This is a genomic window from Arthrobacter koreensis (assembly GCF_009193255.1).
Classification (GTDB): domain Bacteria; phylum Actinomycetota; class Actinomycetes; order Actinomycetales; family Micrococcaceae; genus Arthrobacter_B; species Arthrobacter_B koreensis.
In genome coordinates this window covers 115,343-230,685 of record NZ_WACG01000001.1, presented here as the reverse complement: position 1 = coordinate 230,685, position 115,343 = coordinate 115,343, and the positions used below count along the sequence as shown (strand labels likewise).

General features: G+C 64.9%; 98 protein-coding genes, 1 tRNA gene and 1 other RNA gene (2 of these 100 running past the window's edge). 66 read left to right on the top strand and 34 right to left on the bottom strand.

The window, feature by feature from the left end; genetic code table 11:
* The 7 genes from mtrA to secA form a co-directional block, all read left to right on the top strand.
* Nucleotides 1-543: the 3' portion of an MtrAB system response regulator MtrA gene (gene mtrA / locus GD628_RS01015; protein ID WP_091603171.1), read on the top strand. It extends 135 nt beyond the left edge of the window; only the last 543 of its 678 coding nucleotides appear in the window; the start codon falls outside the window, past its left edge; its stop codon occupies nucleotides 541-543.
* A gap of 4 nt (nucleotides 544-547) precedes the next feature.
* Nucleotides 548-2,278, top strand: coding sequence for an MtrAB system histidine kinase MtrB (mtrB, locus tag GD628_RS01010; RefSeq protein ID WP_226802290.1), 1,731 nt, complete (start codon nucleotides 548-550; stop codon nucleotides 2,276-2,278).
* Nucleotides 2,271-3,983 carry an LpqB family beta-propeller domain-containing protein gene (locus GD628_RS01005; RefSeq protein WP_152273575.1) on the top strand — a complete coding sequence of 571 codons (1,713 nt, stop codon included), beginning with the start codon at nucleotides 2,271-2,273 and terminating at the stop codon, nucleotides 3,981-3,983. The genes mtrB and GD628_RS01005 overlap by 8 nt, the downstream gene beginning before the upstream one ends.
* A gap of 105 nt (nucleotides 3,984-4,088) precedes the next feature.
* Nucleotides 4,089-4,922, top strand: coding sequence for a ComF family protein (locus GD628_RS01000; RefSeq protein ID WP_193313164.1), 834 nt, complete (start codon nucleotides 4,089-4,091; stop codon nucleotides 4,920-4,922).
* A 214-nt stretch (nucleotides 4,923-5,136) separates the two neighbouring features.
* Nucleotides 5,137-5,862 (top strand): ribosome hibernation-promoting factor, HPF/YfiA family, encoded by a 726-nt coding sequence (gene hpf, locus GD628_RS00995; RefSeq protein WP_152273573.1) that lies wholly within the window; start codon nucleotides 5,137-5,139, stop codon nucleotides 5,860-5,862.
* 31 nt (nucleotides 5,863-5,893) lie between these two features.
* On the top strand, nucleotides 5,894-7,102 hold the full coding sequence (locus GD628_RS00990) for a winged helix-turn-helix domain-containing protein (RefSeq protein WP_152273572.1): 1,209 nt from the start codon (nucleotides 5,894-5,896) through the stop codon (nucleotides 7,100-7,102).
* Between the two features lie 91 nt (nucleotides 7,103-7,193).
* Entirely contained in the window at nucleotides 7,194-9,935 is a 2,742-nt protein-coding gene (gene secA, locus GD628_RS00985) for a preprotein translocase subunit SecA (protein WP_152273571.1), read from the top strand.
* 2 nt (nucleotides 9,936-9,937) lie between these two features.
* On the opposite strand, the gene GD628_RS00980 is transcribed toward secA, so the two are convergent.
* The gene (locus GD628_RS00980) at nucleotides 9,938-10,465 is read right to left on the bottom strand and encodes an Rv3235 family protein (protein WP_152273570.1); all 528 of its coding nucleotides are present in this window, start codon (nucleotides 10,463-10,465) and stop codon (nucleotides 9,938-9,940) included.
* A gap of 29 nt (nucleotides 10,466-10,494) precedes the next feature.
* Nucleotides 10,495-11,358 carry a LysM peptidoglycan-binding domain-containing protein gene (locus GD628_RS00975; protein WP_152273569.1) on the bottom strand — a complete coding sequence of 288 codons (864 nt, stop codon included), beginning with the start codon at nucleotides 11,356-11,358 and terminating at the stop codon, nucleotides 10,495-10,497.
* 106 nt (nucleotides 11,359-11,464) lie between these two features.
* Here GD628_RS00975 and GD628_RS00970 point away from each other — a divergent pair, with 106 nt between their 5' ends.
* Nucleotides 11,465-12,016 (top strand): hypothetical protein, encoded by a 552-nt coding sequence (locus tag GD628_RS00970; protein ID WP_152273568.1) that lies wholly within the window; start codon nucleotides 11,465-11,467, stop codon nucleotides 12,014-12,016.
* Between the two features lie 24 nt (nucleotides 12,017-12,040).
* Here the strand turns inward: GD628_RS00970 and GD628_RS00965 are convergent, their stop codons facing one another.
* Nucleotides 12,041-12,271: a helix-turn-helix domain-containing protein gene (locus GD628_RS00965; RefSeq protein ID WP_218054927.1), complete on the bottom strand. Its 231-nt coding sequence runs from the start codon at nucleotides 12,269-12,271 to the stop codon at nucleotides 12,041-12,043.
* A 176-nt stretch (nucleotides 12,272-12,447) separates the two neighbouring features.
* Between GD628_RS00965 and GD628_RS00960 the strand changes: the two genes are divergently transcribed.
* From GD628_RS00960 to GD628_RS00945, 4 genes are all read left to right on the top strand, one after another.
* Nucleotides 12,448-13,095: an SAF domain-containing protein gene (locus GD628_RS00960; protein ID WP_152273567.1), complete on the top strand. Its 648-nt coding sequence runs from the start codon at nucleotides 12,448-12,450 to the stop codon at nucleotides 13,093-13,095.
* The gene (locus GD628_RS00955) at nucleotides 13,092-14,402 is read left to right on the top strand and encodes a CpaE/TadZ family protein (protein ID WP_152273566.1); all 1,311 of its coding nucleotides are present in this window, start codon (nucleotides 13,092-13,094) and stop codon (nucleotides 14,400-14,402) included. Before GD628_RS00960 ends, GD628_RS00955 begins: the two co-directional genes overlap by 4 nt.
* 88 nt (nucleotides 14,403-14,490) lie before the next feature.
* Nucleotides 14,491-19,329 carry an NAD-glutamate dehydrogenase gene (locus GD628_RS00950; protein WP_152273565.1) on the top strand — a complete coding sequence of 1,613 codons (4,839 nt, stop codon included), beginning with the start codon at nucleotides 14,491-14,493 and terminating at the stop codon, nucleotides 19,327-19,329.
* A gap of 12 nt (nucleotides 19,330-19,341) precedes the next feature.
* Nucleotides 19,342-20,823, top strand: coding sequence for a sensor histidine kinase (locus GD628_RS00945; RefSeq protein WP_091603207.1), 1,482 nt, complete (start codon nucleotides 19,342-19,344; stop codon nucleotides 20,821-20,823).
* A 128-nt stretch (nucleotides 20,824-20,951) separates the two neighbouring features.
* Here the strand turns inward: GD628_RS00945 and GD628_RS00940 are convergent, their stop codons facing one another.
* Nucleotides 20,952-21,200, bottom strand: a complete 249-nt coding sequence (locus tag GD628_RS00940) for a WhiB family transcriptional regulator (protein WP_055239553.1) — start codon at nucleotides 21,198-21,200, stop codon at nucleotides 20,952-20,954.
* 256 nt (nucleotides 21,201-21,456) lie between these two features.
* Between GD628_RS00940 and GD628_RS00935 the strand changes: the two genes are divergently transcribed.
* Nucleotides 21,457-21,882, top strand: coding sequence for a hypothetical protein (locus tag GD628_RS00935; protein ID WP_226802289.1), 426 nt, complete (start codon nucleotides 21,457-21,459; stop codon nucleotides 21,880-21,882).
* Here GD628_RS00935 and GD628_RS00930 read toward each other — a convergent pair.
* Nucleotides 21,879-25,634, bottom strand: coding sequence for an FtsK/SpoIIIE domain-containing protein (locus tag GD628_RS00930; protein ID WP_152273564.1), 3,756 nt, complete (start codon nucleotides 25,632-25,634; stop codon nucleotides 21,879-21,881). The two genes, GD628_RS00935 and GD628_RS00930, sit on opposite strands and share 4 nt — an antisense overlap.
* Nucleotides 25,635-26,069: 435 nt before the next feature.
* Between GD628_RS00930 and GD628_RS00925 the strand changes: the two genes are divergently transcribed.
* The 5 genes from GD628_RS00925 to GD628_RS00905 all read left to right on the top strand — a co-directional run bounded on the left by GD628_RS00925 (nucleotide 26,070) and on the right by GD628_RS00905 (nucleotide 33,017).
* Complete coding sequence (locus GD628_RS00925; RefSeq protein ID WP_226802288.1) at nucleotides 26,070-28,118, top strand: acyltransferase family protein; 2,049 nt, start codon at nucleotides 26,070-26,072, stop codon at nucleotides 28,116-28,118.
* A 104-nt stretch (nucleotides 28,119-28,222) separates the two neighbouring features.
* Nucleotides 28,223-29,410, top strand: a complete 1,188-nt coding sequence (gene glf, locus GD628_RS00920) for a UDP-galactopyranose mutase (RefSeq protein WP_091603216.1) — start codon at nucleotides 28,223-28,225, stop codon at nucleotides 29,408-29,410.
* On the top strand, nucleotides 29,407-31,407 hold the full coding sequence (locus GD628_RS00915; protein WP_226802287.1) for a glycosyltransferase: 2,001 nt from the start codon (nucleotides 29,407-29,409) through the stop codon (nucleotides 31,405-31,407). The genes glf and GD628_RS00915 overlap by 4 nt, the downstream gene beginning before the upstream one ends.
* A gap of 2 nt (nucleotides 31,408-31,409) precedes the next feature.
* Nucleotides 31,410-32,282 (top strand): ABC transporter permease, encoded by an 873-nt coding sequence (locus GD628_RS00910; RefSeq protein WP_091603219.1) that lies wholly within the window; start codon nucleotides 31,410-31,412, stop codon nucleotides 32,280-32,282.
* Nucleotides 32,283-32,285: 3 nt separating this feature from the next.
* A complete protein-coding gene (locus GD628_RS00905) occupies nucleotides 32,286-33,017 on the top strand; it encodes an ABC transporter ATP-binding protein (protein ID WP_091603222.1) in 732 nt (243 codons plus the stop codon).
* Nucleotides 33,018-33,119: 102 nt separating this feature from the next.
* Here the strand turns inward: GD628_RS00905 and rfbA are convergent, their stop codons facing one another.
* Nucleotides 33,120-33,995 carry a glucose-1-phosphate thymidylyltransferase RfbA gene (gene rfbA / locus GD628_RS00900; RefSeq protein ID WP_091603225.1) on the bottom strand — a complete coding sequence of 292 codons (876 nt, stop codon included), beginning with the start codon at nucleotides 33,993-33,995 and terminating at the stop codon, nucleotides 33,120-33,122.
* Between the two features lie 181 nt (nucleotides 33,996-34,176).
* Between rfbA and GD628_RS00895 the strand changes: the two genes are divergently transcribed.
* From GD628_RS00895 to GD628_RS00880, 4 genes are read left to right on the top strand one after another with little or no spacing between them, the layout of a single operon-like run.
* The gene (locus GD628_RS00895; protein ID WP_091603228.1) at nucleotides 34,177-35,385 is read left to right on the top strand and encodes a hypothetical protein; all 1,209 of its coding nucleotides are present in this window, start codon (nucleotides 34,177-34,179) and stop codon (nucleotides 35,383-35,385) included.
* A gap of 52 nt (nucleotides 35,386-35,437) precedes the next feature.
* The gene (gene rfbB / locus GD628_RS00890; RefSeq protein WP_091603231.1) at nucleotides 35,438-36,436 is read left to right on the top strand and encodes a dTDP-glucose 4,6-dehydratase; all 999 of its coding nucleotides are present in this window, start codon (nucleotides 35,438-35,440) and stop codon (nucleotides 36,434-36,436) included.
* A gap of 5 nt (nucleotides 36,437-36,441) precedes the next feature.
* Nucleotides 36,442-37,857: a sugar nucleotide-binding protein gene (locus tag GD628_RS00885; RefSeq protein WP_091603234.1), complete on the top strand. Its 1,416-nt coding sequence runs from the start codon at nucleotides 36,442-36,444 to the stop codon at nucleotides 37,855-37,857.
* The gene (locus GD628_RS00880; protein ID WP_091603237.1) at nucleotides 37,850-38,752 is read left to right on the top strand and encodes a glycosyltransferase family 2 protein; all 903 of its coding nucleotides are present in this window, start codon (nucleotides 37,850-37,852) and stop codon (nucleotides 38,750-38,752) included. Before GD628_RS00885 ends, GD628_RS00880 begins: the two co-directional genes overlap by 8 nt.
* A gap of 68 nt (nucleotides 38,753-38,820) precedes the next feature.
* On the opposite strand, the gene GD628_RS00875 is transcribed toward GD628_RS00880, so the two are convergent.
* Nucleotides 38,821-40,788, bottom strand: a complete 1,968-nt coding sequence (locus tag GD628_RS00875) for a DUF6541 family protein (protein WP_091603239.1) — start codon at nucleotides 40,786-40,788, stop codon at nucleotides 38,821-38,823.
* Nucleotides 40,789-40,920: 132 nt separating this feature from the next.
* Between GD628_RS00875 and GD628_RS00870 the strand changes: the two genes are divergently transcribed.
* The 4 genes from GD628_RS00870 to GD628_RS00855 all read left to right on the top strand — a co-directional run bounded on the left by GD628_RS00870 (nucleotide 40,921) and on the right by GD628_RS00855 (nucleotide 43,842).
* Nucleotides 40,921-41,871: a glycosyltransferase family 2 protein gene (locus tag GD628_RS00870; RefSeq protein WP_091603242.1), complete on the top strand. Its 951-nt coding sequence runs from the start codon at nucleotides 40,921-40,923 to the stop codon at nucleotides 41,869-41,871.
* Nucleotides 41,872-41,978: 107 nt separating this feature from the next.
* Complete coding sequence (locus GD628_RS00865) at nucleotides 41,979-42,686, top strand: glycosyltransferase family 2 protein (RefSeq protein ID WP_091603802.1); 708 nt, start codon at nucleotides 41,979-41,981, stop codon at nucleotides 42,684-42,686.
* Nucleotides 42,683-43,099, top strand: coding sequence for a DUF2304 domain-containing protein (locus GD628_RS00860; RefSeq protein WP_091603245.1), 417 nt, complete (start codon nucleotides 42,683-42,685; stop codon nucleotides 43,097-43,099). Before GD628_RS00865 ends, GD628_RS00860 begins: the two co-directional genes overlap by 4 nt.
* On the top strand, nucleotides 43,096-43,842 hold the full coding sequence (locus GD628_RS00855) for a glycosyltransferase (protein ID WP_226802286.1): 747 nt from the start codon (nucleotides 43,096-43,098) through the stop codon (nucleotides 43,840-43,842). The genes GD628_RS00860 and GD628_RS00855 overlap by 4 nt, the downstream gene beginning before the upstream one ends.
* Nucleotides 43,843-43,921: 79 nt before the next feature.
* Here the strand turns inward: GD628_RS00855 and GD628_RS16590 are convergent, their stop codons facing one another.
* A complete protein-coding gene (locus GD628_RS16590; RefSeq protein ID WP_226802285.1) occupies nucleotides 43,922-45,892 on the bottom strand; it encodes a lysozyme in 1,971 nt (656 codons plus the stop codon).
* Nucleotides 45,893-46,247: 355 nt separating this feature from the next.
* Between GD628_RS16590 and GD628_RS00845 the strand changes: the two genes are divergently transcribed.
* The 6 genes from GD628_RS00845 (at nucleotide 46,248) to GD628_RS00815 (ending at nucleotide 51,087) form a co-directional block, all read left to right on the top strand.
* Nucleotides 46,248-47,474, top strand: a complete 1,227-nt coding sequence (locus GD628_RS00845) for a TadA family conjugal transfer-associated ATPase (RefSeq protein ID WP_091603251.1) — start codon at nucleotides 46,248-46,250, stop codon at nucleotides 47,472-47,474.
* The gene (locus tag GD628_RS00840; RefSeq protein WP_152273563.1) at nucleotides 47,471-48,325 is read left to right on the top strand and encodes a type II secretion system F family protein; all 855 of its coding nucleotides are present in this window, start codon (nucleotides 47,471-47,473) and stop codon (nucleotides 48,323-48,325) included. Before GD628_RS00845 ends, GD628_RS00840 begins: the two co-directional genes overlap by 4 nt.
* A 290-nt stretch (nucleotides 48,326-48,615) precedes the next feature.
* Nucleotides 48,616-49,257, top strand: a complete 642-nt coding sequence (locus tag GD628_RS00835; RefSeq protein ID WP_338083401.1) for a type II secretion system F family protein — start codon at nucleotides 48,616-48,618, stop codon at nucleotides 49,255-49,257.
* A gap of 582 nt (nucleotides 49,258-49,839) precedes the next feature.
* Nucleotides 49,840-50,169, top strand: a complete 330-nt coding sequence (locus GD628_RS00825) for a TadE family protein (protein WP_420837561.1) — start codon at nucleotides 49,840-49,842, stop codon at nucleotides 50,167-50,169.
* Nucleotides 50,150-50,614 (top strand): hypothetical protein, encoded by a 465-nt coding sequence (locus GD628_RS00820; protein WP_141653647.1) that lies wholly within the window; start codon nucleotides 50,150-50,152, stop codon nucleotides 50,612-50,614. The genes GD628_RS00825 and GD628_RS00820 overlap by 20 nt, the downstream gene beginning before the upstream one ends.
* Nucleotides 50,611-51,087, top strand: a complete 477-nt coding sequence (locus GD628_RS00815) for a pilus assembly protein TadG-related protein (RefSeq protein ID WP_152273562.1) — start codon at nucleotides 50,611-50,613, stop codon at nucleotides 51,085-51,087. Before GD628_RS00820 ends, GD628_RS00815 begins: the two co-directional genes overlap by 4 nt.
* A 166-nt stretch (nucleotides 51,088-51,253) precedes the next feature.
* Here the strand turns inward: GD628_RS00815 and GD628_RS00810 are convergent, their stop codons facing one another.
* The gene (locus GD628_RS00810; protein ID WP_091603265.1) at nucleotides 51,254-51,550 is read right to left on the bottom strand and encodes a hypothetical protein; all 297 of its coding nucleotides are present in this window, start codon (nucleotides 51,548-51,550) and stop codon (nucleotides 51,254-51,256) included.
* Nucleotides 51,551-51,706: 156 nt separating this feature from the next.
* On the opposite strand from GD628_RS00810, the gene prfB reads away from it, so the two are divergent.
* Nucleotides 51,707-52,825 (top strand): peptide chain release factor 2, encoded by a 1,119-nt coding sequence (prfB, locus tag GD628_RS00805; RefSeq protein WP_091603268.1) that lies wholly within the window; start codon nucleotides 51,707-51,709, stop codon nucleotides 52,823-52,825.
* A gap of 24 nt (nucleotides 52,826-52,849) precedes the next feature.
* On the opposite strand, the gene GD628_RS00800 is transcribed toward prfB, so the two are convergent.
* A complete protein-coding gene (locus GD628_RS00800; protein ID WP_193313163.1) occupies nucleotides 52,850-54,979 on the bottom strand; it encodes an acyltransferase family protein in 2,130 nt (709 codons plus the stop codon).
* A 210-nt stretch (nucleotides 54,980-55,189) separates the two neighbouring features.
* On the opposite strand from GD628_RS00800, the gene GD628_RS00795 reads away from it, so the two are divergent.
* The 15 genes from GD628_RS00795 to ssrA all read left to right on the top strand — a co-directional run bounded on the left by GD628_RS00795 (nucleotide 55,190) and on the right by ssrA (nucleotide 68,600).
* Nucleotides 55,190-56,392 (top strand): substrate-binding domain-containing protein, encoded by a 1,203-nt coding sequence (locus tag GD628_RS00795; RefSeq protein WP_152273560.1) that lies wholly within the window; start codon nucleotides 55,190-55,192, stop codon nucleotides 56,390-56,392.
* Between the two features lie 13 nt (nucleotides 56,393-56,405).
* Nucleotides 56,406-57,164: an ABC transporter ATP-binding protein gene (locus GD628_RS00790; RefSeq protein WP_152273559.1), complete on the top strand. Its 759-nt coding sequence runs from the start codon at nucleotides 56,406-56,408 to the stop codon at nucleotides 57,162-57,164.
* On the top strand, nucleotides 57,164-57,928 hold the full coding sequence (locus GD628_RS00785; RefSeq protein ID WP_091603280.1) for an ABC transporter ATP-binding protein: 765 nt from the start codon (nucleotides 57,164-57,166) through the stop codon (nucleotides 57,926-57,928). The genes GD628_RS00790 and GD628_RS00785 overlap by 1 nt, the downstream gene beginning before the upstream one ends.
* Nucleotides 57,929-57,931: 3 nt before the next feature.
* Nucleotides 57,932-58,810: a branched-chain amino acid ABC transporter permease gene (locus GD628_RS00780; protein WP_152273558.1), complete on the top strand. Its 879-nt coding sequence runs from the start codon at nucleotides 57,932-57,934 to the stop codon at nucleotides 58,808-58,810.
* On the top strand, nucleotides 58,807-59,934 hold the full coding sequence (locus GD628_RS00775) for a branched-chain amino acid ABC transporter permease (RefSeq protein ID WP_091603286.1): 1,128 nt from the start codon (nucleotides 58,807-58,809) through the stop codon (nucleotides 59,932-59,934). The genes GD628_RS00780 and GD628_RS00775 overlap by 4 nt, the downstream gene beginning before the upstream one ends.
* On the top strand, nucleotides 59,931-61,490 hold the full coding sequence (locus GD628_RS00770) for a class I adenylate-forming enzyme family protein (RefSeq protein ID WP_152273557.1): 1,560 nt from the start codon (nucleotides 59,931-59,933) through the stop codon (nucleotides 61,488-61,490). Before GD628_RS00775 ends, GD628_RS00770 begins: the two co-directional genes overlap by 4 nt.
* Nucleotides 61,487-62,122, top strand: coding sequence for a TetR/AcrR family transcriptional regulator (locus tag GD628_RS00765; RefSeq protein WP_152273556.1), 636 nt, complete (start codon nucleotides 61,487-61,489; stop codon nucleotides 62,120-62,122). Before GD628_RS00770 ends, GD628_RS00765 begins: the two co-directional genes overlap by 4 nt.
* Nucleotides 62,119-62,889: a 3-hydroxybutyrate dehydrogenase gene (locus tag GD628_RS00760; protein WP_152273555.1), complete on the top strand. Its 771-nt coding sequence runs from the start codon at nucleotides 62,119-62,121 to the stop codon at nucleotides 62,887-62,889. Before GD628_RS00765 ends, GD628_RS00760 begins: the two co-directional genes overlap by 4 nt.
* Nucleotides 62,886-63,803, top strand: a complete 918-nt coding sequence (locus GD628_RS00755) for an alpha/beta hydrolase (RefSeq protein ID WP_152273554.1) — start codon at nucleotides 62,886-62,888, stop codon at nucleotides 63,801-63,803. The genes GD628_RS00760 and GD628_RS00755 overlap by 4 nt, the downstream gene beginning before the upstream one ends.
* A gap of 166 nt (nucleotides 63,804-63,969) precedes the next feature.
* A complete protein-coding gene (gene ftsE, locus GD628_RS00750) occupies nucleotides 63,970-64,869 on the top strand; it encodes a cell division ATP-binding protein FtsE (protein WP_152273553.1) in 900 nt (299 codons plus the stop codon).
* On the top strand, nucleotides 64,866-65,777 hold the full coding sequence (gene ftsX / locus GD628_RS00745; protein WP_152273552.1) for a permease-like cell division protein FtsX: 912 nt from the start codon (nucleotides 64,866-64,868) through the stop codon (nucleotides 65,775-65,777). Before ftsE ends, ftsX begins: the two co-directional genes overlap by 4 nt.
* Nucleotides 65,778-65,830: 53 nt before the next feature.
* Nucleotides 65,831-67,261, top strand: coding sequence for a M23 family metallopeptidase (locus GD628_RS00740; RefSeq protein ID WP_091603307.1), 1,431 nt, complete (start codon nucleotides 65,831-65,833; stop codon nucleotides 67,259-67,261).
* A 68-nt stretch (nucleotides 67,262-67,329) separates the two neighbouring features.
* The gene (gene smpB / locus GD628_RS00735; protein WP_091603310.1) at nucleotides 67,330-67,803 is read left to right on the top strand and encodes an SsrA-binding protein SmpB; all 474 of its coding nucleotides are present in this window, start codon (nucleotides 67,330-67,332) and stop codon (nucleotides 67,801-67,803) included.
* Complete coding sequence (locus GD628_RS00730; protein WP_152273551.1) at nucleotides 67,803-68,162, top strand: hypothetical protein; 360 nt, start codon at nucleotides 67,803-67,805, stop codon at nucleotides 68,160-68,162. Before smpB ends, GD628_RS00730 begins: the two co-directional genes overlap by 1 nt.
* A gap of 68 nt (nucleotides 68,163-68,230) precedes the next feature.
* Nucleotides 68,231-68,600, top strand: a transfer-messenger RNA (tmRNA) gene (gene ssrA, locus GD628_RS00725).
* A gap of 129 nt (nucleotides 68,601-68,729) precedes the next feature.
* On the opposite strand, the gene GD628_RS00720 is transcribed toward ssrA, so the two are convergent.
* The 3 genes from GD628_RS00720 to GD628_RS00710 form a co-directional block, all read right to left on the bottom strand.
* Entirely contained in the window at nucleotides 68,730-69,236 is a 507-nt protein-coding gene (locus GD628_RS00720; RefSeq protein ID WP_141653648.1) for a hypothetical protein, read from the bottom strand.
* Between the two features lie 65 nt (nucleotides 69,237-69,301).
* Nucleotides 69,302-71,200 carry a hypothetical protein gene (locus tag GD628_RS00715; protein ID WP_193313162.1) on the bottom strand — a complete coding sequence of 633 codons (1,899 nt, stop codon included), beginning with the start codon at nucleotides 71,198-71,200 and terminating at the stop codon, nucleotides 69,302-69,304.
* Nucleotides 71,200-71,568, bottom strand: coding sequence for a DUF6507 family protein (locus GD628_RS00710; protein ID WP_152273549.1), 369 nt, complete (start codon nucleotides 71,566-71,568; stop codon nucleotides 71,200-71,202). Before GD628_RS00710 ends, GD628_RS00715 begins: the two co-directional genes overlap by 1 nt.
* Before the next feature lie 530 nt (nucleotides 71,569-72,098).
* On the opposite strand from GD628_RS00710, the gene GD628_RS00705 reads away from it, so the two are divergent.
* Entirely contained in the window at nucleotides 72,099-72,782 is a 684-nt protein-coding gene (locus tag GD628_RS00705; protein WP_226802283.1) for a uracil-DNA glycosylase family protein, read from the top strand.
* A 33-nt stretch (nucleotides 72,783-72,815) separates the two neighbouring features.
* Here GD628_RS00705 and GD628_RS00700 read toward each other — a convergent pair whose 3' ends face one another.
* Nucleotides 72,816-73,190 carry a hypothetical protein gene (locus GD628_RS00700; RefSeq protein ID WP_091603325.1) on the bottom strand — a complete coding sequence of 125 codons (375 nt, stop codon included), beginning with the start codon at nucleotides 73,188-73,190 and terminating at the stop codon, nucleotides 72,816-72,818.
* Nucleotides 73,191-73,273: 83 nt separating this feature from the next.
* Nucleotides 73,274-73,771 (bottom strand): DUF1269 domain-containing protein, encoded by a 498-nt coding sequence (locus GD628_RS00695; protein WP_152273548.1) that lies wholly within the window; start codon nucleotides 73,769-73,771, stop codon nucleotides 73,274-73,276.
* A 227-nt stretch (nucleotides 73,772-73,998) separates the two neighbouring features.
* Here GD628_RS00695 and GD628_RS00690 point away from each other — a divergent pair, with 227 nt between their 5' ends.
* A complete protein-coding gene (locus GD628_RS00690) occupies nucleotides 73,999-75,702 on the top strand; it encodes a glycoside hydrolase family 13 protein (protein ID WP_152273547.1) in 1,704 nt (567 codons plus the stop codon).
* 5 nt (nucleotides 75,703-75,707) lie between these two features.
* Here the strand turns inward: GD628_RS00690 and GD628_RS00685 are convergent, their stop codons facing one another.
* The 7 genes from GD628_RS00685 to GD628_RS00655 form a co-directional block, all read right to left on the bottom strand.
* Nucleotides 75,708-76,805: a carboxylate-amine ligase gene (locus GD628_RS00685; protein ID WP_152273546.1), complete on the bottom strand. Its 1,098-nt coding sequence runs from the start codon at nucleotides 76,803-76,805 to the stop codon at nucleotides 75,708-75,710.
* A gap of 117 nt (nucleotides 76,806-76,922) precedes the next feature.
* A complete protein-coding gene (locus tag GD628_RS00680; RefSeq protein ID WP_152273545.1) occupies nucleotides 76,923-78,011 on the bottom strand; it encodes a carboxylate-amine ligase in 1,089 nt (362 codons plus the stop codon).
* Between the two features lie 111 nt (nucleotides 78,012-78,122).
* A complete protein-coding gene (locus GD628_RS00675) occupies nucleotides 78,123-78,905 on the bottom strand; it encodes a class I SAM-dependent methyltransferase (protein ID WP_152273544.1) in 783 nt (260 codons plus the stop codon).
* Nucleotides 78,906-78,913: 8 nt separating this feature from the next.
* Nucleotides 78,914-79,723, bottom strand: a complete 810-nt coding sequence (hisN, locus tag GD628_RS00670; protein ID WP_091603344.1) for a histidinol-phosphatase — start codon at nucleotides 79,721-79,723, stop codon at nucleotides 78,914-78,916.
* A 111-nt stretch (nucleotides 79,724-79,834) separates the two neighbouring features.
* Nucleotides 79,835-80,953, bottom strand: a complete 1,119-nt coding sequence (gene rsgA, locus GD628_RS00665) for a ribosome small subunit-dependent GTPase A (RefSeq protein ID WP_091603347.1) — start codon at nucleotides 80,951-80,953, stop codon at nucleotides 79,835-79,837.
* Between the two features lie 2 nt (nucleotides 80,954-80,955).
* Nucleotides 80,956-82,290: a 3-phosphoshikimate 1-carboxyvinyltransferase gene (aroA, locus tag GD628_RS00660; RefSeq protein ID WP_152273543.1), complete on the bottom strand. Its 1,335-nt coding sequence runs from the start codon at nucleotides 82,288-82,290 to the stop codon at nucleotides 80,956-80,958.
* A 5-nt stretch (nucleotides 82,291-82,295) separates the two neighbouring features.
* On the bottom strand, nucleotides 82,296-82,871 hold the full coding sequence (locus tag GD628_RS00655) for a DoxX family membrane protein (RefSeq protein WP_091603353.1): 576 nt from the start codon (nucleotides 82,869-82,871) through the stop codon (nucleotides 82,296-82,298).
* Nucleotides 82,872-83,126: 255 nt separating this feature from the next.
* On the opposite strand from GD628_RS00655, the gene GD628_RS00650 reads away from it, so the two are divergent.
* Nucleotides 83,127-83,894 (top strand): sigma-70 family RNA polymerase sigma factor, encoded by a 768-nt coding sequence (locus tag GD628_RS00650; protein ID WP_377955743.1) that lies wholly within the window; start codon nucleotides 83,127-83,129, stop codon nucleotides 83,892-83,894.
* Nucleotides 83,891-84,151 carry a mycothiol system anti-sigma-R factor gene (gene rsrA / locus GD628_RS00645; RefSeq protein WP_091603356.1) on the top strand — a complete coding sequence of 87 codons (261 nt, stop codon included), beginning with the start codon at nucleotides 83,891-83,893 and terminating at the stop codon, nucleotides 84,149-84,151. The genes GD628_RS00650 and rsrA overlap by 4 nt, the downstream gene beginning before the upstream one ends.
* An 88-nt stretch (nucleotides 84,152-84,239) precedes the next feature.
* Here the strand turns inward: rsrA and GD628_RS16950 are convergent, their stop codons facing one another.
* On the bottom strand, nucleotides 84,240-84,314 hold the full coding sequence (locus GD628_RS16950; RefSeq protein ID WP_369299106.1) for a 50S ribosomal protein bL37: 75 nt from the start codon (nucleotides 84,312-84,314) through the stop codon (nucleotides 84,240-84,242).
* Between the two features lie 143 nt (nucleotides 84,315-84,457).
* On the opposite strand from GD628_RS16950, the gene GD628_RS00640 reads away from it, so the two are divergent.
* Complete coding sequence (locus GD628_RS00640) at nucleotides 84,458-85,423, top strand: zinc-binding dehydrogenase (RefSeq protein WP_152273542.1); 966 nt, start codon at nucleotides 84,458-84,460, stop codon at nucleotides 85,421-85,423.
* 65 nt (nucleotides 85,424-85,488) lie between these two features.
* Here GD628_RS00640 and GD628_RS00635 read toward each other — a convergent pair whose 3' ends face one another.
* Both GD628_RS00635 and GD628_RS00630 read right to left on the bottom strand, forming a co-directional pair.
* Nucleotides 85,489-86,088 carry a GDSL-type esterase/lipase family protein gene (locus GD628_RS00635; protein ID WP_091603818.1) on the bottom strand — a complete coding sequence of 200 codons (600 nt, stop codon included), beginning with the start codon at nucleotides 86,086-86,088 and terminating at the stop codon, nucleotides 85,489-85,491.
* Nucleotides 86,089-86,180: 92 nt separating this feature from the next.
* On the bottom strand, nucleotides 86,181-89,999 hold the full coding sequence (locus GD628_RS00630) for a multifunctional oxoglutarate decarboxylase/oxoglutarate dehydrogenase thiamine pyrophosphate-binding subunit/dihydrolipoyllysine-residue succinyltransferase subunit (RefSeq protein ID WP_152273541.1): 3,819 nt from the start codon (nucleotides 89,997-89,999) through the stop codon (nucleotides 86,181-86,183).
* Nucleotides 90,000-90,492: 493 nt separating this feature from the next.
* Here GD628_RS00630 and GD628_RS00625 point away from each other — a divergent pair, with 493 nt between their 5' ends.
* From GD628_RS00625 to GD628_RS00605, 5 genes are all read left to right on the top strand, one after another.
* The gene (locus GD628_RS00625; RefSeq protein WP_152273540.1) at nucleotides 90,493-91,941 is read left to right on the top strand and encodes a hemolysin family protein; all 1,449 of its coding nucleotides are present in this window, start codon (nucleotides 90,493-90,495) and stop codon (nucleotides 91,939-91,941) included.
* Complete coding sequence (locus tag GD628_RS00620; RefSeq protein ID WP_091603368.1) at nucleotides 91,938-93,008, top strand: hemolysin family protein; 1,071 nt, start codon at nucleotides 91,938-91,940, stop codon at nucleotides 93,006-93,008. The genes GD628_RS00625 and GD628_RS00620 overlap by 4 nt, the downstream gene beginning before the upstream one ends.
* A gap of 97 nt (nucleotides 93,009-93,105) precedes the next feature.
* Nucleotides 93,106-94,086 carry a metal ABC transporter solute-binding protein, Zn/Mn family gene (locus GD628_RS00615; RefSeq protein WP_152273539.1) on the top strand — a complete coding sequence of 327 codons (981 nt, stop codon included), beginning with the start codon at nucleotides 93,106-93,108 and terminating at the stop codon, nucleotides 94,084-94,086.
* Nucleotides 94,087-94,118: 32 nt separating this feature from the next.
* The gene (locus GD628_RS00610; protein ID WP_176697560.1) at nucleotides 94,119-94,898 is read left to right on the top strand and encodes a metal ABC transporter ATP-binding protein; all 780 of its coding nucleotides are present in this window, start codon (nucleotides 94,119-94,121) and stop codon (nucleotides 94,896-94,898) included.
* Nucleotides 94,885-95,751: a metal ABC transporter permease gene (locus GD628_RS00605; protein ID WP_226802281.1), complete on the top strand. Its 867-nt coding sequence runs from the start codon at nucleotides 94,885-94,887 to the stop codon at nucleotides 95,749-95,751. Before GD628_RS00610 ends, GD628_RS00605 begins: the two co-directional genes overlap by 14 nt.
* A 654-nt stretch (nucleotides 95,752-96,405) precedes the next feature.
* On the opposite strand, the gene GD628_RS00600 is transcribed toward GD628_RS00605, so the two are convergent.
* A complete protein-coding gene (locus GD628_RS00600) occupies nucleotides 96,406-98,391 on the bottom strand; it encodes a DUF222 domain-containing protein (protein WP_193313161.1) in 1,986 nt (661 codons plus the stop codon).
* A gap of 785 nt (nucleotides 98,392-99,176) precedes the next feature.
* Nucleotides 99,177-99,596, bottom strand: a complete 420-nt coding sequence (locus GD628_RS00595; RefSeq protein ID WP_091603380.1) for a Fur family transcriptional regulator — start codon at nucleotides 99,594-99,596, stop codon at nucleotides 99,177-99,179.
* Between the two features lie 219 nt (nucleotides 99,597-99,815).
* Between GD628_RS00595 and GD628_RS00590 the strand changes: the two genes are divergently transcribed.
* From GD628_RS00590 to GD628_RS00580, 3 genes are all read left to right on the top strand, one after another.
* Nucleotides 99,816-100,475 carry an MBL fold metallo-hydrolase gene (locus tag GD628_RS00590; protein WP_091603383.1) on the top strand — a complete coding sequence of 220 codons (660 nt, stop codon included), beginning with the start codon at nucleotides 99,816-99,818 and terminating at the stop codon, nucleotides 100,473-100,475.
* Nucleotides 100,472-101,311 carry a rhodanese-like domain-containing protein gene (locus GD628_RS00585; protein ID WP_152273536.1) on the top strand — a complete coding sequence of 280 codons (840 nt, stop codon included), beginning with the start codon at nucleotides 100,472-100,474 and terminating at the stop codon, nucleotides 101,309-101,311. Before GD628_RS00590 ends, GD628_RS00585 begins: the two co-directional genes overlap by 4 nt.
* 94 nt (nucleotides 101,312-101,405) lie before the next feature.
* Nucleotides 101,406-101,834, top strand: coding sequence for an HIT family protein (locus GD628_RS00580; protein WP_091603824.1), 429 nt, complete (start codon nucleotides 101,406-101,408; stop codon nucleotides 101,832-101,834).
* Between the two features lie 29 nt (nucleotides 101,835-101,863).
* Here the strand turns inward: GD628_RS00580 and hrpA are convergent, their stop codons facing one another.
* The 3 genes from hrpA to GD628_RS00565 all read right to left on the bottom strand — a co-directional run bounded on the left by hrpA (nucleotide 101,864) and on the right by GD628_RS00565 (nucleotide 107,126).
* On the bottom strand, nucleotides 101,864-105,742 hold the full coding sequence (gene hrpA, locus GD628_RS00575) for an ATP-dependent RNA helicase HrpA (protein WP_152273535.1): 3,879 nt from the start codon (nucleotides 105,740-105,742) through the stop codon (nucleotides 101,864-101,866).
* Nucleotides 105,743-105,755: 13 nt separating this feature from the next.
* Complete coding sequence (locus GD628_RS00570) at nucleotides 105,756-106,826, bottom strand: helix-turn-helix transcriptional regulator (RefSeq protein WP_152273534.1); 1,071 nt, start codon at nucleotides 106,824-106,826, stop codon at nucleotides 105,756-105,758.
* A 102-nt stretch (nucleotides 106,827-106,928) separates the two neighbouring features.
* Nucleotides 106,929-107,126 carry a hypothetical protein gene (locus GD628_RS00565; protein ID WP_152273533.1) on the bottom strand — a complete coding sequence of 66 codons (198 nt, stop codon included), beginning with the start codon at nucleotides 107,124-107,126 and terminating at the stop codon, nucleotides 106,929-106,931.
* Nucleotides 107,127-107,207: 81 nt separating this feature from the next.
* Here GD628_RS00565 and GD628_RS00560 point away from each other — a divergent pair, with 81 nt between their 5' ends.
* The 4 genes from GD628_RS00560 (at nucleotide 107,208) to GD628_RS00545 (ending at nucleotide 111,470) form a co-directional block, all read left to right on the top strand.
* Nucleotides 107,208-108,239 (top strand): GlxA family transcriptional regulator, encoded by a 1,032-nt coding sequence (locus GD628_RS00560; RefSeq protein WP_152273532.1) that lies wholly within the window; start codon nucleotides 107,208-107,210, stop codon nucleotides 108,237-108,239.
* Nucleotides 108,240-108,499: 260 nt separating this feature from the next.
* Complete coding sequence (locus tag GD628_RS00555) at nucleotides 108,500-109,510, top strand: permuted SH3 domain-containing protein (RefSeq protein WP_152273531.1); 1,011 nt, start codon at nucleotides 108,500-108,502, stop codon at nucleotides 109,508-109,510.
* Nucleotides 109,507-110,265, top strand: a complete 759-nt coding sequence (locus tag GD628_RS00550) for an ABC transporter ATP-binding protein (RefSeq protein ID WP_152273530.1) — start codon at nucleotides 109,507-109,509, stop codon at nucleotides 110,263-110,265. The genes GD628_RS00555 and GD628_RS00550 overlap by 4 nt, the downstream gene beginning before the upstream one ends.
* Entirely contained in the window at nucleotides 110,262-111,470 is a 1,209-nt protein-coding gene (locus GD628_RS00545; protein ID WP_226802280.1) for an ABC transporter permease, read from the top strand. The genes GD628_RS00550 and GD628_RS00545 overlap by 4 nt, the downstream gene beginning before the upstream one ends.
* Nucleotides 111,471-111,540: 70 nt before the next feature.
* Here the strand turns inward: GD628_RS00545 and GD628_RS00540 are convergent.
* The 4 genes from GD628_RS00540 to GD628_RS00525 all read right to left on the bottom strand — a co-directional run bounded on the left by GD628_RS00540 (nucleotide 111,541) and on the right by GD628_RS00525 (nucleotide 114,669).
* Nucleotides 111,541-111,616 (bottom strand) — tRNA-Arg (locus GD628_RS00540).
* 186 nt (nucleotides 111,617-111,802) lie between these two features.
* A complete protein-coding gene (locus tag GD628_RS00535; RefSeq protein WP_152273529.1) occupies nucleotides 111,803-113,320 on the bottom strand; it encodes an FAD-dependent oxidoreductase in 1,518 nt (505 codons plus the stop codon).
* The gene (locus GD628_RS00530) at nucleotides 113,317-114,201 is read right to left on the bottom strand and encodes an FAD:protein FMN transferase (RefSeq protein ID WP_152273528.1); all 885 of its coding nucleotides are present in this window, start codon (nucleotides 114,199-114,201) and stop codon (nucleotides 113,317-113,319) included. Before GD628_RS00530 ends, GD628_RS00535 begins: the two co-directional genes overlap by 4 nt.
* Nucleotides 114,202-114,210: 9 nt before the next feature.
* A complete protein-coding gene (locus GD628_RS00525; protein ID WP_152273527.1) occupies nucleotides 114,211-114,669 on the bottom strand; it encodes an FMN-binding protein in 459 nt (152 codons plus the stop codon).
* 176 nt (nucleotides 114,670-114,845) lie between these two features.
* Here GD628_RS00525 and argS point away from each other — a divergent pair, with 176 nt between their 5' ends.
* On the top strand, nucleotides 114,846-115,343 hold the beginning of the coding sequence (gene argS / locus GD628_RS00520) for an arginine--tRNA ligase (RefSeq protein WP_152273526.1). The gene runs 1,152 nt beyond the window's last position; only the first 498 of its 1,650 coding nucleotides appear in the window; the start codon lies at nucleotides 114,846-114,848; its stop codon lies beyond the right edge, outside the window.

The window sequence follows — 115,343 nt, the reverse complement described above, 5'->3', positions numbered from 1 at the left end:
AAGCCGGATCTTGTGCTTCTGGACCTCATGCTGCCGGGGATGGACGGCATCGAAGTATGCCGCCAGGTTCGGGCAGAGTCAGATGTGCCGATCGTGATGCTGACTGCCAAATCCGACACTGCCGACGTCGTTAGGGGTCTTGAATCCGGCGCAGACGACTACGTTCCCAAGCCGTTCAAACCCGCCGAGCTGGTGGCACGCGTCCGTGCCCGGCTGCGCCCGGTGGACTCAAAGGCGCCCGAGACGCTGTCCATTGGCGAAATCACCATCGACGTTGCCGGCCACTCGGTATCCCGCGGCAGTGAGCGGATTGCGCTTACGCCCCTTGAATTCGATCTCCTAGTAGCGCTGGCCCGGAAGCCCTGGCAGGTCTTCACCCGGGAAATGCTGCTCGAACAGGTCTGGGGCTACCGCCATGCGGCGGACACGCGCCTGGTGAACGTGCACGTTCAGCGCCTGAGGTCCAAAATCGAGCGGGACCCGGAAGCACCTGAAATTGTCCTGACGGTCCGCGGTGTCGGTTATAAAGCCGGCCAAAACTAGGTCCATGCTCTCCACGGAGGAGGGCATCGGCGCACCGGTTACTCCAAGGGGGCGGGCCAGGGCCCGGATGCTCCGTACCGGAGTACTGCTGCGGCGTGCAGCCAGGCGGGTCCACCGGGCGACCATAGCCAAAATCGCCCTCCGCTGGCGCCGGTCGCTTCAATTCAAGACGGTCCTCGCAACCCTGCTCCTGGTGATCGTGGCCGCCGGCGGCATTGGGGCGTTCCTGTCCCACCAGATCGCCGGCGCCCTCTATGAAGAGCGGCTCACCCAGTTCAAGGCAGAAGCCACATCCGGCCTGAGCAGCGTCAAGGAGAACTTCCGGACGACGGCGGCGACGGACCGGGAAGGAACCGAGCGGCTGGTCTCCAACACCCTGTCGCTGCTGGAGGGACGGGGTGCGGAGACACCTCGCCGGTACTTGCTCGCGCCGCTGCCGGACCAGGAAAACCTCTTCGTGGCAACGCTCGGAGACCGCATCACGGCAGGCAGTATTCCCGGGCCGCTGAGCGATGCCGTGGAAGGACTCGACCCTGACGGGGAAGACGTTGTCCACTGGTCCGCCATGGCCCTGGAGCACGGTGAACCCGGGCTCGCCTTCGGTACCAAGGTCACCCTGCCCCCGGACCGGTCCGAATATGCGCTTTACCTGGTCTATGACCTGGACACCATGCAGCAGACCCTCGATGACATCCACCGCATCCTGTGGATAGCCGGCGGGCTGCTCCTGGCGATCATCGGAACCATTGCCTGGGTCGTGACCAAGGCCGGCGTGGGCGCCGTCAGCGCCGCGGCGTCGGTATCGGAGAAGCTCGCGGCCGGTGAACTGCAGGAACGCATGGAGGTCAAGGGCGAAGACGAAGTCGCCCGGCTGGCTGCTTCCTTCAACCACATGGCGGCGACGCTCCAGGACCAGATCACCCAGCTGGCACAGCTCTCCAGGATGCAGCAGGGATTCGTCTCTGACGTGTCGCACGAGCTCCGGACTCCGCTGACCACGGTGCGGATGGCGGCGGAGGTGCTTTACGACGCCAGAGATGGCTTCGACCCCATGTCGAAGCGCTCCACCGAGCTGCTCTACCACCAGGTTGAGCGCTTCCAGGCGCTGCTGGCTGATCTCCTGGAGATCAGCCGCTTCGATGCGGGTGCGGCGGAGCCCGACCTTGAAGCGGCAGACATCCTCGGGATTGTCCGGGACGTCGTGGAAGCCACCGAACCGCTGGCGATCAACAACGGCTCAGAGGTGCGCATCGTCTGCCGGGAGGCTCGGGTAGTGGTCGACGCCGATCCGCGCCGAATCGAACGGATCGTGCGCAACCTCGTGGTGAACGCGCTGGAACACGGCGAAGGCAAACCGGTGGAAATCGCCGTCGCGACGAACGCGGATGCCGTAGGCGTCGCCGTGCGCGACTACGGCATCGGCATGAGCGAGGACGACGCAGCCCGGGTGTTCGACAGGTTCTGGCGGGCTGACCCAGCCCGTGCGAGGACAACCGGCGGCAGCGGGCTTGGGCTGGCGATCGCTGCCGAAGACGCAAGGCTTCACGCCGGGTGGCTCGAAGCGTGGGGCAGCCCCGGCAACGGCGCGTGCTTCCGCCTCACCCTCCCGCGCCGGCACGGTGAGAGCTTTGCCGCGTCGCCGGTTCCTCTCTCGCCGCAGGATACCCCGCTCCCGTCGCCGCCGAAGGCGCTCACCGCCGCCGAATCCGCACAGAGGGAGGACCACAATGCTTAGGGCCCGCAGGTGGCTGGCAGCGGCCGCGGCTTTCCTCTCCGCACTGGTATTCCTGGCCGGCTGCTCGTCCATCCCCACCGTCGGGCCGGTAGGCACGGCGACAGCCAGCGCCGGCGGCAGCTCACTGACGCAGCAACTCAGCTACAGCCCGCCCGGCCCGGTGGAGGACGATTCTCCACAGGGAATCATAGGGGGCTTCATTGACGCGGGCGTGGGCGCGGGGGAGGACTACACAGCGGCCCGGGAATTCCTGACCCCTGAACTGGCCTCCTCCTGGGTTCCCAACGAACGCGTCGTGATCTACGGCGCCGACCCCAACATCGTACCGATGCCGGAGCCCAACGTCTTCCAGATCCAGCTCGAAGTGGTTGCGTCCGTCAACGCCCAGGGCATCCGAACCGAGTCGGCCCCCGGGACAACCGAGACCATCCAGGTCCGCCTTGTGCAGCAGGAAGGCCAATGGCGTATCAGCGGCATCCCCAACGGCATCATGATCTCGGATATCACCTTCCCGATCATCTTCCGTGCCCATAATCTCTACTTCTACTCCAGCACCTACCGTTACTGGGTCCCGGACACACGCTGGTTCGTCCAGCGCTCCGGCATGGCGGCGTCCGTCGTCAACGCGATGCTTGCCGGACCGGCGCCCTACCTGGAAGGGGCCGTCACGAGTGCCTTCCCGGTGGAAACCCAGCTTGCCCGGGAAGCTGTTCCGGTGGTTTCCGGTGTGGCTTCCGTCGACTTCGCGGCGGACGTCCTGGAGGACTCCACGGACCTCAACCGCCAGCAGATGAAACTGCAGCTGGAACAAAACCTCCGCCAGCTCAACAACGTCAACTCCGTAGAGATGACCGTGAACCAGCGGGAAGTCGACCTTGGTCCGCCCAGCAGCGAGCTGGTCCCGGCGGAGGATGATCCCAGGGTGGGGAAGACCCAGATTGGGATCCAGGGTGAGGACATCGTCTTCTTCCGCGACCGGCAGGCCCAGGAGATCAGCAACCTGCCGGACGTTTCCTCGTACGACCCCAGGGAACCGGCAGTGTCCGTCGGAGAGATGGACACCATTGCATTCCTCTCCGGGGACCGCGGAACGCTGCTGGTCACCGGGCCGGATAAGGACGTTGCAACCGTGGCGACCGGCAAGTCCCTCTCCGGGCCAAGCATCGACCCGGAGGGATGGATCTGGTCTGCGTCTGCGCAGGGCGAAGGCAGCCGGCTCATTGCCGTGGGACCGGACCTCGCCGCGTCCACCCAGGCAGGCCTGACCCCCTCCTGGCTGGGAGACATGAAGGTCCGGGACCTCAGGATTTCGCGTGACGGTGCCCGGGCCCTGCTGGTCGTGGAACAGGACGGTGCTTCCCGTGTCCTGATCGCGGGCGTCGTTCGCTCTTCCAGCGGTGCGCCGCAGACCCTGACCACTCCGCTCGAACTGTGGACGTCTGAGCCCGTCGCTACTGCGGTGTGGGTGGGCGAGACGACGGTTGCTGCCCTCCAGCGGGGACAGGACGAGTCGCTGACCCCCGTGATTCTTGACCCCGCGAAGGACAACCAGGAACTGGCCGGCTGGGATGGAAGCTTCAGCATCAGCGGCGGAGACGGTCCGGATGACCTGTTCCTGCAGACGGCTGAGGCTGTGTACAAGAAGCTGGGCAACGGCTGGATCCGCGAAATTGACGGCATTCGGGACCCCGCCTTCCCCGGCTAGCGCTCCAACCCTCCACAGTCGGCGGAGCGTCGTCCAAGGCGCCCCGGTATCCCCATCCGGAGCGCGGCTTTCCGGCCGTATCCCATGCACCGGGAACATGGGCGTATGGCATATCTCCCGGCCCTGGAGGATTGGCTGGCCGCTCCCGGCCCGGCGGCAGTCCTGGCCGCGTGCCGGGAACTGCGCGCGGTAATTCTGCCGGCAGAATGCGTCGTGTGCGGAGCAGCGGATGAATCGCTGTGCACGGTGTGCCGCATCGCCGTTCGCCATGCCACGCTGCGTCCCTACAACGCGTCAGCCGGGGCCGGAATGCTTCCGGAAGCGGAAAAGGAACCGGGTGCAGTGGCGCGCCTCGGCGCCCCTGAGTACCTGGAACCGGTTCCCCTGCCGGTGACAGCCGCAGGGCGGTACGCGGCGGGACTCTCACGCGTAGTGCTTGCGTGCAAGAACCACGGGCATACCGACCTGCTGGGCATCCTGGCCGAAGCCATGGCACGGGCGCTGCACTCGGCATCGGATTCCCTGCCCACGGGACGTGTGGCACTGGTTCCTGTCCCGGGCAGCTTCCGCGGCCGGACGCGCCGGGGCTACGACCCCCTGGAACTGATCCTGGCCAGGGTACGCCTGCGGGGACTGCTCCCGGCAGGCATGGAGATCCGCAGCATACTGGACTATCGACTCGTCGCCGAACTGCTTGCGCTGCGTTCCGGCGCACAGAAGACCCTGGGCGCGGGTGCCAGGCGCAGGAACGTTCACGGAACAATGACGGCGGGGCATCCGGGGGACCTTCGTGGACTGACTGTCCTGCTTGCAGATGACGTCCTAACCACCGGAGCCACGCTGGCCGAAGCCACCCGTGCCCTGCGTGCGGCCGGGGCGCAGGTGGCCGGAGCTGCCGTCATAGCAGCCGTCCGAGCCCCGGCGCCCCAGGCCCCTTAGCTGGCCCGGGAAGAGCCCGGATCAGCACCGGAAATCCGCCGCCCACGGCACGGCCACGGAACAGCGGCCAAAGTCAGAAGGTGAATAAAGCTTCCGGGTGATCTAACGTGTTGGGTATGGATTGCTTCAAGAAATGGAGCAGTCCTGCGGCAACGGTCGCGAAGGAAACTGGCAGCGGCCGTTGTTGTGTCACCGAAGAATATTGGAGGGCACCATGGAATTCATGATCAGCGGACGCAACGTTGCAGTATCCGATCGGTTCCGTCAGTACGCCGCCGAAAAGATCGGCAAAGTCGAGAACCTCGGAGACAAGGTGCAGCGGGTAGATGCCCGGGTCACCAAGCATGAAAACGTCCGTGAAGCCGACAGCTCCCTCACCGTGGAATTGACAGTCCTGGGCCGGGGACCGGTGGTCCGCGCCGAGGCATCTTCTGCAGATAAGTTTGCGGCATTCGACCTCGCTTACGGAAAGCTCATGGAACGCCTGCGCCGCGCAAGCGACCGGCGCAAGGTACACCGCGGGCGCCACACCCCCGTTCCGGTACGGGTTGCGACTGCCGGGCTGGAACCTGTCAGCACGTCCGAGCCACTGTCTTCCCAGTTCGCAGCAGCTGAAACTGTCCCGGCGGAAAGCAACGATGCCACCGACCAGGACATGCAGACCGGCGATTGCCCGGTCCTGATTCGCCGCAAGGTTTTCCCGGGTGCCCCCATGAGCCTTGACGACGCAGTCGACAACATGGAACTGGTTGGCCATGACTTCTACCTATTCGTAGACGCCGCCACCGGTGCGCCGTCCGTGGTCTACCGCCGCAGGGGCTGGACCTACGGCGTCATTACCCTGGATTCCAAGTGCGCCGAGGGCACCGAGGAAATCCGCGAGGAGATGCGGGGCTACCGCGACGCCGCGCCGGCACAGAACGTGGAAGCCGCATCGTAGAGGTGCCGGGGCCCGGTCCTAGGATGGGTGCATGCCAGCAGCCTTCCCCCTTGACCGGGCACGCCGCACCATCCTCGGCGCCCAGCAGTTAGCCAAACCGCGGCCCGTCCGCCCGACTCCCGGGCAGGCGGGCCGCGTTTTTGATGCCCTGGGACTTCTGCAGATCGACTCCGTGAACGTCCTGGCCCGAAGCCACTACCTGCCGCTGTTCACCCGGCTGGGCGCCTACGACCGGGACGTCCTGGACCGGATGGCCAGCCGCCATCCCCGGCGAATGGTCGAGTACTGGGCACATGAAGCAAGCTTTATCCGGCCGGACCTCTTTGCTGACCTGCGCCAGTGGCAGCGCCGGACCTGGATGCGTGCCACTTCCATGCCGGAGGAACCCCGCAGCGAACTGAGTCAGGCCATCCTGGAACTGCTCGACCACAAGCATCCCCTGACAGCCCGCGACGTGGAGGCGGCCCTCGGCCAGGCAGCCGTCCCCGGTACGAAGGCATGGGGGTGGAACTGGAGCGCATCCAAACGGGTGCTGGAAGACCTCTTTGCACAGGGACTCATCTCTTCCGCCGGACGGGGAAGCGCCTTCGAGCGGCTCTACGCTCCCGTCGCCACGGTGCATCCGGACGGCGAGGCGGCACTCGAGCCGGCGGACCGCCGGGAAGCGCTGCTGCGGCTGACAGAGAATTCGGCCCGCTCGCTCGGGCTCGGCACGGCACCGATGCTGGCCGACTACTTCCGCCTGCCGCTGCGCGACACACTCGCCGCCGCACAGCACCTCGCGCGGCAGGGCGAGCTGGAGGAAATCTCGGTAGCAGGCTGGAAGGGTCCCGTCTTTCTGCACCCGGCGGCGACGACCCCCAGGCGCTGCCATGGACGCGGCCTGCTGAGCCCGTTCGATTCGCTGGTATTTGACCGGCGACGGCTCCAGGCAGTTTTTGGTATCCACTACCGGATCGAAATCTACACGCCGGCCCATAAACGGCAGTTCGGCTATTACGTGCTGCCGTTCCTGCTGCGCGAGGCGATCGTGGCCCGGGTAGACCTGAAAGCGGACCGGGCCGGACGGGTTCTTCTGGTCCAGGCAGCGCACGCGGAACCGGGTTCGCCCGCAGATACCGCGGTTGAGCTGGCCGCAGAATTACGGATAATGGCGCAGTGGCTGGGCCTCGCAGAGGTTATGGTAAGTGCTGTGGGCAACCTTGCGCCCGCCCTGAAACTGGCAATCGACCGAGGATGACTCCCGAGCGGGAACCTTGGCGGCCTGCCGGACGTCTCTCACGTAGACTGGGGACGCCAGATTTCGGCAACACTAGATTGGGAGCAAATCAGTGGCATCACTTCTCGAACGAGTTCTTCGCACAGGCGACAAGAAGACGCTGAAAACACTGCGTAACTACGCCGACGCGATCAACGTGCTCGAGGACGAGTTCAAGGGCATGAGCGATGCCGAACTGCGCGCCGAGACAGACAACCTCAAGGAACGCCACGCCGACGGCGAGAGCCTGGATGACCTCCTTCCGGAGGCCTTCGCGCTCGTCCGGGAAGCAGCCAGCCGCACCCTCGGCATGCGCCACTTCGACGTGCAGCTCATGGGCGGTGCCGCCCTCCACCTGGGCAACATCGCAGAAATGAAGACCGGTGAAGGAAAGACCCTGGTGGCCACGGCCCCGGCCTTCCTTAATGCCCTGACCGGCCGCGGCGTGCACGTGGTCACTGTCAACGACTACCTGGCCGAGTACCAGTCCGACCTGATGGGCCGTGTCTTCCGCTTCCTGGGCATGTCCACCGGCTGCATCCTCGCCAACCAGGACCCCGCCACCCGCCGCGAGCAGTACGCCGCCGACATCACCTACGGCACCAACAACGAGTTCGGTTTTGACTACCTTCGGGACAACATGGCCTGGAGCGCCAATGAGCTTGTCCAGCGCGGACACCACTTCGCCATCGTCGACGAAGTCGACTCGATCCTCATTGACGAGGCCCGTACCCCGCTGATCATTTCAGGTGCTGCCAGCGGCGACGTCAACCGCTGGTACACCGAGTTCGCCAAGGTGGTCCAGCGGCTGAGCCTCGACGTCGACTACGAGGTCGACGAAAAGAAGCGCACCGTGGGTGTGCTCGAGTCCGGCATCGAAAAGGTAGAGGACTACCTGGGCATCTCCAACCTCTACGAGGCAGCCAACACGCCGCTCATTGGTTTCCTGAACAACGCCATCAAGGCCAAGGAACTTTTCAAACGGGATAAGGACTACGTCATCCTCAAGGGTGAAGTCCTCATTGTCGACGAGCACACCGGCCGTATCCTGGCCGGCCGCCGCTACAACGAGGGCATGCACCAGGCCATCGAGGCGAAGGAAGGGGTGCAGATCAAGGCCGAGAACCAGACCCTGGCTACCGTCACCCTGCAGAACTACTTCCGCCTCTACGAGAAACTCTCCGGCATGACGGGCACGGCCGAAACCGAGGCCGCGGAATTCATGAGCACCTACAAGCTTGGCGTGGTGCCCATCCCCACCAACAAGCCAATGGCCCGCCTGGACCAGTCAGACCTCATCTACAAGAACGAAGTAGCCAAGTTCGATGCCGTCGTAAAGGACATCGCCGAGCGGCACGCGTCCGGGCAGCCCGTGCTGGTCGGTACCACGAGCGTCGAGAAGAGCGAGTACCTTTCCAAGCAGCTGGCGAAGGCCGGGATCCGGCACGAAGTCCTGAACGCCAAGAACCACGCCCGTGAAGCCGCGATCGTGGCGCAGGCCGGCCGCAAGGGTGCGGTGACGGTTGCGACCAATATGGCCGGCCGAGGCACGGACATCATGCTTGGCGGCAACGCTGAGTTCAACGCAGTAGCAGAACTGAGCAGCCGCGGACTTGATCCCGCCGAGAACCCGGAAGCCTATGAAGCCGCCTGGCCCGCGGCCCTGGAAAAGGCACAGGCTGCCGTAGCCGCGGAGCACGACGAAGTCCGTGCCCTCGGTGGCCTCTACGTCCTGGGCACGGAACGGCACGAATCGCGGCGCATCGACAACCAGCTCCGGGGCCGTTCCGGCCGCCAGGGCGACCCCGGTGAGTCTCGGTTCTACCTCTCCCTGACTGACGACCTGATGCGTCTGTTCAACTCCGGTGCAGCTGAGCGCATCATGAACAGCTCCTCCATGCCGGACGACGTTGCCCTTGAATCGAAGCTCGTGTCCAAGGCCATCCAGAACGCGCAGGGCCAGGTTGAGGCACGCAACGCCGAACAGCGGAAGAACGTCCTGAAGTACGACGACGTCCTTAACCGCCAGCGCGAAGCCATCTACGGGGACCGCCGTCGTATCCTGGAGGGCGATGACCTGCAGGAGAAGGTGGGCTTCTTCCTGGAAGACGTCATCACCGCCGTCGTCAATGACGCCACCGCTGAAGGCCACGGCGACGACTGGGATCTTGACACCCTCTGGAAGAACCTGAAGATCGTCTACCCGATCAGCCTGACCATCGACGAAGTCGTTGACGAGGCCGACGGACGGTCCAACCTGACCCGCGATTTCCTGCTCAACGAGATCCTTTCCGATGCCCGCCTGGCCTATCAGGCACGAGAAGACTCCATCGGCGCCGCAGCGATGCGTGAGCTGGAGCGGCGCGTGGTGCTTTCGGTGATCGGCCGCAAGTGGCAGGAACACCTCTACGAGATGGACTACCTCAAGGAGGGCATTGGCCTGCGCGCCATGGCCCAGCGTGACCCCCTGGTGGAGTACCAGCGCGAGGGCTTCGTCATGTTCCAGACCATGATGGAGGCCATCCGTGAGGAGAGTATCCGCTACCTCTTCAACGTCGAGGTAGAGGTCAAGCAGCCTGAAGTTCCCGAGGCCCTCAAGGGCTTGAAGGACGCCCGCGGAATTGTCGGCGGCGGCCCGGTTATCGAGGCGCCCGGGCTCGAAGCCCCCGAGCGGCCGGCCAGCCTGCAGTTCTCCGCTCCCAACAGCCAGGGACAGGTGGAAACCCGGGTGGAGCGCACAGCCGCGGCCAAACCATCGCAGCCCGCGTCCCGGAAGGACGCCCGGCCGGCTGGAAAGAAGAAGCGCCGGAAGTAGTCCTATCCGATTTCAAGGGCGGTAACTTTCCAGAGTCCGCGCCGCTGCTCCAAACGGAGGGCAACGGCGCGGACTCTGTTCGTTTCAGCGGCGGCCACGGCCACCTCGTAAATCCCCTCGGACACCGGGCACACCAGGACCCGCAAGATGCGCACATTGCGGTGCAGCCGGTCCTGTCCCCGCCCGCGGACCAGGTTGGTTCGCAGCTGCAGGCGCTCAAATTCTTCGAAGTCCAGCCAGCGGGCCAGCTGCTGCAGCGGGCGCACTCCGGCCAGGACCTCCAGGGCTCCCATGGTCACGGATCGGCTGATGGCTTCTATCCGTGCGTCTGACTCGGCGGAACTGGACCAGTTCTTGGGTGCCGGGCCAACCGGTTCGGATTCCGCCCTGATCACTACCGGGTGCTGCTGGGGGACCACCGGAGGAGCGCCGCCGGGTACGGCACTGAAAAACGGTCGCGGGTCCCCGCTGGCCATCGCCAGCTCCCCGGATGCTTCTCCGGGAGCGGGAAGAATAATCAGGATGCTCATGGGTTGTCCTTTCCGTCATGGGCGGCTGGCTAGTAGGTGGCCGGAGACGGAACGGCAAGGATTTGCCCCGGCAGCAGGCGATGAGGATCAGGACCAATGACACTGCGGTTCTTCTCGTGCCACGCCGGCCAGTACCGGGCAATCTCGAGGTCGGTTGCCAGCGGGCCAAGCCGGGCTGCAGCGAGATCCCAGAGGGTGTCTCCAGCGGTGACCGTTACAGTGCCTTCGATCTGCGCCGGCATCCGCGTTTCACCAGGAATCAGCAGTGATCCCGGCACCGGGCCCGGGGAGGGTTTCCAGGCCGGGTTCACGGCGGCATCCGTGCGATTGGAATCAGCCGGTCCGGACGGCACGCTGCGGTCCAGCGCTGCCGGCGGCAGCGCGGCCTCTCCCTCCAGTTGCCATGCGGGATCAGCTGCCGGGGTGGAAGCGCCGGTGCTCGGAGCCGCGGTGGAGGTGACCTGGAGCGGTGGTGCCGCCAGGGCCGGTAGGGGAGCCACGGCCAGCTGTACGCCGAGGGCCGCTGCCGCGAGTCGTTTGAGGAATCCGGGGCTTAGCCGCCCGATGAAGCGCGCTGAACGGAAGTTCCCGGCTCGCAGGAGGGCAGCAGACAGGAAAGCTGCTCCCACCCCGACAGTCCACCACGCCAGCACCAGCAGGCCTGCCCACCCGGCGATCAGACCGGCAGCGGACTGAAGATCCGTGGTCGAGCGGAAACCTCCCCCTGGGCCGGGTGCAGGGCCGCGCAGGGTCAGGCCAGCCCACAGCATCAGGGCGCCGGAAACAGCGGCTGCTGATGCCAGGAACGCGTCCTCCAGGGTCCTGCGCCGTCGTGCTTTGTGTGCTGCCATAGCCGCCTCCGCGTTGTTCCTGATGGTGGTGTTTGACGCCATTTGATGTGAATAAACGTTTTTGAATCCGTTTGGTGCTCTTTACTAGCGACTGACGACGTGCCTGTCCAGAGTGGTGCGGGAAGATTGTGGACGCTAGCCTTGCCCGATGAGGTGGGAGGCGCTGTTCGCGGACCTGGAGGCGCAGCTGGCCGCTGCCGGTCAGGCGGGCCTGGACGCCGAGATTGCTGACCGTCAGCGGGGCGAACTGGCGGGGTTGGACTTGGCAGCCAGGCTGCGGGCGCAGTACGGCAAGACACTGCGGGTCCACCTCGGACTGTCCGGAGGCCCGCTTACGGGCACCCTTGGCCGGCTGGGAGCGGACTGGTGCCTGCTCGACTCGGCGTCCGGTTCGCATGTGGCGGCGCTGGGCGCGGTGCAGATGATCGAAGGCATCGACCGTTATGCGGACTTATCCGTTCCGGCGGTCCAGCTGCCGCTGGCCTCCGCACTGCGCGGCCTGGCCCGGGACCGTTACCCGGTGGACCTGCACCTGCGCGGCAGGCCTACTGCCCTGCACGGCAGCATCGACCGGGTGGGCAGGAACTTCCTTGAATTTGCGGTGCTGGAACCCGGGGAGCCCAGGAGACGCGAGAACGTTGCCTCTGTGACTGTGGTGCCCTTCGCCGGGATCGCGGCCGTGAGCTCGTCTACCCGGTAGGAACCATCGTCCCGGGGAGGGTTGTTATGCCTCTGCGGCCTCGTCCTGGGGGAGGGCGGCCCTCGCTGCCTCGGCACGCCGGTACGCACCGGCTATGTACTCTTCAAGCTTGGCGTTCTCGACCCGCCACTGGCCGCGTCCGCCTACCTGGATTGCGGGAAGCTCTCCGGAGCGGACCAGCGCATACGTCTGAGAGGAAGATATGTTCAGGACCTCGCCCACGTCAGCGAGCGTGAGGAACCTTTTCTCCACCATGGCGCACCATCAAACCCTTTCCGGCACTGTGCCGCTGCTGACCTAGTCTGCCATCTGTTCGGGCTGGACGTCCTTTATCCACAAAATACGTACCCCACCCGTTTCATTACCGCAGATTGAGGGACACAATGACCTCCAGCACTCCGCGGGGAGGCGGAGCAAACCTAGGGGGATCAATGAGTCTCAAGACCGCTGCGCCGGACGCACCCGCACCGCGCCTGAAAAAACCATCCTGGAAGGACCCGCGGCTGCTGCTCGGACTGCTGCTGGTCCTGGCCTCAGTCGCCGGAGTGAGCGCGCTGGTTGCCAGCCAGGACCAGACCACCCAGGTCCTGGCCGCCTCACATGAGATACCGGTTGGATCAGTGCTGGAAGAAGACGACTTCGACGTAGTGCAGGTGTCCCTTGGCGGACTGGCCGGCACCTATGTGTCCGCGGCGGACTCGTTCCCGGAAAACGCCGTGGCCGGAACCATCATCCGCCCGGGCGAGCTGCTGTCACGGGCCGACCTCGTGCAGGCGGAAGACCTCGACCGAAAGCCCCTGGGACTCGACGTACAGGCACCGCTGCCCAGCGGCATCCGCGCCGGAGACCGGGTGGATGTCTGGGCTTCCCTTCCGGATGGGCAGAATGGGTACGATGAACCGCGCCGGCTCCTGACTGCGGCAGAGATTTCCGAGCTCTCCGTCAACGAATCGGTCATCGCGGGCGCTGATGCCACCCGCCTGCTGGTCCTGGTCGAGGACGAAGACCTTCCGGCCCTCCTTGGCGCCCTGTCCAATCAGGCGAAGATCGCCGTCGTCCCCAACCCTGCAGCCCGATGAGCGCCATTCCGGTGATCACTTCCGGCCGGGGCACGGCCGAGCTGGTACAGGGACTTGAACGCCTGCAGGGTCCGGTCACGGTGATCCGCCGCTGCAGCGAACTTTCGGAGCTGATCGCGGCCTGCCAAAGCGGTCTGGCCAGGGCCGCCCTTGTTGAGGACGACGCCGGGGAGCTCACTGCCAGCCTTGCGGACCGTGTTGCCGCGGCGGGTGTCGCCCTGGTGGTCCTGGCTGATGACCCGGATGCCCGGAACAGGCTGGACCGGCTGGGCGTGCGGCATGCCTCCCGGAACCTCGATTCCCCGGCGCTCGCGGAGCTGGTGGCAGCAGCCGTTCTGGCCATGGAGTCCCGGGGTCAGGGGACTGGAGAACGTTCCTCCCTGGCAGATCCGGCTGAGGGCCTGCGGCACTGGGAACTGAGCGGGGAATCCGGTGGAGCCGGGCCTGACGGAAAGCCGCTGCGGCAAGGAAGCCTGGTTGCTGTCTGGGGCCCCGCAGGCGGCCCCGGCCGCACCACGCTGGCGCTGAACCTCGCCGCCGAGGCAGCGGCCGCGGGCAGCGAAGTACTGCTGGTGGACGCAGACACCTACGCACCCAGCATCGCTGCGGTCCTTGGGATTACCGACGAATCGGCCGGCCTTGCGCAGGCGTGCCGCTTGGCGGAACAGGGGATGCTGGAGCCGGCGGCGCTGAAAGGAACTGCCGTGCAGGTGCAGCTCAAGAGCGGCCGGCTGCGGGTACTGACCGGGATCACGCGCTCCGACCGCTGGCTGGAGATCCGCGGAACAGCATTGGCGCGGGTACTGGCGCAGTCCCGAAGCATCGCGGACATCACGGTGGTGGACTGCGGCTTCAGCCTCGAGGCGGATGAGGAACTGAGCTTCGACACCATGGCACCCCGCCGGAATGCTGCAACACTCGTGGCACTGGAAGCCGCTGACACCGTCTACGCTGTCGGAGCCGCCGATCCGGTAGGCGTTCCCCGGCTGGTGCGCGCGCTCGCAGAACTTGAAAGCGCCGTTCCCTCGGCGTCGCCGCTGGTGGTTTTGAACAAGGTGCGGCGCTCTGCCGCCGGGCGGGCCCCTGAGCGCCAGCTCAGCGAAGCGTGGGAGCGTTTCGGCCCCGGCCGGATCAGCGCGTTCCTGCCCGCGGACTGGGATGCCGCCGATGCGTCGCTGCTGGCGGGGTCAGCGCTGCTGGAAGCGGCTCCCGGATCCGCCCTTCGCGCGGCAATCGCGGCACTGGCGAACGTTCCCGCAGACGGCAGCCCCAAACGGAGGCGGAGGCGCGCGGCAGCCACGAAGTGACCTTTTCTTTGCCGAGGGGATAGGCTCGTACCAAACGGACCGCAAAGGGGCGGCCGGTACTAAGCGGCGAATTTCGGAGGCGTATTAAATGTCGTCTGGATCCAACACCACGGATCTTTCCAGCTCGGATATCTCCCTTGAGGATTTCATCGGGAATTACTACGAGCATCTGGCGGCTGAAGACGCCGCACTCTACCCTCCACAGGCACTGCGGGAACGCGCCGAGGCGCACCGGGCGCTGGCGTGGACCCGTGCCGAGGGCACCGCTGCGGTAGATGTCTTCGACCAGGGTGACGCCAGTGTGATCCTCATCGTCACCGATGACATGCCGTTCCTCGTTGATTCGGTCACCGCCGAGATTGTCCGGCAGAACAGCGGCATCCGGCTGATGGTTCATCCCACCTTCCTGGCTACCCGCCACCGCGACAGTGACACGCTGCAGCAGGTGAAGCGGGTTCCGAACGCAGCCGGCATCTCCAGCGGGGACACCGCTGCGCTGCCTGACATCTCAGGTCTGCTGGGCAACGGCGACCACACCACGCGCATTGAGTCCTGGATCGCCGTCGAAGTTCCGCGCCTGAGCGATGAGAACCGCCGCAGGGAGATGGTCGACGGACTGATTCGGGTCCTGGACGACGTCCGCGTGGCCGTGAAGGACTGGTCCGGCATGCGGGCCAAGGTCCATGAAATCGCGGCTGAACTCGCCGCTGCCGGGCATGGCATCCCTGACCTGCAGCAGGCACGCGAGCTGCTCACCTGGCTTGACGACGGCAACTTTACGTTCCTCGGGTACCGCGAATATGACCTGCTCAACGAGGACGGCGAAGACGTACTCCGTGCTTCCTCGAAGACCGGCCTGGGACTGCTGCGCCGGGGTTCAGAGGCCGGCAAGGTCCAGCACCTGACCAAGGCAGGGAGGGCAAAGGCGCGCGAGAAGCGGGCCCTCGTGATCACCAAGGCAAACTCACGCTCCACCGTGCACCGCGCGGCGTACTTCGACTACATCGGCGTCAAGCGGTTCGACGCCGAAGGCAACGTCACCGGTGAACGGCGTTTCATCGGACTGTTCGCCACCGGGGCCTACACCGGATCCGTCCGGGACGTTCCGATCCTGCGCGACAAGGTCAAGGAAGTCATCCGCAGGGCAGGCTTCCCCGCAGACTCGCATTCGGGTAAGGACCTGCTCTCCATCCTTGAGACCTTCCCGCGCGACGAACTCTTCCAGATCGACGTCGACGGCCTGCTGGAAACGGCCCAGGGCATCCTCCGCCTCCAGGAACGGCGCCGCACGCGGCTCTTCCTGCGCCCGGATGTCTACGGACGCTTTATGTCCGCGCTGGTTTTCCTCCCGCGCGACCGTTACACCACCTCGGTCCGCCTGCGGATCCAGGACGAACTGCGGTCAACATTCAACGCTGACTCCATTGACTACGAGGCACGCCTGACCGAATCGGCGCTCGCCCGGCTGTTCTTCCGGATTCGGCTGCCCAAGGGTGTCGAGATCACGGACGTGGATGCAGCTGCGCTGGAACAGCGGCTGGTCAACGCCACCCGCTCCTGGTCAGAGGGCATTGACGAGGTGTTGCGCGGCACGTTCGACCGGGTCCAGGCGGAAGAGCTCTCTGACCTGTGGGGCGACGCGTTCCCCATGGACTACCGCGTGGGCTACGAGGTCGAGGACGCACTTGCGGACATTGCCCGGTTCGAAGACCGGATCCAGAACCCCGAAACAGCGCCGGAACTCTTCGTCTACCTGCCGGCCCGCAGCGGCGAGAATGCCGACAGCGCCGACGCACGGCTGAAGCTGTACCTGCTGGAACCGAAGTCCCTGACCCAGATCCTTCCGTTCCTGCACAACCTGGGACTTGAAGTGCTGGACGAACGTCCGTTCGAGATCCGCCGGCGGGACGGCGTCGAGCTGTTCCTCTACGACCTCGGCCTGCGCTACGGAGCCGGCGTGGATCCGCTTGAAACCGGAAACCTCCTCGCAGACGCTTTCCGTGCCGGGATCTCCGGCGCCAGCGAATCGGACGCCCTGGACCGCCTCATCCTGGGCCAGGGCCTGGGCTGGCGCGAAGTGGTGATGTTCCGCAGCTACGCCAAGTACATGCGCCAGATGGGCAACACCAACTCCTACGGTTTCATCGCGGATACACTGCTGGCCAACCCCCGGGTTACCGGTGCGCTTGGCCGGATGTTCCGGGCCCGGTTCGATCCGGCTCTCGAAGAGTCCGCACGCGAGACGGAAATGGAAGCAGCGCGCACCGAACTGGACGCCGGCCTGGAGCAGGTTCCCACCCTGGACGCGGACCGTGTGCTGCGGACGTTCGCCAACCTCATCGAGGCGACGCTGCGCACCAACTTCTACCAGGACAAGGCGTACGTCAGCCACAAGCTCAACACGGCTGTGATCGACGGCGCTCCGTTCCCGCGGCCCAAGTATGAGATCTGGGTCTACTCGCCGCGCGTCGAGGGCGTGCATCTGCGCTTCGGCGAGGTGGCCCGCGGCGGCTTGCGCTGGTCTGACCGGCGCGAGGACTTCCGGACCGAGATCCTGGGCCTGGTCAAGGCCCAAACGGTCAAGAACGCCGTCATCGTTCCCACCGGAGCCAAGGGCGGTTTCTACGCCAAGCAGCTTCCCGACCCGGCGAAGGACCGCGGCGCCTGGATGGAAGAGGGCAAGGAAAGCTACCGCACGTTCATCCGCGGCCTGCTGGACATCACTGACAATTTGGTGGTCACCGAAGACGGCGAGCAGGTCCGCCCGCCGGAGAACGTGGTGCGGCACGACGGCGATGACAGCTACCTGGTGGTCGCTGCGGACAAGGGCACGGCTTCCTTCTCCGACATCGCCAACGCCCTTTCCGCAGAATACGGTTTCTGGCTCGGCGATGCCTTCGCGTCCGGCGGATCCGTGGGCTATGACCACAAGGCCATGGGCATCACTGCCCGCGGAGCCTGGGAATCGGTGAAGCGGCACTTCAGCGAACTCGGCGTCGACACCCAGAATGAGGACTTCACAGCCGTGGGCGTGGGCGACATGAGCGGCGACGTGTTCGGCAACGGCATGCTGCTTTCCGAGCACATACGGCTTGTTGCCGCGTTCGACCACCGGCACGTCTTCCTTGACCCGAACCCCGACGCAGCGCGGTCCCACGCTGAACGGCGGCGGCTCTTTGAGCTGCCCCGCTCCTCCTGGGCCGACTACGACGAGAACCTCATCAGCGAAGGCGGCGGAGTGTTCCCGCGGCAGTCCAAGAGCATCCCCATCAGCGCGCAGGTACGGGAGATCCTGGGGCTAGAGTCCGGCGTTACCCGGCTGAGCCCGCCGGAGCTGCTTCGCGCCATCCTCAAGGCGCCGGTCGACCTGCTCTACAACGGCGGAATCGGCACCTACATCAAGGCATCCACCGAGACCAACGCCGAAGTGGGGGACAAAGCCAACGACGCGATCCGCATCGACGGCCGGGATGTCCGGGCCAAGGTCATCGGTGAAGGCGGCAACCTCGGCATGACGCAGCGCGGCCGCATCGAGGCTGCCCTGTCCGGCGTCATCCTCAACACCGACGCGATCGACAACTCGGCCGGTGTGGACTGCTCCGACCATGAAGTAAATATCAAGATCTTCGTTGACCGCATGGTCGCCGCCGGCAGGCTGGACGCCTCCGAGCGTTCAGAGTTCCTGCACTCCATGACGGACGAGGTTGGCCGCCTGGTGCTGCAGGACAACATTGACCAGAACATGCTGCTGCTCAACGACCGCCAGCGCGTCATTGAGTGGAGCCCAAGCTTCGAGCGGCTCATGGACTGGTTGGAGGAACACGCCGGCCTGGACCGTGCCCTGGAAGCGCTGCCCACCAAGGACGAACTGAGGGCACGGGTCGCCGAGGGACAGGGCCTGACCGCCCCGGAACTCTCTGTCCTGGCTGCCTACGCCAAGATTGAGCTGACCCGCGCGCTCACCGCGTCGGACCTGGCGGACGACCCGTATTTCCGCGGCACGCTGCGCCGGTACTTCCCGAAGCAGCTGGTGGAGCGCTTTGATGACCAGCTGGATACCCATCCTCTGCGGCGCGAGATCATCTCCACCATGGTCGCCAACGACATGATCAACATTGGCGGAATCACCTTCGCCTTCCGGGTGATGGAAGAGACCTCCGCCAGCGAGGCGACGGTTGCCCGTGCCTTCAGCGCTCTGCGGGAGATCTACGCGATTGACGACGTCGTTGCGGCACTGGGTGAACTGCCCGCCAGCTTCCCAACGGAAACCTGGACCACCATCCACCTGGACATGCGCCGCCTGCTGGACCGCGCCGTTCGCTGGTTCGTGAACCACGTTGGACGCGGCAGCTCCATCGACGAGGACATCCAGGCCTTCAAGCCGATCGTCGAGCCGCTGCGGAAGGACCTCATGCGCTTTATGCGCGGTACCGACCGCGAGCGGGTGGAAGCAGCGCTCGAGAAGGCGTCCGGCTGGGACGTACCCAAGGACCTTGGCACGTACTGGGCCGAACAGTTCGAGAGCTACGGCCTGCTCGACGTCGCCCTCGCAACCCGGCAGGTCGAAGAACCGGCCGAGAACATCGCCGCCGTCTACTACGCGGTCTATGACCGCTACGGGATCGACGATCTGCTGGAGCGGATCACCAAGCTCCCGCGCGGGGACCGCTGGCAGGCACTGGCCCGCGCCGCGCTGCGTGATGACCTGTACTCCACGGTTGCGGACATGACCGTCGCGGCGCTGCAGGCCACGCCGGCCATGCAGGGCGAGGATCCGGTATCCCGGGTGGAGGCCTGGGAGCAGGAAAACGCAGACAACCTCGAGCGCGCAACCAAGATGTTCGCCGAGGTCAACCAGCTCGAGCAGGATGACATGGCATCACTCTCCGTTGCCCTGCGGCTGCTTCGCTCGATCGTAAGGCGCTAACGGACTTCCGCCATGGCAATATTCACCGATCCGATCAAGGACCATGCGGACTTCGGTCCGGGCGACGCCGAGTGGCTGCACCTGCTGGTGGGGGACTGGCAGCTGGTGGCAGACCTCGCGTTCGCTGACCTGGCGTTGTGGTTCCCGCTGCCGGAGGGCACCTACGTGGCGCTGGCGCATGCCCGCCCCTCGACGTCGCACACCGTGTTCCACAGCGACTTCGTAGGAGAGCGCATCCGCGCCGACCTGCAGCCGCTGGTGGATAAGGCCTGGAAGTCGCAGACCATCGAGCGTTCCAGCGAGACGAACTGGACCACCGAGACTGCCATGCGGGTGGAAGCGATTCCGTTCGTGCGCAACGGGCGCACGCTCGCCGTCGTCACGTCCCACATGGACCTCTCCAGTTCCAGGATGCCGTCCCGCCTTGAACTCACCTACCGGCAGTGTGCCTACGACCTGCTCCGGATGGGAACGCTGGGCCTGTGGCCTGACTTCGCCACCCCCACGGGTTCGCGCCGCGGCGCACCCCGTGTTGGTGACGGACTGATCCGGCTCGATGCCCAGGGCGTAGTGCAGTACGCCAGTCCCAACGGTGTTTCCGCCTTCCGCCGCCTCGGCGACATGGAGACGCTCGAGGGAAGGCCGCTTGCCGAGATTACGACGGCGCTGCTCAAGGACCGCAGGATGGTGGACGAAACGCTGCCGCTGGTAGTCACCGGGCGCATGCCGTGGCGCACCGAGATCGAATCCCGGGGCGTGAGCCTCTCCTTGCGGGCCATCCCGCTGCGCGATGAGAAGGAGCGGTTCGGTGCGCTGGTGCTGTGCCGCGATGTGTCCGAGCTGCGCCGCCGGGAGATGGAACTGGTGTCGAAGGACGCCACGATCCGCGAAATCCACCACCGGGTGAAGAACAACCTGCAGACGGTAGCCGCCCTGCTGCGCATGCAGTCGCGGCGGATGGAGAGCGAAGAGGGAAAGCTTGGCCTGGCCCAGGCAATGCGGCGCGTGTCCACGATCGCGCTGGTTCACGAAACCCTCTCACAGGGGCTGACGCAGAACGTCGACTTCGACGAGCTCATCGATCGGCAGTTCCGGCTCTCGGCCGAGGTAGCATCCCCTTCGCAGGCGGTGCGCACGGAACGCCAGGGAACGTTCGGCGAGCTTCCCAGCGACCTGGCGACTCCTCTCGCACTGGTGATCAACGAGCTGGTGACCAACGCCGTCGAACATGGACTGGCAGGCAAGGAAAACGGCACCGTGTGGCTGAACGCCGAACGGCATCTCGGAGCGGACGGCGGGGAAAACCTCACGGTGACCGTTTCGGATGACGGTATTGGCCTGCCGCCGGAACCCCGCAGGGAAGGACTAGGCCTGCAGATTGTGCGGACCCTCGTCCAGAGCGAACTCGACGGAACTATCCTCTGGACTCCGCGTCCGGGCGGTGGCACCGAAGTGGGGATTGAAATGGCCCTTGATGGTTCCCGGCGGCGCTAGCGCGCCCTGCTGACCCACGGCAAACAGGAAGGGGCGCGGCCGGGGGCCGCGGCCCCTACGTGCTGCCAGGCGGGGGTGCCTGGGCCAAATATTGGTGTGTAGGAAAACTCCGGGGGGGTCCTGCTTCCTTAGGAAGCCCGGCGAGCCCTTGCGGCACGGCGCTTAAGCGCACGGCGCTCATCTTCGCTCATGCCGCCCCAGACACCGGCGTCCTGACCGGTTTCGATGGCCCACTGGAGGCAGGTATCGATGACCGGGCACCGGCGGCAAACGCTCTTGGCCTCTTCAATCTGAAGAAGAGCCGGGCCGGTGTTCCCAACGGGGAAGAACAGCTCCGGATCCTTGTCCAGACATGCTGCGCGGCTCCGCCAATCCATGCTAATCACTATCTCCTCTTAAAAGTTGACTCCGCTTGTTTGTGAAAACATTCACGAGCAACCACAAACTAAAGGGGCCGGTTTCGGCCCCTGATCCCCTCTACTAGGGTGTCACGCGATGGAAACGCAAACAAGGGTTAACAAGCTGTTAATCTGCCGGAAATGATGAGTGATGCGTCACAAAGGCCCGTGGCCTCGGTCCTCTAGGATCCCTAACCGGTCGCTGCTCCTCGACTATGTCCGGTATGGTGCCAGTGTGTCAAGACCCCAAAATTCCGCGGCCCATGCGCCTCGTCCGGGAGCCGTCGTCCTCATTTCAGCCGTTCTGGTCTTTGAGGCACTCGCCCTTTTGGGCGTCGCGGGCTGGTATGTCTACAACCTCTTCAACTCCACCCCAACCTCTATGGGAGGGGCCGTTTTCAGTCTCTTCCTGATTGTGCTGGTGGCTGTCTGGTTGCTGGTCGTGGGGCACTTCTTCTTCCGCGGCATGCGGTGGACGAGGGCCGCCGCGCTGGTCTGGCAGCTGTTCATGATTGTGATCGCAGTGCCAACCCTGCAGGGCGGGGTCATAGTGGTGGGACTGGTCCTACTGCTCCCTGCCGCTGCCGTGCTGCTCCTGCTGTTCACGAAACCCGTCATCGCCTGGACCTCGCAGACCAGCGGAGACGCGAAGACTTTCTAGCCGGGAACGGCGAACCGCACTTCCACGGGTGAACCGCCGGCAAGGAGGTACCCGCGCCCCGGTGCCGGCCTGCCTTCCACCGCCAACCGGACCCCAAAGAACTCGCCGTCAGAGTCGCGGACAGGTGCCAGCAGCGCACCAGTGCCCGGCAACCGGACCCTGTTGAGTGCAGGGAGCCGGGGGAGGAGATTGAAGGCGGGAACGGCGCTGAGGACTATTCCGGCACCCCGCGCAAGCAGCTGCGCTATGACTTGATGGACTTCCGCAGGGAGCTGGTCAGCGTCATCTGCCAGGACCAGCCATCCCTCCAGGCTCCCGGTAGGCGGAGGAATGCTGCCGTTGGCTCCGGTGATTCCCTTCGCAGGGGTGACCCAGCACATTCTGGGGAGAAGTGCTGGCGCGCCCTCGCATGCGGGGGACAGCCGCGCTGCTGCGGCGAAGGTTTTTAGGAGAGTGGTCTTCCCGGAACCTGGCGGGCCCAGGACCGTAAAAACCGATCCGGGCGGCACCTGCGCCTCGATGGTTTTGAGCTCATCTCCTCCCATGCCGACCGGGAAGCTGTACGGCCCGGAGGCAGAGTCGAGGTCACTGAACAGGACAGTGCGCGGCAGCCCGTCTATACGGCGCGGATACGGAATTCCTTCCGGGAGCGGTGCAGGTTCGGCTGGCCAGCCGCGCTGGTAGCACTGCGCCAGGGTCTCCGACCCGTCCGCCGTCCCGTCCATCAGACCCGCCCCGGTCCCTGGCGTTAGCGGACCCTGGACGAAGGCTCGGCCAGGCAACGGGTTGAGCTCGGGCATGCGCGGCCAGGTAAGCAGCGCGTCATGCGAAAGCCCGGCAGGGAACCATAGCCTGTTAGGCAACAGCTGGAAGAACCGTGCAGAGGTCAGTTCACGGTTCCCGGAGACGAGCAGGCAGATGTCCGCGGCAGTACCGTCCCGCGCCAGGGAGAGCAGGGCATCCTCCGCGGGGGACGGTTTAGTTGACCGGAACGATTCCTGCCAACGTCCCCATCCGGAGACCAGGACGGTAATGCCGGCGGCGTTTGGCTGGTCCGCCAGCCGTTCGAGCAGGACATCCGCCAGCATCGACAGGACCCTGGAGGCCCTGGCCGTGTCATGGGGCGGTACGCAGGCGCCCACCTGCGGATGGCGAGCTGCCCAGGCGAGGGACCCGTCGCCGTCGAGCACATACAGATGTCTGCCGGGCAGGTTGGCCAGGTGCTGCCGGGCGAGCGTGGACGCTGCGGCTGGTGGGCCGGCGCGCGGCAGGCCTATCAGGGCCAGGTGGGAATGCTGATCAGGGTCCCAGTCGAGCCACTGCTGGGCCTGGCGAGCGGGCTGGTCTGCCAGCCCTATCCGAAGACTGCCCGCGGACGGGACAGGACGGGAACACAGTTCAACGGGGAGCGGAGGTTTGACGGGCGCCTGCCCGTGCTCCGGGAATCCGGCTTGTACGGCGGCGGCCTTGAGACCTTCCACAATCCGTTTCAGGCCGGGGCCGGACGGGGCTGCCGTCCTTGCGGGCGCGGACAGGAAATCCGCGAGGGTCTGCACAAGCGGCAGGTTGGGGTCGTTCGCCGCGGTGGATGCGGCCCGGAAGGTCAGGGGAGGCCCGCCGGCGAGGCGCAGGATCGCTTTTCCCGGAGAAGATGCAGAAATGGCTGCGGCGTCGTCACAGCCAATAACGTCGCGGGAATCCAGGGCGGATTGAACGCGCAGGCATATGGCAGCAGAAACGTTGGCACGAATATCGGCTGTGACGGCGCCCTGCGGCCGCTGCGTGGCAAGAATCAGATGAAGGCCCAGGGACCGGCCGAGGGCTGCGATCTTCATCAGTTCCTGTACGGCGTTTGGTACCGCGTCTGCCAGCATACGGAACTCGTCAACCACGACGACGAGGCGCGGAAGCTCCGCCCCCGGAATTGCTCGCGCGTTGAATTCATCCAGGTCACTGGCTCGGACTTCGGCGAGCAGGGACTCCCGGCGCCGTAGCTCAGCCCGCAGCGAGGTCATCGCGCGTGCAACATTCTCTTGGGACAGGTCGGTGAGGAAACCCGCGGTGTGGGGAAGTTCAGCCAGGGGCGCCAATCCGGACCCGCCCTTAAAATCGATCAGGAGAAAGTTCAGCCGAGTCGGTGGAATTCGGCAGGAAAGTGAGCAAACAAAGGTACGCAGCAGTTCGGACTTTCCGGAACCCGTGGTGCCGGCAACGAGGATGTGAGGTCCATCCTGGACCAGGTCCAGACTCACGGGGTGCCCGCCGGCATAACCGATTACCGCGCGAAACGGCCGGTCTTCCCTCCATGCCTTCCCCGCGGGTTCCGGAAACAACGGGGAATCAGTTTCCGGCGGAGTTCCGGCGGACGCCCCTGCCAGCTGAAGCGCGGCCCGGTGGAAGCTGCGGGCCCCGAGCAGGTCCGGAACAAAATGCTGCCGCTGGTTGTCCTGGGCGAGGGTTCCCCCGTCCCGGTCCAGAGCGATTGCGGGATCAGCATCTCGGGGGAGTGGCGGGGCGTCGGGATCCCTGCAGGCGATGAGGCAGGTGAGCTGGCGGGTCTGTTCCGGAAGAATGTCCCAGATGCCCCGGGCCGTGTCCCACAAGCCCGGCGGTGCGACCGCGATCAGGGGGTAGCCGGGACGCGAAGCAGCGAGATCTGCAAGTGCCGCCGCCGCCGCGCTCGCGTGCTTGGCCGGCACTAGATGGATGCCGGGGATGAACCGGGCATCACAGGTGAGCTCATCTGCTGTGGCACCGAGCAGTGCGGCCGCGGGTCTGTCCGGTGCGGCGCTGGTTCCCAGCTGGAGCAGCAGGGAACGGACGAGTCCTTGAACGTTTCTGGAGGCACCCGAGACGCAAACCGTGCAGCCGGCCCGTGCCTCCAAGACCACCGGGACCGCGTCGAGCACTGGAGGGCGCCACGTGTCACTCGGACTTCGGAGTACCAGGTCTGCCGGAACGGAACCGGTGCCAAGCCTAAGGGCGACGAGCGGATTCCGGGTGTGGTTTGTAGAATTCGGTGCTGGTTCTAATTGGATGGATTCTCCGAATGCTGAACCTGCCAGAGCAGCCAGGCAGCGGTCGCCCAGGGTGGGCTGCAGGAAATGGCGCCGGCGGCGGTCTGCTTCTCTAGCCCTCCCTTCGGCACATCGGAAGGCGGTAAGGCGGCGTCGGTAGCTGAGGAGCCCGGCACCGGCGGTGAGCGCGCCAATGCCCGAGAAGGCCAGGAAGAACCACATTCCAGTCGCCGCTGCCAGTGCGAGTCCGAGCCCGAGCGGAAGAAATGCTGCTGCCAGGGTCCCTGCGCCCGGCCGTTGCGGGGGTGTGCCCCCTATCTCGACGGGACAGTCCACTGATTGCGGGGCGCTGCCTGTTCCTGTGTTTTCCAGCCACCCGTCCGCCTGTCCTGTATCCGATGCCGGTACATGCAGCCGGAATAACGTATCTCCGGCCCGTACCCGGGACATGGTGGACAACCACGCGTGGTTTACGCGCTTGCCGTCAACCCACAGCCCGTTGCTGGAGCCCCGGTCGAAAATCTGCACGCCCCTGGCATCCACCTCGAGCCGGGCATGAACGCGGGACAGCGAGGGGTCGCTGATCAGGATGCCAGTGCCCTCCAGCGCGGTGTCCGGGTCCGGGCGTCCCAGCCAGTAGCGTCCAGGCCTTAGCTCCTCGATATGTCCGGCATCAGGTCCTGTGTGTGTGACGAGGAGGAGCGCGGGGAGGGGACACTTGACCCGTGGTTTCATGCGATCGTTGACACACGGAATGAGGATGCGGCCATCCTGACTGTCGGCCAGCGCGAACACACGGGCGGTGGGAGGCCCGAACGGGGCGGAGGAAAGAGCCAGCAGGTTCTTCACCTGGGCGGTTAGCTCCGCATTGCGTATGGAAGACGTGGGATTTATCACGATCGGTAGAACCTGTGTCGCGGGCGCTGAGGAGAGGCCGCGGAACACGAAACGCCCCGCTGCTGCTGCGTGGATCGCCACAAGTTCACCTCCCTGACCGGGAACATCCAGGTGAAACCAAACTATTGCCAGAGTGCTTAGGAAACCTCGGCACTCAGAGCAGTTGTGGATACTTTCCGTGCCACGGGGCGAGTGGTGTTGCAGGGGCGAGTCGTGGAGGAACGGTAGACTCACGCCGGGGGAGACCGCAAGAAGTTACTTTGAAAGGTCCGCGTGCACCAGGAAGTACTAGTCACTCGGAAGCATGAGCAGCCGCGTGCCCACCCGAAACCGGGGTTCAGGCCCGAAGTCCAGGGACTTCGGGCGCTTGCTGTGCTCATGGTGGTGACCTACCACATTTGGTTTGGTCGGGTGTCCGGCGGCGTGGACATCTTCCTGCTGATCTCTGCCTTCCTGCTCACCCTGTCGTTTGTCCGCAAACTCGAAGCGGGACGGGCCCTCGACCTTGGCCGCTACTGGCTGCATATGTTCAAACGCCTGCTGCCGGCCGTCGTCGTCGTCCTCCTGGGCATCCTTGCCGCAACGGCCCTTTTCGTCCCCCGCTCGCGCTGGTCCGAAATCCTGTCCCAGACCTGGTCTTCGCTCTTCTACTTCCAAAACTGGGCACTCGCAGCCAACTCGGTGGATTACTACGCCACTGACCAAAGCATCGCAAGCCCGCTCCAGCACTTCTGGTCCCTGTCCGTTCAGGGCCAGGTCTTTATCCTCTGGCCACTGCTTTTCGCGCTGGCCGCGGTCATTGCCAAAGCTGCGAAGATCCGCATCCGCAGGGCAGTGCTGCTCGTATTCGGCTCAGTCTTTGTGGCGTCCCTGACGTTCTCCATTTACGAAACGTATACAAACCAGGTCCACGCCTACTTCGATACCAGGACCCGACTCTGGGAATTCGCCTTCGGTACCTTGCTGGTACTGGCGCTGCCGTATCTAAAGCTTCCGCAGCCCGTACGCGTGGCGGCAGGCTGGATCGGTCTGGCCGCCATGCTCTCCGGGGGGTTCATCCTTGATGTCCAGGGCCAGTTCCCCGGTTATGTTGCACTCTGGCCGCTCGTAGCCGCCGCTCTCATCATCCTTGCGGGACAGACGGAAAGCCCGTTCGGAGCGGACAGGCTTTTGACCTGGAAACCCCTGATCCGGCTCGGAGACATGTCCTATGCCCTTTACCTCTGGCACTGGCCCGTCCTTATCATCTACCTGATCTGGCGCGGACGCGAGGACGTGGGGCCGGTCGGTGGCACTGCCATCATTGCTCTGTCTCTCGTGCTGGCGTACCTGACGACGCGGTTTGTGGAGCGTCCCCTGCGATCGCTCGCCTGGGCGGAGAAGAAGAAGCGCAGGGCGGCTGTTGTTATTGCGATCTGCGTTGCCCTGGTTGCAACGCCGGTTGCGGCTTGGCAGCAGTGGCTCGGCTATGAGGCCAGGCAGGCTGAGGCGGAAGCGGTCCGCAACAACCCCGGGGCCCGCATCCTTCAGCCAGGATATTCGGATCAAAGGTCACCTGATGCTCCGGTTTTGCCGTTGCTCAGTGCATTGGAGAAAGAGTGGGGCGTTCTGGACAGCGACTGCAGCGGTATCGCAGACGGACCGAACTCATCCGTCCTCACAGATGGTTGCATGGCCACTGGCGAAGAAGATTACACCAAGACCGTTCTGGTCATTGGAGATTCCCATGCCCAGCAATGGCTTGGGTCCATAAGGCCGATGGCGGAGGGCAGGAGCTACCGTGTCATTGCCGTGCTCAAGGGCGGCTGCCGCTTCGGAGCACCCACGGACGAGCAGTGGCCGGAATGCCAGGAGTTCAACGAAGCAGCGCTGGATTACGCCCTTGAACTGAAGCCGGACGCTGTGCTGACGGTTGGGACCGCCGCTCAGCCTGCTGTTGCCGCGGATCCGGTAGTTCCTGGCTTGCCCGAGGCAGCACTGCAGCTCGCCGGGGAAGGTATCCCGGTGGTCGGTATTCGGGACAATCCGCGGTTTGAATACAACATGATCCATTGCACGGAAACCCACGGACCCGAGTCAAACGACTGTGCTGCACCGGTGGAGACTAAGCTCTCAAACGGAGCCGGAGTCGCAGCGGCCTTTGAATCACTGCAGGGATTGGCTCTGCTAGATATGACGGATCTGATCTGTCCTGAAGGGGTTTGTGTTCCGACTGTGGGCAGCGTCCGGGTGTTCCTGGATGACAACCACCTGACACTCTCCTATGCCGAGTCCATGAGTGAAGAATTCGACCGTCGTTTTCATTCGCTGATGAACTGGTAGCTGCGGCCCGAACCGCCCGGATGTGTGCCGGTTAAGAATGTCGGATAACCTTTATCGTCGGGCGTGTGCCGCAGGGCCGCGCCGAAACCTACAGGGAGTGACAAGTGAACGTTGACCTCGTCGTCGTCGGGTCAGGCTTCTTCGGCCTAACGGTAGCCGAACGCGCCGCCAAGGAGCTGGGGCTGAAGGTCGCGGTTCTGGACCGCCGTCACCACATTGGCGGAAACGCTTACAGTGAGAACGAAGCCCAGACCGGGATTGAGGTGCACCGCTACGGTGCCCACCTCTTCCACACCTCCAACGAGCGTGTCTGGAACTACGTGAATGAGTTCACCCAGTTCACTAACTACGTGCATAAGGTGTACACCAGCCATAAGGGCGAGGTGTACCCCATGCCGATCAACCTGGGCACAATCAATCAGTTCTTCCGGTCCTCCATGGGCCCCGCCGAGGCAAAGGCGCTCATTCAGGAGCAGGCCGGCGAGCTCGCCGGAACCGACCCGCAGAACCTTAATGACAAGGGCATCCAACTGATTGGCCGCCCGTTGTACGAAGCGTTCATCAAGTACTACACCGGCAAGCAGTGGCAGACAGACCCGAAGAATCTGCCCGCCGAGATCATCTCCCGCCTCCCGGTCCGCTACACCTATGACAACCGGTACTTCAATGACAAGTACGAAGGCCTGCCGGTGGATGGCTACACGGCGTGGATCGAGCGCATGGCCGATCACCCTAACATTCAGGTACACCTGAAAACCGACTTCTTCGACGACGGACACGAGTTCTCACGCGCCACTACGCTCGGCCAGGTTCCGGTTGTCTACACCGGCCCGGTTGACCGCTACTTCGATTATGCGGAGGGCGATCTCTCCTGGCGCACTATTGACCTGGAGGAGGAAGTCCTGCCGATCGAGGACTTCCAGGGAACTTCGGTCATGAACTACCCGGATGAGGACGTGCCCTACACTCGGATCCACGAGTTCCGCCACTTCCACCCGGAGCGTGACTACACCAAGGACGCAACCGTCATCATGCGGGAGTTCTCACGTTTTGCCGAAAAGGGCGATGAACCGTATTACCCGATTAATACCGCGGAAGACCGCGCCAAGCTGCTTGCCTACCGTGATCTTGCGAAGGGGGAGAAGGACGTCCTGTTCGGCGGACGCCTTGGCACCTACAAGTACCTGGACATGCACATGGCCATCGGTTCGGCTTTGTCGATGTACGACAATAAGATCAAGCCCCATTTCACCGGGGGAGCCAAGTTTGAAAGCGGAGGAGTGGACGCGTGAGCAACGCCATCGCAGAGGACGGAAAAGCCGCCGAGGAGCAGTGGTCCACGCTCCAGCGTGTGATCCTTCCTTCGTTGGACCAGCTGGACACTGTTCCGCTCTACCTTGATACCGGCAACGCGACCGGCGTCCAGCTCTCCACCATGAACGGGGATGCCAAGAGCAACAATGCCGGGCCCATGATGTCAGCGCCTGGTAAAGAAGCCCATGCGGAGGACTTTCTCTCCCGGCATTCGACATCGGTCCGAGCAGGCGAAAGGGTGTCCTTCGGCACCTACTTCAACGCCTTCCCTGCTAGCTACTGGCGCCGTTGGACCAACCTGGACACCGTGCGCCTCAGTGTCCGGACAACGGGAACCGGCGCCGTCAGCGTCTACAAGTCGAATGCTCGCGGTGCACTGCAGCACGTCGAGACCCAGCGGGTGAGCGCCCCGGCAACCAGCACGTTTGAGCTGAGTCTGAAGCCCTTCGGCGACGGCGGCTGGTACTGGTTCGACCTGGTGGCCGGTTCTGAGCCTCTCGTCCTTGAGGAAGCTGAATGGCAGGCCCCGGGCGCTCCGGTCAGCCAGGGCAGTGTGACCCTTGAGATCACCACGCTGAACAAGACCGATTTCTGCCTGAACAACCTGCGTATCCTGGGTGAACATCCTGAGGCACTGAAGTGCCTCAAGGAAGTCCTGATCGTTGATCAGGGTACAAAAAAGGTTGCCGACGCCGATGGGTTCGCCGAAGTAGAAGCCATGATGGACGGCAAGCTGCGGATCATCAACCAGGCGAACCTTGGCGGTTCCGGCGGATTCGCCCGCGGTATGTACGAAGCTGTTGAAAGTGGCAGCGACTATGTGCTCTTGCTGGACGACGACGTCGTTATGGAACCGGAGAGTATCTCGCGCCTGGTGACGTTCGCCGACCGGTGCAAGACCCCCACCATCGTTGGCGGTCATATGTTCGACCTGTATAACCGCACGGTTCTGCACACCTTCGGCGAGACAGTCAACCCGTACCGTTTCCAGCCGGACCAGCCGCACGAGGATCAAACGCTGGGCCATGACTTCGTGCGCTCCAACCTGCGCCAGACCTCGTGGCTGCACCGCCGGGTCGACGTCGATTACAACGGCTGGTGGATGTGCCTGATCCCTACCAAGGTCATTCGCGACATTGGACTGTCCCTTCCGGTCTTCATTAAGTGGGACGACGCCGAGTACGGCCTGCGCGCCAAGACCGCCGGTTACCCAACCGTATCGATGCCCGGCTCGGCCGTATGGCACGTGTCCTGGATCGACAAGGATGACCTCGTTGGCTGGCAGGCGTACTTCCATACCCGCAACCGGATGATCGCGGCCCTGCTGCACAGCCCGTACGAGCACGGCGGCCGGGTTGTCCGGGAAACCAGCTACATGGATCTCAAGCACTTGATCTCCATGCAGTACTACACCGCGGTGGGCCGGACGATGGCACTGCGGGATCTCCTTATGGGGCCGGACCAACTGCATGACCTGTTGCCGTCCAAGTTGCCGGAGATCCGAGGGATGGTTTCCGAGTTCTCCGATGCCCAAATCCAGTCTGAGCCGGAGGCATTCCCCGCACCGGTCATGCACAAGCCTCCGCGGCGCGGGCAGGGGTTCAGTGCGCCGTCCTACGCCACTTTGATTCCCTGGGCAGCCAAAACGGTGGTCAAGCAACTGACAAAGAAGGTGCCGGCAACAAGCGTTGAGCACCCGCAGGCGTACATCGCCCATCAGGACAACAAGTGGTGGCGCATGTCCCAGTACGACAGTGCCGTGGTGTCGAATGCCGAAGGTACCGGGGCGTCGTGGTACCGCCGCGATCCGAAGCAGGTCCGTGCACTCCTGGGCGAGAGCCTGCGACTGAACGCTGAGATCCTGAAGAACTGGCAGTCACTCAGCGACCGCTACCGCAGTGCTCTGCCGCAGATCACCTCCTTCGAAGCCTGGAAGGCCACGTTCGAGAAGCACTCGGAAGACGAGGGTCGGTAGGGTTGTCCGCCGAAGCTCTCCAGACGCCGGGGCGGGGCAGCGGATTTGCTGATTTGTTCCGCTCCCGCTTCCTGCTCAAGCTACTGGTCGCCAAGGAACTGAAGGTCCGCTACCGGGGATCAGTACTGGGACTGCTGTGGTCCTATGTGAAGCCTGCCGTGCAGTTCGTTGTCTTCTACGTTGCCCTCGGTATTTTCCTGAACATGGAACGCAGCCCGACCAACGCCAGCGGCCTGCCGAACTATGCGATCTACCTGTTCTCCGGCATTGTGCTGATCAACTTCTTTACCGAAGCCTTGGGCAATGCGTCCCGCTCGATTGTGGGCAACGGTGGACTGATCAAGAAGATCTACCTTCCACGGCAGCTCTTTCCGGTTGCATCCGTCTGGGTTTCCGGAGTCCACTTCGTCCCGCAGATCATTATTCTGCTGGTCGCCTGCCTATTCAACGGCTGGCGGCCGGGGCTGCTGCAGCTGGCGGCTGCGGCAGCGGGCTTCCTGATAGTGGCCCTCCTGGCCACTGGACTGGGCCTGCTATTTGGAGCCGTAAACGTGTATTTCCGGGACGCTGAGAACCTCGTGGATATGCTGCTGATGATTGCCACATGGGCCTCGCCGGTCCTGTATTCGTGGATCATGGTGCGTGACAAGCTCGGCGAAACGTTCTTCACCGTTTACCAGTTGAATCCGATTACCGTGGGTGTCGAAGCCTTCCACTTCGCGTTTTGGCTGCCGACCACCGACGGGGCAGAGTCTATTCCTCCGCACCTGCTCTCAGTGTGGATTCCAGTTGGTTTGGCTATCTCGGGGCTGGTCCTGCTGACCGGGCAGCTCGTTTTCCGCCGCCTTGAAGGCCGTTTCGCTCAGGAGCTCTGACCCGTGGCTACTGCCATTGAAGTAAGCAATATCAGCAAGAGATTCGTCCTGCGCCATACGCGCTCGATGAAAGAGGCATTTGTCTGGCTAATCAAGGGGCGCAAGGGCGATCTCAGCGAGAAATTTGATGCCCTGAAGGATGTGTCTCTGACCGTCGAGCAGGGTGAAACAGTAGCGCTGCTGGGCCTGAACGGGTCGGGTAAGTCGACGCTGCTGAAGCACATCTCCGGCGTGATGCGTCCCGACGCCGGCCGCGTTGGTACCAGGGGGCGTGTTGCGGGATTGATTGAAGTCGGTGCCGGATTCCACCATGACCTCAGCGGACGGGACAACGTCTACCTCAATGGCGCAATCCTCGGCATGAGTGAGCAGGAAATCGCTGAGAAGTTCGACTCGATTGTCGAATTCTCCGAAATCGGCCAGTTCATCGACACGGAGGTTAAGTTCTACTCGTCGGGTATGTACCTACGGCTTGCGTTTTCTGTCGCAGTACACACGGACCCAGAGGTTTTCCTGGTGGACGAGATCCTGGCAGTGGGAGATGAACCGTTCCAGAAGAAGTGCATTGACAAGATCAAGGAACTGGCCGGAGAAGGCAAGACGCTGGTAGTTGTCAGTCATGACCTGGACCTGGTTTCGCGCATCTGCGAACGCGGCGTCTTGCTGGAACACGGCAAGATCATCATGGACGCCCCCGTGCAGGACGTCGTCGACCGGCTTCGTGGCGTTGCCTAAGCGGACCGACCTAGCTCAGCGAACATGAAAGAGCGGAAGCCCCCGGCCGGGGGCTTCCGCTCTTTCAGTCGGTCAGAAGGACTGCGCCGCTGGGCCGACGGACTACTTTTTCTCGTCTGAGTCCAGCAGGGACATGAGGTACGCGCCGTAGCCGCTCTTGACGAGGGGCGCGGCACGCTCGCGGAGCTCGTCGTCGGAGAGGAAACCGAGGCGCCAAGCCACTTCCTCTGGAGCCCCGATTTTCATTCCCTGACGGTGCTCGATCGTGCGGATAAAGTTCGAAGCATCGTTGAGCGAATCGAATGTGCCGGTGTCCAGCCATGCAGTGCCGCGGGGAAGGATGTCCACGCGCAGCTTGCCGCGTTCAAGGTACGTCCGATTCACGTCGGTGATCTCCAGTTCACCGCGCGGGGAAGGCTTGAGCGACTTAGCGATCTCAACCACGTCGTTGTCGTAGAAATACAAGCCCGGCACGGCATACTTACTCTTCGGCTTGGCAGGCTTTTCTTCCAGCGAAAGAGCATTTCCGTCATCGTCGAATTCGACAACGCCGTAAGCGGTCGGGTCGCTGACGCGGTAGCCGAAGACGGCTCCTCCGTCGATGTTGCTGAACCGACGCAGCTGGGTGCCCATTCCGGGCCCGTAGAAGATATTGTCTCCCAGCACCAAGGCAACAGGGCCATTGCCGATGTGCTCGGCACCCAGGATGAACGCCTGGGCTAGACCATCAGGCGAGGGCTGTTGGACGTAGCTCAGAGAGATACCGAACTGGCTGCCGTCTCCGAGCAGACGCTGGAACTGGTCGGCGTCGTGGGGAGTCGTTACGATCAGGATGTCTCGAATCCCTGCAAGAATCAGTGTTGACAGCGGGTAGTAGATCATCGGCTTGTCATACACAGGGACGAGCTGCTTGCTGATTCCTAGGGTGATGGGATGCAGCCGTGATCCCGTACCGCCAGCCAATATGATTCCTCGCATGGAATAATGATGTCCCAGAGAGCTGGGCCCGCAAAATCTGTCGGGCCCTGGCGCGTTCCGGTTTCAGGGAAGTGTCCGCTCTTTCCCAAGGATAGGTTCACTTTTGCGCGATTCCGGTACGCCAGACACTGAGCGGGGACAAGGGGCAGGAGGAACTATCGGCAGGTCTTCCGCGGCCGGTGTGGGGGCCGCTTCTCTGGTCTCAGCCGCAGTGGGCTACGCGGTCCTGCTGATCTCCGCCCGGACTCTCTCGCCTGAGGAGAACGCCGGCTTCCTCACCTTCTGGTCCTTTGTCTTCTTTGTGTTCGGCGTGCTTGGCGGCATAGTCATAGAGTCGACCCGGGCCGCCAGGTCCTCCCTTGAATCCGGACCGCATCCATCAGGCGCCCGTATCGGCCCGGTCGCCGTCGGTCTGGGAGCCGCTGCTGCACTAATCCTGCTGGCTACGTCCGTCCTCTGGGGTGAGCCCCTGTTCGGATCTTCAGCGCTCTATCTGGTGCCGATCGTCTGCATTGCGGCGCTGCTGTACTCCGGGCATGCCAGCACTGTCGGTTCCCTCGGCGGCAGCGGGCGTTGGAGCGAGTACTCCGCTGTTACCGTCGCCGAGTCGTTCCTGCGGCTGGCGGGGGTGGGAGCGGCCGTCCTGGTTGGGGCAAGCATCGGCGGCCTCGCCGCTGCCACCGCACTGGGCGCGGCGGCCTGGCTGCTTTTCCTCCTGCTCTCGAAGCGCACACGAAGCTCGTTTACGGTCCGGGCAGATGTTCCCAACCGCGATTTCGTCCGCAACATCCTGCACGCCTGCCTCGCTGCTACGGCCAGCTCCGCCCTGCTCGTGGGGTTCCCGGTCATGCTGAAATTCACGACGACGGACAGCGTCTACCTTGCGTCAGCACCGCTGCTGATGGCACTGTCCCTAACCCGGGCCCCACTGATGATTCCGCTGATGGCCTACCAAAGCGTGGCGATCACCCACTTCATGGCCCGGAAGTCGGAGGGCGCCAAAGCCTACCTGCCGCTGTTCCTGGTGGTGCTGGGGGTTGCTGCTGCCGGTGCGGTGGCGGCAGGGCTGATCGGTCCCTGGCTCATGGTGTTCCTGCTGGGGCCGGACTATCACATTGACGGATTGGTCCTGGCCGCTTTGACCCTGGACTCAGGGTTCCTTGCCCTGCTGACCCTTACGGGTTCACTGGCCGTTGCCTCCAACCAGCACCGTGCCTATTCCCTGGGCTGGGTCGCGGCAGCGGCTGTGTCGCTGGCGATGCTGTTCCTGCCCGTCGGCATGGAACTCAAAACGATCCTCAGCCTGGCCGCCGGGCCGTTGTGCGGTGTGGTGGTCCATACATGGTTTGTGCAGAGCAGCCTTCGGAACCGGTCCGGGCTGACGAGCTAAGCGGCACCGGGCGCTCAACCCCGGGCGTTACGGGAACCGGTAGGCTGGTGCCATGCAGAAACTCCTTGTTACCGGCGGTGCCGGCTTTATTGGTTCAAACTTCGTGCACTACGCGCTGGCCAACACGGATTCTTCGATCACGGTTCTGGACAAGCTCACCTACGCCGGCAACTTGGCCTCGCTGCAGGGCCTCCCTGAGGACCGCTTCACCTTTGTTCAGGGTGACATCTGCGACAACGGCCTCGTTGACACCCTCGTGCAGGAGACTGACGTCGTTGTCCACTACGCAGCCGAGTCCCACAACGATAATTCCCTCCACGATCCGCGGCCGTTCCTGGATACCAACATCATCGGCACCTACACGCTGATCGAGGCTGCCCGGAAGCACGGCAAGCGCTTCCACCACATCTCCACGGACGAGGTCTACGGCGACCTGGAACTCGATGACCCGGAGCGGTTCACCGAATCCACTCCGTACAACCCCTCCAGCCCGTACTCCTCCACCAAGGCCGGTTCGGACCTGCTGGTGCGTGCCTGGGTCCGGTCCTTCGGCCTGCAGGCGACCATCAGCAACTGCTCCAACAATTACGGGCCGTACCAGCACGTGGAGAAGTTCATTCCGCGGCAGATCACCAACGTGATTGATGGCATCCGTCCCAAGCTCTACGGTGCCGGCGAGAACGTCCGCGACTGGATCCACGCCAACGACCACTCTTCCGCCGTCCTCACGATTATCGAGAAGGGCGAGATCGGGCAGACCTACCTGATCGGCGCTGACGGTGAAAAGAACAACAAGGAAGTTGTCGAGCTGATCCTGAAGCACATGGGCCAGCCCGCTGACGCCTATGACCAGGTCATCGACCGGCCCGGACACGACCTGCGCTACGCCATCGATTCGTCGCGCCTGCGCACTGAACTGGGCTGGGAACCGAAGTTCTCCAACTTCGATCAGGGCATCGAAGCCACCATCGCCTGGTACCGGGAGAACGAAGCCTGGTGGCGTCCGCAGAAGGCCGAGACCGAGGCCAAGTACAAGGTCCAGGGACAGTAACCGCGATGGTTGAATTCTCCAAGGCCCTCACTGCCCGCGAAACTGCAATTCCCGGCGTCGTTCTCTACGACCTGCCTGTCCACGGCGACAACCGCGGCTGGTTCAAGGAAAACTGGCAGCGGGAGAAGATGCTGGCGCTGGGACTGCCTGACTTTGGGCCGGTCCAGAACAACATTTCCTTCAACGAAAAGGCCGGCACCACCCGGGGCATCCATGCCGAACCGTGGGACAAGTACATTTCGGTGGCTACTGGCCGGATCTTCGGCGCGTGGGTGGACCTGCGCGAAGGCCCCAGCTTCGGAACCGTATTCACGGCAGAGCTGGACCCCAGCCAGGCCATTTTCATTCCCCGAGGGGTAGGAAACGCCTTCCAGACGCTGGAAGACAACACCGCCTACACCTACCTGGTGAATGACCACTGGAGCGCGGACGCGCAGGGTCAGTACACCTTCTTGAACCTCGCAGACGAGACAGCCGCCATTGAATGGCCCATCCCGCTGGAACAGGCTGAGCTGTCGGACAAGGACAAAGCGCACCCCCGCCTGGCAGATGTGGTGCCAATGAAGCCGCGCCGCATTCTTGTTCTCGGTGCCGACGGACAGCTGGGTAAGGCACTGCGCAAAACGTACGACGACGATTCCTCCGTTGAGTTCGCCGGCCGGGCCGAGTTTAACCTGGCTGATCCTGCCTCCTACGAGCGGAACTGGAAGAACTACTCCGCCATCATCAACGCAGCTGCCTACACTGCCGTGGACGCAGCGGAGACCCCGGAAGGCCGCCGGCTCGCCTGGGAGATCAACGTCAGCGCGGTTGCCCGGCTGGCCAGGGTCGCCGCCCAGAACAGGCTGACGCTGGTGCATGTTTCCAGCGACTACGTCTTCGACGGCACGGTTCAGACCCACACGGAGGACGAGCCCTTCTCACCCCTGGGTGTGTACGGGCAGACCAAAGCCGCTGGCGACGCCGTCGTCTCCGTGGTTCCGCAGCACTACATTGTCCGGACCAGCTGGGTCATCGGCGAAGGCAGCAATTTCGTGCGCACCATGGCCTCGCTCGCCGAGCGGGGCATCCGCCCGTCCGTGGTCAACGACCAGATCGGGCGTCTCTCCTTCACCGAGGACATCGCGGCCGGTATAGCACACCTGCTTGCCAGCGGGGCCCCGTACGGGACCTACAACCTCAGTAACACCGGTGAGCCGGCCAGCTGGGCGGAGATCGCTGCGTCGGTGTATGAGCTGACCGGAAAACCCCGCGGGGCCGTCTCCGGCGTCAGCACCGAGGAGTATTTCCGGGACAAGGACGCCGCACCGCGGCCGTTGAACTCCGCACTGGACTTGGGCAGGATCGAAGCTGCGGGCTTCCGGCCAGGGGATGCGGGGGAGCGCCTGGCCGACTACGTTGCCGGGGCGCCCAATGCCTGAGCCGGGCGCCACTGTCGGGATCTACATACCGTTCTGGGGCGAATTGGAGTACCTGCGGACCGCCGTTGAAAGTGTGCAGGCGCAGACTGACCCGGACTGGAGCCTGACCGTAGTCAATGACGCGCATCCGGACCGATCGGTGGATGCGTACTTCGGAACGCTCACGGATCCCCGCATCCGGTATGTGAGGAACGAAGCCAACTGCGGCATCACGGAGAACTTCCGGCGGTGCGTGCAGATGGCTACTGAGCCGCGGATCGTCGTGATGGGCTGTGACGATTTCCTGCTGCCCGGCTACGTGGAAACGGTCCGGCGTGCCCACGCACTGCACCCGCAGGCAGGGCTGATTCAGCCCGGCGTCGTGGTTAAGGACGAACACGGAGAGACAGTCAGCACCCTGGCTGATTCGGTGAAGCAGAAACTCATGCGCCCGCGCAGCAGCGAGCCCGTCCTGCTAGGCGGGGACAAACTGGCCGCCAACCTGATGCAAGGGAACTGGCTTTACTGGCCGTCCCTGGCCTTCCGCCGTGACGCGATTCAGAAGCACGATTTCCGTGACGGTTTCCCGGTCATCCAGGACTTGGCACTGATCCTGGACCTGCTCCTGGACGGGGAGGACCTGCTCCTGGTTCCACAGACGGTTTTCGCCTACCGCCGTCACAGCTCCAGTGCCTCGTCACTGGAGCTGCTGGACGGTTCCCGCTTCGAGGGGGAGCGGCGCTTCTTCCGGCACGCTGTTCAGCTGGCCGGGCCCCGCGGATGGAAGCGGACCGTCCGGGGCGCGCGCATGCACCTGACATCCCGCCTGCATGCCCTGGTGCTGCTGCCCGCAACGCTGCGACGCGGTGATTTGCGCACAGCAGTGCTGGTCCTGCGGCACGCCTTCGGTAGCTAGGCACATCTGCATATAGGAAAGGCCCCGGCTTGAAATTCAAGCCGGGGCCTTTCCTATGGTTTTAGTGGCTAGGAGCAGCCCACGAACTCGTACAGCGAAGCCTCGCCCACGCTGGCAACCTTTTGGAAGTCAGGGTCCGAGTCGATGTCTTCGATGCCCGGATACTCTGCGGTTCCGTTGTTGATCTGCCGCGTGCCGAAGTCCAGGACGTAGTCGACGCCGGTTGCCTCCACTGCATCGCACACCTCGGGCATCGAATCGGCGTCCTTGAGGCTGTTGTCGATCACCGCCGCTTCGGGACTCGTATTGGAGAGTGTGTGCTTGTAAGTGGTGTCCCTGTCCGCAATCGCGTAGGCCAGGGCGGCGCCGGTCCATGGGTTCACCGCGATTACGGCATCGGGTTCGGTGAGTTCGGGGAGCTGGCGTAGCAGTTCAAGCTCGTCGGTGGAGACCAGCGCAGAATCATCGTTCACAGCGTACGAGTTCCGGGCGCTGGAGACGGCGGCGTCCATGCTGGCTCCTTGAGTCAGCGGAACCAGAGCCAGGATTGCAACCAGGCCCAGGACGAACGGAGCGGCCCCTGAAACGGCACCCGCCGTTCCGGCAACCCGCGCGCGGACCCAACGGTCCACAGGCTCAAGGACAAGCTGGAGGCCCAGAATGGCGAGCGGTGCGCCCATGATGGGAAGGATCGCAGCCAGACGGTACGGGTCGTTGTACCAGACGCCGGTGATGAACATCCGGTTTTCCGTGATGGGGTAACCGGCTGCTACCACAAAGAGCCAGACGCTCAGCAGGTATCCGCCTGCCACCCAGAGCAGCCGGGGACGGCGGAAGCAGTAAACGAGGCCCAGCAGGACCAGGACACTGATGAAGACGGCAGCGGGGCGCCCGAACGGTGCGTTCAGCAGCGCCTCGCCGAAGGCCTGCGGTGCTGTTTCCACTCGGTCCCAGAAAGCAGCCTCTTCCGGAGGGCGGATAACGTTCCACAGTACGAAGAAAATGGTGAAAGCGGCGGCTGTAGCCAGAGTCGCGAACAGATAGCGGGTCCTGGCGGCCCCCGACCGGTACAGCCCTGCAAGGCCCCGGATGTATGCAGAAAGTACCGCCGGGACAGCGAGGGCAAAGAGCGTCATGACGCCGTTGGGGTGACTGACGGCCACTCCCGGTACGGTCAGCATTGCCAGCAGGATCAGGGTGACAACGGGGATGTCCGGGTGGGGGAGCTGGCGCAGGATGCCGGCCAGGATCATCAGCGCGGCCGGGACCATCGCCAGGGACAGCAGGTTCGGGTAAAGCACTCCGAAGTCCATGAGCAGGATGGGGAAGGCCGAGAAGCTGCCCACCAGCACACCCGCACCCAGGATGGCCGCAGGTGCAAGCTTGGCGAGTCGGCGCACAGCGAACAGCACGCTCAGCGGCCAGACGGCTGCCGAAACCGCAATGATTCCCGCGCTGGTGGCAGCGGTTATCGGAGCTCCGGAGAGCTGGACAATCAGTGAGACGAATCCGTGCCACGCAGCCGGGTAGAAATAGGCCGGCTGGTCAGCGGTCGTCATGGAGGTCAGGTTCAGCGAGGACGCGTTTCCGGTATCCAGAATGTACCGGACGGCGTTGAGATGGAAGTTGTTGTCAAAGGTCTGCGAGAAGTTCTCCGGTGCCCCGATGATATGCACAACCTGCCACCCGATCAGCAGGAACGCCGCTGCGGCAGCAACGAACCAAGGCCCCTGGTGCCGCAGGAAGGAGTGCTCGGCGGAACCGGCAGTCCGTGCGGGGTACCAGGAGAAACGAGTAATGCCGAAGCACGCCGCCAGGACCAGCACCGTGAGGACCAGGACCGGTAATATGCTCCAGCCAATTCCGGCGAACGGGGCTGCGACGGCGCTGACGCTGATCAACGTGACCGTCACCAGCGGGGCCAGCGCAACGGCGTCGAATAGGCGAAGCCTCAGGACCAGGCCGATAGCAAGGCCCGGCACAGTAAGCAGTGCCAGGGCGGTGAGTATTGCGGGAAGGGCCCCGAGCCAATCCATGCGTAAAAATCCTCCGGTGTGTAGGCGGGCTGCAAGGCCCCGCCAATTCTAGCCGTTTTAGGCGCAGATGCCTGCTTCGGTGCCGGGGCGAAAGTGGCGGCGGATCAGGGACTTCTATAGCCTGTACCTACTATGCGTACACGTGGCGGGGCGTCAGAACCGCAAAACCCGCAGGCACCAGCCATCACCAGCACAGGTACCGCCGCCGTCATTACTGCTTTCAACCCTCCTGTAGAACTCGCCCGCCGGGTCGCCTCCATGATCGAGCAGTTCCAAGCCGTGGCCGTGGTCGATGATGGCTCCGCAGCCGGCGCCGACGTGCTGGCGGAGTGCGAGCGCCTTGGCGCAACGGTCCTTAGGCAGGACCGGAACAAGGGGATTGGGGCTGCCCTTAATGCGGGCATAACAGCCCTGCTGGAGAAGTACCGCGGACTTTCATACATCGTGACCTTCGACCAGGACTCTGAACCGCCCACCGGACTGCTGCACAAGTATGAGCAGGCACGGCAGGCTGCAGCCGCGGACGGACTCGCGATCGGTACCGTCAGCCCCGAAAGCGTCTCGGGGAGCCGGGTGCTGAGCCGGGGCGGAAGCGGCGGTTACTTGGAAGTCGCCGAGCCCATCCAGTCGGCGCTGCTCGTCTCACGGGCCGCATTGGACGCCGTCGGCGGTTTTGATGAGGGCCTCTTCATTGACGGAGTGGATACAGACTTCTACTGGCGCCTGCGCGAGGCCGGCTTCTCCGCCGTCGCTGCCCCCGGCGTCGCGCTGGAACACTCGCTGGGAACGCGCACGCAGGCACGTCTGCTGGGCCGCCCGCTGTGCGTCCGAAACCAGCCTGTTGAGCTGATGCAGAGCGCCCCATTCCGCTACTACTACATCGGCCGAAACCGTATTCACCTGCTGCGCCGGTACTTCAGCACCCGGCCGAGCTGGATGCTGCGCGGACTCGCCCTGGACCTAAGGCATGTGATTGTTGTCGTTCTCCTGGGGTCCGGGCGTCGGGAGCGGCTGGGGTATTTTGTAAGGGGGACCGCCGACGGGATGCGGGGCCGGACAGGCAAAGCCCAGGACACGAGGTGAGGAAGTCTATGGACGCCTCGGCAGCGAACACTCAACCACAGCAGAATAGGTATGCAGAGCGCGTGGAACAAGCTGAAAATCCATCGGCCGGCCGGCTACTGGTCATCATGCCTGCCTGGAACGAATCCGCCTCGGTAGGCAACACCGTTACGGAAGTCATCCGGACAGTGCCCAACTGCGACGTCCTGGTCGTGGACGACGGGTCGACGGACAACACGGCGGACCTGGCTGAAGCCGCAGGCGCTGCAGTGCTCCGGCTGCCCTTCAACCTGGGCGTCGGCGGTGCCATGCGCGCCGGCTACAAGTACGCCCAGCGGTGGAATTACAGCCAGGCGATCCAAGTGGACGCGGATGGACAGCACGACCCCAAGGACCTGATCAACGTGGTCAAGGGTTTGGAAGTTGCAGACATCTCCATCGGAGCCCGATTCGCGGAGAAGGGCAACTATGAAGTCCGCGGGCCGCGCAAATGGGCCATGGTCTTCCTCGGCTGGGCAATTTCCCGGATCGCCAAGACCAGGCTCACTGACGTCACATCCGGCTTCCGGGCAGCAAACACTCGAGCCATCGCACAGTACTGCGAGCACTATCCCGCTGAGTACCTCGGGGATACGATCGATTCGCTGGTAGTTGCAGTACGATCCGGTCTCACCGTGACCCAGGTGCCCGTGGAAATGCGTCCCCGGCAGGGCGGTCAGCCCAGCCACAACCCGGTCAAGGCCGCCCTCTACCTCGGCCGCAGCGGATTCGCGCTGCTGATCGCCATGACCCGCAAAAAGACCCGGCTCGCCGGCACGGAAGGAGCAGCTGAATGAACACCGTGCTGCCGTTCATCCTGGCGCTCGCCGTCGTCGGTTCTGTAATCTGGCTGCTCCGCCAACGCAAGCTGCGCGAGAAGTATGCTGCACTCTGGATCTTGGTAGGCCTGGTCACGCTGATCCTGGCGGGTTTCCCCCAGCTGCTCGACTGGGCTACCGAAATCTCCGGCTTCGCGCTGCCCTCCAACCTTCTTTTCATGCTGGCGATCTTCCTGCTGATGGGCGTGTGCCTGCACCTTTCGCTGGAAATCTCCGTGGTGGAGGACGAAACGCGGGCACTGGCAGAGGAAACCGCCATCCTGCGCAGCCAGCTTGACGGTCTGCAGAACCAGGTAGAGCGCCTTAAGCATCAGGTCTCGGCTGCCAACGGCGGCTGCCCGGAGCATCTGCCGCCGGGAGAACACCAGTGAGCGGACAGGTACGGGCCAGCGTCTGCATGGCCGCCTACAACGGATCCCGCTGGATTGGCGAGCAGATCGAATCGATCCTCGCGGACCTGGGCCCGGAAGACGAATTGGTCGTTGTGGATGACAAGTCCACGGACAACACAGCGGACGTCGTCGCCGCAATCGGCGACCCCCGGATCCGCCTGGTGCGGTCCGAGATCAACGAACGCTACGTCCGGACTTTCGGCAAGGCAGCGGCCCTGGCCCGCGGGCAGTACATATTCCTGGCAGACCAGGACGACATCTGGGTTCCCGGCCGGACAGCAAAAATGATCGACGCCCTGGGAAAGACCGCCATGGTTGCCGGGAATGTTGCTCTTTTCGGCGGGCCGGCGGAGAACGCACCGTGGTCCCTGCGCGCCAGGGACTCAAACCGGCGCCTGGCCAACATCGTCGGAGTGATGGTGGGGTACCGCCCCTACTACGGCTGCGCCATGGGCTTCCGCCGCGACTTCGCGGACGTTGTACTGCCCATGCCGCGGTTCCTTTACGAATCGCATGATCTCTGGATGGCACTGGCCGGCAACCTGGCGGGTGAAATGACGCACCTGGGTGAACCGGTGCTGTACCGCCGGTTACACGAGGACAATGAGACTCCACGCCACTGGCGCCGCCTGGATCGAATTCTCAAAGCACGCTGGATGCTGTTGCGCGCACTTGTCACCGCAGGCTTCCGTCTTCGGCAGCGGTCCCGGCGCGCTGCCTGAGCATTTCAGTTAGTATCCCTGAAACAGCGGCGGGCCCCCAAGGGAGGCCCGCCGCTGTTTAACGTTTCTGCGACTCTGCCTAGCGCGCTGCGCCAACGCTCGTACCGGTGCCCCGGTCCCAGCGGCCGGTCAGCGGGCGGTCCCCGGCGTTGCCGAACTGGAAGCTGCTGCTGGCAGTGGGTCGGATGTTGCTGTTGGTCAAATACCAGTAGTTGCCGCGTTTAACACCCACGGTAGTGAAGCGGTCATTGTTCCAGTCCCCGGACACCGGAGTATCACCGGCATTGCCGAACAGGAAGGAGCCCGCGACGCCGGGCCGAATGTTGCTGTTTGTCAGGTAGAAGCGTTGGGCAACGCCCTCAGGACGGCCGACTCCGAGGGTGTCGTAGCCGTCCCCATCCCAATCTCCGACAATAGCGGTGTCCCCGGCCGCACCAAACGCGAAGACGCCGTCCGCTGCTCCGCTGGTAACCGAGTTCTTTAGGTAGACCATGCCGTTACGGAACACACCGATAGTGTCCCGGCCATTTCCGTCCCAGTCGCCGCAAATGGGCTGGTCTCCGGGATCCCCGTAGCGAACCTCACGGACTGTTGCTGTGCCGGTCAGGGAATCGCGGATGTACCAGGTGCCGTTTCGGAAGGCTGCTGGAGTTGCAATACCGTCCCCGTTCCAGTCACAGGTCAGGTACTGGTCGCTGGCGTTTCCGTACTCGAGCCCCTTCGCAGGATTACTACGGTAGTAGAGCTGTCCCGGGCGTCCCACCGATGACTGGCGTGCGAAGCTGCGCAGCTGGTCCACCGAACCCTGGTAAACGTTTGAATCACCTTCGAACGGACCGGTGCTGCTGTATTGCCAAAGCGTGTACCGTGACCAGCCGTTGGGCAGCGCGCCGGGGCCGGTGGTGTTGTAGGCGGCGATGTGCAGGGGCTGCGCCGCGAAGGCGCTTGAGTTGCCCGTGCAGGTGCGCCACCAGTCGGTGGTGGTGTAAATCATCGGCAGTCGTCCCGTGCGGGCTGAGACTGTCTGCGAGAAGTCCCTGATCCAAGACACCATCTGGCCCGCGGACATGTTGTAGCAGGTGTTGCCCAGGGAGGGGTAGGGGTTGTATTCGATGTCCAGCAGCGGCGGCAGGGTATTGCCGTCGGCAGACCAGCCGCCGCCGTTGTTCACGAAATAGTTCGCCTGGGCGGCACCGCTGGAAACGTTGGGAATGGCGAAGTGGTAGGCGCCCCGCAGCATTCCTACGGACGAAGAGCCGTTGTACTGGCTGGAGAACAGCGGGTTCTTGTAGGACGTGGCTTCGGTGGCCTTGACGTAGGCGAAGCGCGCGCCCTGGTTCCATGCGCGGTTCCAGTTGACGGCTGTCTGGTGGCTGCTGACATCCATGCCCTGGAGTCCGGATGGCTGCCACGTTGCTGCGAGGGAGACGGACGGGGCGTCAGCGGTGTGAAGTGCGGGCGCGGCAAGCGGAACGCTTGCCGGTGCGGCTGCGCCGGCGGACGACGGCGCCGCTGCCCCGGGAAAGCCGCCCCCGGTGACGGTGGCGGCGGACGGATCGGTGGCCAGCTCCGGATCTGCCAGGCCGCTGATGATCAGTTTATCCTCGGCATCGAGGCGCTCCGCGATTTCCCCGCCGCCGGGGGACTGCGGGTCCCGGGTCTCCTCCAGGCGCTCAAGGCCCTGGCCCATCTTGGCGCCGAGGATACCGATGATTTCAGCGAGCTCCTCCTCGGTCAGCGCGGAGGGGTCCGCGACCTCGCTTTCAGCGGGTTCCGGGACGGCAGGGGACGACGACGGCGCGTTTACCTCCGGTGCTGCCGGTGTGGGCGCTGCTGATTCCGGCGCGGTTTCCGGAGCCAGGTCCGGGAGCTGTCCCGGAGTTTGCGCGGGTTCGGACTGCTGGGGTTCCTGGCTCTCCGGGGACACCGGCGCGGATTCGGCGGGTTCCTGAATCGTGGGGGCAGGGCCAGCGGGCGACGTTTCGGTGACGGAGTGCTCCGGCGGGAGCTGGGAGGCAGAGGCAGGGGCCGCGGTCGCGGCGAGAGCCACGCAGAGCAGACCTGCCAACACGGAAGCTGATTGACGATGTTTCACGGGATCTCCAGGGTGCGGTGAACTTCACTCTGAACCTTACCGGGACGGTTGGGGATACTGTGACCAGTGGCGTTCAGAGGGAGGTCGCAAACTAGCGATCAGGAGACTGCAACGATTGGGGTTTCGCGGACATTCGGACCCAGCGGCACTACGTGCGCCTACAGGCGTTTATCCACATTAGGTACCCTTCACTCTCGTCAGGTGCTAATAATTCCCCTATCCTCGCCCGCATGGCCTCACTGGCCTGCAGAAACAGTCTCATTCTCGTTGCCGCGGACGGAACGCCGCGGCAGGATCCGGGGGAGCACGAATGGACGCGGTGCGAATTGTCGAAGACGAGGTACGCGAGCTCATCCGCGTCCGCGGGCTGGACCCGGCACGCCAGGCCGGTGAAGTCCGGCGGCTGGTCGACGCCGCGGTCCAGGACTACGACGACCGCTCGCTGCTCGGCTCGCTTCCCGCACTGGGCCATCTCGAGCGGGCTGCCAAACAGGTTTTTGACTCAGTCGCTGGCTACGGAGCCCTTCAGCCCCTGCTGGATGACCCGAGCGTGGAAGAAGTCTGGATCAACTCGCCCGGGGAAGTGTACGTAGCCCGCGACGGGCGTTCGGAACTGACCGCACTCAACCTGACTACCGAGCAGATCCGGGACCTGGTGGAGCGGATGTTGAAGTCTTCGGGCCGGCGCCTGGACCTGTCCTCGCCTTTCGTTGACGCAGCACTTCCGGACGGATCACGGCTGCATGTGGTCATACCGGATGTGACGCGTCGGCACTGGGCGGTGAACATCAGGAAGTTCATAGTCAGGGCCAGCCGGCTGGAACACCTCGTGGAACTTGGAACCCTGACGCCCCAGGCCGCGAAGTTCCTCTCAGCGGCGGTGGCCGGAGGCCTCAACATCCTGGTCTCGGGAGCCACACAGGCCGGCAAGACGACATTGCTGAATTGCCTCGCAGCGTCCATAGGCGCACGGGAAAGGGTAGTGACGGTCGAGGAAATTTTCGAGCTCCAGCTGCCGCTGCGGGATGTTGTCGGCCTGCAGTGCAGGCAGCCCAACCTTGAAGGCACTGGGGAGATACCGCTGCGGCGCCTGGTCAAGGAAGCCTTGCGTATGCGGCCAGACCGACTGATTGTTGGGGAAGTCCGGGAAGCGGAGAGTCTGGACATGTTAATTGCTTTGAATTCAGGCCTTCCTGGAATGTGCACCGTCCACGCAAACAGCGCCCACGACGCCGTCACCAAGATCTCAACACTGCCGCTACTGGCGGGCGCCAATATTTCAAGCTCCTTCGTGGTGCCGACTGTTGCCTCGTGCATCGATCTGGTGGTCCACTGCGTCCGGACTCCCGCCGGCAAACGGGAGGTGGCGGAAATCCTGGCCCTGGGGCGAAGGGTAGAGAACGGTGTCATAGAGTCGACGCTGGTGTTCCACCGTGAGAACGGAAGGCTGGAGGCCTCACCGTCATCGCTGCCCTCACCGGACAAGTTCGCCCGTGCCGGAATGAACCTGGCCGACCTCCTGGAACCGGCAGCATGAGCGCGATCGCCGGACTGACACTGGGCCTGGGCCTGTTCCTGGTGTGGTGGTCCTGCTGGGTCGTTCCGGAGAGGGCACCGAAGCCTCGTCGACCTGGGCGGCTCGAGGAGTTGCTGCGGACATCAGGCGTCAGCCGCGTGACGCCGGGAGGACTCATTCTCAGCAGCGCACTGCTTGGCATGCTGGTCCTCCTCACGGCGTGGGTCCTCACCGGTTCTCTCCCGATAGCGGGCTGCTTTGGGGTCTTCGCCTCGGCCCTTCCCGTGACGGCGGTACGCTGGCAGGCCGCCAGGCGGAGTGCCTCGCTCTTGGAACTGTGGCCTGACGCGGTCGACCACCTGCGCTCTGCCATACGCGCCGGAATGTCCCTGCCTGAAGCTCTTATCCAACTGGGGGACAATGGACCCGAGGAGCTTCGGGCGCCCTTCCGGGAGTTCGGTGCCGACTACCGTTCCGGGGGCTCGTTCGATGAGGCACTGGACGCGCTCAAAGACCGCCTCGCGGATCCGGTGGGGGACCGGATCGTAGAATCCCTGCGCATAACCCGGCAAGTTGGCGGATCGGATCTCGGACGGCTGCTGGGGACGCTGGCCGAGTTCCTCCGGGAGAACGCACGGACACGCAGCGAATTGCTGGCCAGGCAGTCCTGGACCATCAACGCGGCCAGGCTCGCCGTAGCAGCGCCGTGGATAGTCCTAGTACTTATGGCCACTGCCCCTGAAGCCGTAGAAGCCTACAACACGCCTGCGGGAGCTGCTGTCCTGGCCGCTGGCATGGTCATTTCCGTGGGTTGCTACCGCCTGATGCTCCGCATAGGAGCGCTGCCTGCCGAGAGAAGGGTCCTGCGGTGAGCGGCGTCTGGCCCTTGGCCATGCTGATGGGCGCATGCCTTGGGACCGGATTGTGGTTGGCCGTCGTCCGCCTTCCGTTCCTGCGTCCCACCTCGTTTGCGGATCGGATTGCACCCCAGCTGCGTTCCGCGTCCCCGGGCTCCAGGCTCCTCGCACCCGCGGACGTCACACCATTTGGTCCCCTTGAACGTGTTTTCCGGCCTCTGCTAGCCGAACTGGCGGGAAGGCTCGAACGCATAAACCCAGCGGCGTCCTCGCTGCAGAAACGCTTGGACCGCGCCGGAAACCATATGAGCGTCCTGGAATTCCGCTCAGCCCAGCTCCTATTTGCGGGCGCGGGGCTGCTGTCTGGCGGAGCCTGCGGCATCTGGCTTGCAGCCAACGGGCACATCTCGGTTCCGGCCGTCGCAACGCTGGCCCTGGCCACGGGGGTGCTGGGGTACTTGCTCCGCGACTACTTGCTGACCAGGCAGGTCAAGAAGCGCGAGGCGCTCATGCTCGCGGAGTTTCCCAGCCTCGCCGAGATGATGGCGCTGGCCGTCGGCGCCGGGGAGAGCGCCGGCGGTGCCTTGGAACGTGTTGCCCGCACCTCGGGCGGAGAACTGTCCAAGGAATTCGGGCGTGCCCTCGCGGAGACGCGCTCGGGGACGCCGTTATTGGCGTCCCTGGGCAACATCTCGAAACGCACCCAGTTGGCTCCGCTCTCAAGGTTCGTGGACGGAATGTCCGTGGCTATCGAACGTGGAACCCCTCTGGCAGATGTCCTGCGCTCGCAGGCACAGGACGTCCGTGACATGGCCAAGCGCGAACTGATGGAGGAAGCCGGCAAGAAGGAAATCGCGATGATGGTTCCCCTGGTCTTCGGTGTCCTTCCGCTGACCGTCCTCTTCGCGGTCTTCCCCGGCCTCTCCCTTCTCAGCATTGGACTTTGATGTCACCAGTGAAATCGCAAACCACTACCCACCGGAAAACCAACGAAAGGACTTCCATGAGAACCCGAATCGCTCTGCGGATGTTGCCGGCCCTCCTAGCTGCCAGCATCATGACCCGGCTTCAGGCAGCATTGCATCCCCCAATCTCCGAGAGGGAGCGGGGCGACGTCCCCGGTTGGGTCATGATCACACTTATGTCCGCCGTATTGGTTGCCGCGATCCTCACCGTGGCGCGGCCCGCCCTGGTATCCCTCTTTGAATCAGCAATCGCCCAAGTCCAGAAGTAGGGGCGGGGACAAAAGCAGGGACGCTGCCAGCCGGGGAGGTGTTCGAAGTTGGCACGCCGCCAGCGGGAACGCCCTCAGCACTGGGGGCGGCGTCAGAAGTCACCACGCAGACAGCGGGAACGCCCTGAGCACTGGCGGCGGTGCCAGAAGTTACCACGCCGCCACCAAGGACGCCCTCAGGACTAGGACCGCCACCGGCACCAGGAACGCCACGATAACGAGGGCTGACGCCGGAAAGGGGGATGAACCGATCCAAGAACGTGATTCCGGTTCCGCCGTTGTTGACTTCGTCCTGGTGGGTGCCCTGCTGACTGTCATCGTGGTGGCAGTGATACAGCTGGCTCTGGTGCTGCACGTGCGCAACACCCTCACGGATGCAGCAGCGTCCGGTGCACGCTACGGGACTCTGGCAGACCGGAACGCACAGGACGGCGTGGAACGGGCCCGGCAATTGATCTCCGGTTCCCTAAGCCCCGAATTTGCGCAGGACATTTCCTATGCGCGGACTGAGGATTCGGGGCACACAATGCTCAAGGTCACGGTGCGCGCTCCGCTGCCGGTCATTGGCCTGATTGGCCCGCAGGGAGGAATCGAGGTGGCAGGACATGCCTACTGGCCGGACTGATGGATTGCCGCCCGCGCCGGGCACGGACCACCGGGAAGAGAACGAGGAAGGAAGCGCCGCGGTCGAATTTGTCTTCCTGGGAGTCCTGCTGCTGGTTCCGTTGGTCTACCTGATCCTCACTGCCGGTCAGGTCCAGGGGGCCGCCTACGCAATGGTCGGTGCTGCGGAGCATGCAGCGAAGGTCTACGCGGCGGCTTCTCCTGAAGACGGACCGGACGGGCAGGCACGGGCTGCGGCGGAACTGGCACTCACTGATTTTGGATTCGACCCCGGTGCCCTTGAGCTCCAGATAACGTGCAGCCCGGAATGCGGAGTCCCAGGATCGACAGTGACGGTCACGGCCGCCATGAACGTGCCACTCCCGTTCGCCGGCGCTTTAGGGGCGGATTTGGCGCCAGTACGGGTCGATTCGACATCCATGCAGACGGTTGAGAGGTACGGATGACCGATCTATGCCGCGCATGTCCGGAAGCAGCATCGGACGCCCGTGACTCAGGCCAGGTCGGAGTGCTGATCCTTGGATACGTGGTCCTGGCGCTGCTGGTTATCACCGTGATTGCAGCGGCCTCGTCGGTTTACCTGGGCCACAAGAAGCTCCTGTCCGCTGCTGACGGGGCGGCGTTGGCGGCTGCCGATACCTTCTCACTGGCGCAGGTGCAGGGCTCGGGCGGGTCTGCCCCGGTGGCTCTCCTGGATTCGGGCCGGGTAACCGCACAGGTCCAGAGCTACCTGGAGCAAAGCCGCGCAGGAGAGGCGACTCCATCCCTCCGGATCGAGCCGGAAACCGGCACCCCGGACGGGCGCACCGCACGCGTGGTCCTGTCCGGCGTCGTTCATCCGCCGATCGTGAACTTCCTCGTTCCGAACGGTATCCGGATCACCGCTGAAAGCGACGCGCGGGCTCGCCTGACCCGCTAAGTCCCGGTCGGGGCCAGACGCCGATGCCCTGCGCTCAGGCAGGCCCTCGGTGAGACGCCAATTCCCGGCCCGGCGCGGCGCTGGCGCGCCCGTGCTCACACCGGCCGCTGCCAGGCGCGCACCCGGTCGTCCAGCCCCCGCCGCGCGCTCCCGCGAGGCAGCAAAGCTAGGAAGCCTTCGCCTGCTCCTGCGGCGGGTAATGCCCCCAGCCGCCGTGATCCACTTCGAGCAGCGTGCCGTCGTCGGCATAGCAAAGGGTGACGCGCTCGCCGTACAGGTCGCAGGCCGGGTCCGGGCAGCGGTCACGCAGCGATCCAACGTAATCGGCCGCATCATACTGGTCCCAATCGTCCAGCTTGCCGATAGCCCAGGGATCGCCCTGTTCGGCAAGCTCTTCAAGTTCGTCGCGGCCGTAGCTGTGTCCGCGCTCTGGGTGGCGGATGGGGGAGGGGGAAGCGTTCATCGAGTTCGAAGCTCCTTTCCGGATCGGACAGCACCAATCTACTCCCGGGCCCTGACATCCATGCGGACAAAGCTTCGGTGCGTCCCGGATCCGGCCCGTCATCCGCCGGGCACCTCCAGACCGGAAAACCGGGGCATGGCGTAGTCTGTAATCACCATGGCTGAAATTGATTTTCCCGCAGAAATCCGCGCCCTCCGCTCCACGTTTGCCTCCATCGAGGACGTCTCTAACGTCGCCGCGATGAAGGAGGACATCGCTGAACTCAGCGAGATGGCGGGGGAACCCAACCTGTGGGATGACCCGGACGCGGCCCAGAAGATCACGTCCAAGCTCTCGCACAAGCAGAGCGCCCTGGAACGCCTGCAGAAGCTTGAGGCACGCATTGACGACCTCGAAGTGCTCGTAGAGCTCGCCCAGGATGAATCCGACGCCGACAGCAAGGCGGAGGCGGTGTCCGAGCTGGAGTCCCTGCGCAAGGCGCTCTCCGAGCTCGAAGTTGTGACCCTGCTCTCCGGCGAGTACGACGAACGCGAAGCGGTGGTGACCATCCGAGCCGGCGCCGGCGGGGTGGACGCCGCAGACTTCGCGGACATGCTCCTGCGCATGTACCTGCGCTGGGCGGAACGCCACGGCTATCCGACCCAGGTCCTGGACACCTCCTACGCCGAAGAAGCTGGCTTGAAGTCCGCGACGTTCGAGGTCAAAGCGCCCTACGCCTTCGGCACGCTGGTGGTGGAAGCCGGCACCCACCGGCTGGTCCGCATCAGCCCGTTCGATAACCAGGGCCGCCGCCAAACCTCCTTCGCCGCCGTCGAGGTTATTCCGCTCATCGAGGCGACGGACCACATCGACATTCCGGACAATGAAATCCGCGTGGACGTCTTCCGCTCCTCCGGCCCCGGCGGACAGTCCGTGAACACCACGGACTCCGCCGTACGCCTGACGCATATCCCGACTGGCACCGTGGTTTCAATGCAGAACGAGAAGTCCCAGCTGCAGAACCGCGCGGCTGCCATGCGTGTGCTTCAGTCCCGCCTCCTGCTGTTGAAGAAGGAGCAGGAAGACGCCGAAAAGAAGGCCTTCGCCGGCGACGTCAAGGCATCCTGGGGGGACCAGATGCGCTCTTACGTGCTCAACCCGTACCAGATGGTCAAGGACCTGCGCACCGAACACGAAGTGGGCAACACCTCTGCAGTGTTCGACGGCGAGATTGACGACTTCATCGACGCCGGCATCCGCTGGCGTGCCAATGGCAGCGTGTCAGCCCGCAATTAGACAGGCGGCACATATCGCCAGGCTCTAAAGCCCGAGGCTATCTCGCAGGGGCAGAGCGAGGGTCTTGGCGAAGGAGTTCGTAATGTGGGTGTCCCGATAAACCAGCACGTTGCCCACCACTGCTGGGCAACTGCCGGCAGCGCAGAAGTAGCTGCTGAGATCAACCAGCCTAACCCCGTCCACGCTCCGTGCTGCCTGCATCAGCGGGCTGGGCTCTCCGGTCGCGGGGAATGCACAGTCCTTCGGGTCTGGGGAACTGTCGACACACTCGGGAATATTGTGCGGCGGGTAGGGCACATCGCTCAGGACTGCGACGCCCAGACCTCCATCCCGTAGCAGGGTAAGGGCACCGTAGAATCCGCTCTCCGCTTGGTGCGCAGAATCCCACTCCCAGTCCAGGGCGTTTGCGTAGCCCTCCGGGGTCAGCGACGCAGTCACCACCCAGTCGGGCTTCAGCTCAATGATCATTTTGGCGGTCCGTGCATTGGACTCGGCGCAGCCGTGGAATGTAACGATGTCCGAGTGCAGCGGCTCCATACTGAAAGGGCACCCGTTGCGTGCCAAAACATAGAGTCGGTATCCGCTTTCGCGGGCCAGCAGGTTGAGCGATTCGGCGTACTGGGCCGCATGGGAGTCGCCCACCAGGACAATGCTCCGGGCGCTCGCGGTATCGCCGGAGACACAGTCCTTAAGCTCCATGGCTGCGGGATCCCAGCCTGTCAGGCACTCCAGTACGCCAGACGGGATATCGGCCGCCGCAACCGCTGGTTCTGGCCGCACCGGCATCTGCGGCACCGTGCCCGGACTGTGGACGGCCCCGGCGCCCGGATAGGCGGCCAGATCAAGCTCCTGGCCTAGGGCTCGGGTTTTTTCCTCCACCACCAGATAGGGCACGGCGGCTGCGGCTATAGGCAACACCACCAGCAAGGCGCCTACGGCATAAACGGTGCCGTAGGCGGGAAGAGCGGCCCGCCGCCGACCTCTGCGGCGGCGTCGTCGGGGTTCGAACCGGCGGAAGGGTTCCTCGATGAACCGGGTGGACAATGCCGCCAGCGTCACGCTGAGTGCCATGATGGCTCCGCCGTGTAACCAGCCCGGATTCGGCCCGAGAATGTAAACCGAAAAGACAACCACCGGCCAGTGCCAGAGGTACAGCGAGTAAGAGATGTCACCCAGGTAGGTGACCGGCCGCAGCGCCTGCCAGCGGGCCACAGACCTAAACCCTTGTTCCTTTACGGAACTGCCGGCCAGCAGCAGCGCCACAGCTCCCAGAACTGGGAGCAGCGCTGCATAGCCCGGGAAGTTCATCTCAGTGGTGAATAGTGCAGCAGAGACCAGCACCATGACCAGGCCGAGCCAACCGAGCGGTGCAGTTAAGCGAGGCCCGGACCGCAGCTGCGGTACTGCGACCGCGAGGACGCCGCCGATGGCGAGTTCCCAGATGCGCGTCGTGGTGAAGAAGTAGGCCAGGTCCGGATTCGCGGCAGAGAAGAGAACGGAGTGGACAAAAGAGGCCACTGCGACGGCGCAGAGAACGGCGAGCACCAACACGTGGCTGGGCCTGCGGCCGCGGGAAACGACTGCACAGGTCAGCATCAGCAGGGGGATGAAGAGGTAGAACTGCTCTTCCACTGCCAGGGACCAAAAATGTTGCAGCGGTGAGACGGATTCAGTCGCTCCTTCATAACTGGTGGTGGAAAAAGCCTGATTCCAATTCTGGATGTTCAGTCCGGAGGCGGCGACGTCCCGAGCGACGCCCTGCCACCGTCCCTGTGGAAACAGCAGCACGGCTGACACAACGGTCGCGAGGAGCACGGCCGCCGCAGCAGGCAACAAGCGCCGTATACGCCGGCTGTAGAACTTCGCTAGCTGGAGGCTGCCGACGGACATGACTTCACGGGCCAAGGAGCCAACAATGAGGTAGCCGGAAATAACAAAGAAAACGTCCACGCCCACAAAACCGCCTGGGAGCGATTGCGGCCAGATGTGGTACCAGACCACCAGGGTGACGGCCAGGGCAGGCAGGCCCTGAATGTCCGGGCGGTGTCTACGTCCGAGCCCTACTGCGGGGGAGGGAGCCGGATCAGCGGCACGACCGGCATGTCGGGCGGTACCGGGGGCGCGCAACGCTGCGGCCGGGGAGAGATTAGGCACAATCGGTAATTCTATGTTCCCCGGAACCGAAACGATGTCACGCCGGGCGACGAACCGAAACTGTTCCGCAAAAGACCCATTGACTCACATGTGATCTGTGCCATACATTTTCCGTAACCTGAATCGCCTTTCAGGTTAGTGCTCCAAAACCCCGGCCCGGCCGGCATCAAATGCATCCACTGCAGCCACCGCACTGAAAGGCACACCACCGTGAAGGCAACAACGAAGTTCCTCCTCGCCACGGCCCTGACCACCGGGCTGGCGCTTTCCGCCTGCGCCCCCTCCACCGATGCGGGCACGGCGCCCGCAGATGGCGGCGACGCGCCGTCGAGCGTGGACGTCGGAATCGTGTACTCCAAGACAGGGCCGCTGGCGGCCTACGGCGAGGCTTACTACGAAGGCCTGCAGGCAGGTATCGACTACGCCACCGACGGCACCGGCAAGGTGGGGGACACCGAGCTGAACATCACCTACCACGACGACGGCGGAGACCCGGACAAGGCAGTCACCGTGGCGAAGGACCTCATAGGGCAGGATTACAAGATCCTCGCAGGAACCGTGGTCTCCGGCATCGCCCTCAAGCTCGCCGAACAGGCCCAGCAGAACCAGGTCCTCTACATCTCCGGTCCAGCGGCAACGGACGCTATCCAGGGCATCAACAAGTACACCTTCCGCTCCGGCCGGCAGTCCCTGCAGGACGTAGCCACTGCGGGTTCCTTCGTGGATGACCTGGCGGGAAAGAAGGTTGTGGTTTTCGCCCAGGACAACGCTTTTGGCCAGGGCAACCTCGCCGCCGTCGAGGCAGTCCTCGGTGCGGAAGGCGCGGAAGTCTCCAGCGTCCTGGTGCCGGAGGATGCCACTGAGTTCACTCCTTTCGCCCGCCAGCTCATCGACGCAGCCCCGGATATGGCCTTCGTGGCCTGGGCCGGCGCGACGTCGGGTTCAATGTGGCAGGCGCTGGACCAGCAGGGCGCCTTCGACGCCGCCCCGATCGTCACCGGTCTCGGCGACGCTGCCACCTTCGGCGCGTACGGAGCCGCCGGTACCAAGATCTCCTTCCTCAACCACTATTTCCCGGGCGCCGCGACCAATGACGTGGAGAAGGCGATGATCGAGTCCGTGGAAGCCGCCGGCAAGAAGCCGGACCTGTTCACGCCGGACGGCTTCGTCGCCGGGCAGATGATTGTCCAGGCCGTCCGCGAAGGCGGCAGCGACGTCGACGCGATGGTCTCCGCCCTGGAGGGCTGGAGCTTCGAGGGGCCCAAGGGCACCACCACGGTCCGCGCCTCGGACCACGCCCTGCTGCAGGACATGTACCAGGTCACGCTCAATGACCAGGGCGGGACCTGGGTTCCCACACTCGTCGAAACGGTTGCCGCGGACTCCGTGGCCCCGCCCGAAGCCGCGAAGTAGGGCCGTGGACCCCATGGACGCACCCATCGCACTGGAACTCGCCGGCGTCGGACTCAGCATTGGCGGGGCCCGGATCCTCGACGACGTGAACCTCTCCGTCCGCCACGGCGAAATGCTCGCCGTGATTGGACCGAACGGCGCGGGCAAGACCACCCTGTTCAACGTCATTTCCGGACTCCTCCGCCCCACCGAGGGCACCGTGGCGGTTTCGGGCAACGACGTCGGACGGCTGGCGGTGCACCGGCGGGCGGCGGCGGGACTGGGACGGACGTTCCAGACGTCCAGCCTCTTCCCGCAGCTGAGCGTCCTCGAAAACGTGCGGCTGGCAGCCCAGGCCAAATTAGGCGGCAGCCTCTCGCTCCTGCGTTTCCCGCACAGCGGTGACGAAGCCACCGGCATCGCTGCCGGATGCCTTGCGGAAGTGGGACTGGAGGCCAAAGCCGCGTCAGCTGCCGGCGGCCTGTCCCACGGAGACAAGCGCAAGGTTGAGATCGCGATGCTCCTGGCAGCGGATCCGGCAGTGATCCTGCTCGACGAACCCATGGCCGGAGTCGGCTCCGGGGACGTCGCCGGGCTCTCCGAAGTCATCCGCCGCATGCACCGGGACTCCGGACGCACCGTGCTGATGGTCGAGCACCACATGGAAGTGGTCCTGGGACTGGTGGAACGGGTTGCGGTGATGCACCACGGTTCCTTGCTCGCCGTCGACACCCCCGAAGCAGTCATGGCCAACCCTCTGGTCCAGAGCGCCTACCTGGGAGAACCCGTCTGATGAACACCGAAAACGCGCCCATCCTGCGGGTGCAGAATCTCTCCGCCTCCATTGGCGGCCAGCAGGTCGTCGAGGACGTCAGCTTCGAGGTGCCGGCATTCGGCGTTACCGGGCTGCTCGGCCGGAACGGCGTGGGCAAGACCAGCACCATCAAGGCCGTCATTGGGCTCATCCCCCGCAGCGGGCAGGTGGAGCTCGACGGCGAGCGCATCGACGGCGCCGAGACCCACCGGATCATCGCCCGCGGGGTGGGCTACGTGCCCGAAGACCGCGAGGTTTTCTCCCGGCTCACCGTCGCCGAGAATCTCCGCCTGGCTGAGCGGGACGAGCATCCCCGGCGGCAGCTCGTGGAAGACCTTTTCCCGGACCTGGTGAAACGTTCCGCCCAGATGGCGGGAACGCTCAGCGGCGGACAGCAGCAAATGGTCTCGCTGGCCCGTGCCCTGCTGAACACCAACAAGGTGCTGCTCGTGGACGAACCGACCAAGGGCCTGGCGCCGAAGATCGTGCAGGAAGTCGCGGAGGCTCTGGCCGAAGCGGCCCGGACGGTGCCGATCCTGCTGGTGGAACAAAACCTGACGGTCGTGCGTCAGCTCGCTGCCACCGTCACGGTCCTCTCCGGCGGGAAGGTGGCGTTGACAGGCATGAACGCCGGCGAGTTCCTCGATGACACGGATCTCAACCACCGGCTGCTCGGCGTCCACACGGGCACCGCCGCAGCAAACCCCAACCCGGCAGCCACCGCCGCACCGAAGGGAGCCTGAGGCATGAGCACCATCATCCTGCTCACCGTCACCGGCCTCGGCCTGGGGGCACTCTATTTCCTGGTCGCCTCGGGCCTGTCCCTGATCTATGGACTCATGGGTGTGCTGAATTTCGCCCATGGATCCTTCCTGACCCTCGGCGCGTTCATCGGCTGGCAGGCGGCCCAGGCACTCGGCGCCGGCGGCTGGGGCGTGTTCCTGATATCGCTGGCAGTCGGAGCCGCCACCGGCGCGGTGTTTGCCGCATTGACCGAACGGATCCTCATCCGGCCGCTCTACCAGCGTCACATTGAGCAGGTGCTGGTGACCGTGGGGTTGTCCCTTGCTTCAGTGGCCCTGTTCGAAGGTATCTGGGGAACAGACCCGTCCTTCATCACCGGACCTGCCTGGCTGAAGGAAACCACGGACATTCTCGGCGCCCGGATCCCCAATGACCGGTTCGTCGCCATCCTTGCCGCAGCCCTTGTCCTGGGCGGGCTGCTGCTGTTCCTGAAGAAGAGCCGGTACGGCATGATCATCCGGGCCGGCGTGGAAAACCGGTCCATGGTCACGGCCCTCGGCATCGATGTCCGCAAAGCCTTCACCCTGGTCTTCACCATCGGCGGCGCAGCTGCGGGCATGGGTGGCGTGCTCGCCAGCCACTACTTCGGTTACGTGTCACCGCTGCTGGGTGGTTCACTGCTGATCTTCGCGTTCATCGTGACGGTCATCGGTGGCCTCGGATCGCTGACCGGTGCCGCTCTGGCCTCCGTAGCCGTGGGGATCCTTCAGCAGTTCGCAAACTTCTACTGGGGCGTAGGCGACTTCGTGGTGGTCCTGCTCCTCGCCGCAGTTCTGCTGGCCAGGCCCGCGGGACTCATGGGAAAGGCGGTAACGGCATGAGCGCAGCCCAGGTTCGGGAGGACACCAAGGCTCCGCCTCCGGCTCAGCAGCAAGGCAAAGCACGACGTCGTCCTGCCGCCTGGATAGCGGGCGCGGCAGGAGTGCTGGTCCTCGCCGTGCTGCCGCTGTTCAATCTGTCGATTCCGGGCCTGCTTCCCGGCCCCACCTACACACCGGGCTCACTGCAGCTGATGGCCCTCTGCATGCTGATGGCGGCCGCAGCGCTGACCTACCACCTGCTGCTCGGCGTCGCGGGCATGCTGTCCTTCGGGCACGCACTGTACTTCGGAGCCGGCGTGTACGGCCTGGCGATCATCCTGGACCGGACCGGCCTGCCGCTGCTGCCGGCCATGGCACTGACCCTCGTGGTGGTGATCGTGCTGGCCAACCTGACCGGCGCCGTCGCGCTCCGGGTCACCGGCATACCGTTCGCTATGGTGACGCTCGCGTTCGCCCAGGCCGGGTCCGTGATGGTGCGGCGGAACCCGGAAGGTGCCACCGGGGGAGAGGAAGGACTGAGTCTCGCCACGGAGCACGTGCCGTCCTTCCTGGTCGGTGTGGCGAACACCCGTAATCTGTACTGGCTGGCGCTCGCCGCCCTCGTCGCAGTCTTCCTGGTGACGGCCTGGATCCAGCGCAGCCGTGCCGGCCACGTCGCAGCGGCCGTGCGGGAGAACGAAATGCGCGTCCGGGTGCTGGGGCTGCAGCCCTATCTGGCCAAGCTCCTGATCTTCGTCGTCGCGGGGACGCTGGCCGGCGTGGTCGGCATGACCTACCTGCTGCTGCAATCCGGTGCGGTGCCGCGGGCGGTGTCCTCCGACTTCACTATCACCCTGCTGGTCATGGTGGTCCTGGGCGGTGTCGGCTCACGCTGGGGAGCGGTCCTGGGCGGTGTGGTCTACACTCTGCTGGACCAGCGCCTGACCGCACTCGCCAACTCCGACGCGATCGACGGGCTGCCGCGGATCCTGCAGATTCCGCTCTCCGAGCCCATGTTCATTCTCGGTACGCTGTTCATCCTGGTGGTGCTGTTTCTGCCCGGCGGACTTGCCGGGGCAGCAGCACGGCTGCGCAGCCGCGAAGCCGCCCGCCGGCCACAGCAGATCCTGGAGGAAGCCGGATGAGTTCCCTGCACACCCTGGGCCGCTGGACGGCGGACCGTGCGCTGTCCACTCCGGACCGCACCGCGATCGATGACCGCGGTGTACCGCTGAGCTACCGGGATCTGGAGGCCAGGTCCACAGCCCTGGCCGGCGCGCTCAAGGACTCGGGCTACCGTCGCGGTGACCGCATTGCCACGGTCACCGGCAACAGCGCGGACCACGTGGTGGCCTTCTTTGCCTGTGCCAAGGCCGGGCTGGTCCTGGTTCCGCTGTCCTGGCGGCTCTCGGCACGTGAGCTCGCTGCCCAGCTCGCGCTCGCAGACCCGGCTCTGCTGCTGGTGGAGGAGGAATTTTCCGCCGTCGCCATGGAGGCGGCAGCGCGCCTGGCTGTTCCGCCGCCGTCGGCCGCCCTGGGCCGCACCGGGGTTGAGTCCGGGCCGCCTGCCCCGCTGCGGCTGCTGGAGGAGAACGGCCCCAGCGGGGACACCGTCCTGGACGGTGATCCGCTGCTGATGGTCTTCACCTCCGGCACCGAGGCGGAGCCCAAGGCCGTGGTGCTCAGCCACGCGAACTGTTTTTGGACCAACCTGTCGCTTTCCCGTACCGCGGAGATCGGCAGCAGGGACGTCGTGCTGGCGGTGCTGCCGCAGTTCCACGCCGGAGGCTGGAACATCCAGCCGCTGCTGGCCTGGTGGACCGGTGCCACCGTGGTGCTTGAACGCACTTTCGACGCCGGCCGGGTACTGGCGCTGATCGAGGACCGGAAGGTCACCACCATGATGGGAGTTCCGGCGCATTACCTGATGCTCGCCTCCCATCCGCGCTTCGACCGGACGGACCTCTCCAGCCTGGGCCGCGCCGTCGTTGGCGGAGCGCCCATGCCGGCGCCGCTGCTGCGGACCTGGCATTCGCGCGGTGTCGCCCTGGCCCAGGGGTACGGCCTCAGCGAAGCCGGTCCGAATGTGCTGTGTCTTCCGGAGGAGGAAGCCGGCGCCCGTGTAGGCATGGCAGGCAAGCCGTATCCGCACGTGGACGTCGCCGTCGCGGACCCGGTAACCGGGGAACACCTGGACGGACCGTGTAAGGGGGAGCTGCTGGTCTCCGGGCCCGGAGTCTTTTCCGGCTACTTCCGCAATCCCCAGGCCACGGCGGCCGCCCTGGCCGGAGGCTGGCTGCACACCGGTGACCTAGTGGAGCGCGACGCCGGCGGTTACCTGCGGGTGATCGATCGGCTCAAGGACATCTACATCTCCGGCGGGGAAAACGTCTCCCCGGCAGAGGTGGAAGCAGTCCTGCTGGAGCATCCGGCCGTGGCTGAGGCAGCCGTCGCAGGCGAGCCGGACCCGCGCTGGGGCGAAACCGGCGTCGCCTACGTGGTGCGGCGTTCCGGCACCGCTCCGGATGCCCAGGACATCTTGGAGCACTGCGGAGTGCGGCTCGCCCGGTACAAGGTGCCGACGCGCGTCGAATTCGTGGACACCCTGCCACGCACCTCGCTGCACAAGGTAGCCCGCTCCCGGCTGCGCAGCGCCGGAAACCTTCACCCCGCAACCCCCGACCGGCAGGACACCGCATGAGCACCACACCCAGGACAGCACGCGGCACCAGGACCCGGGCACGGCTGGTCGAAGCCGCTGAACAGGTCTTCGCATCGGTGGGGTACCACGATGCCTCGATCGTGAAGATCACCGAGCAGGCAGGGGTCGGGCTGGGCACCTTCTACCTCTACTTCGACGGCAAGCAGGCCATCTTCGACGAGGTGGTGGAAGACCTGAACCGGCGCGTCCGCCAGGCCATGACCGAGGCAGCGAAAGCCGCCGCTAACCGGATCGAGGCCGAACGCGAAGGATTCCGGGCCTTCTTCCGGTTCACCGCCGAACATCCGGCGCTCTACCGGATCATCCGGCAGGCAGAGTTTGTTTCACCCGGTGCCCTGCGCATGCACTACACACGGATAGTTCACGGCTACGTGGAGGGCCTCAAAGCAGCGCGCGACGCCGGTGAGATCCGCCCGATGGACGTGGACACCGTGGCCTGGGCACTGATGGGCATCGGCGAGATGCTCGGCATGCGCTGGGTCCTGTGGCATGCCGACCGGGAGGGCGGGGGGCCCGCTCCCGAGATTCCGGAAGCGGAATTCGAGGAAATGATGCGGTTTATCGAACGAGGCATGGCGCCCGAGGCGCCGGCAGACGGAGGTGGAGCATGAGCAGCACTGAAGCAGTTCTTCCCACGGGCCTGGAAGGCAGGACGGCACTGGTCACCGGAGGCGGCTCCGGAATCGGGGAAGCCTGCGCCCGCACCTTCGCGGCCCTGGGCGCCAAGGTCACGGTGGCGGACGTCAACCGGGAAGCCGCCGAGCGGGTCGCTGCGGCCACCGGAGGAACAGCGTGGGCATTGGATCTCAGCGACACCAGGGAACTGGAAAACCTGTCCCTGGACACAGACATCCTGGTCAATAACGCGGGCATCCAGCGGATCAATCCCATCCAGGACTTCGACCCGGACACGTTCCGCCTCATCCACCGGCTGATGGTTGAATCGCCTTTCCTGCTGATCCGCGCAGCGCTGCCGGGAATGTACGAGCGCGGGTTCGGCCGGATCATCAACATCTCTTCCGTCCACGGACTCCGGGCCTCCGCCTTCAAGAGCGCCTACGTCAGCGCCAAGCATGCCCTGGAAGGACTCAGCAAGGTCACTGCGCTGGAGGGCGGGCCGCACGGCGTCACGTCCAACTGCATCAACCCCGCCTACGTACGCACTGCACTGGTTGAGGCGCAGATCGCTGACCAGGCGCGGATCAACTCGATTCCCGAAGAGGAAGTAATTGCCTCGGTCATGCTTACCGAGTCCGCGGTGAAGCGGCTGGTGGAGCCGGAGGAAGTCGCGTCCCTGGCCGCGTGGCTCGCCGGGCCCGGCGCCGGGATGGTCACCGGGGCGTCCTACACCATGGACGGCGGGTGGAGCGCGCGATGAGCAGCTACACCACCGCCGCGGTTCCGGTCCGGGGCGGCACCCTGCATACCGGCATCTGGGGTCCGAACGACCCCCAGGCCCCGGCAATCCTGGCCATTCACGGTGTGACGGCGTCGCACCGTACCTGGGGCATGGTGGCCGCCGCGCTGCCGGACGTGCGCGTGATCGCACCGGACCTGCGCGGCAGGGGACGCAGCAATACGCTGCCCGGACCGTACGGGATGCCGGTGCATGCCGATGACCTCGCCGCGGTGCTGGAGGCACTAACAGTGCCCAGCGCCGTCGTCGTTGGCCATTCAATGGGGGCGTTCGCGGCACTGGTGCTGGCAAACCGCCACCCGCACCTGGTGGAGTCGCTGGTGCTGGTCGACGGCGGCCTGCCGCTGGACGTGCCGTCCGGACTAAGCGACGAGCAGGTCATCCAGGCCGTGCTGGGCCCCGCTGCCGAACGGCTGGAGCAGGTGTTCGAGTCCCCGGCGGACTACGAGCAGTTCTGGGCCCCGCACCCCGCCTTCGCCGGTCACTGGAATGACCTGCTGCGTGATTACCTGGCCTACGACCTGCAGCCGCACGGCAGCGGGTTCCGTGCTGCCACCTCCACCCAGGCGCTCCTTGAGGACACGGCCGAGCTGCACCGCGGCACCGCGCTCCTGCAGGCACTGGACCAGCTCGCCCACCCGGTGCAGCTGCTGCGGGCTCCGCGCGGGCTCCTGGACGAGGAACCGGGGCTGTACTCGCCGGACTACATCGCTTCCTGGCAGGCCAAACTGCCGGACCTGCGGATCAGCGACGTACCCGGTACGAACCACTACACCATCGTCATGGATGATCCCGGTGCCGCCGCTGTTGCGGGTGTGCTCGCCGGGGAGGCTGTGTCCCGGCGGCTGCCGGCAGGGGAGGCACCAGCCAGCTGAGTCGTCTGCGAAGTCCCCGGGAGGGGGCAGCTGCCTTCCGGCGACACACCACGCGCCGATCAGACCGGTGGCTGGATCCGCTGGCTATAGTCGAAAGGCCGGTTCCCTGCTCCCAAGGCCAAAGGCCCTTGCCGTTCCGGCTGCTACGTAAGGGCATGAAACAGTAATGATCACTTTCGACAACGTCACAAAGGTCTACGACCGGAAGTCCAGGCCCGCCCTGAACTCCGTCAGCCTCGACGTAGACCGCGGCGAGTTCGTCTTCCTGGTGGGTGCCTCCGGGTCGGGCAAATCGACGCTCATCCGACTGGTGCTGAAGGAGGAACACGCGACGCGGGGAACCGTGTACGTGGCCGGCTCCAACGTGGCCAAGATTCCCAGCTGGCGCGTGCCGCGCCTGCGCCGCGGCATCGGCGTCGTCTTCCAGGACTTCCGCCTGCTGCCCAACAAGACCGTCTTCGCCAACGTTGCCTTCGCGATGCAGGTCATTGGCCGTTCGCGTGCCGTCATCCGCGATTCGGTTCCGGAGGTCCTGAAAACAGTTGGCCTGGAAGGCAAGGACAACCGGCTCCCGCACGAACTCTCCGGCGGCGAGCAGCAGCGCGTTGCCATCGCCCGTGCCATTGTGAACCGGCCGGGCATCCTGCTTGCGGACGAGCCCACCGGCAACCTCGATCCCACCACCTCACTGGGAATCATGAAGGTACTGGACCGGATCAACCAGAACGGCACAACCGTTGTCATGGCAACGCATGACCATGACATCGTCAACGCGATGCGCAAACGGGTCATCGAGCTCCGCAACGGCCAGGTTGTCCGCGACGAACGCGAAGGTATCTACCTGGCGACGGCGATGCAGCCGGTAGTGCCGGCGGCCGGCACGGATGCCGTCAGCGAGAAGGATCCAGCCGCAGCCGCTCCGGCGGCCGGCACAGTGTCCGCTTCCAGCCGACCCGAGGCGGCGGGCACTCGCGGCAGCGCTGACCAGGGCGGTGCCAGGCAGGGCAGTGCCAACGAGGGCAGTGCGAAACAGAACAGCACGGCCGGGTCGGAGGTCTCCGAATGAGGATGGCTTTTGTCCTGGGCGAAATCGGCTCAGGGATTCGGCGCAACCTGTCCATGGTGGTCTCCGTCATCCTGGTGACGTTTGTATCCCTTACCTTCGTGGGTGCAGCCGGCCTGCTGCAGATGCAGATCAACCAGATGAAGGGTTACTGGTATGACCGCGTGCAGGTGGCGGTCTTCCTCTGCGTGGACAACGATGTTTCCCCCTCCTGTGCCTCGGGCGCCGTCACCGACGAGCAGCGCAGCGCGATTGAGGCGAAGCTGAATTCAGCGGAGTTCGAGCAGTACATCGATACCGTACATTTCGAGGACCAGGAAACCGCCCTGGGCCATTTCCGTGAACAGTTCGCGAATTCCCCCATCGTTGACAGCGTTACCGCGGACCAGCTGCCGGAAACTTTCCGGGTATCCCTGGTGGACCCGGAAAAGTACGAGGTCATCAATGAGGCGTTCTCTTCGATGCCGGGCGTTGAATCCGTGAGTGACCAGCGCGAACTCCTGGAGAAGGTTTTCTCCTTCATGAATATCGCGTCCCTGGTGGCGCTGATCGTCGCTGTGCTGATGCTGGTGTGCGCCATCCTGCTGATTGCCACCACCATCCGGCTGTCCGCATTCAGCCGGCGCCGCGAAACCGGAATTATGCGCCTGGTGGGCGCTTCCAAGGCAGTGATCCAGCTGCCGTTTGTCCTGGAGGGCGTGATCGCGGCGCTGATCGGTGCGGTCCTGGCCTCCGGAACCCTTTGGGCCGTGGCGCACTTCTTCATTGGCATGCTGGCCCGTCAGTACCCGGCTACTGCCTTTATATCTGCACGTGAAGTGCTACTTTTGAGCCCGGTACTCCTGATTCTGGGTACATTACTGGCTGGAGTCTCCTCACTGCTGACGCTGAGACGCTATATCAAGGTCTAAAGTGTGGGCACCGGTCACAAGGAAAGCAGAACGCTACATGTATGGTCTCGCCGATGAATGACAACCAAGGTTTCCCGCCGGGGGGCGCAGCGGTACCTGCTGCGCGGCTGGATGCTGCGCGGAAAACGGCCGCGGCAGGGGCAGCCATGCTCCTGGCAGTGGTCCTTTCCCTAGCCGCCGTCCTCACTCCGGCCCAGGCCGATGAGCTGGACGACCGCAAGAATGCACTGCAGGCGGAGCAGCAGCGCGTCCAGGAAGAATATGAATACCTGGACGCTGATATTGCCAAGACTGTGGCCCAGCTGAACATCTACCAGAACGAAGAGCTGCCCGCAGCGCAGTCCGTGCTGGCAGACGCCGAGGGGCGGGTCACCACTGCGTCAGCCAAGGTGGGGGCGCTCACCGATCGGGTTGCCCTGGCCCAGGAGAGCCGCAACAAGATCGCTGCCCAGATCGAAGAGGACCGCAAGGCCCTGGACGAAACCCAGAAAGTGATTGGGCAGATCGCCAGCCAGGCCTATAAGAGCGGGGGAGTGCCCTCCAGCCTGAGCCTCATGTTCGGGGCCAACGGTGCTGACAGCCTCACCGATTCCATGGGCATGGCCGGCCAGGCGCTGCGCGGACAGAACGCCGCCGTCGAACGCCTTTCCCAGCAGGCCGCGACCAACGTGAACTCTGAAGCGCGGCTCACCGCGGTTGAAGAGGAGATTTCCTCGCTTAAGGCACAGGCTGAAGAGGCGCTGCGTGCGGAGCAGGCAGCCCGCGACGAAGCCGCCGCCGAGAAGGAAAAGGTGGACAGCCTCATCGCCAGCGCCGAGGAACTGAACGGCCAGCTCGAAGCCAAGAAGCCTGTCATCCAGGCGAAGCTCGCGTCGATCCAGTCGGAGCAGGCGGCCGTCCAGGCGGAGATTGCCGAACGCCAGCGCATCCTGCTCGAAGAGGCACGCCGTGCCGAGGAAGCCAGGATCGCTGAAGCAAACCGGCGCGCGGCGGAGGAAGCCGCACGCAACAACCAGCCTGCTCCGCCTCCCCAGACCGTTCAGCCGACCAACCCGTCGGCCTTCGGCCTGCGCTATCCCGTCAGCGCACCGCTGACTTCCGGTTTTGGCTGGCGTGCGACGCCGGCAGGAACCATCGATTTCTCCGGCACCGGCGGTTACCTCCACTCCGGGATCGACTTCGGAGCCCAGTGCGGAACGCCGGTCTACGCGGCTGCTGCCGGTGAAGTCTGGCGCTCGGACACCGGCGGCGGGGAAATGATTGGTACCGGTAACCGGATCGTGCTGAACCACGGTGTGATTGGAACGAGTGCCCTGGCAACGAACTACTACCACCTGAGCAGCCGGATGGTTTCTGCGGGGCAGTGGGTCAACGCCGGACAACTGATTGGCTACGTGGGTACCACTGGTAACTCCACGGGCTGCCACCTGCACTTCGAGACCATGCTCAACGGACAGCTCGTGAATCCCATGGGACTGCTCTAGGGCCTAGAATGGGTGTTTCGCGTCCGGGAATACCCGAACTTCATCGAGCAATAAAGGAGAGTTGAACCGTGCCGAAAGAAAGTGGCCGAAAAGTTGTGGCCACCAACCGCAAGGCCCGGCACAACTACGAAATCCTCGATACCTACGAGGCCGGGATGGTGCTGATGGGCACTGAGGTGAAGTCCCTGCGTGAGGGCCGCGCGTCCCTGGTGGACGGGTTCGCGACGTTCTACAACGATGAACTCTGGCTCGAGGCCGTCTACATTCCGGAGTACCTGAACGGCAGCTGGACCAACCACTCTGCCCGCCGCAGGCGCAAGCTGCTGCTGCACCGCGAGCAGCTGGACAAAATCTCGCAGAAAATCCGTGAATCAGGTTTCACCATCGTGCCGCTCCAGCTGTATTTCCTGGACGGCCGCGCCAAGGTTGAAATCGCCGTCGCGCGCGGTAAGCGCGACTATGACAAGCGGCAGACCCTGCGGGAAAAGCAGGATAACCGCGAGGCACTGCGGGAGATGCGGGCCAAGAACCGGGGAGCGTAGTGAGCGGAACGTTCTGGGAAGCGCAGCCTGAGGAGGATGCCCCGGAACAGGGTCGTAAACCGCTGTGGGCATGGGCTGTTGCAGCAATCGACCTGCTGGTCGTGGCTGCGGTCGTTCCGGTGGCCATCCTGGTTGCGGTGCCGTTTTTCGTGGTTTTCTACGTGTACCTGGCACAGCTGCTGGTGTGGATTTCGCCGGTGCTGCTTGCCGCGAACGCTGTGCTGTTCGGCTGGGCTTTCCGCAGGAAGTATGCCGGCATGACGGCCCTGGCGATCCTTTCGGTGCTGTTCGTGCTGCTCTCAGTGCTGGTGCTCCTGCTCTGGGGCGCGCCGGTTGCCATTTTCGGCCTGACGTTCTAGCCCAAATGCGTTATAGTTAACGGTCCGGCCGGTTGCGGTGCGGACACATCAGTTTGGTAACTGAATACGGGGATGACAGGTTTCGACGATGTTAGTCGCGACAGGTGAAGCGGGCCGAGGATGCAGGGTTATCTCGTAAACGCTCTCTGCAAACCAATAAGTGCCGATTCTAAGCGCACTGACTTCGCTCTCGCTGCCTAAGCAGCGGGCATAGTCCGTCAGACCGGGAATGCTCTCGTCCCGGATCCTGGCGTCATCTAGAGGGCCACTGCTGAGTACTCTTGCCGTTGGAGTGCTCGGGACTTTTAGACGGCTGGGCCCGGATCAGCCACTTGTTCACATGATGGCTGGGGCCAAGAAAATCCGACGTGAACTGCGCCCGGAGAAGCCCTGACAACACGACATCGGACGGGGGTTCAATTCCCCCCATCTCCACGAACCACAAAAGCACCTCGGCCTTCGGGCCGGGGTGCTTTTTGTGTTTCGGGTGCTTTGCTTACCACTGGCGGGTCCTGGCGGGGCCGGCTAGCCGGGCGTGGCGCCCTTGGCGGGTCGTGGAGTGGCCGGTTAGGACTCTCCGTCCTGGTAGTACTGGCTGGAAAGTCCGTACTCCGGGTCCAGCGTGGAGCGCTGCATCTGGTGTTCCGGCGGGTTCTCCCGGCAGGGAGAGACTGCCAGGACTTCCACCCACGGACGTCCGCTGTTCCGGTAGGTCGCCGTGAGGTTCACATCATCCAGGGAGTACATCAGGACCCGGATGTCTCCGAGCTCGTCCGGGGGATACGTGACCTCGTCCTGGAGTTCCCAGCCTTCCGCGTCCAGCCATTGGCCGATGCGGTCCAAGGCGGCGTTGGCTGTGCCGCCGTCGGGCACTTCACCCGAGGCGATACCGAGCCAGCGCGTTTCAAGCTGCTGCTCCTCGATCTCCGGGCGCAGGCAGGATTCCTCCCGCAGGTCCTCGATCCTGAGTCCGGAACCTGCCTGCTCTGCCAAAGCGGGCAGGAGCTGCTCAAACCGCTGCATAAGTTCCGGCGAGGTCGCACCCACGGGATCCGGTGCTTTTTCGGTATTCACGGCACAGCCTCCCAGGAGTGCGATTAGGACGGTTGCGGCGGTAAACACGCCGCCTTGGCGCAGCTTCAATTTTCGAGACTTTCGGTGCTCACGGTCGGCATCTTCCTTCTCACGTAGTCTTCCGGGTGATCCTCCAACGGACTTTCCCAGTAGGAGTAACCGAACCCGTGATGGAACACCTCTTCAACGTACAGGCTCACCCGGCCTCCCTCGATCACCGCTTGGATGTTCGCTGCAGAGGTTGACCCCTCGACGAAGTAGTCCGAGTGACCCTTCATCACTGTGTCCGGGTCGAAAGGATCCAGGAATCCGGATTCGAGGCGTATGGCGCCCATCTGCGTTTTGGGATTCCCGCCGCTCCAGAAAGACCCGCTGTGGAACCCGCCGCCGGCCACCTGTGCCACCGTGATCGGGTCATCTCGGGTTTGGATCCAGTAGCGGTTTGCACTTGGACTGGCTGTGTCCTGTGGACCCGAGACCTCGTGGCCCGTCCCGGCAGGTGCTACGTAAACGATATTCGTGGCATCCAGTCCCTCCCGCTCACCGGTGCCGAGCATCGATCCTCCGGCACTGTAACCGATGTAGGTGCTGCGGGCATCTTCCGCCAGCTCAAGGTCCAAGGCATGGTCGAAAGCGGCCAGGAGCGGCCCGCCGTCCTCGTTATACGAGCTGGTCACATTGTGGTGGAGCTCATCCGGCAGATCGGCTCCCTGCCAGTAAAAGGACAGCTTCTCCGGAAATGGGTCACCGTCGACGGAATCCAACCGGTCCGTGTAGCCTCCCACGGAGCTCAGGTCCGCCCCGGTGCCGGGCACCAGGACTGCCGACGTCGTGACGGCGTCAGAGGGTGTCCCCTTCATGGTGACGATCCGGCCGTCTCCCTCAACGCTGATCAGGACTATCTGGATACCGTGGTCAAGGACGTAGTCCAACCCCTTCAGTTTGTCCTTCAGCCGGTCCGTTTCCGCCTGCCACGCCGTGTGGTCGTTGTTCCATCGAATTGCTGAGGCGCGGTCGTGCCCGTAATCGGAGAGCCTCGGTTCCCCAAGAGCGGCCAGATCCTGCTCAAGTGTGTGCCGGTAGCCGGCGGCCGTGACCGTGTTGGCGTGGACCCGGGAGGCAAACGGCACCCCGTTGAGTGCGCCAAACACCGCGGGATACAGCAACAGGAGCTTTTCCTGGTCTGCCGCGGGCAGTTGCAGCCAAGCAGCGCGGATGGCTGCAATTCCTTCCTCTGACAAGCTGTCCTGGAGGACGGCAGACATGGCAGCCTCCGGGCTTCCCGCCGGGAACGGTCCCATCAGCCGATTGGCGGCCAGCAGTGCAGCAGCGTCCGGGTTTGCCTCGGTCCAGGCCCGCAGCTCTGCCGTGTCCAGGCCGCGCAGGGACTCCAGGAGCAAGGCGGGGGACACCGCACCCAGCCGGTCATCCAAGGTCACCGTGAGGGCACTCCACTGAACGTCCGGGAGCACAGGCCCTCCGGTCCTCGCCGTCATGGGCAGTCCGTCTCCGGTACCGCCGGATACCGCGGCCAGCCGGGCGGCAGTCTCCTCCTGGAGGGTGTTCCATTTCCCGGTGAGCTCACCGGCACGGGTATTGAATTCGTCCAGGGCCCTCCGGGCTGCGGAGTCATCTTCGGCAGGGGCTGAGGATGGCCGTTCTGCCTCAAGCGTCCGGCACTCGTCACTCAGGATAGCGGCGGCTGCAGCGAAGTCCTGGATGATGCCGGCAGCTGCAGCAAGGGCGGAGCGCCAGCCGGCCATGGGGCCGGGCAGAGAGTCCATGGCCGTGTGCACCAGGTCCTGGGTTCCAGGCTCCCGGTACGCCGGAACCACGCGTTGCCAGGCTGCCGCGGCATCGGTGAGGTAGCTCTCGGCTACTCCTGCCCGCACCCGAAGGTCCTCAGCGGCAGCATCAAGGTTGGTCCAGTTCCCGGAAATGTCGGGAAGCGCAGCGCCGGTCATCATTGCTCCAGGAACTTCAGCCTGCCCGTTTGCGGCGGGGGAGTCGGGGAGTACTCGGTGGGCAGCTTAGCGAGCGCAGACTCGGCGGCGGCACCCATGTGGCCGTCAGCTTCCACATAAGCCGCCGTGGCGTCAGCCAAGGCTGAGGTTTTCCGGAAAACCAGGCTGGCGATGATGTCCGCAACGTCCCGTCGCGGATCCCAGAACTGGGAAAACGCCCCGGCGACAACTTCAGCAGAACCAAAACTGCCGGCCAGCTGGTCGGCATTGGATCCTGCGTCTTTTCCGGCGTCAAGCAGGGCCTGGCCGTCGGCAGCGACATCCACAATGGCGGCGTGGATGACATCCGGCTGGATCTGGTACTGCAATGTTCCCCCTGGAGATGATGGACATCATCGTTAGTGCAGACTCTGCTGCATCTGGCGCCCGAAGTCGATGGGCAGAACTACCCATGCCGTGCCGGCGGGCTCCGGCCCCAAACAACGGACGCCTGCCGGACACCGCCCCGAACCTCTAGGAAGCGTACGGACGGTCGCCGGCCATCCCTTCGGTGCGGCGCCCGGGCTCCGGCCCCAAACAACGGGCGGTCACCGGCCATCCCTTCGGTGCGGCTCCCTGGCACCGGCCCCTGACAACGGACACCCGCCGGTCCACTATCCGGTGCGGCTCCCTGGCGCCGGCCCCCGCCAGCCCTTGGTAAGCTTGGAAGAAGCCCTTCGCCCGCCGCGCTGCCCACGCAGTGTCCGGCTTCCGGCGCGGAGACGCCCCTTTCCACCGCACCCATCACTGACCTGCTGCTCCGTATTTCGCGCGCCCTGTGCGAGTCCGGAGCGCTGCGACGTGCCCCCACGCCCCGCGGCGGGAAGACACGCAATACCGTAGGAGAAGCGCCACCCCCATGCAGTCCGCCCCCGCCGAAACGTCCGCAGAAACCCCCGCAGAAAGCTCCACAGAAACCCCCGTAGATTCCAGTTCCCTGTCCCTGTTCGACCGCCGCTATGAGCCCAACGTGGCTGAGGTCAACCAGCTGTGCGACACCCTGGCCGAGCTCAAGCCCGGCAGCGAGGTTCCGTACGTGGACCCGCAGCATGACGTGGACGAAGCCCGGATTGTGAGCCTGTTTTCGAACAACGGTCCCGCCCATCCGTCAGGCTTCATTACCGCAGGGAGCGATGAAGCCATCACCCGCCTCCTCGGCGTTCACTGGCAGGTAGGGCTGAAGCCGAAATACGTGATGCCGTGGAACGTCCACCCCTGGTACACCCCGGGCGAGCCGCACACGAAGCTCACCAAGGAAGAAGTGGCAGAGGGCCTGAAGCCGCTGCTGCGTTTCCTGGCACTGGTCCCGCGCGCATCGGTGATCGTGGCGCACGGCACCGAAGCGCAGCGCCTGGCGGCCGCGTTCCTTAAGACCGAAAACCGGATGATCTACCGTCGCAGCCTCAAGGTCTACAAGGCCCGTTCGGCAGAGGGCCGTTCCTTCGGCGCTACCGAGGAACGCCAGCAGGAGTCACTGGCTGAAATGCGGATTGTCTACAAGGACGCGATGGCGCGCACCGGCCTGGCCGCAACCGGCCGCTGAGAGGCAGAGCGTCAAACGCTGAGGGCCGAAAACCTAGTTCGCTTCGTTCACCGGAACATCGACGATTCCGGTGAAACGGGAACCAACACCCTCATATTCGCTGCGGACGCTGCCCGCGGGAACCTCGGGCAGCTCCCGGTCACTGTGGTCATAGCAGGCGACAAAGGTGAAGCCAGGCCACCACTTCTTAGGGCGGGCCGTCTCGCGGAAGCCGCAGACCGCGCACTCCAGCTGGACCCAGACCGGCCGCTTACCGGTACGGTTCGCCCGGGACTGCGCCAGCCAGGCCGGAGGGTTGGCATCGAGTTCATTCAGCTCGGCCTGCTCCAGCCGCGCCGGGATCCCGTGCTTGGCAGCCATTTCGAGCGGAATATCAAGGTACTGGGCTGCTTGGCGTCGAGTAATCATCAGTTAAACGATACGGCAGGGCACGACGGCGATTTCCCGCCGTCGTGCCCTGCCGTTTATTCTCAGCCCCTGGCTGCTGCAGCCTAGTCCGCTTCGGCGAAGGCCTTCCGCAGATTCTCTTCCTGCTCCCTGGACAGGTTCGTGGCAATCAGCGAGGCTCCCGGGAAGCCATCCTTGAAGGCGTCGAGGACCCTGTCCTCCACGGCGTCAGAGGACAGGACAAACAGGGCAGACGTGCCCGGAGTGACTTCCTGGCGGATCTGCTTGATGAAGTTGTCATCGATGCCGACGTCCACCATCGAGCCGGAGAGTGCACCGATGGCCGCTCCGACGGCTGCGCCAATCAGCGGGATGAAGAAGATCAGGCCGAACAGCAGGCCCCAGAAGCCGCCGCCCAGGGCACCGGCTCCGGCCATGTTGTGTTCCTGGATGGTCCGGGGCTTTTTCTTGTCCCGGGGCCAGGTGACGATTGCCTCATCCCGCACGTTGATGAGGTTCTGGGACTCGAGGCTGGCCAGGGTCTGTGTCGCCCTTTCAGCCGCGTCCGCGTCGGGGAACTTCCAAACGGTGAGTGTTGCCATGGCAGATGCTCCAAACAGTTGGGATCCAGGCACTATCCGGCGTGTGCCAGGCACACGGACGGTTAGAGTAGGTGCCACGCTAGCCAGCGCCTGCTGCCCCGGGCAAGGGAAGAGGGCCGTCGACGCCCCGCGGAGGCCAACTCTTCGTCCGGTCCCTGTCCCGCAGGGTTGCGCGGCCGTAGACTCATGTCTGCGGCCGCGCCCGGACCGCTGACCCAGGAGCCTGAATGAGGGACCTTTCCCGCCCGGCATGGTGGACCAACGCTGTGGTCTACCAGATCTACCCGCGCAGTTTCCAGGACACCACGGGAGACGGCATTGGGGACCTGACCGGGATCATCCGGCGGCTGGATTACCTGCAGGAACTCGGGGTCGATGTGTTGTGGCTTTCGCCCATCCACCAGTCGCCGCAGCGGGACAACGGGTATGACATCAGCAACTACTGGAAAGTGGATGCGGTGTTCGGGACCGAAGAGGAATTTGACCGGCTGCTTTCCGAGGTCCATGCCCGTGGAATGAAGATGATCATGGACCTGGTGATCAACCACACCTCCACCGACCACGAGGCGTTTAAACGCTCCATGTCCTCCCGAGACAATATCTCCCGCGACTCGTACTACTGGCGGGATCCGCGCCTGGGGTTCCGCGGCGGTGATCCCGGTGCCGAACCCAACAACTGGGGATCCCTGTTCGGCGGTTCCGCCTGGACCTGGCACGAACCGACCCAGCAGTACTACCTGCACATCTTTTCGCGTCACCAGCCGGACCTGAACTGGGCGAGCACCAGGGTCCGCAACCGGATCTACGCGATGATGAACTGGTGGATGGACCGCGGCATAGACGGTTTCCGGATGGACGCCGTGAACTTCATCTCGAAGGACCAGCGCTTCCCCGACAGCATGATCCAGTTCGGCGGTGTCTGGGGAGACGGTTCCCCGTTCTTTACGTCCGGACCCCGCGTGCACGAGTTTGTGCAGGAGATGATGCGCGCAGTCTTCGCGCACCGCAGTGAGGACTACCTGGTTGTCGGAGAAACTACGGGGGCGACCGTCGACGAAGCACGGCTCTTCACTGATCCCTACCGGAACGAACTGGACATGCTTTTCCAGTTTGAGCACGTCAACCTGGACCACGGACCCGGCGGCAAGTGGGACCGCCGTCCGGTAAACCTCAGGGACCTGAAGACGTCCTGGAACCGGTGGCAGCGCGGACTGGCCGAGCGGGGCTGGAACAGCCTTTACCTCAGCAACCATGACCAGCCGCGCCATCTTTCCAGGTACGGCAACGACGGCGTCTTCCGGTATGAGTCCGCCACGCTGTGGGCGACCCTGCTGCACATGCAGCGCGGGACTCCCTTTATCTACCAGGGGGAGGAAATCGGTATGACGAACGCCGGGTTCACGCGGGTTGACCAGTACCGGGACGTCGAATCATTGAACTACTACGCGGACTCGACGGCCCGCGGGATGGACCCGGAGACCGTCCTGGAGATCCTGGCACACGCCAGCCGGGACAACGCCAGGACACCCATGCAGTGGACCCCGGAACCTGCGGCAGGGTTTACGGACGGTGTGCCGTGGATCGGGCTGGGGCCCAGATACCGGGAAATCAACGTTGAACAGGACCTCGCCGCACCACAATCCATCTACCGCTACTACCAGCAGCTGATCCGGCTCCGCCATGAGCTGCCGGTAATTGCGACGGGTGACTTTCAGCTCCTGCACGCACACCATCCGGCACTTTTTGCCTTCAGCCGGAGCCTGGGGGAGATGAGCCTGGGCGTGATGGGAAACCTCTCCGGGCTCGAGCAGGCCGTTCCCGCAGACCTGCAGGAGGGCGAACTGATCCTGGGGAACTACGGCGCAGAACGACGGAAGGAAGTGCTTGGTCCCTGGGAAGCCCGCGTTCTTGATATCAGCGGGCTTCCCTAGGCGCACTATTCTCCGGTGAGGGCGGTGCCGTAGAGCTTCAGCAGCGCGGCCGTTCCACCCTGGTCCATGGCCCGGCGCTGGCGCTCGGACCCGGTACCGGTGTCCCGGATGTCCTGCAGTCCGGCGCGAACCCACTCCGCGTCATTCTCGGCGTCGAGCGCTTCGGAGACGAAGTCCAGCAGGGCCTGGACGCGGTCCGCTGCAGGGACCAGCTTGGCGCTGACCGGATCCACTAGCTGGCCGGTCAGGCCCTCGCGGGCGGCCTGCCACATGGCGGCGTCAAGCAGCTCGGCTTCCGGGACCGGCCTGTCGATTCCCCGGCCCGCTTCCTCGACCGCCGTGCTCACCAGCCCGCGGACCAGGGCCGCGATCAGCACGGAGTCCCGCGCGCGCAGCTGTGCGTCGCCGGCCCGCACCTCCAGGGTGGGATAGGAATCTGACAGCCGTGCCATCCAGGTCAGGACACCCCGGTCGATAATCGCCCCGGTGGACACCAGCTGTGCCACGCGGCGTTCGTAGTCTGCCGCATCCTTGAAGGTGGGAGGGCAGCCCTGGACCGGCCAGCGGCGGTAGTGGACCACGCGCCAGCTGCCGAAACCGCTGTCCCGTCCCAGCCAGTAGGGAGAGTTGCAGCTCAGCGCCACAATGGCGGGCAGCCACTCGCGGATGCGGTTCAGTGCCTGGACCCCGGCTTCCCGGTCCGGAATCGATACATGGACGTGCAGTCCGTTCACGAACTGGTCGCCGACGATTCCCGGTGCGCTTTCACGCAGCTGCCGGTAGCGTTCCTTGTCCGTCAGCTCCGGGTAGTGGTCCTCAATGAACGGTGCAGATGCCGTTCCGGACGCCACGACCGAAGCTTTGCGCGCAGCGGCTTCAAGCTGCCCGCGGAAGTTCAGCAGGTACTCTTCCGCTTCGGTCAGCGTGGCGGAGACCGGTGTGGCGGTTTCGATCTGGCAGCTGAGCAGCTCGCGCTGGATCTCACCTTCGGTCACACGCGGAGAGCGGTGCAGATAGCCAGCAACTTCCTCCGCCTTGTGCACCGGGAGCCCGGAAACCGGGTCCAGCAGCAGGTACTCTTCCTCGATGCCCAGTGTTGCCATGCATCCCTCCAGATATTCATGGCTGCAGGCAACTACCCGCAGCACTTCCTGAAAAAGACTAGGGCCGAAGGGTGCCTGGAAGCCAAACGGGAAGCGTACTGAGGTTTTGTTGCGGCGTCAGGCACCGGATGTGAGGGAGGCTCCGTACAGGGCGGCGAGTCCGTCCCAGCCGCCGGCAGCATAGGCGGCACGCTGGCGGACCGCACCTGTACCAAGGGTGAGCATCCGCTGCACGCCTGCCGTGACGTAGTCCGCGTCTCCGTTGTCTTCCAGCACGGGACGGATGTGTTCTACCAGCGCAAAAACCTGGTCCGCGGCCGCAGACGGGTCCCCCTGAACATCCATCAGCCGCCCGCCCAGACCATACCGGGCTGCCTGCCACAGTCCGGCGTCGAGGAGTTCGGGGTCCGGATGGATTCCGGGTGCCGCTTCTTCGGTCAGGACGAGTCCGCGCACCAGCGCAGCCAGGAGGACGGAGTCCGCCGCCTCAAGCTGCGCGTCACCTACGCGCACTTCCACGGTCGGATAACGCTCGGACAGTCTTGCTGCCCAGCCAATGTGTCCGGCATCCAGGACGGCGTCGGATCCGATGAGCCTGGAAAGCCTCCGATCATAATCGGCTGCATCGGCGAACTCGGGCGGGCAGCCCTGCACGGACCAGCGGCGGTAGTGGATCAGCCGCCAGCTGGAAAAACTGCTGTCCCTGCCGCGCCAGAAAGGGGAGTTGGCGCCCAGGGCAGCCAGGGTCGCAAGCCATGGGCGAAGCTTGTTCAGGGCGGTGATCCCGGCGTCCCTGTCCGGTACCGCAACATGGATGTGCGTACCGTTGACGTAGTGTTCGCCGGCAACGGCGCCGGTCAGCTCTCCCATGGACTGGTAGCGTTCGGTACCCGAGATCTCCGCCGGACTGTTGGCAATCCGCGGAGCGGCACCGGAAACAACGACGCCGATGCCCGCCTCATCGGCCGCGCCGGCTATGGCGGTGCGGGCCTCCAGCAGGGAGGCACCTGCTTCGTCCAGCGTGTCGCAAATGGCCGTGGACGTTTCCAGCTGGCAGGCGAGGAACTCTGCCTGGCCGACCGGCGCTGCCGGCGGGATGGCGGGAGACGACTCGAGTGCCCGTGACAGCCCGGCAGCGCGGGGCACGGGAATCCCCGTGGCCGGATCCACGAGCAGGAACTCCTCTTCAATGCCGAACGTCGCCATGCATTCCCCTGGTCGCCGAAGAATCCGCGAGCTGGGTGCCCGTTGGCTCAGTTTAGGGCAGGGCCGGGCCCCACCGGGAGAGGGCCGTGCCAAGTAGCACGCTTGTCCCGCCTAGGCCCGAACTGCCCGCCAGGTGAACGTGAGGTAGGGCAGCTGCAGCTCTTCTCCCGGCACGTGGCCGAGGTGCTCGTACAGGTACCAGGAAAGGTTCGCCAGGACCTTGGCTCGGGTGGTTTCAGGAGCGGAGAGATAGTAGGCCCGGGATTGTGCCAGCTCCGCAAGGTCCTCGGGAGTCATCGCCACGGACCAGGAAGTGGTGTGGAATTCCTGCAGCTTGAGTTCCGGTCCCAGTTCCGGACGGAACCCCGGGCGCAGCACGTCCCCAGCGTGGATGATCCGGGAAAAGCGGTGTACCCAGGGAACGCTGACGTCCAGCTGGTTCCAGACCAGTCCCGCGAATCCGTGAGGCGCCAAAATCCGGCTGAACTCCCGCGCGGAGGCCACCGGGTCGCACCAGTGCCACGCCTGTGCCACCGTCACGGCATCAAGCGAGGAATCCGGGAGTCCCGTGTGTTCGGCCGTGCCCTGGACGGCAGGGACGTTCGGCAGCGACCGGGAGAGCTGGGCGAGCATGTCCGCGGACGGATCCACGGCGCGCACCGCGAAACCCGCAGATGCCAGGGCGGCGGTGTATTTGCCCGTACCGGCGCCGATGTCCGCCACGGACACGGATGCTGCCGGCCGTCCGGCAAGGGACGGGATGTCAAAGAGCCAGTCCACGGCGTCATTCGGGTAGCCGGGACGGATCCTGTCGTAGTGTTCGGCGCCGGTGCGGTAGCTGCCGCCCAGCTGACGGCGCCGCAGACCGTCGAGCTTGGGTCCGCTGGAAGCCACGTGGAGTCCTAGAAGAGGTCGTCGAGTTCGGGGTTGAGCCGCTGCAGTACTTCGTTGTGCAGCATTCCGTTAGTAGCCAGCGCGTTGCCGCCGAAGGGGCCGTCTTCGCCGTCAAGGGACGTGAACCGGCCGCCGGCCTCGGTCACGATTGGCACCAGGGCTGCCATGTCATACAGGTTGAGCTCCGGCTCGCATGCGATGTCCACTGCGCCCTCGGCCACCATGCAGTAGGACCAGAAATCGCCGTAGGCGCGGGTACGCCACACGGATTCGGTCAGGCCGAGGAACTCATCCAGGTTACCGCGCTGCTTCCACCCGGTGAGGCTGGAGTAGGACAGCGAGGCGTCGGCCAGATTCGAGACGTCGGAGACCCGCAGCCGGGTGGCCGAGGCGAGTGAACGGCCCATATAGGCACCGGTTCCCGTCGCTGCCCACCAGCGCTTGCCCAGCGCCGGCGCGCTGACGACGCCGACTACCGGAACGCCGTCGTCCACCAGCGCGATGAGGGTAGCCCAGACGGGCACGCCCCGCACGAAATTCTTGGTGCCGTCGATCGGATCCACAATCCAGCGCCGGGGCCCGGAACCGGTGGAACCGAATTCCTCGCCGAGGACAGCGTCGCGCGGCCGGGCACGGGAAAGCTGCCCGCGGATGGCGTCTTCGGCTGCCTTGTCTGCGTCGGTGACGGGCGTCAGGTCCGGTTTGGTCTCGACGCGGAGGTCCTGCGCCTTGAACCTTGACATGGTCTGGTCGTCCACGGAGTCGGCCATTACATGGGCGAGACGCAGATCATCGTTGTAGTTCTGAACGAACGGCATACTTCAACTTATCGCTATTGCCGCCGCCCTGCCCACGTTTACGCAGGTGCGCGCGGCGTGTACCTGTCCGGAGAAGGCCTCCAGGATGTGCCGGCCGGGGTACTTCGGCCCTTACTGGGTGCCCAGTTCCTTGGCCTGGGCGCGGTTCTCGGTGCGCAGGCCGCCGGAGCCCAGCAGCCTGCGCAACGAGGCGAGCCGTGCAGGTCCGGCGGGTCCGGCGTTTCCGGACTCAACCCACGGGTCGAGTCCGCAGTTGACGGCCTCATCGTCATGGCGGCAGCCGCGCTCACAGTCTTCCGTGCCCGGCTCGAGGTCAGGGAAGGCGCTCAGGATCCGGTCCGGGTCCACGTGGGCCAGACCGAAGGAGCGGATGCCTGGGGTATCGATGATCCAGCTGCCTGCCGGTGCATCCTGCACTTTCAGCGCCAGCGCAGAGGAGGACGTGTGCCGGCCCCGGCCGGTGACGGCGTTCACGCCGCCGGTGGCGCGGCGCGAACCGGTCAGCGCGTTCACCAGGGTGGACTTCCCGACGCCGGAGTGGCCCACCAGGACGCTCACCTTGCCCAGGAGATGCTCGTGCAGGGCGGCCACGGCGCCTCCGGCCAGGCGGGCGGAGAGGCCGTCGTCGGACTCGGAATCGATTCCCGCGTCGTCGGCCCGGGCCGTGCGGCTGATGACTACTTCCAGGTCCAGGTGCTCATAGTTGGCGAGCAGCTCCGCGGGATCCTTCAGGTCTGCCTTGGTGATGCAGAGGAGGGGTGAGATGCCGGCGTCGTAAGCCGCCACCAGGGCGCGGTCGATGAACCCTGTCCGCGGCTCGGGATTGGCGGCGGCAACCACAATCACCAGCTGGTCCGCGTTGGCTACCACTACCCGCTCCACCGGATCGGTGTCGTCCGCTGATCGGCGCAGCAGCGTGGCGCGCTCGTTGACCTTCACCAACCGGGCCAGGCTGTCGGGGGATCCGCTGACATCGCCCACCAGACCCACAAGGTCCCCGGCAACCACCGGCGTGCGCCGCAGTTCCCGTGCCCGGGCTGCCGTGACTATGCGTTCCTGCGGGGTGTCTTCGTCCACGATCGCGGTGTAGCGGCCGCGGTCAACGGTGATGATGCGTCCCGTGACGGCGTCTTCGTGGGCGGGCCTGTCCTTGGTCCGGGGCCGCGAGCCCTTCTTGTTGGGCCGGATGCGGACGTCCGACTCGTCCCAGCCTGAGGTGCCTCGTGCCACGGCTAGTCCTCCTGCGCCGCCGTCGGCTCCGTACCGGCCACCAGGCCGGTCCAGAGCTGCGCGAATTCGGGCATGGTCTTGGATGTCGCCGCGATGTCCTCCACGACAACTCCGGGAACCGACAGACCCAGGATCGCTCCGGCGGTGGCCATGCGGTGGTCGGCGTAGGTGCCGAAAACGCCGCCGTGAAGCGGTGCAGGGCTGATGGCCAGGCCGTCGGCCGTTTCCGTGACGTTCCCGCCCAGACCGTTGATTTCAGTCCTGAGGGCTGCCAGCCGGTCAGTTTCGTGGCCGCGCAGGTGCGCAATGCCGGTCAGGACCGACGGCGAGTCGGCCAGTGCGCAGAGTGCGGCCACAGTGGGTGCCAGCTCGCTGGTATTGGCAAAGGTGCCGCCCCGCACCGCTCCGCTGCCGGTGACAGTCAGCACCCCGTCGGCGAGCTCTGCGGTGGCACCCATCTGAGGCAGGATTTCCCGCCACTTGTCGCCAACCTGGGTGGTCTGTTCGGGCCAGCCGGGGATGCTTACGCTCCCGCCGGTGGCCACGGCTGCGGCCAGGAACGGGCCGGCGTTGGACAGATCGGGTTCGATGTCCACATCGAAGGCCCTGACCGGTCCGGGCGCGACGCGCCACTCGTTGGGTACTGAGTCATCCACGGCCACTCCGCATTCCCGGAGCACCTGGACGGTCATGGCGATGTGGTCCAGGCTCGGAACCGTTTCCCCGGTGTGCACCAGGTGCAGGCCATCCGTGAAACGTGCGCCGGCCAGCAGCAGGGCGGAGACGAACTGGGAGGAGGCACCGGCGTCGATCTCCACGCGTCCGCCGGGAACGCCGCCGCGGCCGGTGACGCTGAAGGGCAGGGCGCCGCGTCCGCCGTCGTCCACCTCAATGCCAAGGCCCCGAAGGGCCTCGACGGTCGCACCCATGGGACGCTGGCGCGCGTGCGGGTCGCCGTCGAACGCAGTGGTACCGGTCCGCAGGGCAGCCAGCGGCGGCACAAAACGCATGACGGTTCCGGCCAGGCCGCAGTCCACGTTGGTGTTGCCGGCAGCGCCTGCTGGAATCGGCTCCACCAGCAGGTCCGGGCCGAATGGTCCGCTGTCGGAAACCTCTGTGATTTCCGCGCCGAGGGACCGCAGCGCCGCAACCATCAGGGCGGAGTCCCGGGAATGCAGCGGAGCGCGCAGGCGGGAGGGTCCGTCCGCCAGGGCGGCCAGGACCAGATAGCGGTTGGTGAGGGATTTGGAGCCTGGAACCCTGACCACCCCGGTGACGGGGCGGCCAGGGGTGGGGGCCGGCCAGCCTTCTGCGACGGGCACGGATGTTTCAGTCATGGTGCTTAGGAACCTGCGATATCTGACGCGGTGCTGCGGACGGCGCGTTCTGCCTTGGCCAGCTGCTTACGGGTCTGCTTGGTGACTTTCCGGGACCGGCGTCCGGCATCCTTGCCCATGGCACGCACGCTGCGCTGCGTGTCCTGCACCAGGTGCTCTGCACGCCAGGCCAGGCCCGGGCGGCCGTTGGTATCCACGGCCGCGAGGAGTACGCCGCCGATCAGCGAGAGGTTCTTCAGGAGCTGCGTCCGGCGTTCTTTCCGTCCCTCGGCCGTGGTGGCGTCCCCGTTGCGGTATTCAACGAGGGTGTTCACGCCGGCTGTTGCGGCGAGGACCAGCCCGGCCAGCCGGGAAAACTTGCCCAGGCCCAGCATGGCAGCGGCGCCGAGCTGGGTGGCGCCGAGGACACGGGCGACGGAGGCCGGGTTCAGACCTGCGGCAGACGGCACCACTGAACCCAGGCGGTCCAGGGTCGGAGTGAGCTGCTGGGCGGTCTGGTCGGCGTTGCGGAGCCGTTCCACGCCCGCTGCCGCAAAGCCGGCGGCGAGGAGCGGACGGGCTAGTTTTCGGACAATGCTCATGCGTGGCCTCCTGGGTTACGCCGAACCGGCGTGCGTTCAAAGATGATACGGGTGTGCCTGGCGGGACCCCCGTACGCAACGGATACTCCCTAGTCTGGCACCTTTGGGTCCCTTGCACACCTCGGCTGCTTAACGCCCGGCAGCCCGCTGTTTGGAATATCCGCAGGCGGGCGGCGGTTATTCATGGTGTCGGTCTCGCGCCGGCACCCGGTGCGCACGGCGCCGGTACGTCGGATGCGGAGTCGGAGGCTACGGATGGCAGGTTCGCTGGTCCAGGAGCGGAACACGGTGGAGGGGACCCTTCCCGGGTTGCTGGTGCGTGCACGCCCTCTACACTTGGACGTAATGAGAACTGATGTGCCGGAAGGCAGCCCACAGGTGGAAGATCCGGGCCTCGACGTCGCGTCCGAGCCCGAAGAGGCTCGTAAACTGCGCTTCGAGCGCGATGCCATGCAGTATGTGGACCAGCTTTACTCTGCTGCCATGCGCATGGCCCGCAACCCGGCAGATGCCGAGGATCTGGTGCAGGAAGCCTACACAAAGGCTTTCTCGGCGTTTCACCAGTACAAGCCGGGAACCAACCTCAAGGCCTGGCTCTACCGGATCCTGACCAACACGTATATCAACCTGTACCGCAAGCGCCAGCGTGAGCCGCTGCAGGCGAACTCGGACGGGGTGGAGGACTGGCAGCTTGCACGGGCTGCCGAGCACAGTTCATCCGGCCTCCGTTCGGCTGAAGCCGAGGCGCTGGACCACCTGCCGGACTCCGACGTCAAGAGTGCGCTGCAGGCCATCCCGGAGGAGTTCCGCCTGGCGGTCTACTTCTCGGATGTCGAGGGCTTCGCGTACAAGGAAATTTCAGAAATCATGAACACGCCGATCGGCACCGTGATGTCCAGGCTGCACCGCGGGCGCAAGATGCTCCGCGAGCTGCTGGCCGAGTACGCATACGAGCGCGGCATCAAGGGCAAGGCACAGAAGGCTGCCGCCGCAGCGGCGGAGAATCAGGGGAAGACACTATGAGCGATTGCCAGAGCCTGGGCGATTGCGATGACGCGCGCATCGAACGCCTGTATGAATACCTGGACGGCGCGCTTTCGCATGACGACCTGGTGGAAATCAAGGAGCACCTCGAGGGGTGCCCGGAATGCGCAGGGGAACATGACCTTGAGTGCGTCATCCGTTCCGTCGTGAAGCGTTCGTGTACCGAAGAGGCGCCGCAGACATTGAAGGCGAATATTCTCGCCCGGATCAGCCAGATCCAGTCAGTAGACCACTGACCTGGGTAGCTAAAGGAAAACCCCCGTCGCCGGAAGGCTGCGGGGGTTTTCTTTCGTTAGCGCGGAAAATCCGGCCGGACGTCCGAACTTAAGTGTTGGGACGCTTGCCGTGGTTTGCGCCGCCGCGCTTACGGTCACGACGCTTGCGTGCTCGCTTGCTCATGGCTGCCTCCTTCTTTCGCTTTCAAGTTCTGCCCTTCAGTCTCCCACACACTGTGCCCTCGGCGTAAATGCGGTACTTGTTCCTGCACGGCCGCAGGCGGCGTCGCCTAGGATGGACCAACCAAGCGACCAAAGGAGTTCAGCATGCGAGCCGTGTACGCCCAGTCCCAGTCCCAGGAAGATCCGCTCGGCGGGCTGGTGGTGGGGGAACTCCCGAGGCCCGAGCCCGAGCCGGGTTTCCGGCGGGTGCGGGTACGGGCATCGGCACTGAACCGGCACGATCTGTGGTCCCTGCAGGGAATAGGTTTGCCCGCGGACCGGCTGCCGATGGTCCTGGGCTGCGATGCCGCAGGCGTGGACGACGACGGCAACGACGTTATTGTGCACTCGGTAATGTCCACGCCGGGCTGGGACGGCGACGAGACCCTCGATCCGCGCCGGACGCTGCTCTCCGAGCGGTATCCGGGCACGATGGCGGATGAGGTGTGGGTGCCCGAACGGAACCTGGTTCCCAAGCCTGCGCAGCTCAGCTTCGAGGAAGCCGCCTGCCTGCCCACGGCATGGCTGACGGCCTATCGCATGCTCTTTACCGTCTCGCCCGCTGCACCGGGATCCACCGTGCTGATTCAAGGCGCCGGGGGAGGGGTAGCGACTGCGCTGACCGCGCTGGCGTCTGCTGCCGGGTTCAGGGTCTGGGTAGCAGGCCGCAGCCCGGCCAAACTGGAAGATGCACGCAGGCTTGGCGCGGAGGCGGTGTTCGAGTCCGGTGCGCGGCTTCCCGAGCGCGTGGACACCGTCTTCGACTCCGTTGGCGAAGCCACCTGGGGCCATTCCCTGAAGGCCCTGAAGCCGGGCGGTGCCCTGGTCACCTGCGGTGCTACCTCCGGACCGAACCCCCCTGCTGACCTGAACCGCATCTTCTTCCTGCAGCTGAAGGTCCTGGGGTCCACCATGGGAACGCGGACCGAACTGCAGCGCCTGGTCCAGTTCCTGCTGGCCACGGGGGTTCGCCCGGAAATCGATTCGGTCCTGTCCCTTGAGGACGCCGCCAAGGGCTTCCGGCGAATGCACGACGGCGCTGCCACCGGAAAGATCGTGTTCCGGCACTAGCCTGGTTCCGGAAAACGCGAAAGGCGTCCGCGGGTGCGGACGCCTTTCGCGTGCTGATCAGGTTTTCAGTTCATGTCCGGCAGGTCGAGCCAGCGGAACCATCCGCGGTGCAGGACCAGCCAGGCGATCAGGCCGTAACCGGCCTGCCCGGGAGTTCCGCCGTTGGATGCGAGGTCTGTCCGCCACTGTTCATGGTTGAGCAGCGGAGTGAGTGTATCCACGTAGACATGCTTGCGGCGGGTGGTGACGTCGCCGAAGGCTGCGGAGAGGTCCGCGAGCCGGCGGTTCCGTTCGGCGTCGAGCCCCGGCGGGGGACCGACCACCAGGACCTTGATGCTCATCTGGGCGGCGCCGTCCAGGATGTTGGCAAGGTTCAGCCGGCTGCGGGCCGTTGAGAGCTCCAGGTCCAGGTCACGGTCCGAAAGACCGATCACCAGCCGGTTCTCGCATGTCTCATCAAACCTTCGGCCGGCCTCCATCAGCCAGCGGTTGGCAAGTGCTTCGGTGCCTTCGCCGGGAGCCGCGAGGCTGTAGGCCTCCAGCGTTGCGTTATCCGGCGTCGTGCGGGCCAGCACGCGGCCGAGCCAGCCCAGGGCGCGGGGATCGCCGTGGCCGGCGAGCAGTTCGTCTCCGACCGCAGCGAGCCTGATTCTGCGTTGTTCCACGAGTTCCCTTTTCAGTTGCGTCAGTGTCCAGATGAAGGGCGGGTTAAAAGCCGGGTGGGGCACCAGCCGGTGCCCCACCCAAACCTAGCCTATTAGCGGCGCTCGAAGGCCTTCTTGACCAGGATGTCCTGCTCAACGGCGTGCCGCTTGGCCGAACCGGTGGCCGTGGAGGCCGACGCGGGACGCGAGACCAGCCGCAGCGGGCGGTCCAGTTCCGGCGGCAGGTTCAGGCCGATGAACGGCCACGGACCCTGGTTGGCCGGCTCGTCCTGTGCCCAGATGATTTCTGCGTTCGGGTACTTGGCCACAGCGTCCTGGATCTCCTTGTAGGGCAGCGGGTAGAGCTGCTCGACGCGGATGATCGCGGTCTTCTCGTCGCCGGCCTTCTGGCGGTTGGCCAGCAGGTCGTAGTACAGGCGGCCGGAGACCAGCAGGACCTTGTCCACGGCGCCCGCTTCCAGTTCGGCGTGTTCGCCGATGACCGGCTGGAACGAGCCCTGGGTGAATTCCTCCACCGACGTAGCCGCGGCCTTCAGGCGAAGCAGCTGCTTCGGAGTGAAGATCACCAGCGGCTTCCGCGGACGGCTGTAGGCCTGGCGGCGCAGCAGGTGGAAGTGCGAGGCACCGGTCGTGGGGTTGGCCACGATCATGTTGTCCTCGGCGCACAGCTGCAGGAACCGCTCGATCCGTGCGGAGGAGTGGTCCGGGCCCTGGCCTTCGTAGCCGTGCGGCAGCATCATGACCAGGGAGGAGCGCTGGCCCCACTTCTGCTCCGCGGAGGAAATGAACTCGTCAATGATGGTCTGCGCACCGTTGACGAAGTCACCGAACTGCGCCTCCCACAGCACGAGTGCGTCGGGGCGTTCCACCGAGTAGCCGTATTCGAAGCCGAGGGCAGCGAATTCGGACAGCAGCGAGTCGTAGATCCACAGCTTGGCCTGGTTCGGGTCCAGGTCTGCCAGCGGAGTCCACTCAGCGCCGGTGGCGCGGTCATGGAAGACAGCGTGGCGCTGGGTGAATGTGCCGCGGCGGGAGTCCTGGCCGGCAAGCCGGACGGGCACGCCTTCCATCAGGAGCGAGCCGAAGGCGGCAATCTCGGCGAAGCCCCAGTCGATGTTGCCCTCGCGGGACATCTGCTCGCGCTTCTCCAGCAGGGACTTCAGCTTCGGGTGGACCGTGAAGCCCTCCGGAATGGTGACGTGGGCCTTGCCGATCCGGGCCAGCGTGTCCGGGGAGATCGCAGTGCTGGCCGGCGCCACGATGGTGGAGCCTTCCTGCTGCGCTGCCGGACGTTCCAGGTCGGACACAGCTTCGGAGTCCTTGGTGATGACCGGGATAGGGGAAGTCTGGGCGGCATGCGTTTCCGCGAAGACCCGCTCAAGGCGGCTCTGGTAGTCGCGAAGTGCCTGCTCAGCTTCTTCCTGGCTGATGTCACCGCGGCCGATGAGCGATTCGGTGTAGAGCTTGCGCACCGAGCGCTTGGCCTCGATCAGGGAGTACATCATCGGCTGCGTCATCGAGGGATCGTCGCCCTCGTTGTGGCCGCGGCGGCGGTAGCACACCATGTCGATGACGACGTCCTTGTTGAACCGCTGGCGGTAATCGAAGGCCAGCTGGGCCATCCGGACTACCTGCTCCGGATCGTCACCGTTCACGTGGAAGATCGGCGCCTGGACCATCTTGGCGACGTCGGTGGCGTACACCGAGGAGCGCGAAGACGTCGGTGCAGTGGTGAAACCGACCTGGTTGTTTACGATCACGTGGATGGTGCCGCCGGTGCGGTAACCGCGCAGCTGGGAGAGGTTAAGCGTTTCCGCCACCACGCCCTGGCCCGCGAAGGCAGCATCACCGTGGATGAGGATCGGCAGGACGGGGAATTCGTCCCCGCGGTCCAGCCGGTCCTGCTTGGCGCGCACGATGCCTTCAAGGACTGAGTCGCCGGCCTCGAGGTGCGAGGGGTTCGCGGCCAGGTAGACCTTCGTCTGGTTGCCGTTGTCCGAGGTGAAGGTCCCCTCCGTTCCGAGGTGGTACTTCACGTCGCCGGAGCCCTGCACGGAGCGGGGGTCCTGGGTGCCTTCGAACTCGCGGAAGACCTGGGCATAGGTCTTGCCGGCGATGTTGGTGAGCACGTTCAGGCGGCCGCGGTGGGCCATGCCAATGCCGACCTCTTCCATGCCTTCGTCAGCGGCACCGGAGATGATGGCGTCCAGCAGCGGAATCAGGGACTCGCCGCCTTCCAGGGAGAAGCGCTTCTGGCCGACGAACTTCGTCTGCAGGAACGTCTCGAATGCCTCCGCGGCGTTGAGCTTGCTCAGGATGCGCAGCTGCTCTTCGCGGGTGGGCTTGCTGTACGGGGCCTCGAGGCGGTCCTGGAACCAGGAACGCTCTTCCGGATCCTGGATGTGCATGTATTCGATGCCCGCGGTACGGCAGTAGGCATCACGCAGCACGCCAAGGATCTTGCGCAGCTTCAGCATCGGCTTGCCGCCGAATCCGCCGGTGGGCCACTCACGGTCCAGGTCCCAGAGGGTGAGGCCGTGGTTAAGGACGTCCAGGTCCGCGTGGCGGCGCTGGACGTACTCCAGGGGGTTGGTGTCCGCCATCAGGTGGCCGCGCACACGGTAGGCGTGGATCAGCTGCTGGATGCGGGCAACCTTGTTGATCTGCTCGTCCGGGTTGACCTGGATGTCGGGGCTCCAGCGAACCGGCTCGTAGGGGATGCGCAGGGACTCGAAGATGTCATCGTAGAAGTTCTGCTCGCCCAGCAGGAGCTGGTGGACGATGCGCAGGAACTCGCCGCTGCCGGCACCCTGGATGACACGGTGGTCATAGGTGGAGGTCAGGGTGATGATCTTGGAGATCGCGTTGCGCGCAAGGATCTTCTCGTTGGCGCCCTGGAACTCGGCGGGGTACTCAAGGGCGCCGGCACCGATGATGCAGGCCTGGCCCTTGGACAGGCGCGGCACGGAGTGGACCGTTCCGATGCCGCCCGGGTTCGTCAGCGAGATGGTGGTGCCCTTGTAGTCGTCGGCGGTGAGCTTGCCGGCGCGGGTGCGCTTGACCAGGTCTTCGTAGGCGTGCCAGAACTCGGAGAAGTTCAGGGTTTCAGCCTTCTTGATGTTCGGCACTACCAGCAGGCGGGATCCGTCCGGCTTCGGCATGTCGATGGCCAGGCCGAAGTTGATGTGCGCGGGCTGGACTGCAACGGGCTTGCCGTCCACCTCGTCGTAGTAAACGTTCTGGGACGGGAACTGGGCAGCTGCACGGATGATGGCGTAGCCGAGCAGGTGTGTGAAGGAGACCTTGCCGCCGCGTGCGCGTTCCAGGTGGCTGTTGATGACAATCCGGTTGTCGATCAGCAGCTTGGCGGGTACCGCACGCACCGTGGTTGCGGTGGGGACGCTCAGGCTGAGGTCCATGTTCGTAGCAATGGCCTTGGCCGGGCCGCGGAGCACCGTCACGGTGTCTTCTTCGGTCTCGGTGCTGGGCTTGGTCTTAGGCAGCTGGGCCGGGATGGGCGCAGGCTTGTTTTCAGTCTTGGCAGCTGCTGCGGCCGACTTCGGCTCGTCCTTGCTGGAAGCTGCTTCCTTGGCTACCGGCGACTTGCCGGACTGCTGGGTTGCTGCGGGAGATTCGCCTGAGGCCTTCGGGGCCTGGGCCTCGGTCTGCACGACGGGCAGCTGGCGGGTGGCGGGGTTCGCGCCGAGTTCGCTCGGGGGAGTGGAACCGTTGCCTGAGGCTGAGTTGCCGGCGGATGACTTGGCGTCCTCCGCTTTAAAGGAGTCGAAAATGCTCCACCACTTCTTGTCGACAGAATTCTTGTCCTTGAGGTACTGCTCGTACAATTCGTCGACAAGCCATTCGTTCCCGCCGAATTCCTCCGGCAGGCGGTGGTTGGGTTGGTCTGGCACTAGATATACGCCTCTTCCATGAGTTGCCGTTTGCCCTGATGGCACCATGATCTGAGCGCTTCCGCCTCAAGACTTGCTGGTGCGGCCCGGTGCGCAGTGACCGAGACTTGATTGCAAGTCTAGTTATAGATCAACCGAAGTGGCCAATCTCAGGGGTGTCCGCCTGTGGGATGCGACACACTTTGCTCAGCCATCTGCGTGGGATTGTGCACAGTGCCCGGCTGCCGCATTTGATCTGGTGCGGCGAAGCCAAAGCTGTAAACTGAAAGGTCTATGGACAGCAACTCTAGGCGCCGGCCTGCATCCACTGCGGTTTCACCTGCAAGGACGCACAGAGCCGGCAACGCCCGCACACGATCCCCGCATTCTCCGGCCGCTTCATCGGAGCCTTCCAGTCCGGCTTCAGCTGAACCTCCCCCTTTAGGCGGTAATCCGCCGGCAGGCTCCCGGGGAACCACACGCACGTGCCTCCGCATGGAGGCTGGTTCCTGAGATGGAGTGGTTATTCCTTGTGGCCGGGCTGCTGCTGATCTGCGGTACCGGTTTTTTCGTGGCTGTTGAATTCTCGCTGGTTGCACTGGACCAGCCCACCGTTCGACGCGCTGTGGCGGAGGGCGACACCCGTGCGGAGCCGCTGCTTCGCTGCCTGACCACCCTTTCCACGCAGCTCTCAAGCTGCCAGCTCGGTATCACGCTGACAACGCTGCTGACCGGTTATGTCATGGAGCCTTCAGTGGGCCGGCTGCTCCAGGGGCCGCTTGCCGCCCTTGGGCTCCCTGCGGCAGCGTCACTGTCCATCTCGGTTGTTGCCGCAATGGTGCTGGCCACCCTGCTTTCAATGCTGCTGGGTGAACTGATCCCGAAGAACATGTCCATTGCACTTCCCTTTAAAGTGGGACGCGCACTGGCACGGCCCCAGCTGGCGTTCACCTTCGTGTTCAAGCCGGCCATCCTGCTGCTCAACGGGTTCGCCAACAAGGTGCTCAACCTCTTTGGCCTTGAAGCCAAAGAAGAGGTTTCCGGAGCCCGGACTCCGGCCGAGCTCTCGTCGATGGTCCGGCGGTCGGCCGAAATGGGCACCCTGGATGCAGGCACCGCCAACTTCCTGGCCCGCACGCTGTCCTTCTCCGAACGGACGGCGGCGGACGTCATGACACCCCGGATCCGCCTGGAAACGATCGACGCCGACCAGCCCGTCTCCGATGTCATCGACGCGGCCCGGCGGACCGGCTACTCGCGCTTTCCTGTCCTCGGCGATTCCCCGGATGACATCCGCGGCGTGGTGCACGTGAAGAAAGCCGTTGCCGTTCCCCGCCGCAAGCGCGCGGAGCTGCCGGCGGCAGCCATCATGAGCGACATCCTCCGGGTGCCGGAGACCGTGCACCTGGACTCGCTGCTCTCCGAACTGCGCAGCGCAAACCTGCAGCTCGCCGTCGTGCTTGACGAGTGGGGTGGCACGGCCGGCGTGGCAACGCTCGAGGACCTGGTGGAGGAAATCGTCGGCGAGGTTTCCGACGAGCATGACAAGCTCAAGCCCGGCGTCCTGCAGAGCGCCGCAGGCTACTGGTACTTCCCGGGCATCATGCGCCCGGATGAAGTATCCGTCCTGATTCCATCACTGCACGTGCCGGACGAATCCGGCTATGAGACGGTGGGCGGCTACATCATGGCCGAGCTGGGCCGCATCGCCGAGGTGGGAGACACAGTGCCGGTTCCCGGAGGGATCCTGGAAGTCGAACGGATGGACGGACGGCGGATCGACAGGGTCTGCTTCGTCCCGGTTGAGTCAGGTCCTGACGAAGCCGCCGAGGGTGAAGCTCCGGCTGCACCGTCGGCCCGCACGGCGCGTGCCGCGGGCGGTACCGAGCCGGTTGCCGCGCATGGTGCCCGGTCAGCGGGAAACGCCGGATCCGCGGCCGGCCGCAGGGAGGGAACACGATGAGTGATCTCGCCGGTATTTTCTGGCTGGTGGTCCTGCTGCTGGGCAACGCGTTCTTTGTGGGTGCTGAATTCGCCGTTATGTCTGCCCGGCGCAGCCAGATCGAACCCTTGGCGGAGGCTGGTTCAAAGCGGGCCAAGACAACTCTCTGGGCCATGGAGCACGTGTCCCTGATGCTGGCATGTGCCCAGCTGGGAATCACCGTGTGTTCACTGCTCATCCTGTATGTCGCGGAACCGGCGATCCACCATCTGCTTGCGGCGCCGCTGGAAGCGGTGGGCGTACCGCTCGAGGTGGCTGATCTAGCCGGGTTCCTGGCCGCACTCCTGTTCGTGACGTTCCTGCACGTGACCATCGGCGAGATGGTGCCCAAGAACATTTCAGTGTCCGTAGCGGACCGCGCTGCGCTGGCGCTGGCCCCTCCGCTGGTCATGGTCTCGCGGGTGGTCCGCCCGATCACGGCAAGCCTCAACTGGATCGCGAACCATGCCCTGCGGGTTGTTGGGATTACCCCGAAGGACGAGGTGACCTCGTCCTTCACGCTCCAGGAAGTGCAGTCAATCGTCCAGGAATCCACCCGGCACGGGCTGGTTGCCGATGACTCGGGAGTCATCTCCGGAGCCCTTGAATTCTCGGGCCAGACGGCCGGGGAGGTCATGGTGCCCCTCGATGAGCTGGTTACCCTGCGAACGGACTGCACTCCGGCCGAGTTCGAGAAGGCTGTTGGGCGCACCGGCTTCTCCCGCTTTGTGCTGATGGACGAGGCAGGAAACTTCACCGGGTACATGCACCTGAAGGACGTCATGGCCATTCCGGAGGAGGCCTACGAGCGGCCGATCACGGAAAACAAGGTCCGCACGCTGGCCAATCTGCGGCTCAGCGACGGAATCGAGGATGCGCTGGCGGTCATGCAGCGCACGGGCTCCCACGTTGCCCGAGTCCTTGGCGATGACGCTCAGACCCGGGGCGTGCTGTTCCTGGAGGACATCATCGAGCAGCTGGTGGGCGAGATTCGGGATGCCACCCAGTCCCAGGGGCTGCGCCGCTCGGGGGAGAGTTTCAGCGGCTAGACCCCTTAGATGCGAATGATTCGCGTTTACGTTATGCTGATCAAGCCCCGGTGCCGCCGGAGGTTGTACCGAGACTCGAAACGGGGATACTGACACTATGCGCCGCCTGCCTTTCCGTGTGGCCGGGACCCTTGCCGCTGCCGCACTCGCGCTTTCCGCCTGCTCCTCGAATGCTGGAGTTGACGGCGGCGCCGGCGAAGACGGTGACACCATCCGGGTTGTCGCCTCAACCAACGTGTACGGCAGCATCCTTGAATCGGTCGGCGGCGAGTTCGTCAGCGTCGAGTCGATCATCAACCGTCCCTCGCAGGACCCGCACTCCTACGAGGCGACTGCACGGGACAAGCTCGCTGTTTCCGAGGCAGCACTCGTTGTCCTGAATGGCGGGGGATACGACTCCTTCATGGAGACCCTGGTCCAGGAGGAGTCGGTGGCCGGGGAAAACGTCCTGAACGCCGTCGAGATCTCGGGTCTTGATGAAGGACACTCAGAGGGCGACGACGAAGACCACGGCGACAGCCACGCCGGCCACAGCCATGGCGGGCACTCGCACGGCGGATTCAACGAGCACGTCTGGTACGACCCGGAAGCGATGGGCCTGCTGGCCGAAGCAGCTGCCGAGCGGCTGGCTGAACTGGATCCTGAAAACGAGCAGGCTTTCCGTGACAACGCGGCTGGCTTCGCCTCGGGTATCCAGGAACTGGAGGACCGCCTTGGCGAGGTCCGTGCCGCAGCGGAGGGCCGCGACGTCGCCATGACGGAACCGGTCCCCGCGTATCTCCTGGAGGACGCCGGGCTGCACAATGTCACTCCGGACGATTTCACGGAGGCTGTCGAGGAGGGCCAGGATGTCCCGCCTGCCGTGCTGAAGGAAATGCAGGATCTGCTGGCCTCCGGGGATATTGCGTTCCTCGCGTATAACGAGCAGACCTCCACATCGCAGACTGAGGCTGTGCGCGGGACTGCTGAAGATGCCGGCATTCCGGTGGTCGACTTCTCCGAAACTCTTCCAGAGGGCGAGGACTTCCTTGCCTGGATGAACCGCAACGTGACGGCCATCCAGGACGTCCTGCAGTGAGCCGCCCCGTCGTGCAGCTGCGCGGGGCCTCCATGGCCTTTGGCAGCCGTACGCTGTGGCAGGGCCTGGACCTGGATATCAGTTCCGGTGAGTTCCTTGCCGTCCTGGGGCCCAACGGCACCGGCAAGACGACACTGCTGAAGGTGCTGCTGGGGCTCCAGCCGCTCAGTGCCGGAACCGTGACTATCAACGGGCGCCGCGTTGAGCGCGGAAGCAAGGACATTGGCTACATCCCGCAGCAGAAGTCCTTTGCTCCCGGCACTCCGCTGCGTGCCCGGGACTTGGTTGGCATGGGGGTCGACGGCGACAAGTGGGGTATCCGCCTCCGCCGGGGTCCTGTGCGTGCCCGGGTGGATGAGCTTCTTGCGCAGGTGGGTGCCACGAGTTATGCGGATGCTCCGGTGGGCAAGCTCTCCGGCGGCGAACTGCAGCGGCTGCGTGCTGCCCAGGCTCTGGCCACTGATCCTGATCTTTTGCTCTGTGATGAGCCGCTGCTCTCCCTTGATTTGCACCACCAGCAGGCGATCAGCGCCCTCATTGATGCCCGTGCGCATGTCCATGACTCTGCCGTCGTGTTCGTGACGCACGAAATCAATCCGATCATCGACTATGTTGACCGGGTCCTTTACCTGGCCGGTGGCCAGTTCCGTACCGGAACGCCGTCGGAAGTCCTGCGTTCGGATGTGCTTTCGGATATGTACGGTTCCCATGTGGAGGTTCTGCGCAGCCACGGCCGGATTGTGGTGCTGGGCGTTCCTGACGCCACTACGCACCACCACGGCGAAAGCGAGGCCGATCTTGGACCTTTCTGAGTTCTTCTCCTCCGTATTCGACTTCAGCGACTACGGGCAGCTGCTTCCGCTGGTAACCAACTCGTTGTGGGCTGCGGCCATTCTTGGTCTTGTTGGCGGGCTTATCGGCGTGTTTGTGATGATGCGCGATCTTGCCTTTGCTGTCCACGGCATTGCCGAGCTGTCTTTTGCCGGTGCGGCCCTGGCCCTGCTGCTGGGAGCGAATGTTGTTCTTGGTTCCCTAGCCGGTTCAATTGCGGCTGCCCTGATCCTCGCCCTGCTGGGTTTGAAGGCGCGGGACCGGAATTCCATTACCGGTGTGATCATGCCCTTCGGCTTGGGTTTGGGCATCCTTTTTCTCGCTCTCTATGAGGGGCGCTCTGCCAATAAGTTCGGACTGCTTACCGGCCAGATTGTTGCCGTGGACAGTGTCCAGCTGAACCTCCTGGCCATTTGTGCCGCCGTCGTTGTTGTTGGACTGGTTTTTGTCTGGCGTCCGTTGACGTTTGCGAGTGCCGATCCCGAGCTTGCCCAGGCCCGGGGTGTTCCGGTTGGCGTGCTGTCCATCGTGTTTATGTTCCTTTTGGGTCTTTCGGTTGCGCTGTCCATCCAGGTTGTTGGTGCGCTTCTGGTTCTTTCTCTCCTTATTACTCCCGCTGCTGCTGCCCTGCTTGTGACCTCTTCTCCCCGGCTTGTGGTTGGGCTGAGTGTCATGTTTGCCCTGGTTTCTGCCGTTGGCGGCATTCTTCTGGCTCTTGGGGGCCGGATTCCGATCAGCCCGTACGTGACGACGATTTCGTTTGCCATTTACCTGGTTTGCCGCATCATCATGGCAGTCCGGAATAGGAACCGGCGGCTGGCTACTGCGGCCTGAGCCGGTTGTGGGACCGGACGGGTGGCCGGACCCTGGTTCTGCAGGGGGCTGTACTGGCATTCCACAGTCGTTCCGGAACCGCAAAACGTTGAGTTAGAGCCGGGAGTTGCTGCCCGGGGTGTTGTCGATGGCCAGACGCCGCGGCAACTGGCAGGGTGCTTGGTGGCTGCCCGGGCGTCGGGCCGCTGCACGAGCCTCACGCCTGCCAGGCGTCCTCGTGCTCAGGTGACGCGTCACTGTTTGAGTTTCACGTCTCCGAGGCGTTCTGTCAGTGCTCAGGTGCCGCGTCACGGCTCACTGGTGCCCCGTGACGGCCCAAGGCGCCGCGCTACTGCTTGACCCTCCCGCCTCTGCACCATGCGCCTGGCAACTGCTCAGGCCACGTGTCATTGCTCGATGGCGCCCCGTATCTACCCAAGGCACCGCACTACTGCTCGGTTCTCCCGCCTCTGGACCATGGCGCCTGGCAACTGCTCAGGCCCCGAGTCACTGCTCACTGGTGCCCCGTATCTATCCAGGCAAGGCGCTGCTGCCCGGCCCTGACGCCTCTGCACAATGGCACCCAGTAGCCGACCAGGCACCGCGCCGCTTGCTCGCACTCATTTTCTCCGCGCCGCTTCGTGTCCCGGCTTCGCCATAGGCCTACCCCGATCGTTAGAACGGTGGGGGATCGTGTTTCGGGTCTTCGCTTTCAGCAGGGTTGTTTGAGGCTCTGCGTGTTAGTGGGTTCGGTTGGTAGTCCAGCGCTGGGTCGGTTGCGTAGATGCGTCCGGTGGGTGAGTGCCATTCGATGGTTCCGGGTTCGGGTTGGCGTGCTGTCCAGTGGCCGAGGGTTTTGAACCGGTGGTGCTTAGGGCAGAGGTGTTCCAGATTGGCGTGATCCGTGGGCCCGCCGTGGGCGTAGGGCTTGGTGTGATCGATCTCCGCGTGCGTGACGCTCACGGAGCAGCCGGGGAACCTGCACGTCCCGTCCCGCGCCTGAAGCCAGCGTTTGAGTCCAGCCGGGATCCGCCGTGTTCGTCCAACGTTCAGGATCTCTCCCGTGCTGGGGTCCTGGATCAGGGGTGTCCAGCGCAGGGCGTCGAGAATCATGGCCCGCGCTGTTTCTGCACTGATTGGTCCGTAGCCGTTGAGTTCTGTGGGGTTCTCGTCGAGTCCGGCGAGGGTGTCGGCGTTGATGAGGACCATGACCTCGGTGCGGACTTTGGAGCGGCTTCGTTGCCGGTGCCGTTCGGCACGGCGGGGACGCGTGGCTTCCTGGCCGGGGCTTCTGCGCGGGGCAGCGGGTGCTTCCGTGGGGCTTTCCTGGCCGGAGCCGGATCGGGAACCCGCGTCAGCGCGGGAATCGGAGTCAGCATGAGGGCCAGGGGCGGTGCTGGTACCCGAGCCGTCGCCGGAGGAGGACCCTTTGCCGGGGTGGGGCCTGTGGCCGGGGTGGGGCCTGTGGCCGGGGTAGGGCCCGCGGCCGGAGCCAGTGCCAGGGCTGGAAATGATGCTGGGACTGCTATCCGTACCAGTGGCGGACAAAGTTTCCTCGGCGTCGCTAAAAGGCGGAGAGCCTTTGCCTGACGCAAAGCCACCTGCATCGGGAGGACTGTCAGCTGCTGGATCGCCCCCGAGAAGCAGTTCGGTGAGGACGTCCGTGCGGAGCTGGTCCATGGTGCGGGGGTCCCCGGCATGTTTGCCGGCTTTCGCTGCACCGGTCAGGGCGGCGAACATGGCCTGGCCTTTCTCTGCGGCGATGATCGCGCTGAGGCAGGACATGCCATCTGGCAGGGGCTGGAACATGACCCGGCGTTTGTCTTTGGCCTGGCGGTGCCGGACGGGGATCAGATCCGGGAACCGTGATTCCCGCAGCCGCCGGGCACGGCGGCCGAATCCGGCAGCGGTCCTTCCCTCGGCTGCCGCGAGGAGGTCCCGTTCGAACGCGCCCCGGACGGTGAGGACCTCGGCCACGGCAGGAGGGCCGACAGCGCCTTCAGCGCCCTCCTCACCAGGCTCGCGTGCTGCGTCATCGCAGGTTCCCTGATCCCCGGACTGCGTGCCCTGACTGTCGAGACCGAGGTCCAGCTGTCCGGGCTCTTCGGCCGAGGGGTGATTGGACGCTTGGGTTGGGGTCTGGCCATCCACGACGGTTCCGGCTCCCGTGCTGTCGCGGGACGGGACTGGCACGGCGGATACTGCTGCCGCGAGGATGTCGGTGGGGAGGTTGTGGGTTTCGTCCAGGATGATGCGGGCGTGCTGGAGGGCGATTTTCCCTTCGGCCAGGCGGGCGAGAGTCTGTGGTGCGTCGGTGCAGAGCCGGGTGGATTCGCTGATGAGCTGCATGGCGGTCATGTGGGGGATGTTCAGGGCGGTGGAGGCTTCGGCTGCTGCGAGGCTCATGGCCAGGGCTGGTTCTTTGCGTCCGGATGCCTCGGTGATGTCCCTGGCGAAGAGTACTTCCAGGCGGGCGGCTACGCGGGCCTGCTGGGCCTGGGCCCAGGAGATGAGCATGCCCAGACGCTGCAGCGTGGACACGGTTTCGTCATAGCCGAGGGTTTCGGGTCCGCGGAGGGATAGCTGCCCGGTGAATCCCTCAGGCAGCGGACCGGGATCGGTCGTGTCTGCCTGCCCGGGCTCGGCATGGAAGACAGCCACCGTGGGGACCACACCGCCGCGGTGCGGTTCTGAAGAGTCCCTTCCAGCAGGGCCACCCGTGCTGCCCGAGCCACCCGGGTCTCCGGGGGCGCCGGGGCTGCCGGCGTCACCCAAGCTGCCCGGACCACCTGAGCCACCCTGGCCTCCGGGGCTGCCGGCGTCGCCCAAGCTGCCCGGACCACCTGAGCCACCCTGGCCTCCGGGGCTGCCGGCGTCGCCCAAGCTGCCCGGACCACCTGAGCCACCCTGGCCTCCGGGGCTGCCGGCGTCGCCCAAGCTGCCTGGACGGGCGGGGCCTCCAGGGCTACCCGAACCGCCCTGACCGCCCGAGCCACCTTGGCCTCCGGGGCCTCCAGCATCGCCCAAGCCGGTGGAGCTACCCGGGCCTCCCGGCCCGGCCCCGCCACCTGAGCCACCCGATCCGCACGGCCCACCCGAACCGCCCGGCCCGCCCGACCCAGCCGCGCCACCCGGGCCGCCCGGGCCGCCGGTACCATCCGATCGCACGGGACTGGGAGGGGAAAAGGAACCGGCAGAATCTCGTCCTGGCTCCGCACCCGGAGCACCGTCCTGTTCCCGGTCAGCTGACCGGGAAAACGGGGTGCCCGAGGAACGGTTCATACCCCAAGGCTCTCAGCTGCCACTGACATTCCGAGACCAAAATCGGCCCTTTTCAGACCACAGGATTACCGGTAAATTACCTGCTTTTCGTCCGAACCAAGGCTAAGTCTACGGGCGCCGGAGGAGTCGTATCCCGAACGGCCAGAAACATCCGAGCCCGTGGATTACCGCGAGCATTCGGGGCAAAGCCCAAAGACCTCCACAGTGTGCGCAACGTCAGTGAAACCGTGCTCGCGGCCAAGACGCGCAGCCCAGCTTTCGACAGCAGGAGCCTCAACCTCCACAGCCTTGCCGCAGTTGCGGCACACAAGGTGGTGGTGGTGATGTTCAGCCTCGCAGCGGCGGTAGAGAACTTCACCGTCTGCGCCCCGGAGAACGTCGACCTGCTCGTCATCGGCCATTGACTGCAGGATCCGGTAGGTCGTGGCCAGCGAAACCTTTTCACCACGGTCCTGAAGGAGGCGGTGAAGCTCCTGGGTGCTGACAAAGTCGTCAAGGGAATCCAAGGTACGGCCCACCGCAAGCCGCTGGCGGGTAACCCGGGGCTCGGCAGTCCGCCCCGAGGACGATGGCTGCGCTGACATGGAAGCCTCCTGGCTGACTGGAACTGGCTGGCGGGACTGGCTGACTGGAACGGGCTGACAAGGACTGGCTGACGGGAACCGGCCACCAAAGTACGGCCGGCTGGGACACGCCGGCAATCTGCGAACCGGCTGACGATATTCGGACCTGACCCCAGATTATCAGCGTTGGCACACCGTACCTGTGGGAGAGTTCCACATCACCCGGAGTATCGTGACCCTATGAAAATGACCAAGTACACGCATTCATGTGTCCGGTTCGAAAAAGAAGGATCAGTCCTGGTACTGGATCCAGGCAACTTTTCCGAGGTCGAAGAAGCGCTCCGGGACGCAGACGCGATCCTCCTGACACACGAGCACGCAGACCACATCGACAGGGAACAGGTACTGCCGATCCTTGCTGAACGCCGGGACCTGCAGCTCTACGCACCCGCAGCACTGGCAGCATCACTGCGCAACGAAGCAGCAGACGATGCCCAGGACCGGATCCACGACGTGGACCCCAACACTGTCCAGCAAATCGCCGGAATCTCAGTACGCTCCTTCGGCGGACAGCATGCGCTGATTCACCCGCTGATTCCCATGGTGGAAAACCTCGCATACCTGATCGAAGACCGGATCTACCACCCGGGAGACTCCTTCACGGTACCCAGCGGACTCAAGGCAGAGGTGCTCCTGGTACCCATCCACGCACCGTGGTCAAAGGTGGGAGAGGTCATCGACTTCGTCATCGCCGTCGGAGCCCAAACCGCACATCCCATCCACGACGCGCTGCTGAACGGAAAGGGCCGCGGAATCGTGGAAAAGCACCTTGAACGCTTCGGCGAAATGTACGGAACAAGCTACCAGCCGCTGGCACCCGGTGACGTGGTGGACCTGTGACAGGAATCCTCATCAGCACCGCTGAGCTCAAGTCATCCCTGGACAGCGGAGAGCCGGTACGGCTGCTGGACGTGCGCTGGGAACTGGGCCGCAGCGACGGACACCGCAGATACCTCGACGGGCATCTGCCGGGTGCGGTCTACGTGGACCTGGATACGGAGCTGTCAGCTCCCGCAGGGCCGGAAGGACGGCACCCGCTGCCCTCGCCGTCGGTCTTTGGAGCTATGGCAAAGGGCTGGGGAATCAACGACGGCGACTCGGTAGTCGCTTACGACGCCTCCGGAGGTGCCGCAGCGGCACGGGCGTGGTGGCTGCTGCGGCACGCGGGGTTCGAGAACGTCCGGCTGCTCGACGGCGGGCTCCAGGCATGGCAGGCCGACGGCGGAACGCTGGAGCGCGGCCAGGTCACCCCGGTGCCGGGTACGGTGAGCCTGTCCTGGGGGCACCTGCCGGTCGTGGACATGGCTGGAGTCCCTGCGATTGCAGCTGACGGAGTGCTCATCGACGCCCGGGCACCAGAACGCTTCCGCGGCGAGAACGAACCCATCGACCCGCAGGCAGGGCACATTCCGGGAGCGATCAACGTACCCGCCGCAGGAAACCTGGACGCCAGCGGACACTATCTGTCCGCGCCGGAACTCAGGCAGCGTTTCGAAGCCGCCGGAGTGGACAGCTCGGGACCGGTGGGCACGTACTGCGGTTCCGGGATCTACGCGTCGGCTCAGGTCGCGGCCCTGGCCATGGCCGGAATCGACGCTGCCCTCTATCCCGGCTCGTGGTCGCAATGGTCCTCCACACCCGGACAGCCGGTGGCAACCGGCGCCGCAGACGGGTAGCGTCAAAGCCATGTTTACCGGCCGTCCCGTTCCGCCCCCGCTGCGCCTGAAGCTGCCGGACGGGGACCGCCAGCAGCCCGAGCAAGGAGAACGCATGACCACGCTTTTCACCAGGATCATTGAGGGTGAAATCCCCGGCCGCTTCGTCTGGAAGGATGACGACGTCGTTGCCTTCCTGAGCATCGGCCCCCTCGCCGACGGGCACACCCTGGTGGTCCCACGCCAGGAAATCGACAAGTGGACAGACGCACCGGCGGACCTGCTGGCGAAGATGACCGCCGTCGCCCAGGCCATCGGCCAGGTCCAGGTAGACGTCTTCGGCGCCGAGCGTGCCGGACTGACCATTGCCGGGTTTGAGATTGACCACCTGCACATCCACGTTTGGCCGGCCAACTCGCTGCAGGACTTCGACTTCAGCCGGGCAGAGACCAACCCGGACCAGGACAGGATGGAAGCAAACGCCGAGAAGCTCCGTGAAGGCCTGCGGGCTGCCGGCCACGGCGAGTTCGTTCCTGAGGCGTAGGCCGGACAGAACCAAAGCCCCGGCAAAAACTAAGCAGGAGCCAGTGCCTGGTTCAGGGCGGTCCGAATCCGTTTCTCCGAAACGGACCGGGCCGTTCCCAATTCCTGGGCGAAGAAGCTGATCCGCAGCTCCTCGATCATCCATCGCACTTCAGCCAGCGCCGGGGGAGTGCCGCGCCCGGGCACCAAGGCTGCGACGGCGTCGTCGTAATCATCTTCGAGCCCCTGCACCACCGCCATGCTCAGCGAATCCCGCTGCACGTTGGTGGGCAGTTTCTCCAGCCGCCGTTCAATGCCGGCCAGGTACCGCGGCAGCTGCGCCAGCTGCGCGTAGCCGGTGCGCGCCACGAAACCGGGATAGACCAGATGGTCAAGCTGGGCCCGGATGTCATTGAGCGCCGAAATCAGCGCCAGCGACGTGGTGCCCTTGAGCTGCTTCTGGATGCGGCGGGTCGCTGAGAGGACCTTCTCAACAATCGCCGTCACGGTGAACACCGTGTCGATCAGCTCGGCGCGGACCTTCTCATACAGTACGTCGAATTCCTCCCGCGACCACGGCAGGGACTCCGGGGTGAGCTTGTCGACGGCGGCGAGCGTGCAGTCCTCGATGAGGGCTGCCACGCTGCCGTGCGGGTTCTGGCTGAAAGTCAGTTTCTCGGCATTGCTGAGGTGCTCAAGCACGTACTTCGCCGGGCTTGGCACACGCAGTGCAAGCAGCCGGATTACACCGCCGCGCATGGCGGCTTCCTGTTCCGCTGCGCTTTGGAAGACCCTCAGGCCGGCGGTGGACCCTTCATCCACCAGGGCGGGATAACCGGTAACGGTGTGGCCGGCAACCAGCGTGTCGATCCGCCGCTCAAGAGTGCCCACGCTCCACTCGGTAAGGCCGGTTTCCTCACGGAACGACGACGCAGCCTGTCCGTTGGAAGCCGCTGAGGGGGTGCCCTTTACCGCCTTCGGCGCGGGCTTCACCGTACCCGGCGTCGCTCCGAGGGACTCCGCAATCGCCCGGCGGGTGGCCGGAGCCAGGGACTCCTGCAGGGCGGCAAGGTCCTTGCCCTCATCCAGCACGCGACCGGACGAATCCACCACGGTGAACCGCATCCGAAGGTGTTCCGGGATGGCGTCCCAGTTCCACGAGCCGGGCGGGATGATGTGCCCCTTCAACCGGCGCAGGGCCAGTTCCAGGGACGGTTCAAGAGGATCCGACGCCGGATCGAAGTCTGCTGCCAACGCCTCCGCAGCAGCACGCGCCACATCCGGCGCCGGAATGAAGTTCTTCCGCACGGCCTTCGGCAGCGACTTGATCAGCGCGGTGATCAGCTCAGCGCGCAGGCCCGGAATCTGCCAGCGGAACGGCTCCGGGTCGAGCTGGTTCAGGAACAGGACCGGAACCTCCACCGTGACGCCGTCGTTCGCGCCCGGCACACCCGGCGTGAACTCATAGGAGAGCGGCAGGTCGAAGTCCGCGTAGCGGAAGGTCTTGGGGAACTCGGTCTCATCCAGGCCTGCGGCGTCCTCCGTGCGCAGCGCGTCCGGATCGAAATCCAGCAGCTTGGGATCCTCATGCCGGGCATGCTTCCACCACTTGTCGAAGTGCCGCTCGGACACAACCTCGGAGCCGACGCGCTCATCGTAGAACTCGAACAGCGTCTCATCGTCCACGCGCAGGCCGCGTCGGCGCACGCGGGTCTCCAGTTCCTCCACTTCTGCAAGCAGGGCCTGGTTGCGGTGGAAGAACTTGTGGTGCGTGCGCCAGTCACCCTCCACCAAGGCATGGCGGATGAACATTTCGCGGGAGAGCACCGGATCGATCCGGCCGTAGTTCACGCTGCGGCGCGGGATGACCGGAACGCCGTAGAGCGTGACCTTTTCATAGGCCATGACCGAACCGTTGCGCTTGGACCAGTGCGGCTCGCTGTAAGTGCGCTTGATTAGGTGTGGGGCGACTTCCTCCACCCACAGGGGATCGAACTTGGCGGCGATCCGGGCCCAGAGCCGGGAGGTTTCCACCAGCTCGGCAGCCATCACCCAGTCCGGGGACTTCTTGAACAGGGCGGATCCGGGGAACACCGCAAAGCGGGTTCCCCGCGCACCGGCGTATTCGCGCTTGCGCTGGTCATACAGGCCAATATGGCTCAGCAGTCCGGAGAGCAGTGAAATGTGGACGTCTTTGTCGCGGCCAACCGGATCCACGTCTCCGGGCGCAAGGGTGATACCCAGGGGTTTGGCCAGCTGGCGCAGCTGGGCGAACAGGTCCTGCCATTCGCGGATGCGCAGGAAGTTCAGGAACTCGTTTTTGCAGAGCTTGCGGAACTGGGAGGAAGAGAGCTCCTTCTGCTTCTCCTGCACATAGCGCCACAGGTTCAGGTAGCCGGTGAAATCCGAGTTCTCGTCCACGAACCGCTTATGCAGCTCCGCGGCCTTCTGTGCCCGGGCGGGGTCGTCCTTGGACGGCCGCTCCCGCGGGTCCTGGATGGTCAGTGCCGCGGCCAGGACCATCACCTCCCGGACGCAGCCGCGCTGGCCAGCCTCCACGATCATCCGGCCAAGCCGGGGATCCACGGGCAGCTGGGCAAGCTTGCGTCCGACGGCGGTGATCCCGCCCTTGGGGGCCAGCGCGCCGAGCTCGCGGAGCAGCAGCGCGCCGTCGTTCACGGCTTTGGCGTCCGGTGGCTGCACGAATGGGAAATCGGCAACGTCCCGGGGTCCCTGGGCCACACCCATGGCAGCCATCTGGAGGATGACGGCGGCGAGGTTGGTGCGCAGGATCTCCGGATCGGTGAACTCCGGCCGGGCTTCAAAGTCATCCTCGGAGTAGAGCCGGATGGCAATGCCGTCCGAGACGCGGCCGCAGCGGCCGGAGCGCTGGTTCGCGGAGGCCTGGGAGATGCGTTCGATGGGCAGGCGCTGCACCTTGGTGCGGTGGGAATAGCGCGAAATGCGGGCGGTGCCGGTATCGATGACGTACTTGATGCCCGGAACCGTGAGGGACGTTTCGGCGACGTTGGTGGCCAGCACGATCCGTCGGTGCTTGCCGGGGGAGAAGACGCGGTGCTGCTCGGCCAATGACAACCTGGCATAGAGCGGCAGGATCTCCGTGTTGGCCAGGCGGGGGTTGCGGGTGACCGTTCCGCGCAGGGCATCGGCGGCGTCGCGGATTTCGCGTTCCCCGGAGAAGAAGATCAGGATGTCCCCGGGGGCCTCACGGGAGAGTTCATCAACGGCGTCGCAGACCGCGTCCAGCGGATCGCGGTCTTCCTCGAGCTCGTCCTCCTCGTCCGGTCCCAGGGCTGGCTGGTTTAGCGGACGGTATCGGATTTCCACCGGAAAGGTGCGGCCGGAGACTTCGATGATCGGTGCGGGTGTGCCGTCCGCCGCAGCGAAGTGCTGGGCGAAGCGCTCGGGGTCGATCGTGGCGGAGGTGATGATGACCTTCAGGTCCGGGCGCTCGGGCAGCAGGCGCTTTAGGTACCCAAGGATGAAGTCGATGTTGAGGCTGCGCTCGTGAGCCTCGTCGATGATGATGGTGCTGTACTTCTTCAGCTTGCGGTCATGCTGGATCTCTGCCAGCAGGATGCCGTCGGTCATGAGCTTGACCTTGGTCTCGCGGCTGGTTTCTCCGGTGAACCTGACCTGGAAGCCCACCTCGGCGCCGATCTCGACGTCGAGCTCTTCCGCGATGCGTTCCGCGACCGTCCGGGCGGCCAGCCGCCGCGGCTGGGTGTGGCCGATCAGTCCCTTGTCAGCCAGGCCCAGCTCCAGGCACATCTTGGGGATCTGGGTGGTCTTGCCCGAACCGGTGGCACCGGCGATCACGGTGACCTGGTTGGCAGCAATGGCGGCCATGATGTCTTCGCGGCGTTCCGAGACAGGAAGCTGCGGGGGATAGGAGATTGTCAGTGCCATAGTTGGCACCAGTCTAGTGCGTGGGCGGAAGCGCCTGCTTCCGGTGAACAGCGGGTGCGGGCCGGGAGCCGGAAGCGGAACCGGTGCTGGATGAGGACGGGGCGGCCTGGGTGACGGAAAGTGCGCCGGCGGCGCGGGCCAGCCGACCCGCTGCGGTGCGGGCACGTTCGCGCATCTCTTCCGGTGCCAGGATCTCGAATTCGACGCCCATCCCGGCCATACGGACCAGCGGCTGGTCCAGCGAGTCCCAGCCGCTGCGCAGCACTGTGTGGCCGGGCCCGTCAGCCTCCAGCACCGCCACTTCCGCGGGCACCTGTTCCGCCACCGAGGCGAGCGGGGCCGCGATGCGGATGACGACGTCGTACTGGTAGGGACTGCGGGTAATGGCGGACTGGACATACGCGGCGAGGTCCCTGGCCGGCAGCGGCCGTGGAGTGAAGCGCTCGCGGAGCACCGGCACCGACTGGCAGCGGTCCACCCGGAACGTACGCCAGTCCTGGCGTTCGGTGCACCACGCCACCAGGTACCAGCGCCGGCCGGTGCTGACCAGCTTGTACGGCTCAACGATGCGCCGTCCCTCAGCTGCCTCGAGTGCCTGGTAGCGGAAGGCGGCCGTCCGCCGCTCCGAGATGGCCGTGGAGAAAGCGGTCAGGAACTCGGGATTCACTGCTGATGCCGCCGCTGACGGGCCCGCCAGTACGCTCACCGACTGGCGCAGGGCAGAGAACTTGGGCCTCAGCCTGCCGGGGAGGACCTGCTCCAGTTTCACCAGGGCGCGGACGGATGCTTCGCCAATACCGGATACCGGACCGGAAGCAACCGCTGTCAGGCCCAGGGCGACGGCGAGCGCCTCCTCATCGTCCAGGAGCAGGGGAGGCAGCTGCGCCCCGGCTCCGAGCTGGTAGCCGCCGGCGATCCCGGGGGAGGCGGAGATGGGATAGCCAAGGCTGCGCAGCTTGCCGATGTCCCGGCGCACGGTGCGTTCAGTGACGGACATTCGTTCGGCCAGCGCCGCGCCGGTCCATTCCCTGCGCAGCTGCAGGAGGGAGAGCAGATGCAGCAGCCGTGCTGAGGTCTCGAGCATGGTTCCCAAGCTACTCCGTATTGCGGACAGGAACCGTCCTGGATTGAAATTCGTACGGAGCCCGGAGCCCGGAGCCCGGAGTCCGGCATGCGATGTTCGGCACTAGTGCCGGGGCAGGAAGGGCCGGTCCAGGGACAAGTCCCGCGGGTCTGCCACATCCCAGAGGGCATTGCCGTGCCACGGACGGCCGGAGGACACCGGCGGGAGATGCCCGCGGCCGTCATGCCGAATGGCGAAAACCACCACGGCGGAGACACCGGCCAGGAGGCCTAGGACCAGAAGCGTAAAGAAGATTTCCATGCCTTCAGGTTCAGCCCGGGCGGCACCAGAAATAAGTGGCAGATATGCCCATTAGCAGCAAAAAACTGCCATACTCACTCCATGCTCAAAAGCGTGGCCCTCATAGCGCTGGAGAACACCGGTCCGTTCGAACTGGGGCTGGTGGCGGAGATCTTCGGAATCGATCGCTCCGCCCGGGGCAGCGGCGTGCCCCGGTTTGATTTCCGCATGGTCACCCATGTTCCCGGGCCGGTCCGAACCTCAGCCGGATACACGATCCAGGTCGAGAACGGACTTGAGGCCGCCTCCGGTGCGGACCTGGTCATCATGGCACCCTACGGCTGCTGGCCGGACGGACCCGAACCGCTGCCGCCTGCAGTCCTTGAAACCCTCCGGAACGCCCACGAGCGGTCTGCCTGGGTGATGTCAGTGTGCACCGGTGCCTTCGCGCTCGCAGAAGCGGGCATCCTGGACGGCCGCAGGGCGGCGACGCACTGGCGCAACTCGGCCTTGCTCGCCAGGATGTACCCCTCCGTGGTAGTAAACGAGGATGTGTTGTACGTGCAGGACGGGAACATCATTTTAAGTGCAGGGACGGCGGCCGGGATTGACGCTTCGCTGCACCTTGTCCGCCAGGAACTCGGGGCCAAGGCGGCTGCCGCCATCGCCCGGGACATGGTGGTACCTCCGCACCGGGACGGCGGGCAGGCCCAGTACATTGACCGGCCGCTGTCCGTCACAGCCGGAGACACGCTGACGGACGTTCTGGCCTGGATCGCCGCGAACCTCGACCGGGAGCACTCCGTCACAGCGCTCGCAGCCCGCGCCCACATGTCGGAGCGGACGTTCGCGCGCCGGTTCAAGGCGGAAACCGGAACAACACCCGGGTCCTGGATCAACGCGCAGCGCGTACTCAGGGCGCAGGAACTGCTCGAAGACACGGCCATGAGTATCGAGGAGGTTTCCCGTGCGGCCGGGTTTGGGCAGGCCGTGCTGCTTCGCCACCACTTTAACCGTGCAGTTGGAATCAGCCCGGCCGCGTACCGCAGGGCATTCCGGGGCCGGGCAGGCCGGCCAGCCTGGGCCCAGCAGGGATACCCGGTCCATCCCCGGGCTCCGCAGATTCCGGGCTAGCCGGTGACGGGCCCGGAATCTGCTGAGCCCGGGGAACCGCAGCCGGGCTCAGCCGGCGGGATGAACCACCTCCACCGGAAGGATGGGTTTGGCGCGGCGCGTCCCGTTTCGGCGTCGGGAGCTGCTTTGCACTGGTAGCGTCCATGCGAATCAACCGGAACGGCCAGCCCACCCGCTGTCCCTTGCCGGACCATCTCCGCTGCCGGCGCACACCGGCGGCGGAACATATTTGGGGGATCTGCATGGGTGCTTCCCGGCGCTTGGTATTTCCAATTCTTTGGCTGGTGGTGTTCGGAGTCATCGCTGCCGCTCTGTTCAAACTCGCTTTTCTCGACGGGCTGTCTGCAGAGGCTGAGGCGCAGACGCCCTCCGCCCAGCTGCAAACCGCCACCGTGGAGGCTACCCGCGCGAGTGTGACGAACCTGGTCCAGGCCCAGGGATCAGTCGTCGCTGATCCGGCGGCCAAGATCCGAAGCACCAGCGACGGGTCTGTGGTCTTCGTCGACGTCGAGGCCGGACAGGCCGTGGCCAAGGGGGACAGGCTCTTCCAGGTGCGCAAACCCGTGGAGTCCCCTCCGGAGGCGCTTCCGCAGCAGGACGATGACGACGCCCCGCGGCCGGCGCCGGTCCAGCTCTACACCTACTCGGACGTTGTCGCGACGGCGTCAGGCACCCTGGCGGACTTTCCCGTCCTGCTGAACCAGCAGGTCACAGTGGGAGACGAGGTAGCCTCGGTGTCACCCGGAACATTCTCGGTGCAGGGAACCCTGAGCACGGAGCAGCAGTTCCGCATCCTGGACCGTCCGCAGACTGCCAAAGTCACGCTGAACGGGGGTCCGGCACCGTTTGACTGCGCAGCTATCACCACCGGGGGCCCGGCCGAAAAGGACCCGGCCCAGGATACGGGTGTCCCTGACGGGCAGCCGGCCGGCGGAACAACCGGAACGTTCAGCTGCGCGGTGCCGGCCGGAGTTGCCGTCTTTTCCGGGCTCGGTGCCAGTGTGGACATCACCGCCGGCCACGCCGAGGACGTAGTGACCGTTCCCGCCACCGCCGTTCGCGGAGCGGTGCAGAACGGAGTGGTGTGGGTAGTCCGGGATGCTTCCGCCGAGGCACCGGAAGAGCGTGCCGTGAGCCTGGGACTCAATGACGGACAGCAGGTCGAGATTACCGAAGGGCTCGCCGCAGGGGAGCAGATTCTCCAGTTCGTTCCAGGCGCACCGGCACAGGACAGCGGCGAGTTCGGCATGGCGGGGGCGATGGGCGGATGACCCAGTTCATTGATGCCCTCCCCGGTTCCTGCGGCTGGGTTTCTGCCGCAGGGGAAACCCAGCCGCTGGTACGGCTGCGGAACGTCACCCGGACTGTCCGGCGGCCGGACAACGAGGAGCTGCACATTCTTGGCGGCGTGGACCTTGATGTCCGGCAGGGGGACCACATCTCCATCGTCGGACGTTCCGGTTCCGGGAAATCCACCCTCCTGAACATTCTCGGCATGCTGGACCTTCCCAGCACCGGAACCATCGAATTCGACGGCGTACCGGTAGGGAACATGGGGGGCAACCAGCGCGCGGTCCTGCGCGGCGCCGCCGTCGGCTTCATCTTCCAGCAGTTCAATCTCCTGGCTGAACGCACGGCCCTCGAAAACGTGATGACGCCCCTGCTCTACGCGAAGGGACGCGACTTTTGGCGGCGCGAGAAGCTGGCTTCGGACATGCTGGGCCGGGTGGGCCTGGGCAGCCGCCTGCAGGAGAAACCGCAGAGGCTGTCCGGGGGAGAGCAGCAGCGCGTCGCCATTGCCCGGGCACTGGTCCGCAGTCCCCGGCTCATCCTCGCCGACGAACCCACAGGTGCGCTGGACATCGCCACGGGGCAGTCGGTGATGGGGCTGCTGGCCGAAGTGGCGGAGGAATCCGGAGCAGCGCTGATCACCATCACCCATGACCCAAACGTCGCCGCGCTGGCACACAGCCACTATCTGCTCGAAAGCGGACACTTGCGCCTTGGATCGGAGGCAGCCGCATGAGCCTGACCGGTATTGCCGGCTCCCTGGTTGAAGCGTGGGCCGAACTCCGGACGCACAAGACCCGCGTCCTGTTGGCGCTCATCGGCGTTGCGCTTTCCGTGGCGTCCCTGACTACCGTCGTCGCGCTGGCGGACATGTCCCGGGAAGCCCTGGCACAGGGTTCGGAAGCGTCCAGCGGACGCCCGGCCACCCTCACGGTAGGGGCGTACCCGATGAACGGTGAAATGGGAGACCCGGCACCACTGCGGGAGGCTTTCGGCTCCGTGGTTGAGCGGTACGCCGTCGAATACGCCTCGCTGAACCTGCTCACCTCCGTACCGTTCCAGTTCCCGGACGGCGTGGTGCAGGCCGAGACCACAGTGGTCGGCGCCGATTACGGGGTCATGCGCCGGGTCAACCTGACCAGCGGGGCATGGTTCACTGAGACCGACGGCCAGCGGCTTGCTCCCGCCGTGATCGTGAACGAGGCGTTTTATGCCCGTCTCGGTTCCCCTGACCTGGCGGTTGATCCGGTGGTAAGGATTTCCAACGGCACTCCCGTGGACGCTGTGGTCACCGGTGTCCGGCGGAACCTCTGGCCGGAGGAACCCCCGGCGGCCTACATGCTCTCCGAGGCCTACGACAGGGTTGGTGCCGTGGCCGCGCCCGGCATGAACGGTCCGCCAATGCTGGAACTGTGGGTGCCGGAAGACCTCGCTGAACCGTTGACTGCCGCGATCATCTCCGATCTCTCAGCCCAGTTCCCGGCCCTGCAGATTGACGCTTACCGCGCGGACTACGCGGCCTGGGGCGATCCCTACGGCGGCATGCAGCTGGCGGTGGGCGGCATCGCCGGGCTGGTGCTGCTCCTCGGCGCGGTGGGACTGCTGAACATCTCCATGGTCACGGTGAAGTACCGGGTGCGTGAGATCGGAATCCGGCGCAGCTTCGGGGCCACCTCGGGACGGATTTTCTTCGGGGTTATGCTCGAATCCGTTGTAGCGACCTTCGTCGCGGGACTGGTCGGAGTGATGGCCGCGATTGCCGTTGCCAAGCTGCCTGCCGTCCAGCGCCAGGTGGCCTTCGGGATTTCCGAATTGCCGCCGTTCCCGGTTGAGGCAGCCCTGCTGGGTCTCGGCGCCGCCACCGCGGTCGGTGCACTGGCCGGACTGATCCCGGCGGTGGTGGCAGTGCGGGTAAAGGTCATCGACGCGATCCGCTTCTAGCCCGCAGACCGGGATGAGGACACAAAAAACCCCGCTGCCGGTAATGGCAGCGGGGTTTTCCCTGCAGATTTGGTGCCCTCGATAGGATTCGAACCTACGGCCTGTTGCTCCGGAGGCAACCGCTCTATCCCCTGAGCTACGAGGGCGGGACACCGGAAAACCGGTATGTCCTGCAGGGACTAAAGAAGCTTAGCAGGTTCTTGCTGGTGCCCGGAAACCAATTCCGTTTCCCCACCATCGAGATGACAGAAACTGCCCGTTTCAGCGTTCTAACGAGCAGTTTCTGCCATCTCGATGGTGAGGTGGAGAGGGGAGGGGATGGGCGGGAAGGGCTAGTAGCCCAGGAACGGATCGGTGTGGACGCGCCGCACGCCTGCGGCCTTGAGGGCGCGGCGGGCAGCAGCCACGGCCGACGGCGACCCGGCCACGTACGCGGTCCGCGTCGCGGCGTCGGGCACTGCGCTGGCCAGCGCGGCGCCGTCCGGCAGGCCCGCCCCGAGCCAGGTCCATCCCGGAACGGACGGATCAGACGGCGTGCACACCAGTACACGGACCCCCAGATCGGCGAGCTCCCGGGCATAGGCAAGTTCCGCCACGGAAGAGGCGGCGTAAACGAGCACGATGTCCCGGTCCCTGGCGGCAGCAGAGCGCAGCTGGCTCAGGAACGGGGTGATGCCGATTCCGGAGGCCACCATCAGCACCTTGCGGGAGGCATCGCGGGGGAGCTGGAAATCCCCGCCGACGGACGTCGCGGAGATCCGCGCTCCGGGCTTGAGCGCCAGGAGCCTGGTCTTGAAGGAGCTTCCCGGATCCGACACACGCAGTGCCACGGAGACGGTGGCGGGGTCCGCCGGATCGGAGGTGAGGCTGAAGATCCGGCGCAGTCCGCGGCCGTCCGGGCTGGGATGCGGAAGGTTCAGCTCGAGGTACTGGCCCGGGGTGTAGCGGAGCGGCCGCTCCGGCTCGAAGACGAGTTCACGGGAACTGGGAGTCAGGTTCCGCGAGGAGCGCAGCCGCAGCGAAATTCCCCCGCGCTGTCCGGCAGCGAAGGCCAGGAGGTTGCCCACCAGCAGGGCCAGCTCGGGGGACATGAAGACCGGGCCCACGGACAGCGGCACAGCGAACAGGACACCCACGACGGCGGCTTCGGCCAGCCGCTGCCAGCGCAGCGGCGGCAGGGTCAGGGGCTCGGAAAGCATAAATCCGGCGAAGAAGAGGACCGGATAGGACGTGAACGCCGTCGCCAGTCCTTCCAGCACCGGTTCCCCTGCGGCGGCGAAACGAACCGTGACGATTCCGGCAGCGACGGCGGTGAACACACCGGCCATCGGCAGCAGGCGGGCGCGGTACAGCACCAGCAGCGCCGCCGGGATGACCGCAATGAGCATCAGCGGCGCGGCTACCCACCAGACCGGAGCGTTGAGCCCGGTGACGCCCATAACGAACGCGCCAACGGCCGCTGGATTGAAAATGTGGCGCCGCCGCCAGACCAGCAGGTACTTCGACGCGGTGGCAGCCAGGCCAGCCAGTGCGATCCAGCCCAGCTGCACGCCGTCGGTAGTGGGCCAGAAGAGAAAGAAGAGGAGAAGGCCGGTTATGAGGGCGGAATCCGTCTGCGGGAACGTCCGGAACAGCAGCCCCATCACCCGGCTGGCCATCAGCGTCGAGACCACGGCGGTCGCCAGCGTCGCCGCGAGCTCGGACGGCGTGTAGAAAAGCGCTCCCGCAAGGGAGAGCACGAAGGACCACGCGGCCATCGCCAGCAGCAGTACCACAAGCATGCGGTACATGCTCATCCTGCCCAGCAGGCGCTGCAGCCGTGCGGAGGGAGTGCTCAGGGAAACGGTCATGAAAAAAGGACTCCAGCCATTGCGGATGAATACTCTGCCCTGCCGTCGGAAAACATCCGCACGTAGTCGAAATCGAACTCGGCAGCGAGTAGGGAAGGATCAGTAAGGAACAGTGCCGTGGCCAGGCCGTCCGCCGTCATGGCGTCCCGGGCCAGGACCCAGGTGGCAGCCACGGCATTGACCGGCAAACCGGTCGAAGCATCCAGGACATGGTGCAGTCCGTTGCCCCACGCCCGCCTGTTGATGGCTGAGGCGCACAGGGCGCGGTCCTGGAGCTGCACGACGCCGATGGCCTGCTGGGGATCGAACGGGTGCTCGAGCCCTACCCGCAGGGCGGGGCCGGAGTGACGCATGTCCGAACCGGCATCAACCACCACCGAAGCATATCCGCGTCCAGTGACCAGTTCCCAGACGAGGTCCACCAGCTGGCCCTTCCCTGCGGCCCCCACATCAATCGTTCCGGGACCGGCAAGGCTTAGCCGGACTTCGGCCGGGCCGCCGGCTTCGCGCTGCACGGATTCCCACTGCACGGCCCGCTGCCAGTCCGGGGCGCCGGAAGCCGGGCCCTGCGGCGTCAGCCGGTAGCCGGGTCCGTACCCCAGAAGCTCAAGGGAACCGCCCACCAGCGGATTCATGCGCCCCTCGGTCAGCCGGTCAAGGGAGTCGTAAAGCGAGAGCAGCTCCGCTGTGTAGCCGGGCAGGACCGCTGTTCCTCCGCCGTGGAAAAGACCGGCGAGGACCGAGTCGCTGCGGAAACGGGAGAGCGCCTGGTCATAACCGGAGACAAGCCCGCTGACAGCCGCACGGGTAGCGGCATCGAGAGGGGCCCCGGCGCTGATTTCCCAGTGCGTGCCAATCGCTTCGAATGACCAGGCGTCCACGGCTTGCCCCTAGCGGGAGGCTTCGCTCTTGATTTCGTCCAGGGCCTTGTTGAAGCCTGAGCTGGTCAGTGAGGAAGAGGCAACCTTGTCCACCTTCACCTCGTCGAGCGGCTTTCCAACGACCTCCTGCTGGACGCCGTTCGTGAACTCGGCCTGGTAGCGCTTGGAGGTCGGGTGGTTGCCGGACGTGGAGACCTGTAGATCGGTGACGACGCCGTCCGCCAGGGTCAGGGATACCGTGACCTCTTCCTTGGTGTTCGACGGCGGAATGTAACTGCCCGTGGCCGTGTACTCGCCGTCCTGGTACTCGCCGCTCGTTGCAGGCGCCCCGCTGGACGCTGCAGGCGCCGGGGTGCCCGACGCCTCGTCGGTGGCGGCGTCCTGGGCCGATCCGGCGGAGCCGCAACCGGCGGTTCCCAGCAGTGCCAGTCCGGCGGCAGCAGTTAGCAGCGGTTTCTTGGAATTCACGGATGCTCCTTCAAATGCAGGCGGAAGTTCCCCTCTTATTACAACCCATCAACGCCGCCGCATGCCTTTCGGTGCCCTGCTGTGCCGCAGGACACATTTATGCCGCGAAACGCAGGGCAGCCAGACGCAAACCGGAGGAATAAGGCCCGTACGGGCTGCCCGGCTATGCTTAACCGGTGACTCCTGAAGAACTTTCCTCTGCCGTAACCGCCTGCCTCAAAGACGCCATCGATGCGGGTGATTTCAGCATCGAGCTTCCCTCCGACGTCCGCGTTGAGCGGCCGCGGAACCGGGACCACGGCGACTGGGCCACCAATATCGCCCTGCAGCTGTCCAAGCAGGCCGGCATGAACCCCCGCCAGTTCGCGGAAATCCTCTCTTCGCGGCTGGAGCAGATTGACGGCGTCGCGAAGGTGGACATCGCCGGGCCGGGCTTCCTGAACATCACGCTCGACGCCGGTGCCGCCGGTGAACTGGCCAAGGCCATCGTTGAAGCAGGCCCCGCCTACGGCCGCTCCGATGCGCTGTCCGGAACCCGGATCAACCTCGAGTTCGTCTCCGCCAACCCCACCGGTCCGATCCACCTGGGCGGTACCCGCTGGGCCGCCGTCGGCGACGCCCTGGCCCGGGTCTTCGAATCCCAGGGCGCGGAAGTCACCCGTGAGTACTACTTC

Coding starts and splice junctions, on each gene's coding strand:
- GD628_RS00780 (WP_152273558.1), top strand. CDS start 57,932: ATGAGCACCATCATCCTGCTCACCGTCACCGGCCTCGGCCTGGGGGCA.
- GD628_RS00840 (WP_152273563.1), top strand. CDS start 47,471: ATGAGCGCGATCGCCGGACTGACACTGGGCCTGGGCCTGTTCCTGGTG.
- GD628_RS00760 (WP_152273555.1), top strand. CDS start 62,119: ATGAGCAGCACTGAAGCAGTTCTTCCCACGGGCCTGGAAGGCAGGACG.
- GD628_RS00775 (WP_091603286.1), top strand. CDS start 58,807: ATGAGCGCAGCCCAGGTTCGGGAGGACACCAAGGCTCCGCCTCCGGCT.
- ftsE (WP_152273553.1), top strand. CDS start 63,970: ATGATCACTTTCGACAACGTCACAAAGGTCTACGACCGGAAGTCCAGG.
- GD628_RS00865 (WP_091603802.1), top strand. CDS start 41,979: ATGCCTGCCTGGAACGAATCCGCCTCGGTAGGCAACACCGTTACGGAA.
- GD628_RS00690 (WP_152273547.1), top strand. CDS start 73,999: ATGAGGGACCTTTCCCGCCCGGCATGGTGGACCAACGCTGTGGTCTAC.
- rfbA (WP_091603225.1), bottom strand. CDS start 33,995: ATGCGAGGAATCATATTGGCTGGCGGTACGGGATCACGGCTGCATCCC.
- GD628_RS00975 (WP_152273569.1), bottom strand. CDS start 11,358: ATGGCGTCAAACACCACCATCAGGAACAACGCGGAGGCGGCTATGGCA.
- GD628_RS00655 (WP_091603353.1), bottom strand. CDS start 82,871: ATGAGCATTGTCCGAAAACTAGCCCGTCCGCTCCTCGCCGCCGGCTTT.
- GD628_RS00990 (WP_152273572.1), top strand. CDS start 5,894: ATGCCAGCAGCCTTCCCCCTTGACCGGGCACGCCGCACCATCCTCGGC.
- GD628_RS00790 (WP_152273559.1), top strand. CDS start 56,406: ATGGACGCACCCATCGCACTGGAACTCGCCGGCGTCGGACTCAGCATT.
- GD628_RS00595 (WP_091603380.1), bottom strand. CDS start 99,596: ATGTCAGCGCAGCCATCGTCCTCGGGGCGGACTGCCGAGCCCCGGGTT.
- GD628_RS00930 (WP_152273564.1), bottom strand. CDS start 25,634: ATGAAACCACGGGTCAAGTGTCCCCTCCCCGCGCTCCTCCTCGTCACA.
- GD628_RS00885 (WP_091603234.1), top strand. CDS start 36,442: ATGGTTGAATTCTCCAAGGCCCTCACTGCCCGCGAAACTGCAATTCCC.
- GD628_RS00820 (WP_141653647.1), top strand. CDS start 50,150: ATGCCTACTGGCCGGACTGATGGATTGCCGCCCGCGCCGGGCACGGAC.
- GD628_RS00875 (WP_091603239.1), bottom strand. CDS start 40,788: ATGGATTGGCTCGGGGCCCTTCCCGCAATACTCACCGCCCTGGCACTG.
- GD628_RS00590 (WP_091603383.1), top strand. CDS start 99,816: ATGAAAATGACCAAGTACACGCATTCATGTGTCCGGTTCGAAAAAGAA.
- GD628_RS00685 (WP_152273546.1), bottom strand. CDS start 76,805: ATGGCAACACTGGGCATCGAGGAAGAGTACCTGCTGCTGGACCCGGTT.
- GD628_RS00765 (WP_152273556.1), top strand. CDS start 61,487: ATGAGCACCACACCCAGGACAGCACGCGGCACCAGGACCCGGGCACGG.
- GD628_RS00810 (WP_091603265.1), bottom strand. CDS start 51,550: ATGAACGCTTCCCCCTCCCCCATCCGCCACCCAGAGCGCGGACACAGC.
- rsrA (WP_091603356.1), top strand. CDS start 83,891: ATGAGCGATTGCCAGAGCCTGGGCGATTGCGATGACGCGCGCATCGAA.
- GD628_RS00815 (WP_152273562.1), top strand. CDS start 50,611: ATGACCGATCTATGCCGCGCATGTCCGGAAGCAGCATCGGACGCCCGT.
- GD628_RS00535 (WP_152273529.1), bottom strand. CDS start 113,320: ATGACCGTTTCCCTGAGCACTCCCTCCGCACGGCTGCAGCGCCTGCTG.
- GD628_RS00580 (WP_091603824.1), top strand. CDS start 101,406: ATGACCACGCTTTTCACCAGGATCATTGAGGGTGAAATCCCCGGCCGC.
- GD628_RS01005 (WP_152273575.1), top strand. CDS start 2,271: ATGCTTAGGGCCCGCAGGTGGCTGGCAGCGGCCGCGGCTTTCCTCTCC.
- GD628_RS00965 (WP_218054927.1), bottom strand. CDS start 12,271: ATGGTGGAGAAAAGGTTCCTCACGCTCGCTGACGTGGGCGAGGTCCTG.
- GD628_RS00565 (WP_152273533.1), bottom strand. CDS start 107,126: ATGGAAATCTTCTTTACGCTTCTGGTCCTAGGCCTCCTGGCCGGTGTC.
- prfB (WP_091603268.1), top strand. CDS start 51,707: ATGGCTGAAATTGATTTTCCCGCAGAAATCCGCGCCCTCCGCTCCACG.
- GD628_RS00570 (WP_152273534.1), bottom strand. CDS start 106,826: ATGCTCGAGACCTCAGCACGGCTGCTGCATCTGCTCTCCCTCCTGCAG.
- GD628_RS00980 (WP_152273570.1), bottom strand. CDS start 10,465: ATGAGCATCCTGATTATTCTTCCCGCTCCCGGAGAAGCATCCGGGGAG.
- rfbB (WP_091603231.1), top strand. CDS start 35,438: ATGCAGAAACTCCTTGTTACCGGCGGTGCCGGCTTTATTGGTTCAAAC.
- GD628_RS01000 (WP_193313164.1), top strand. CDS start 4,089: ATGGCATATCTCCCGGCCCTGGAGGATTGGCTGGCCGCTCCCGGCCCG.
- GD628_RS00770 (WP_152273557.1), top strand. CDS start 59,931: ATGAGTTCCCTGCACACCCTGGGCCGCTGGACGGCGGACCGTGCGCTG.
- GD628_RS00755 (WP_152273554.1), top strand. CDS start 62,886: ATGAGCAGCTACACCACCGCCGCGGTTCCGGTCCGGGGCGGCACCCTG.
- GD628_RS00880 (WP_091603237.1), top strand. CDS start 37,850: ATGCCTGAGCCGGGCGCCACTGTCGGGATCTACATACCGTTCTGGGGC.
- GD628_RS00740 (WP_091603307.1), top strand. CDS start 65,831: ATGAATGACAACCAAGGTTTCCCGCCGGGGGGCGCAGCGGTACCTGCT.
- GD628_RS00940 (WP_055239553.1), bottom strand. CDS start 21,200: ATGGATTGGCGGAGCCGCGCAGCATGTCTGGACAAGGATCCGGAGCTG.
- GD628_RS00640 (WP_152273542.1), top strand. CDS start 84,458: ATGCGAGCCGTGTACGCCCAGTCCCAGTCCCAGGAAGATCCGCTCGGC.
- mtrB (WP_226802290.1), top strand. CDS start 548: ATGCTCTCCACGGAGGAGGGCATCGGCGCACCGGTTACTCCAAGGGGG.
- GD628_RS00870 (WP_091603242.1), top strand. CDS start 40,921: ATGCGTACACGTGGCGGGGCGTCAGAACCGCAAAACCCGCAGGCACCA.
- GD628_RS00955 (WP_152273566.1), top strand. CDS start 13,092: ATGAGCGCCATTCCGGTGATCACTTCCGGCCGGGGCACGGCCGAGCTG.
- GD628_RS00705 (WP_226802283.1), top strand. CDS start 72,099: ATGCAGTCCGCCCCCGCCGAAACGTCCGCAGAAACCCCCGCAGAAAGC.
- GD628_RS00950 (WP_152273565.1), top strand. CDS start 14,491: ATGTCGTCTGGATCCAACACCACGGATCTTTCCAGCTCGGATATCTCC.
- GD628_RS00560 (WP_152273532.1), top strand. CDS start 107,208: ATGCTCAAAAGCGTGGCCCTCATAGCGCTGGAGAACACCGGTCCGTTC.
- GD628_RS00860 (WP_091603245.1), top strand. CDS start 42,683: ATGAACACCGTGCTGCCGTTCATCCTGGCGCTCGCCGTCGTCGGTTCT.
- GD628_RS00970 (WP_152273568.1), top strand. CDS start 11,465: ATGAGGTGGGAGGCGCTGTTCGCGGACCTGGAGGCGCAGCTGGCCGCT.
- GD628_RS00680 (WP_152273545.1), bottom strand. CDS start 78,011: ATGGCGACGTTCGGCATTGAAGAGGAGTTCCTGCTCGTGGATCCGGCC.
- GD628_RS00715 (WP_193313162.1), bottom strand. CDS start 71,200: ATGACCGGCGCTGCGCTTCCCGACATTTCCGGGAACTGGACCAACCTT.
- hisN (WP_091603344.1), bottom strand. CDS start 79,723: ATGCCGTTCGTTCAGAACTACAACGATGATCTGCGTCTCGCCCATGTA.
- hrpA (WP_152273535.1), bottom strand. CDS start 105,742: ATGGCACTGACAATCTCCTATCCCCCGCAGCTTCCTGTCTCGGAACGC.
- GD628_RS00610 (WP_176697560.1), top strand. CDS start 94,119: ATGGCCTTTGGCAGCCGTACGCTGTGGCAGGGCCTGGACCTGGATATC.
- GD628_RS00545 (WP_226802280.1), top strand. CDS start 110,262: ATGAGCCTGACCGGTATTGCCGGCTCCCTGGTTGAAGCGTGGGCCGAA.
- GD628_RS00615 (WP_152273539.1), top strand. CDS start 93,106: ATGCGCCGCCTGCCTTTCCGTGTGGCCGGGACCCTTGCCGCTGCCGCA.
- GD628_RS00620 (WP_091603368.1), top strand. CDS start 91,938: ATGAGTGATCTCGCCGGTATTTTCTGGCTGGTGGTCCTGCTGCTGGGC.
- GD628_RS00845 (WP_091603251.1), top strand. CDS start 46,248: ATGGACGCGGTGCGAATTGTCGAAGACGAGGTACGCGAGCTCATCCGC.
- GD628_RS00945 (WP_091603207.1), top strand. CDS start 19,342: ATGGCAATATTCACCGATCCGATCAAGGACCATGCGGACTTCGGTCCG.
- GD628_RS00785 (WP_091603280.1), top strand. CDS start 57,164: ATGAACACCGAAAACGCGCCCATCCTGCGGGTGCAGAATCTCTCCGCC.
- GD628_RS00550 (WP_152273530.1), top strand. CDS start 109,507: ATGACCCAGTTCATTGATGCCCTCCCCGGTTCCTGCGGCTGGGTTTCT.
- GD628_RS00835 (WP_338083401.1), top strand. CDS start 48,616: ATGAGCGTCCTGGAATTCCGCTCAGCCCAGCTCCTATTTGCGGGCGCG.
- GD628_RS00650 (WP_377955743.1), top strand. CDS start 83,127: ATGGCAGGTTCGCTGGTCCAGGAGCGGAACACGGTGGAGGGGACCCTT.
- GD628_RS00700 (WP_091603325.1), bottom strand. CDS start 73,190: ATGATTACTCGACGCCAAGCAGCCCAGTACCTTGATATTCCGCTCGAA.
- ftsX (WP_152273552.1), top strand. CDS start 64,866: ATGAGGATGGCTTTTGTCCTGGGCGAAATCGGCTCAGGGATTCGGCGC.
- GD628_RS00960 (WP_152273567.1), top strand. CDS start 12,448: ATGAGTCTCAAGACCGCTGCGCCGGACGCACCCGCACCGCGCCTGAAA.
- GD628_RS00695 (WP_152273548.1), bottom strand. CDS start 73,771: ATGGCAACACTCACCGTTTGGAAGTTCCCCGACGCGGACGCGGCTGAA.
- GD628_RS00625 (WP_152273540.1), top strand. CDS start 90,493: ATGGAGTGGTTATTCCTTGTGGCCGGGCTGCTGCTGATCTGCGGTACC.
- aroA (WP_152273543.1), bottom strand. CDS start 82,290: ATGACTGAAACATCCGTGCCCGTCGCAGAAGGCTGGCCGGCCCCCACC.
- hpf (WP_152273573.1), top strand. CDS start 5,137: ATGGAATTCATGATCAGCGGACGCAACGTTGCAGTATCCGATCGGTTC.